The following is a 114540-nucleotide window of genomic DNA, read 5'->3' as shown; positions in this document are numbered from 1 at the left end:
GCTGGTGTGGGACCGCAACGCCAATGGGGTGATCGACTCGGGCCGCGAACTCTTTGGTTCCGAAACCCTGTTGCCCAACGGCCTCAAGGCCGTCCACGGCTTCGAGGCCCTGAGGGCACTGGACGCCAACGGCGACGGCGTCATCGACGCCAGCGATCCGGTGTTTGCCCAGTTGCGCGTGTGGGTCGATGCCAGCCTGGACGCGCGCACCGGCCAAGGCGAGCTGCTCACTCTCGATGAAGCCGGGGTGCGCAGCATCAACGTGGCGTACACGAACAGCACCCACGTGGACACGCACGGCAACCAGCACCGCCAGGTGGGCCGCTACACCACGACCAATGGTCAGACCCGCGCTGCCACCGACGTGTGGTTTACCGCGAACATGACCAGCAGCCTGCCGACCGAATGGGTGGAAGTGCCCGCCGACATCGCCCTGCTGCCCGATGCCCAGGGATACGGCAAGGTGCGCGACTTGCACCAGGCCATGGCCTTGGACACAACGGGCCAACTCAAGGCGCTGGTCAGCGCCTTCACCCAAGCCACAACCCCCGAAGACCGGGATGCCCTGGTCACACAGATCATCTACCGCTGGAGCGGCGTTCAGGATGTGGACCCGGCCAGCCGCGCTTCGCGCATGATCTACGGCAATGCCATCGGCGATGCGCGCAAGCTCGAAGCCCTGGAAGAGTTCATGGGCGAGGAATGGGCAGGCATCTGGTGCTGGCAGACACGCGACCCCAACCCGCATGGTCGCGCTGCACCGGTGCTGCTTGCGGCCTGGGACGAACTCAAGGCGCTGGTCTATGGCCAGCTCATGGCACAGAGCCATCTGCAGGGCCTGTTCCGCAACATCGCCTACCAGTGGGACATGGAAGCCGAAACCGTGGTGGGCGACCTTTCCGCCGTTGCACAGACATTGGCGGCCCAAATCGGGGCGGATCGCGAGGCGGGTTTGGAGGCCTTGGGCGATTTTCTGCACTCGCTCAAAGGCATGGGGCTGCTCGGCCGGATGGATGTGGCGGGCTTCAAGGCCATGCTTGCACCCATGGGGGCGGACGTGGCGCAGACCATGGACACTGCGCTCAGCGGCTGGGTAGCGGCCAGAGGTTCCACGGAAGGCAATGACGTGCTGCGCGGCACCGAATTCAACGACATCCTCGACGGGCGGGGCGGCAATGACCGTCTGTTTGGACGTGGAGGCAACGACATACTCAACGGTGGCTTTGGCAATGACACCCTCGACGGCGGCGCGGGCAATGATGTCTTGCGCGGGGGTGCCGGGGCGGACACCTACGTCTACGGGCGCGGCTACGGCCACGACACCATCAATGACTTTTCCGAGGGCGGCGCTCAGAGCGATACCGTGCGCTTCACGGGGCTTGCGCCTGCGGATGTCAGTGTGACGTTGGATGGACATCGGAGTTTGATTTTCAGGATTTCCGATACCGGCGAAACACTCACGATCCTGACCGACGGCAGTGAGGCGGCAAGAAATGGCGTCGGCCAATATGTGTTCGACGACGGCACGGTGTGGAGCCACGACGATGCGCTGCGCGCCACCGTGGTCGCGAGCACCGAGAACGACGACACCATTCACGGCTCGGTTGCCGGCGACAGAATCATCGGCCAGGCCGGCGACGACACGCTGATCGGCCACGGCGGCGACGACGTGATCGACGGCGGCGCGGGCAACGATCTGTTGATCGGCGGCACGGGCTGGAACTGGGTCAGGGACAACGGTCAGTGGCGGCAAGAGCGCAACACCACGCCGAGCGACTCTGCCAACGGCAACGACACCTACCTCTTCGGCCGCGGCGACGGGCAGGATACGGTGATCGACGGCGACTGGACGCCGGGCAACACCGACACCCTGCGCATCAAGGAAGGGGTGGCACGGGAGGACGTGCGCTTCATCCGCGAGGGCGAAGACCTGGTGCTGGCCATACGCGGCACGGACGACAAGGTCACCCTCAAGCACTACTTCCAGGAGGGCTGGAATGGCGCCAACGGGCCGTGGCTGATCGAGCGGATTGCCTTTCATGATGGCACGGTGCTGTCCTTTGCCAACGTGCGGGCCATACTCTTTGCCGGCAGCGATGAGGCGGAGACCACCATGGGCTCGCGGGGCGACGATGTGCTGACCGGCCGGGGCGGCAACGACACGCTTATTGGCAACGGTGGCGATGACGTGCTCGATGGCGGTGACGGGGATGACGTTCTGCTCGGGGGCGCCGGCCGCGACATCCTCGACGGCGGCGCGGGTAACGACGTGCTGCGCGGCGGCGGCGTCATGGGCTGGAACAACCCGATCTTCGACGGCGAAAGCGCGGGCGATACCTACCGCTTCGGCCGCGGCGACGGGCACGACACCATCATCGAGGATTCGTGGCAGCAGAACGAAACCGACCGCATCGAGCTGAAGGCGGGCGTTCTGCCTTCCGACTTACGCCTGGAGCGCGTGCGCACGGTCAACGGCTGGCAGCTCAGCGACGACCTGAGAATCACGATCCGCGACACTGGCGAGACGCTCACCGTCAGGAACCACTTCAACGAGCGCAACCGGTTCGCGGTGGAAGAGATCGTCTTTGCCGACGGCACGGTTTGGGGCCTGGAGGACATTCGCTCCCGCGCGCTGCTGGGCGAAGCCGGCAACGACGAGCTGCGCGGCTTCAATGACCGTGATGACCTCATTCAGGGCGGTGCCGGCAACGACAATCTGCACGGCGGCACCGGCTCCGACACCTACCGCTACGCCCTGGGCGACGGGCAGGACGTGATCCATGAGAGCTACACACCCGGTGAAGACGTGCTGGAGCTCGCCGCCGGCATTGCGCCCGGGGATGTGACCGTGCGCTGGACCTTGCAAGGCGACCTGGCCATGGCATTCCCAGACGGTGGGCGCGTTACCGTGCGCGGCCAGGCCAACACTTGGTCGGATCAGGTTGGTATCGAACAGTTGCGCTTTACCGACGGCACGGTCTGGGGCCGCGCCGATCTGGCCGCGCAGGCGCTGGCAGCCACCCACGGGGACGATGCCATCGTTGGCGGTTACCAAGACGACACGCTGGACGGCGGCGCTGGCAACGACCATTTCAAGAACCTGGGCGGCCATGACACCTACCGCTTTGGCATTGGCGATGGCCAGGACGTGATCGAGGCAACCAGGGGCCGCATCCAGTTCAGGCCTGGCATCGATCAGAACGGCATTATTTTCAGCCGCGACGGCAACGACCTGATTGTGACAGTCGCCGCTTCCGGCGACGCGGTACGCCTCAAGGACTGGCTCAACAACTGGCAGCGCATCGATACCTTCGACTTCGCCAACGGCGCTCGCCTGAACGCGAACGACGTTCTGGCTTTGCTCAATGTGAGCGAAGGCGCGGAAATCCTCTACGGCTCGCCCGGTGGGGACACGCTTAGTGGCACCGAAAAGGACAGCCAAATCTACGGCCGCGTGGGCGATGACGTGCTGATCGGCGGGGCGGGCCGCGACTGGCTCTACGGCGAAGCCGGCGACGACGTGCTCGATGGCGGCGCCGACCGCGACTGGCTCTACGGCGGCAAAGGCATCAATACCTACATCGTGGCCCCGGGTATGGACCTGGACAACGCGGTGGGCGCCAGCCTGGCGGTGGCCAACGACACCGTGGTATTTGCGCCGGGCATCCGGCCGGAAGACGTGTCGGTGCAGCTGGGGGATCCGAGCTGGAGCAGCCAGGCTGGCGATCTGGGCCATGTCAACCTCGTCATCGGCATCGGCGGCAACGACGCGCTGGTCGTGAGCAGCGAAAACGGGGACGACCTCGGGCGCGGCGCGATCCAGCGCCTGCGCTTCGACGACGGCACCGAATGGACGCTGGCTGATGTGATCGCCCACGCCGACGGCGGCAAGATGGGCTGGCAGCAGCGCTATTGGGGGGATACGACCACCATCGTTGGCAGCCAGGCCGACGATTTCATCTACGACTCCACCAGCCAGTCCGTCACCGTGCACGCGCGCGGCAACGACGACACCATCCAGCTCGCTGCCGGCAACGACGTCGTCTCGGCGGGCACCGGCAATGATACGGTCTATACCGGCCAAGGCGACGACCTGATCGCAGGCGAGGCAGGAGACGATTTCATCGACGCGGGCGACGGCGAGGACGTGATCGCATTCAACCACGGCGACGGCCACGACACCCTGCGGGCGGGGGATGGCGCGGACACCCTGTCCTTCGGCGCCACGGTCACGCCCGCCATGCTGTCGGCGGCGCTCGACCGCGAGGGCCGCGTGGTGCTGCTGATCGACGGTGGCGCGGGTGGCTCGATCACGCTCGAGGGCACGCGCTTGGACCGGCTGCCGGGCGATCTGGAGCGGCTCCAGTTCATCGACGGCGATGGCAAGGCGCGAATTTTCAACCTGGACGGCTGGCTGCGCGCCAACGCGGTTGCGCTGGTGGGCGCAACGCGGGGGGTGCCTTTGGCTTTCGACGGCAGCGGGTTTGAACTGACCGGCAAAGTGGCGCCGGCAGGCGGCCTGGAAGCCGTGGCCTATGCCCAGACTGGCGACCTGTTCGCTGCTGCCCGGCTAGGCAGCAATACCCCGACCGATGGCCATGACGTGCTTTATGGCACGCCCAATGGCGACACGCTGGATGCCGGCGACGGCAACGACATCGTGCTCGGCCTGGCCGGTAACGACATGATCTTTGGCGGCAATGGCAACGACCTGATCGTGGGCGGCGACGGGGATGATGTGCTCGACGGCGGTGCCGGCGATGACGTGATTTACGGCGGCTGGGGCGCGGACACGCTCTCCGGCGGTACGGGGCGTGACGAGCTTTATGGCGGCTGGGGTGGCGACACCTATCTCTACGCTGCCGGCGATGGCGTGGTGATCATCGACGACGATCACCGTGTGCTTGACTGGGGCTATGGTGGAGGCGATGGTGGGTACGGCGGTGAATGGGGCTATGGCGGTGGCTACGGTGGTGAGTGGAGCGGCGGTGCCATTGTCGATGACGCGCCCAACATCCTCAGCTTCGGCCCCGGCATCCGCCCGGAGGACTTGCGCTACTCGCAAGAGAACGGCGATCTGGTGATCGAGTTCGCGGGGCACCCGGGCGACAAGATCATCCTGCGTGGTTTCGAGCCGAACCGGGCGACGCAGACCCGCTCGGTGGACGTCATCCGCTTTGCCGACGGCACCGAGATCGTGGCCGAGTCCATCGAACCGACGGGCAGGACGGCGATGAATGCAGACGAAGGCGGCTGGCTTTATGGAACGCAATTTGCCGACACTCTGATCGGCGGTGATGGCGATGATGGATTGGACGGGCGTGGTGGCGCCGACCGGCTGGTGGGCGGAGTCGGATCGGACACCTATATCATCCACAAGGCATGGGGCAGCCGGCCCGCCGAGACGCTGATTGCCGAGACTTGGCGCGCACAGGACACGAACCGCATCCAACTTACTGGCGCAATCAACGCCGAAGCGCTGCGCCTGGAGTTTGATGGGCGCGACCTGCTGTTGCGGCTGATTGAAGAGGGCGACGCGATCCGCTTTGCCGGGTTCGATCCGCGCGCAGAAGGCATGCAGGCGCCAGTTTCGGAAATCAGCCTGCCATGGCCGGGTGGCAGTCTGTCGTTCGATGACTTGCTCTCGCGCGGCGTGCGCATCATCGGCACGCCGGCCAATGACGTGCTGACCGGCACGGCGCTTGCCGACTGGATCGAGGGCCGCGAGGCGGACGACACCATGAGTGGCGGCGCGGGTGGCGATCTGTACGTCATCGACGCCGATGGCGGCACGGACACCATCGTCGATATCGAAGAAGGTGATGCGCCCAACACCCTGGTGCTGCCCGAGGGTACAACGCTGGCCGATGTGCGCTTGTCTTTCGATCAGGAGGGCTTCCTGATTCTCGATCTGGAAAACACCGGTAACCGCGTGCGGCTGTCGGGCTTCGATCCGGGGAACCCGCTGGGCACGCGCGCCGTGGAGCGCTTCCGCTTCGGTATGGCGGGCGATGAGATCGGCTACGCCGAATTGCTCGCACGCGGCTTCGACATCGTCGGCACCGAGCAAAGCGACGCCCTCGAGGGCACCACGCTCACGGATCGCATCCGGGGCGGTCACGGCAACGACCTGATCGAAGCCACTCCCGGCGGCGACTGGCTCATGGGCGAAGGTGGCAACGACGTCTATGTCGTCAAGCTGGGCGACGGCATCGTCACCATCCACGACGTGGCCGAGGAAGATGCGGGCAATGTGCTGCGCTTCGGGCCCGGAATCGATCCGCAGGGCTTGCGCAACAACCTGCGCTTCGAGCCGGACGGCAACGGCGGCCATGTGCTGCTCATCCCTTACGGCAACGAAGGCGATGTGGTGCGGCTGACCGGGTTCAACCCGGCGGATGTGCTGGGCGGTGGCCACGCGGTTGAACGCTTCGAGTTTGCCGACGGCACGGCAGTGGATTACGCCACCTTCGTATCCTTGGGATTCGTGGTTGAGGGCGATGGCTCGGCCAACGTGCTGGTCGGCACCGATCAGGTCGAGCGTTTGCATGGCCACGGGGATGACGACGTCCTCCATGGAGGGGCAGGGAGCGACGAGCTTCATGGCGGAAAAGGCAGCGACGTGCTCTACGGCGGCGCGGGCGACGACGCCTATGTCTTTAACCGGGGCGATGGCATCGACACCATCATCGACAGCGGGCGGGAGGACTTCAACTTTATCCGCTTCGGTGCAGGTGTCCGACCCGAGGACATCCTTCACGAATGGGACGGCACCACCCTTGTCTTGCATTACGGCGATGAAGATGCTGTGCGGATCGAAAACTACCGTGCCTCGGAAGGCAATCCAGTCATTGTGACGCTGGTGTTCGAAAACGGTACCGTGGTGTCGTTGACGGAACAAATGAACCGTTCTCCTGTGGCGACCAAGCAGCTGGAAGACGCTGTGGGGGCAGAGGACCAGGATTTCCGTCTGACTCTCCCAGTCGACTTGTTCAGCGATCCGGATGCATCCGATGAAATCCAGGTGGCTGTCCGGCTGGCCAGCGGGGAGCCTCTACCGGCATGGCTGAGGTTCGATCCGGAGTCCAGAACATTGAGCGGGCGACCTACGAACGACGACGTGGGTGGTCTCGATCTTGTGGTGGAGGGCCGGGATCATTTCGGAGCGATCGCCAGCACGGCCTTTCACCTCACCGTGCAGAACACCAACGACGCCCCGGAAATCGGCACGGTCCTGCCCGACCAGCGCGCCGTACAGAATACGCCCTTCAGCTTCACGCTGCCCACCGACAGCTTCCGCGACGTGGACGTGGGCGATGTATTGCGCTACTCTGCCACGCTGGAACATGGCGATCCGCTGCCAGCCTGGCTCAGCTTCGATGCCGCCACCGGCACCTTCAGCGGCACACCCTCCGCCGCCGGCAGCTTCTCGCTGCGGGTCACCGCCACCGACCTGGCCGGCGCATCGGTCAGCCAGCTATTCACCTTCGAGGCCGAGGCGGGCGTCGGCAACCTGCCGCCCGTGACCACGCCCGATACAGCCTCCGTCAGCGAGGACTGCAAGCTCATCGCCTTGGGCAACGTGCTGGCCAACGACCGCGATCCGCAAGGCGGCTCGCTCCGAGTGACGGATGCTGGCATCCGCCGTGGCGAGTTCGGCTGGTTGAAGCTCTTGCCCGATGGACGATATGCCTATCTGCTGAACAATCTTGCACCCAAGGTGCAGGGGCTGGCCGAAGGGCAAAAGGTCTTTGACCGCTTCGCTTACACCGCCAGCGACGGCAGCGCCGCGACCACGAGCGAACTCGTCGTGACGGTAACAGGCAATAACGATAGGCCGGTGCTGGCGAGGGCGCTGGCTGATGTTCGACTGGCCAGGGGCAACTCATTTGCATGGCAAATACCCTCTGGTAGCTTCAGCGATGTGGACGAAACCAACACGCTGGCGTACGTGGCTACGCTCTCCAACGGCCAGGCACTGCCCAGCTGGCTCGAGTTCGATGCCGCGACGCAGACCTTCAGCGGCACGGCACCCGCCCACGCCAGGGGCAGCCTTGACGTGCGTGTGACCGCCAGCGACGGCCAGGGGTCAGGCTCGACAGCGGCGGACGTCTTTCGCATCAGCTTCGGCAACCGCACCGTCGTACCCTCTGCTGTCCTTGGCAACGCTCGCATTGGCAACGAACAGCAAGCGCCGTCGCCCGGGCCTATCGTCCACCGCAGTGACCGACCAGGCGCTGCCGATGCCCAACCCAGAAGCGGTCAGCAGGCCAGCGACGACAGTCTGGCACGCTTCTTGGATGGCTTTGGGTTCGAAGCTCCCCGTCTTGGCCTCGCGGGCGATGCGGCCTTCGGTGCCAACTGGTTTGACCGCTGGCACGAGCAAGTTGCCGGGTCGCCAGAGCCATCCGCGTCATCTGCAGGGGCGCAAGCCATTGAACAGCACTGGCGTCATTTGCAGCGGGCAATCGACCGCCTGGATGCCCAGCGGCAAGGCAGCGGACAGTGGCTGGGCAAGGGCCAGGGGGCGGATCTTGTCGGGCTGGCGGGGCTGCTCCAGGGCAATTTGGGTCTTCCGCGAGGCCACGCCGATTCGGTAGGCCTAGCTGTCGGAGGTGTGCAACTCAGGGCTTTCGCTGGGCTGCGCGAGGGCCTGAACGTGTTGCGCCAGTGAGGCTGCCATGGCGCGTGTGCTGATCGCGTGGGAACTGGGCGAGGCCTACGGGCACCTGGCCACCTGCCTGCGGCTTGCCGAGGGTCTGCGCCGACGCGGGCACACGGTGGTGCTGGTGCTCAAGGATGTGCGCCTGCCGTGCGGGCCGGATGCTGCTTCTGGCCTTACCGTGCTGGCCGCGCCCCTGACGCCGCAAGCCGGCGTGGGACGCCATGCCCCAGTCAATTATGCCGATATGCTATGCGCCAGCGGCTTTGCCGAGCCACAGGACGTGGCCGCCCGGCTCAGCGCCTGGCAGAGCCTTCTCGGGCTGGTGCGCCCAGACGCTCTGGTGGCCGATCACGCGCCCACCGCACTGCTGGCCGCCTATGGAGCCGGGGTGCCTCGTTTGACGATCGGCAATGGCTTTACCATCCCGCCTGCTGTGTCACCCTGGCCGTCGATCCGGCCTTGGGAACCGGTGTCGGAAGAAGCGCTGCTGGCCGCCGAGGCACGGCTCGACCGAGTGGTGGCAGCGGCTCAGCGCTTGTTGGGACAGCGAAAACCCCTGCGCATCCGCGCATGTTTTGCGACGCAGGGCGTGCTCAACACTTTTGCTGAGTTGGATCACTACGGCACAAGGCCCGGTGGCCGCTATGTCGGCCCCATCGTCACGGTGCCCCGGAGCTTGCGCGCAGCATGGAAGAGCGAGGAAGGCCCACGCGTTCTGGCCTACCTGCGGCCTGCTGTGCCGGGTTTCGAATCGATCATGCAAGCGCTCGCCCGGATGGATGCTGAAGTGCTGTGTGTGGCACCGGGTATGACGCCCGAGGCGGCGAAGCGTTGTGCTACGCGGCGCTTTCGCATTGCGCTCGGGCCGGTTGATCTGCCGCCTTTGCTCGAACAGGCCGATCTGGCGGTGGGTTACGGCAACAGCGGCTTCTCGACCCAAGCCTTGTTGGCGGGTGTGCCCTTGGCGATGCGCCCCCGGCATGTTGAACAGGCGCTCTTTGCTCATCGGGTGGAGGCACTGGGCGCGGGCAAGTTGCTCGGCGGCCGAATTGATGTAGACAGCGTCACCAAAACAATTTGTAGCTTGCTCGATAACCAAGCCTATCGTCAATCTGCGCTCGCATTTAAGCGTGGTTACTCCGATTTCTCATCAGACCAGGCGATTGAAAGAAGCGTGTTATTCATTGAGCAAGCTTGTTTGGCTGGTCACAACCGGATGCATGAGTTGCACCAAGAAAGTCCTACAGCATGACCGAATTGAAATACATAATGCAGCATGGTCAAAAAGATCAGCATGATTTTCACCCGCCACTGATTCGTTTGCAGCACAGACCGCCGCATCCACAAGGGCGTCGCGTACTCTGGGTGATTCTCTCGTTGATCATCTTCCTGATAGGTTGGTCGTTGCTTGGTAGATTGGACATCGTGGCGGTTGCCGAGGGCAGACTTGTGCCTGCCAATTACCTCAAGATTGTGCAACCTGCAGAGGCAGGGATCGTCCGCGAAATCCTGATTCGCAAGGGTGATGAGGTGCGTGCCGGTCAGGTGCTTCTGCGCATGGACGCGCTCGTCACCGAGGCCGAGCTGGAAATAATATCGATTGAGCACGCGCGTCGGCGCGTGCAACTTGCGCGCATTGATGCCGAACTAACCGGGCGTCCATTTGATGCTCCTGCGAATGCACCCGTAACACTGGTTCGCGAGGCAATCGAGCAACACCGTGCAAACCGAGAGGCGCTGACAGCTGCCCTTTCCGAGGAGCAGACCAGGCTTGTGCAGGCGCAACTGGAGCTGTCCGCAGCGCGCCAGCAAAAGAGTCGACTGGAGGCTGTGCTACCGCACTATCTTGCCCAAGAGCAGGCATTTGAACAGCTTGTCAAAACTGGCTTTGCCGGCGTGCTGATGGGTTCGGAAAAACGTCGACAGCGAATCGAGCGGGAGCAGGAGCTCGAGACCCAAGTGTTTCTGGTCGCTGCCGCTTCGATGGCCATTGAACAGTCACAGAGGAAGCTGCATCGAATAAAGGCCGACTACCAGCGTGCGCTACATGCTGAACGCAACGAGGCCCAGGCACATTGGGGCCGACTGACACAGGAACTGGAGAAGCAAGAACACCGGCGATTGTTGCTGGAGTTGCGGGCACCACAGGACGGCGTGATCAAGGACCTCGCAACCCACACTGCGGGCACAGTAGTTTCAGCTGGCACCGTGCTCGCGAGCCTCGTGCCGCAAGACGCCAGACTAAAAGCCGAGGTCTGGGTTTCGAACCGCGACATTGGTTTTGTCCGACCTGGTCAAAAGGTTCAACTCAAATTCGCAACTTTTCCATTTCAGCGTTTTGGTATGGGCAATGGCACCGTCGAGTTTGTCAGCGCAGATGCACAAAGTCTTGAAGAGGCACGTCAGCAGGGTCACGCAGGCGTTGGTGAAAATGCATTGCGTTACCGGGCCCATGTGGCACTGGCTGCGAGCGAATTGGAAATGAACGGCGAGCAATTTCCCTTGGCTGCAGGCATGCATACCACGGCAGAAATTAAACTGGGCAATCGCACAGTCATGGAGTTTCTGCTTTCGCCGGTAAAAAGAGCCTGGCATGAGGCAGGCAGGGAACGTTGAATTGTGGGTTGGCGCTGAATGTAGACTGGGGGGATGAAGACCGCCTAGCCAAAACCAGCCTCAGAGCGAATCCATGAAACTGCGCAGCTTGTCGGAGCGGCTCGGGTGCTTGAGCTTGCGCACCGCCTTGTTCTCGATCTGGCGGATGCGCTCGCGCGTGACGTCGAACTGCTTGCCCACTTCTTCGAGCGTGTGGTCGGTGGACATCTCGATGCCGTAGCGCATGCGCAGCACCTTGGCCTCGCGCGGGGTCAGGGAGTCGAGGATTTCTTTCACCACTTCGCGCAAGCCGGCCTGCATGGCGGCGTCGATGGGCGCGGTGTTGGCGCTGTCTTCGATGAAGTCGCCCAGGTGCGAATCGTCGTCGTCGCCGATCGGGGTTTCCATGCTGATCGGCTCTTTGGCGATCTTCATGATCTTGCGGATTTTTTCCTCGGGGATTTCCATCTTCTCGGCCAGCATCGAGGCGTCGGGCTCGAAGCCGTGCTCTTGCAGGTGCTGGCGGCTGAGACGGTTCATCTTGTTGATGGTCTCGATCATGTGCACCGGGATGCGGATGGTGCGCGCCTGGTCGGCGATCGAGCGCGTGATCGCTTGCCGGATCCACCAGGTGGCGTAGGTGGAAAACTTGTAGCCGCGCCGGTATTCGAACTTGTCCACCGCCTTCATCAGGCCAATGTTGCCCTCCTGGATCAGGTCGAGGAACTGCAGGCCGCGGTTGGTGTATTTCTTGGCGATGCTGATGACCAGGCGCAGGTTGGCCTCGATCATCTCTTTTTTGGCGTTGCGCGACATGCGCTCGCCGTCGTTCATGCGCTTGTGGATGGCCTTGAGCTGCTCCAGCGGCACCACCACGCTGGTCTGCAGGTCGATGAGCTGCTGCTGCAGTTCCTGGATCGGTGGAATGTGGCGCCCCATGCTGGCGCTCCACGGCTTGCCGGCTGCGGCCTGCTTTTCGACCCACTGGCGGTTGAGCAGGTTGGGCGGGAAGTCGGCCACAAACTTGTCCTGTGGCATGCGGCACTTGTCCACGATGATGCGGCGCAGTTCGCGCTCTTTCTTGCGCACCGACTCGACTTGCTGGCGCACCGTGTCGCAGAGCTTTTCGATCGCCTTGGCGGTGAAGCGGATGGTCATCAGCTTGTCGGTCAGCTGCGCTTGCGCCTGCTGATAAGCCGGGCTGGCGTAGCCGTGCTGGTCGTAGCTGGAGTGCAACTGCTCAAACAGCTCGCGCAAGGCATCGAAGCGCGCCAGGGCCTCGCGCTTGAGCTCTTCCATTTTGCGCGACACCGCTTTCGAGCCGCCCTTGCCGTCGTCGTCGCTGGCTTCGTCGTAGTCGTCGAAGTCTTCTTCGGCCACGTAGTCGTCGGCCTCGTCGGCGTCGGAAAAGCCATCGACAAAGGTCGAGATCACCACCGCACCGGCGCGAACTTCCTCGGCCATGCTCAGGATTTCGTTGATGGTGGCGGGCGACTGCGAGATCGCGGCCATCATCTCGTTGAGGCCGCCTTCGATGCGCTTGGCGATCTCGATCTCGCCCTCGCGCGTGAGCAGTTCGACCGTGCCCATTTCGCGCATGTACATGCGCACCGGGTCGGTGGTGCGGCCAAACTCGCTGTCCACGGTCGAGAGCGCGGCCTCGGCTTCTTCTTCGGCTTCTTCTTCGGTGGCCGAGGTCGGGCCGGCGTTGGACAGCAGCAGCGTTTCGGCGTCTGGCGTTTGCTCATACACCGCCACGCCCATGTCGTTGAGCAGCGAGACCACGACTTCGAGCGTTTCGGCCTCGGCCAGTTTGTCGGGCAGGTGGTCGTTGATTTCGCCGTGGGTCAGGTAGCCGCGTGTCTTGCCGAGCTTGATCAGGGCCTTGAGGTGGTCGCGCCGGGCCTTGGCTTCTTCTTCGGTCAGGATGGTGTCGTCGAGCCCGAACTCTTTCATCAGGGCGCGCTCTTTGGCCTTGCTGATTTTCATGCGCAAGGGCTTGGCCTTTTCGGCCGCCTCGGGGGCTTCGCTCACCTCCGGGGTGCCGTCGGTGGCGAGCGCTTCGGGTTCGACGCTGAACTCTTCTTCGAGGTCGATCAGATCGACTTCGTCGCGGATCGGCGGCGCGGCCGGAATGGCCTCGGGCAGCGCCGCGGCCTTGGGCTTGCGGCTGCGTTTGCTCGCTGGTGCCGCCGCTGCGCTGGCGGGCAGGGCGGGGGCTGCGGTGGTCGCGGCAGCAGTGACCGGGGCCGGGGCGGCTGACACAGCAGCGGCGGCCTTGGGGATGCGCGCCGGTTTTTTGCTTGCTGCAGGCAGGGCCGCAGTGGCAATGGGCTCGAGGCTGGCGGCCACCTCGTCAACGGGAGTGGGCGCTGTGACGGGCACCGGAGCGCGGGCTTCGGTTGGGGCTTTGGCGGTCGGTTTCTTGGAGCTCACAAACGGCGCTTTCTGCACGGGCTGCAACCCGGGCGTTGATTGGGAAGTCGGCGGTTCGAGGCCGGCCGATAAGCGTGGGGCAAACAGGGGCGAAAGTTTGGGGGCAAACAGGGTCAAGGAGCATGCGCACCCGCCCACGGAGCAGGGTGTGCGGCACAAGTTGTGGGGGCGAACATTTGGAGTGCAGTCCTTGCGAGGGCTGGTGTGTGCCAGTGGCCGGGAGCGTTGAGCCCTTGTTGCCCGTGCATGGGCGTTGGCCGGTTCGGAGGTGCTGCTGTCGCACTTGTGCAATCTTCTTAGTGTATCAGATCCAGGCGGATGAGTGCGTGCTGTGTCAAGCAAAAGCTGCAAAGCCCTTTTGAAAGGAGTGGCCTTGGTGGGGGGCTGGCGGAAGAATGATTCGCATTGAGATTGCATGCGGTCCGCAGCTTGATATGCGTTATGATGGGCGCGTGATCGCCTCATCCATCCCCGGCCGCATTCGCTTGCGCCACGCCGCCTTGCGCCGCCCCGAGCGGCTCGAGCGCTTGGCGCGCAGCCTCTCGGACTGGCCCGAGGCGCTCACGCTCGAACCCAATGCGCGCACCGGCAGCCTGCTGCTGCACTACGATCCCAGCCGTTTGACGCGCGCCGAATCCGAGCGCCGTTGCGTTGCGGCGCTGCAGGCGCTGTTGCCGCAGCCGCCCAGCCCTGAGTCCAGCCCTGAGCCGGCCCTGCAGCCAGCCCTGCAGCCGGCAGCGCGAGGGTCGGCAGCGGCTGCAGCCTCGGGCGCGGCCACTGCCCGCCCCAGCCAGCGCGTGCGGGCCAACCGGCTGGCCAAGCGCCTGATGCTGGCCAGCTTGCTGGCCACCCTGGTGCTGGCGGCCGCAGGGGCCAAGCGCTGGCACACCGGTGCGGGCTTGTTGTTCGTGCATGCCCTCGGGGTGCACCTGTGGGTGCATCGGCGCCATTTGCTGCGTTGATGTGGAAGTTAGGCGCCGAGCAGCACGGCCGCTGATCAGCGCCCGCCGCGCAGCGCGTTGAGCAAAATCGCGATGGTGCTGCCGTTGTGCAACACCGAGGCCAGCACGGGCGAGAGCAAACCCAGTGCCGCCGCACCCAAAATGGCGCTGTTGGCGCCCAAGGTAAAGCGGTAGTTGCTGCCGATGCGCCCCAGCGTGGCCTGGGCCAAGGCGCGCGCGTCGGCCACGCGGCTCAAGTCGTCTTCGAGCAGGGCGATGTCGGCCGTCAGGCGCGCCAGATCGGCGCCGCGCGCCATCGCAATCCCGACCTCGGCCCCGGCCAGCGCCGGCGCGTCGTTGATGCCGTCGCCAACAAAGGCGATGCGTGCCCCTTCGGCCTTGATGCGCGCCACCCACTGGGCCTTTTCGTGCGGCAGCAGCTCGGCGTAGCAGGCGTCGAGCCCGAGCTGCTGCGCCAGCTCCTGCGCCCGCTGGCGGTGGTCGCCGCTGAGCATGATCAGGCGCTTGATGCCCAGTGTGCGCAGACGCGCCAGCGTGGCGGCGGCGTTGGGGCGCAGCGTGTCGCGCAGCGCCAGCACGCCGATCAGCCGGCCACCGTAGCCGATGTAGAGCAGGGTTTTGCCTTGCGCGAACAGGGCCGAGATGCGCCGGCGTTGGCTCGCAGTGATCGGCACGCCCTCGTCGTCTTCGACGAAGTGGCGCGAGCCGACCACGATGCGCTGGCCGTCCATGTCGCTGGCCACACCGTGGGCGGCGATGAACTGCACCTCCTGGTGCTCGAAATGGCGCCCGTGGTGCTGGCGCGCGGCCTCGACCACGGCCATGGCCAACGGGTGGAAGTAATGCTCTTCGATCGAGGCCGCCAGATCGATGATGTCGCTCGGGCTGTAGTGGCGGTCAAAGGCGATCGAGTCGCTGACTTCGAGCCGGCCGGTGGTCAGGGTGCCGGTCTTGTCGAAGATCACGGTATCGACTTCGGCCAGGCGCTCGAGCACGTCGGCGCCCTTGATCAGGATGCCGCGCTTGCCGGCTTGGTACATGGCCGACTTGAAAGCCACCGGGGTCGCGAGCTTGAGGGCGCAGGCGTAATCGGCCTGCAGCACCGCGGCGGCGCGGCGCCAGTCGCCCGAGAGCAGCCACGAGGCCGCCGCCAGCCCGAGCACCGTCGGCACCAGCCGGTCGGCCAGCCGGGCCGCCTGCAACTGGGTCTGGCTCTTGGCGTGGAGCGACTGCTCGACGTAGTCGGCGATGCGGGCCGCTGCGGTGCCGCGCCCGACGTGCTCGGCGTAGATGCGCAGCCGCCCCTCTTCGATCACCGTGCCCGAGAGCACCCGGTCGCCGCGCTGGCGCTGCACCGGCACGCTCTCGCCGGTCATGGCGGCTTCGTTGACCAGGGCCTCGCCAGAGAGCACGGTGCCATCGACGGCGATCACCGCACCCGCGCCCGCGATCACGGTCTGGCCGATCTGCAGCAGTTCAGAGGCCAGCTGGCGCTCGATGCCGCCTTCTTCGACCCAGACCAGGCCGGTGTCGGGGCGCAGCAGCTCCTTGAGCAAATCGTCGGAGCGGCGCGCGATCGAGTGCTCGAGGTACTCGCCCAGGGCGAGCATGAACACCGTGGTGTTGGCCGCCAGATGGTCGGCGCTGGCGGTGGAGATGCCGACGGCCAAGGCTTCGAGCACGTGCGAATTGATGCCCTCGGCCTGCAGGTCGGCCCAAGCCTCGCGGTACAAGGGCAAGGACACGGCCAAGGTGGCCGGGGTGCGCAGCCCCTCGGGCAACAGGCTCGAACCCAGCAGCAGCGCCGCGCTGGCCAGCACCACATTGGCGTCGGAGGCCGGGGCCGTCTGGGCGCCCGCCGCCAGCGCAGGCCGGGCGGGGGCGGCACCGGGGCCAGCCGCTTCGGGCTGCAGCGCCAGCAGGCCGGCGCGCAGGCGCTCGGGATCGGTCTGCTGGGGGTCGAAGTGCAGCAGCAAGGAGCGCGTGCGCGCATTGAACTGCACCTGGCGCACGCCGGGCAGGCCGCGCGCGCAGCGGCTTATGAACGGCGCATCGAGCGCGGGGCCGTGCCAGCGCACGCGCCAGCGCACCCGGCCGGGGAGCTGGTGCAACAGGTCCAGCCCCGCGATCAGGGGCGGCTGGGGCGGCAAAGCGGTCGTGTGCACGGTCGGCGCGTCAAGGACACAGGGTGGCCCAGGTCGTGCTCAGAGGCTCGGTGCCTCGCAGCCTTCAGGCCGCGTGGGCGCGTTGGGCTTCAAGCTCGGCCTGGATGTCGGCCATTTGCTCCTTCACTTCCTCCAGGCCCCCAGCCACGCTGCCGTAGAGCTGCATGCCGGCGCGCAGCAGCTTGGCGCGCAGCGCCTCGTCGCCCAGCACCCAGGCCAAGGCGGCACCGACCAGCACCCCGGCCAGCAGCTGCTGGCCGGGCGTGAGCGCCGCAAGGCCCGTCGGCTGGGCCGTCTGCGCCTGCAGCCAGGCTTGCATGGCGGCCAGATCGGGGGTGGCGGCGTTGGCTTTGTTCTTGCCGCCCTTTTTTTTCTTTTTGCCCATTTTTGGCTCCTGGTTGAAGATCAGTTGCTCGATCGCCACGGCGGCCGACAAGGCCGCGCCACCCAGCGCCGCCGACTTGAGCAGTTGCTCGCCCTGGCGTTGCTCTTGCAGCGCCGCGACGATGGCGGTGGCAATCGAGCCGCGCACAAAGCTGGCGGCCAGGGTTTGGGTCCAATCGGCAGGGGTGGCCATGTTCAGTCCTCGGTGGGGGTGGCGACAGCAGCGGCGGCCCGGCGGCGGCGGCGAGCCGGCGCGGCGGGCTCGGGTGCTGCAGCGGCTGGGGTGCGCCGGCGCCGGGGTTTGGCCGGGGGGCTGGATGCCGCGGGCCCAGGCGTGGCTGCTTGCGCTTCGGGCAGGGGTGCAGCGGGGGCTGCGTCTGGGCTGGGCGCTGCCTGCGCAGCCGCATCGGTGCACGGTGCTGGGCGCAGCCGCTCCCAGCTGCTGCTGGCCGCCGCGCGCACCGCCGCATCGGCCTGCTCCAGGCCCTGGCGCAACCGGGTGCCGGAATCGTTGAACACGGCCCGAGCGCGCTCGCTGCGCGCTGCGCTCACGGCAGCGGCACCGGCGAACAGGCCGACGACAAAGGGCAGGAACGGGGTCATGAGGACTCCTTGGGGCGGGTGGATGAGGTGGGGGGCAACAAACGGGTGGCCAGCGCGAGCAGCAGGTCGTGCAAACGCTGCGCGTCTGGGGTCGAGCGCCCGGCCAACCAGTCGGGCCAAGCGGGGTCGGGGATGAGCCGCGGGTCGTACTCGATCACGCACGAGCGCGCCAAGGGGTTGAGGGCGACCGAGCGCACTCCGGGCATGGTGCGCAGGTGCTGGGTCCAAGCCGCGCTGGCGCTGGCTGCAGCCCAGGCACCGTCGAGCGCGGGCGCAGGCACGAGCTTGAGGCGCACGCGGCCGCTGATCTGATGCGCCAGCAGCAGTTGCGCGCGCAAGCGATCGAGCCACAGCAGGGCTTCGGGTGCAGGGGCGGCAGCGCAAACAGGGGCCGCGTCAAAAGGAGCGGTTGTGGCCATGACAGAGGAACAAACCTCCCTGGCTTGCCGGCCGCAATGGCGGGCGCGGATGGCTAACGGAGTGCGGATTTCGCTGCGAACCAGTGTAGCACAGCAGCACCAACCGCCGATCCAACCGCCGCTCCGCTGTGCGCACAGGCGCTGCGGCGGCTTCAGTGCTTGGCATTTTGCAGGGCCATGCGCTGCGCCGTGACCTCGCGGTAGCGCTGCATCTGTACGGCGTCGGTTGCGGCGTGGGCGATGAGCTCGGTTTCGAGCTGTTTGAGCCGCTCGATGTGCAACAGGCGCAGGAGTTCACGCAGCTCGCTGCGCAGGTCGCCGGATTCGGCAGTGTCGGGGGGGGCGGGACGTTCAAGCGCCACGTCGGTGCGGGCAGCAGGCGGCTCGAGCGCCATGCCGCCGGTGTGCAAATCCAGCGCCAGCGCCTCGAAAGCCTGGCCGCGCAGCCCTTCGCGCAGCGCCGCCCAGGGCTGCGGACCGTGCTCGAGCCACTGGGCTTCGAGCCAGGCAAACAGCGCGCCGTGTGGCGCCGGCTGCTGGGCCAGCAACTGGTGGTCGTCGGCGCTGAGCCAGTCCCAAGCCTGCGGACTGGCTAGCACGATGCGCGCCACCCGGTCGGCACGCCCGAGCAGACCGCGCGGCGTGCGCCGCAGCGCGCCCAGGGTGCGCCCGCCCAGTCCGGGCCAGCGCACTGCGGCGCGCGCGCCCGCCGCGGGTGGGGGGGACGGCGCGGTGCTGGAATACACGGCTTGGTGCGGCGGGCTTTCTGTGAAGCCTAAAGCGTGTGGGGCGGCTGCTGCCTCGCTGGCCGCGCCCGACGCTTGGCGGTGCGGCTGGCCTGGGTGGGTCGCCGTGCCCGCACTGGCGCGGCGCGCACGGGGTGTCTGAGCGGTTTTGGATGGCCGGGTCTGGGGCTGCCCGGTCTTGGGCTGCCCGGTCTTGGGCTTCCATAGCGCGAGCAGGTCGCGCCCGTCCAGGGCCACCAGGTCGGCCAGTTCGAGCAGCATCTGGTGCTTGAAGGCGCCTTCTGGCAGCGCCAGCCACAGTGGCGCGGCCTGGCTGGCCAGGCGCGCCCGGCCTTCGGGGGTATCGAGCGTGCAGCCCTCGGCCGCGGCGTCGAGCATGAAGCGGCTCAGCGGTGTGGCCTGCGCCAGCGCCTGCCCAAAGGCGGGGGCGCCGTGGGCGCGGACGTAGCTGTCGGGGTCGTGCTCGGGCGGCAGGAACAGGAATTTGACGCTGCGCGTGTCGCTGGCCCAGGGCAGGGTGGCCTGCAGGGCCTTGCGCGCGGCACGGCGGCCGGCGCTGTCGCCGTCGAAAGCAAACACCACCGTGTCGCTGAAGCGAAACAACAGCCGCACCTGCTCGGGCGTGCAGGCGGTGCCCAGCGTGGCCACGGCGTAGCCCAAGCCGTGCTGGGCCAGCGCCACCACGTCCATGTAGCCTTCGGTGACCAGCACGCAGCCGGCCTGGCGGATGGCGCTGCGCGCCTCGAACAGGCCATAGAGCTCGCGGCCCTTGGAAAACAGCGGCGTTTCGGGCGAATTGAGGTATTTGGGCTCGCCCGCTCCCAGCACACGGCCGCCAAAACCGATGCACTGGCCCTTGACGTTGCGGATCGGGAACATGATGCGATCGCGGAAGCGGTCGTAGCGCTTGCCGCCGTGCGCCGCGCCTGCTTCGGTTTCTGCTGCGGCCTGGGGATCGGGCTCTGTGCCAGCAGCGGCATCGGTGGCGATCACCAGCCCGGCTTCGAGCAGCAGCGGGTTTTGGTAGTCGGGCAGCACGGTGGACAAAAAACGCCACTGCGCCGGGGCGTAGCCGATGCCGTAGGTTTTGGCAATCTGCCCGCTCAGGCCGCGGCGCTTGAGGTAGTCGATGGCGGCGGGCGCCAGCCGCAGCTGCTGCTGGTAGCTGTGCGCGGCTTTTTCCAGCAGCTCCGACAAGCTGCTGCGCTGTTGGCGCTGCGCCGCTGCCTGGGCCCGCTGTTGGGGCGTTTCGTCGTCCAGGGGCACGCTCAGCCCGGCTTGCTGCGCCAGGTCTTGCACCGCCTCGATGAAGCCGGCGCCGGTGTGCGCCATCAGAAAGCCGAGCGCGCTGCCGCTCTTGCCGCAGCCAAAGCAGTGGAAAAACTGCTTGCTCGGGCTGACCGTGAAGGAGGGCGATTTTTCGTCGTGAAAAGGGCACAGGCCCAGATAATTGGCCCCGCCTTTTTTGAGCGCCACGTGGCGGCCCACGACTTCGACGATGTCGACGCGGGCCAGCAGCTCTTGCAAAAAGGCTTGCGGGATGCTCACGGGGATGCGGCCTCAGGCCCGCAGGACGCGGTTTTTGCCGGCCCGTTTGGCGGCGTACATGGCTTGGTCGGCGCGCTCGAGCGCCTGCGCCAGCGTTTCGTGCGCGAGCAGTTGCGTCACCCCCGCGCTGAAGGTGATGAGCACGCGCTCGCTGCCGCTCAGAAACAGCTGGGTGGTGAGTTCGCGCTGCACCCGCCGCACCACTTCGACGGCGTCGTCGGGTTCGATGTCGGGCAGGATCACGACGAACTCCTCGCCACCGTAGCGCGCCAGCGAATCGTGCGGGCGCAGCGCGGCCTTGGCCACGGTGGCCAGATGCTGCAGGGCAGCGTCGCCGCTGAGGTGACCCAGGCGGTCGTTGAGGCGCTTGAAGTCGTCGAGGTCGAGCAGGGCCAGGCACAGGCTGCTGCCCAGGCGCTGTGCGCGCGAGGTCTCGCGCTCGAGCACTTCGGTCATGCCTTTGCGGTTCAGGGCGCCGGTGAGCAGGTCGTGGCTGGCCTGCTCGCTCATGCGCTGCAGCTCGAGGCGCAGCTGCTCGATCTGGGCTTCGGCCTGGCTGGCGCGCTCGCGCAGCGCCCCCAGATCGACGCCGGTGCGCTGGCTGTCGAGCGCCAGGCTGCGCGCCGACTGGATCGCTTGCTGCAGCACGGGCGTGATTTCGGCCAGGCTGGTGGAGTGCTCGAGCTGGTGCGCAAAATACTCAAAGCGCCGCTGGTATTGCTCGCTGCTGGCGGCGGTCTGGGACAGGCGCTGCATGAACACGGCCAAGGTCTCTTTCATGGCTTTTTGCGCCGCCAGCATCTGCTCCTTGGTGTCGAGCTGTAAGCGTGTGAGGTCTTTGAGGCGCGACTGCGCTTCCTGCAACCGGCGGATCGACAGCGGCGGCTGGGCCGTCTCGATCAGCAAGCCGAGCTGTTTTTGCAGCCACGGCTGCTCGAGGTTGACGACGCGCACGTTGTCGAGCACGGCGTGCAGCAGCTTGAGCAGGGTTTCGCGGATGGCGGCCTGTTCTTCGGCCACGAACGAGAGCCGGAAAGCAAAGTCGGCCATGAGCTTGCGCAGCGAGGGTGGGTGTTGCTCGGGCAAGCGCAGATAGTGCATCAATTCATCGGCCAATTCGACCACTTTGCGGTCGTCGTTGCCCACGGCGGGCAGGGCGTTGCCGACGATGCGCGCCATCTGCTCGAGCAGCTCGGGCGGGAAGCGTTCCTGCTCCTGCACCACGGGTGCGAGCGCCACCGGGGTGGGCACCGGCGCTTCGGCGCTGGCGCTTTGGTTGCGCAGGTGCTGCGCGAGCACCCGCTCCAGGTCGTCCCAGCTGTGCATCGACACCGCCTTGCCAAACTGCGACTTGAAGCGCTGCTGGGCCGGAGTGCCATCGGGCAGGGCCTGCGCGATCTGGCGCAGGTTTTCGAGCGGAAACGGTTTGAGCGGCCGCGTGCCCGCCACCTCGTGGTAGAAGGTCTGGAAATTCTCGGGCGTGGGCGGCAGTTTGCGCACCGTCAGGCGCTTGACCGCCTCGCGCGCGATTTCTTGGGGGGTGGATGCCGTCATGGCTGGCGTGCAAAGGGCTGGGGTTGGCCGAGCTTATTGATCCGGCCCAAAAAAGTGGGGGGCTTTTGCTGGGTTTGATGCTCCTATTGTGCATGGAAAGCGCGCGAAGCCAGACCCTGGAGCAGTTGCATGAGCGGCGCCGGAATACATCTTTTGAACGATGGCGCTACTCCCCCTGGAAGTGCCTCTTTTTCCGACAATATCACTCGGCTATTCAACGGAAAACGAGGAACCCCATGCACACCGTAACGCATCCGCTGCTGCAGCAGACCCTGGCGCAGATCGCCATCGACATTCCTGGCGCCACCGCGCTGCTGCGTCAGCACAAGCTGGATTTTTGCTGCAACGGCCAGCGCAGCCTGGCGCAGGCCTGCGCCGAACGCAGCCCCGAGCGGGCGCTGGACCTGGCAGCGCTGCTGGCCGGGCTGGAGGCGCTGCAGCAGGCCAGCGCGCCCGCCGTCCCGAGCGCCGATCCGGCGCAGTTGATCGAGTTGATTCTGCAGCGCTACCACGACACGCACCGCCAGCAGTTGCCGGAGCTGGTGCGCATGGCGCGCCGGGTCGAGGCGGTACACGGCCAGCACCCGGCTGCGCCCGTCGGTCTGGCCGATTTTTTGGAGTTCCTGCAAGCCGAGCTGGAGCAGCACATGGCCAAGGAGGAGCAGATTCTGTTCCCCGTGCTGCGCAGCGGCGGGCACCCGATGATCTGCGGCCCGATCGGCGTGATGCGGCACGAGCACACCGAGCACGGCGCGAACCTGGAGCGGCTGGCCGCGCTGACGCAGCAGCACACTCCGCCCGCAGGCGCCTGCACCACCTGGCGCGCGCTGTACGCCGGCACCGAACGGCTGGTGGAGGATTTGATGCAGCACATCCACCTGGAAAACAACCTGCTGTTTCCGCAGTTCGAGCGCTGAAAGGTGCTGACAGGCGCTGGCGCGGCCTTGCAGGCCCGGCGCGGCAGCGCCCTTCAGCGCCGCGTCGGCAAGCGCCAGACCACCACGCAGCCCAGCAGCGCCGCCAGCGCCACCAGCGCCGCCAGCCAGGGCCAGTGCTGCAACTGCCACAGCGACAGCGCCACCATGAGCAGCATGAGCGTACACGCCCACCACTTGACGCGCAGCGACAGGCTGCGCTGCGCCTCCCAGTCGCGCACCAGCGCGCCCAGGTAGCGCTGCTGGCGCAGCCAGGCGTGCAGGTGCGGCGAGGCCTGGGCAAAACACCAGGCCGCCAGCAGCACCAGCGGCGTCGTCGGCAAGCCCGGCAGCACGACCCCGAGCAGACCGAGCGCCAGCGACAGCAGGCCCGCCAGCGTCAGCGCCGCGCGCCGCCAGCGCGCCCACCTACCCGGCGGCACCGCCTCAGGTTGCATGGTCGAGCAGCGCGTAGCCCCAACCGAGCGGGTGCAGCCACAGCGCCACGCCCACCATCTGCGCCGCCACGGCCAGCGCCGCCAGCCCGCACAACAGGCGTGCACGGCGCGTGCGCGCGCGCTTGAGCGCAAACGAGCCGAGCACGATGTAGAGCAGCAGCAACAGCAGCTTCGCCTGCAGCCAGGGTGCCTGCAGCAACTGCCAGCCGCCCGCCCACCACAGCGCCAGGCCGGTTGCCAGCAGCAACGTGTCCAGTCCGACGCTGGCGTGCCGCGCCTGCGGCTGCAGCGGCCAGGCGGCGCGCCGCAGCACCCCCGCCCAGCGCAGCGCAAACAGCAGCAGACTGCAGGCCACGCAGGCCTGATGCAGATGCTTGAGCACGCCGTAGTGCGGGCCGAGCGCGAGCAACCAGGCGGCTGAATGGGCGGCAGCGGGTTCGGGCATGGTGGTGCAAGCAGGCGGATGGGGTTGGCCGATCTTAGTGCCCCGACTCCACGACGGCGGTAGGGGTCTGACCCAATGCCCAAACCCGGCGGCCGCAGGCGCGCAGCCACCTTTTCAGCGCGGCGGCAGCCGGATCGCGCCGTCGAGGCGGATCACTTCGCCGTTGAGCATCTCGTTTTCGATGATGTGCTGCACCAGCCGCGCGTAATCCAGTGGCCGCCCCAGGCGCGAGGGGAAGGGCACGCTGGCGGCGAGCGCGTCTTGCACCTCTGGGGGCATGCCAAAGAGCATCGGGGTGCCAAAGATGCCGGGGGCGATCGTCATGTTGCGGATGCCGTTGCGCGCCAGGTCGCGCGCGATCGGCAGCGTCATGCCGACGATGCCGCCCTTGGAGGCGGCGTAGGCGGCTTGGCCGATCTGGCCGTCGTAGGCGGCCACCGAGGCGGTGGAGATCAGCACGCCGCGCTCGCCGCTGGGCTCGGGCGCGTTGCGGCTCATGGCGGCGGCGGTCAGGCGGATCATGTTGAAGCTGCCCAGCAGATTGACTTGCAGGGTCTGGGCGAACAGCGCCAGATCGTGCGCGCCGTCTTTGCCCACGGTCTTGGCTGCCGGCGCAATGCCGGCGCAGTTGACCAAACCCGCCAAGGTGCCCAGCTCGCAGGCGCGCTGCACCACCGCCTGCCCGTCGGCCTCGCTGGAGACGTCGCAGCGCACGAATACGCCGCCGATGTCGTGCGCCAGCGCCTGCCCGACCTCGAGCTTGAGGTCGGCCAACAGCACCCGGCCGCCCAGGCTGCTCAGGTGGCGCGCCGTGCCCTCACCCAGCCCCGAGGCCGCCCCGGTGACGATGAAAACCTTGCCTGCGATCTGCATGGGTTGTGCTCCTGGTTGACGTGTACGTCAATTATGGGATAAAAACGCAGCGAAAATCCGGGCTCCTGAACCCTTGCAACCCATGACCTCCCGCTTCACCGATACGCAGCCGCAGCCCCCGATGGCACATCCGCCGCACCTTGCGCTCCAGCCTGCCTGCAACGGCCTGACGCGACGCGCGGCTGCGGCCGGGCTGTTGCTCGCGCTCACCGGCTGCGGTACGCTGAGCATGGAACAGCCCCCCACACCGGCCGCTATGCCACCTGCTCCGGCCCCGCTGCGCCCGCCGCGCCTGGGGTTGGCGCTGGGGGGTGGGGCGGCGCGCGGGTTTGCGCACATCGGCGTGATCCAGGTGCTGGAGCGCGAGGGCATCCGTCCGGCGCTGGTGGCGGGCACTTCGGCCGGCAGCCTGGTGGCGGTGCTCTACGCCAGCGGCATGAACGGGCAACAGCTCGAGCAGGCCGCGCTCGAGATGGAAGAGGTGGTGTTTACCGACTGGACGCTGCCGATCTTCAACCGCGGTCTGCTGCGCGGCGACGCGCTGGCGCGCTGGGTCAACCGCATGTTGAACAACCGGCAGTTGCAGGAACTGGCGCTGCCGGTGGGCGTGCTGGCCACCGATCTGGGCAACGGCGCAGGGGTGTTGTTCAGGCGTGGCGACAGCGGGCAGGCGGTGCGCGCCTCCAGCGCCGTGCCTGGGGTGTTCTCGCCCGTGCCCATAGCCGGGCACAATTACGTCGATGGCGGGCTGGTGGCCCCGGTGCCGGTGCAGCAGGCGCGCGCCATGGGGGCCGAGCGGGTGCTGGCGGTCGATATTTCGAGCGGTCTGAGCGATGACTACGCCACCGACGCCGTGCGCGTGCTGCTGCGCACCTTCACCATCATGGGCCAGAGCATCAACCGGCTGGCCTTGGCCGGCGCCGATGTGGCGTTGCGGCCCGACCTGGACGGCATCGGCAGCGCCGATTTTGGCGCCCGCCAGCGCGCCATCGCCGCCGGGCGCGCCGCCATGCAAGCCATGCTGCCGACTCTGCAGGCGCAACTGCGACCGATCGCCGATGCCGCTGCGGTGTGAGGGCACTTGAGCCTGCGACAAACTTTCGAGGCGCGCAGACGGTCGGGAAAAAATTTGCGCGACAGCTATCGTGTCGCTATACTGATTGCGCGACAATTTCATCCTTTTTTGTGTCGCGATTCATGTTTTGCGCGACAGGAAGCAGCGTGCTCAGACCCATCACGACCCAAGCCCTCGAGGCGGTGCTTGCCGCTTTGGCCCACTATCCAGAGGGTGCTCGCATCGAGCAGATCGAGCAGCGCTTGGCGGCTGCCTCCAGCCGTCGCAGCTTGCAGCGCTGGCTCAAGGCGCTGATCGCTCAGGGGCAGGTGCGGCGCGCGGGGCAAGGGCGCGCGGTCGTCTATCTGCGTCGCGTGGTGGTGGAAGCGCAGTTCCATGCCGCTGGCACGTCCAGTGCAGTTGCATACGGCGAAGCCACGATTCCCCTCTCCCCAGAAGCCCGAGCCATCGAGCAACAGGTGCGCCAGCCCCTCGCGCTGCGCCAACCCGTGGGGTACAGGCGCGCTTTTCTGGACGCCTACCGCCCCAACGAAACCTATTACCTCAGCCAGACGCTGCGAGACGAACTGCTGTCGCAGGGGCAAGCCAGCAGCGGCCATGCGCCGGCCGGAACCTACGCGCGCCAGCTCGCCCAGCGGCTCCTGATCGACCTGTCCTGGAACTCCAGCCGACTGGAGGGCAACACCTATACGCTGCTGGAAACCGAGCGTCTGCTTTCAGCGGGCCAGGCTGCAGCAGGCAAGGATGCCTTTGAAGCGCAGATGATCTTGAATCACAAGGAAGCGCTTGAGTTCTTGATCGAATCGGCCGCAGAGATTGGATTCAACCGCTACACCCTGCTCAATTTGCACGCCTTGTTGTCTGACAACCTGCTGGGCGACCCAAGCGCCAGCGGTCGTTTGCGCACGATCGCGGTGGGCATAGGCCAGACCACCTTCCTGCCGCTGCAGGGGCCCCAGCGCATCGAGGAATGTTTCAACCAGGTGCTCGAGACGGCCAGCGCCATTGCAGACCCGTTCGAACAGGCGTTTTTTGTCATGGTGCACCTGCCGTATGTGCAGCCGTTCGAGGACGTGAACAAGCGGGTGTCGCGCCTGGCCGCCAACATCCCCTTGATTCAGCGCAATTTGTGCCCATTGTCCTTTGTCGATGTGCCGCAGCAGGTGTACCACAGCGCCATGCTGGGCGTTTATGAAAGCAACCGTGTGGAGCTGCTGCGCGATGTCTTTGCCTGGGCCTATCGGCGTTCCTGCGCGCGCTATTCTGCAGTGCGTCAGTCACTGGGTGAACCCGATCCGTTTCGCCTTCGCTATCGGCAAGCCATCACGCAGGCGGTCGCGTCCGTGGTGTGCGAAAAAATGGACAAGTCAGCCGCGATTGTTCATATCCAGCGCTTTGCGCACACGCTGATCGAGGGCGTAGACCGTAACCGGTTCATTGAAGCGGTTGAAACCCAACTGCTGAGTCTGCACGAGGGCAACATCGCTCGCTACCGCATCCGACCGAGCGCTTACCATGCCTGGCGCGCCATCTGGAATTGAGCTCGGATTGGGTTCGGAGCAGCGCAACTAATCCCGCACCAGCAGCCGCACCAGCAGCACCACCGGCAGCAGCCCAGCGAGCACGATGCCCAGCGCGGGCACGGCGGCACCGCTCCAGATCGATTCGGCCGCCATTTGCCAGACCCAGGTCGCCAGCGTTTCGTAGCCAAAGGGGCGCAGCATGAGCGTGATCGGCAGCTCTTTCATCACGTCCACGAACACCAGCGCGGCGGCGACGATGATGCCCGGTGCGGCCAGCGGCAGGTGGATGCGCGTCAGGATGCGCCACGGCCCCGCGCCCAGCGTGCGCGCGGCCAGGGTCAGGTTGGGGCGCACCTTTTCCAGCGCGGCGTCGGTGCTTTGGTAGGCCACGGCCAGAAAACGCGCCACGTAGCCGTACACCAGCCCGACCATCGAGCCGGTCAGCAGCAGCCCCACCGTCACGCCGGCCCAATACTCGGTGAAGTAGTTGAGCGCGTGGTCCAGCGGCGTGAGCGTGAGCAGGATGCCGACCGCCAACACCGGGCCCGGAATCGCATAGCCGACCGTGGCCAGCGTGGCCATGCCGCGCATGGCCGGCTTGCCGGATGAGCGCACCGCGCTCGAGAGCACGATTGCGCACAACACCGCCACCGCTGCCGCGATGCTCGCCAGCAGCAGGCTGTTGGCCGCAAGCTCCAGATAGACCCGTGCCGTGCCCGGTGTCATTTGCGCGAACTCGACCGAAGCCCAGGACATGAGCTGACTCACGGGCAGCACAAAGGCCATCCCCAGCACGGCAGCGCAGGCCAGGGTGGCGAGCCATTTTTTTTGCCCCGCCAAATGCAGGCGTGGCATCCCCGGTGTCTTGCCGCCGGTTTCGTGGTAGCGCGTGCGCCCGCGTTGCGAGCGCTCCAGCAGCAGCGCGCACAGCGCCACCAGCGCCAGCAGGCCGGCCAGTTCGCTCGCCGCCTGCAAGTCCATCATGCCGTGCCAGATGCGCACCACGCCGTCGGCCAGGGTGGGAAAATTGAAGTAGCGCACGGTGGCAAAGTCGGCCAGCGCTTCCATCAGCGCCAGCGCCACGCCAGCGGCGATGGCCGGGCGCGAAATCGGCAGCACCACCTTCCAGAAAAAGCGCGATGGGCCGTAGCCATGCACGCGCGCGGTGTCGAAAGCCGAGCCCGACACGCCGCGGTAGCCCACCAGCGCCAGCATGTAGACGTAGGGGTAGAGCACCAGCGTCATGACCGTGATCGCGCCCAGCGGCGAGCGCACCTCGGGGAACCAGGCCGACGTTCCGGTCCAGTCGCGCAGCGCGCTTTGCACCGGCCCGGCCAGGTCGAAGGTGGCCATGAACACAAAGCCCATGATGTAGGCCGGCACCGCCATGGGCAGCATCAGCAACCACTGAAACAGGCTGCGCCCCGGAAACTCGTAAGCCGTGACCAACCAGGCCAAGCCTGCGCCTAAAAACAGCGTACCGAGCCCGACGCCCAGCAGCAGCAGCAGCGTGTTGGCCAGCAGCAGCGGCAGCAGCGTCTCCCACAAATGCTGCCAGATGGCCGGTGTCGGCGTGAGCAGCGTGATGGCGACGATGAATACGGGAAAGATCGCCAGCGTGGCGATGAAAACCGAACTGAGCGTGGCACCCAGGTGCCCAGAGCGGCCGGTGTGGCCCGCCGGAGCCGCTCCCGGTTGAATGGCGACTTCAGACATCGATGGCGTTCAACCTGGAGCGGGGGCGGGTCTGGGGAAGCAAAGGCTAGCGTTTGTGGGCCACAGCAAGCCCGGTCAACGGTAGCCGGCGCGGTCCAGCAGGCGGATGGCGTCGGCCTGCAGGCGGCCCAGCTCGGTCAGGGGCAGGCGGTCGCCACGGAAGGGGCCAAAGCCGGCGATGATCGGGTGCACCGGAGCCGCCGGGCTGGCCGGGTACTCGTGGTTCGAGCCCGCGAACAGCTCCTGGCCGCGCGGCGTGCTGAGCCACTCGAGCAGGCGCAGCGCGTTGTCGCGGTTTTGCGCGTGCGTGGTGATGCCGGCGCCGCTGACGTTGACGTGTACGCCACGCTCCCCCGCAGCCTGGTTGGCCCAGAACACGCGCACCGGGAAGGCCGAATTGGCCTGCAGCAAGCGTCCGAGGTAGTAGTGGTTGGTCAGCGCCACGTCGCCGCCGCCGGCGGCCAGCGTTTCCAGGATGCGCGTGTCGCTGTCGATCAGGGTCGGGTTGTTGGCCACCCAGCCGCGCACAACCTGTTCGGCGCGGGCTTCGCCGTGGGCGGCGATCATGCTCGCCACCAGCGACTGGGTGTAGGAGTGCGTGGCCGGGCGCATGACCAGGCGGCCGCGCCAACGCGGGTCGGCCAGCGCTTCGTAGGTGGACAGCTCGGCCGGCTGCACACGCGCCGGGTGGAACAGGATGGTGCGCACGCGCTGCGTCAGGCCAAACCACAGGTTGCCGGGGCAACGCAGGTTGGCCGGAATGTTGCTGCTCAGCGCGGCGCTGGTGGTCGCTTGCAGCAGGCCCTGGGTACCGGCCAGCGCCAGGTTGCCGGCATCGACCGCGATGTACATGTCGGCCGGGGTGTGGCGGCCTTCGGCGCGGATGCGCTCGCGCAAGGCGGCGTCGCCACCGCTGGTGAAGCGCACGCGGATGCCGGTTTCGCGCGTGAAAGTCTCGAACACACCCTCGACGCCGTAGTGGCGCGAGCTGTAGATGTTGACCACGCCCGCGCCCGCAGCGCCTTGGGCAAAGGCCTGGGGCGCGACCGCCAGAGCAGCCCCCGCCACCGACGCCGCACCTGCGTGCACGAACAGATTCCTTCTGCTGACTTTCATGATGTCCTCGATTATGCAATTGAACAAGACAGGACACGGAGCCGACGCTGGGACAGCCCCGAACCGGGATGCGCTAACAACGCCTGGCTATGTTAGCACAAATAAAAACCATTCTTGTTTGCAAAGCTGAACATTTTTAAAGCCAGACGCACTGTCTGGCTTGTAGGACCGGCGGGCAAGCAGGCAGCGGGCTCGCGACGACCAGAACCGGTCAGCGCTTGCGCGCGGCAGTGGTGGCCTTGCTGGCGCCCACGGCGTTGTCGGCCATGGCTTGGAAGTTGGTCTGTGCCACTTCGGTGGCTTGCTTGACGGCGCGCTGCACGGTTTCCATGGCGTTGTTGGCGGTGCTGACGGCGTTTTTCATCACCGCCACGGCGGTTTCGGAGCCGGCCGGGGCGTTGCGGGCCACGTTGTCGACCACGGCCATGAATTTTTGCTGCGCCTCGGCCCCTTGGTGCTCGGCGAACCTGGCGAACTCGCCGCCGGTGCCGGCAGCGATCTCGTACAGCTGACGGCTGTAGGCGGCGGTTTTTTCCGCCAGCGGCTGCATCAGGGAGGCCTGCAGGGCCAGCAGCTCCTGCGCGTCTTTGACGCTCATCAGCGCCTGGGTGTTGTTCGAGGTGTCGGCCAGCGCCGCACGGGCGGCTTGCATGTTGAGCTCCAACATGCGCTCGACGCCTTCAAAGGCCTTTTGCGTCAGGCCAAAAAGGGTTTCGATGTTGGCTTTTTGGGCGGCAATCATCTGTTCCGTGGTCAACATGGTGAGGCTCCTGAAAAGGGTGGGCAAGTCAGAGGGTGAGGGCAGCTGCAACTCGGTTCTGGACCCTGCACCCCGCCCTGCAGCGGTTCGTGTAAACGACCCGCACATGTGGGCGCTGCTTTTGCTGCACCGCAACATGAGGTTTGATTATAGATTCGATTTGTGACAGCCGCAAGCCCCCTTGAGCCTCCTGCCTTGCGCCGCACGGGCTGCGTCGCAGGTTTATTGCGCCAGATCAAAGCGGCGGCCTGACGCGCTGCAGGATGCCGCGCCGCTCACTGCTGCGCCCCCATGGCCAGTGCACGGGCGCGACTGGCTGGACCCACGCTCGGGTCGAGGGGCACGCGGGTGGGCCACCCAGCCAGGTGCTGTTCACACAAGGCGGTGAGGGCGCGCATGCCCTCGGCGCTGTCGTTGAGGCAGGGGATGTAGTGGAACTCGCGCCCGCCGGCCTGCATGAAGGCGGCTTTGGCTTCGAGCGCGATTTCTTCCAGCGTTTCGATGCAGTCGCAGGCAAAGCCGGGGCAGAGGGCATCGACCCGCGCCACACCGCTGCGCGCCAGATCGACCAGCGTCGGTTCGGTGTAGGGTTGCAGCCACTGGGCACGGCCAAAGCGCGACTGGAAGGTGACGCGGTACTGGGTGCTGTTCAAGCCCAGCGCCGCGGCCAGCAGGCGTGCGGTTTTGTGGCATTCGCAGTGGTAGGGGTCGCCCTTGTCCAGCGTGCGCGCCGGCATGCCGTGAAAGCTCAACAGCAACACATCGGGGCGGCCATGCGCCTGCCAGTGGCGCTGCACCGAGGCCGCCAGCGCGGCGATGTGCTCGGGTTGGTCGTGGTAGTTGCGCACCAGCCGCAGTTCGGGCAGGTTGCGCACCTTGCGGCCCCAGGCAAACACGGCGTCGGCCACGCTGGCTGTGGTGGCGGCGCTGTATTGGGGGTAGGCCGGCAGCACCAGGATGCGCGTGCAGCCGGCGGCCTTGAGTGCGTCAAGCCCGCTGGCCACCGAGGGCTGGCCGTAGCGCATGGCCCAACGCACCTGCACCTGGTGGCCACGTTCGCCCAGATAGCCCTGCAACAGCGCCGCTTGGCGCTCGGTCCAGACCTTGAGCGGCGAGCCCTCGGGCAGCCAGATGCTGGCGTATTTGGCGGCCGATTTGCGCGGCCGCAACCGCAGCACCACGCCGTGCAAGATCGGCCACCAGAGCAGACGCGGCAGCTCGACCACCCGTGGGTCGCTCAAGAACTGCGCCAGATATGGACGCAGCGCCGCCGCCGTGGGGGCGGTGGGGGTGCCGAGGTTGCAGAGCAAAACCCCGATATGCGGGGTTTGTCCGTGTTGATATGGGGGTTCGGGGCGCATGGGCATGTGCTATTCTCGCTCAGACCGTGCGCCTGAGCACGTGTACGCAAGGTTTGAGGGGCAAAGCTGCAACGGGCAGATATGCACGGCTCGGCGGATGCTGGGGCCGAACGGGTGCGATTCAATCTATAAACAGCCTAGCCATGACTGCCACGACACTTCAGCCCAAGGTGCATTGGGTTGTCGATACCCATTGGCGGGTGCGTGCGCTGTCCTACCCGTTGGCTTTTCTGATCCTGACCCTGCACCTGTGGGGTCAGGGTCAGCCGGCGCTGGTCTGGGGGCTGCTTGGCTTGCAATTGCTCGCCTACCCGCACCTGGTCTACTGGCGCGCACGGCGCGCGCCCGACCCCAAGCAAGCCGAGCTGCAAAACCTCCTGTTCGACAGTTTTTTGTTCGGCGCCTGGGTCGCCTGGCTGGGTTTTCCGGCGTTCATCGGCTTCATGTTCTTCATCTCCACCACCATCAACAGCGCGATTTTGCGCGGATTCAACGGCATCGTCTGGTCGCTGGCCCTGTTTGCTGCAGGTGCCTTGCTGGGTGCCGCGCTGGGTGGCTGGCATGTTTACACCGACGAAAGCGGGTGGGTCAAGCTGCTGAGCATGGTCGGGATTTCGGGCTATCTGCTGGGCATCGGGGTGTTGGCGCACCAGCGCACCCAGGTGCTGCGCCACACCCGTGCCACGCTGCGCGCGCGCGAGGTTGAATTGCAGGCGCTCAACGCCGCGCTGTCCGATCGCTTGCACGAGATCGAGCGGCTGCAGGTGGAGCTGCGCGAACAGGCCGTTCGCGACCCGCTTACCGGCTTGTTCAATCGGCGCTACCTGCAATCGACGCTGGAACGCGAGTGGGCGCGCTGCCAGCGCGAGCAGGTGCCCCTGTGCGTGATGCTGCTCGACATCGATCATTTCAAGCAAGTCAACGACCGCCACGGGCACGGCGTGGGCGATCAGGTGCTGGTGCGCCTGGGGCAACTGCTGCTCGAGTTGAGCCGCCGCGAAGACCTGGCCTGTCGCTACGGTGGCGAGGAGTTTTTGCTGCTGCTGCCCGGCATGGGGGCGGATGAAGCCTATGAACGCGCGCAAATCTGGCGGCAGGCTTTTGCAGCCTTGGACATTTTGGTCAATGGGGTGCGCCTGAGCCTGAGCCTGTCGATCGGGGTGGCGGTGGCGCCGGATCACGCCAGCGAGCCCGATTTGCTCATCCACCAAGCCGACATGGCGCTCTACGCCGCCAAGGCGCAGGGCCGCAACCGGGTGGTGCTGGCCGAGGCCGGCCGCATGCACCCATGAAGCATGCGCCGCCGCACGCAGTGGCTGCGCCGCCCCACAGCGTTTTCGAAGACGTGCAGGGCCTGCTGGTGGGCAGCCTGTTCGTGGCCTTGGCCGTGCTCATGTTTCAGCAGGCCTTGCTGCTCACCGGCGGCACCACCGGGCTGGCCTTCTTGCTGCACTACGCCTTGGAGTGGCCCTTGGGCTGGCTGATGTTTGCCGTCAATCTGCCGTTTTACGTCTTTGCCTGGCTGGCGCTGGGGCCGCTGTTCACCCTCAAGACCTTTGCCGCCGTGGCCTTGCTGGCGCTGTGGGTGCAATGGCTGCCGCTGTGGCTGGCGTTCGAGCGGCTGCACCCGGTGCTGGCGGCGGTGCTGGCTGGCTTGCTGGCTGGCACCGGCATTTTGATCATCTTGCGCCACCACGCCAGCTTGGGGGGCCTGGGGATCATGGCGGTGTACCTGCAAAAGCGCCTTGGGTGGCGCGCAGGGGTGGTGCAAATGGCCTGTGATGCGCTGATCTTGCTGGGCGCGTTGTGGTTGTTGCCGCCGCTGCAGGTGCTGCTGTCGCTGCTCGGGGCCTTGGCGCTGAACATGGTGATCGCCGTCAACCACCGCAGCGGGCGCTATATGGGGGTTTGACAATGTGGGGGTTCGAGGGCGTCGAGCGGGTTTCGGAGGGCGATCGGAGCCGCAGAATCGATGCCCGATAATGACCGCTCTGTGCGCATCTGAAAGCTTTGCAATTCGTGCTTGAGGAAATTCGATTTGGCTCTCAATCCCGACACCGGGCACCCGATGAACGCCCTGTTCATGCTGGCCACGCACACCGACACGGCGGTGGTGGTCACCGACGCGCGCGGCCGCATCGATTGGGTGAACCAAGGCTTCGAGTGCATTTCGGGCTACACCCTGCCCGAGATCCGGGGCCAGAGCCCGGGCCGCCTGTTGCAGTCTGCACAAACCGACCCGCAGGTGCTGGCGCAACTCAGGCAGGCGTTGCGCGACGAGGCGCCGTTCAAGGGCGAACTGCTGAATCGCCGCAAAGACGGTGGCCACTACTGGGTGGCGCTGGAAATCCAGCCCGTGCGCGACGACTCGGGCCGCCTCGAGGGCTTCATTTCGCTGCAGCAAGACATCACCGAGCGCAAACATGCGGCTGCGCGCCTGCGCGAACAAAGCGAGCGGCTGCACCTGATTTTGAGCGGCACCGGGGCCGGTACCTGGACCTATCAAGTCGATGAAGCGCTGTTCACGGTCGATGAGCAGTTTGCGGCCATGCTGGGCGATGCCCCCAGCAGCCTGCAGGGCGCGTCCGAGTTGCTGTACGCGCGCATGCACCCCGACGACCGCCCGCGCGTGCGCCAAGCGCATCAGCTGCAACTGACGGGCTCGCAGCCACTGAGCGAGGTCGAGTTTCGCTTGCGCCACACCCAGGGGCATTGGGTCTGGGTGCTGAGCCGCAGCAGCGTGCAGCGCCGCCACCCGGACGGCCGCGCGGCGCTGATTGCCGGCATCTTGCTCGACATCAGCCGGCGCAAGGGCGTCGAACAGCAACTGATGCTCGAGCGCGAAGAGTTGGTCGGGGTGATCGAGGGCACCCAGGTCGGCACCTGGCGCTGGAACGTGGAGACCGGCCAATTGCAGATCAACCGCAACTGGGCGGCGATGATCGGCCATGAGGGGCAGGAGCTGGAACCCCTGACGGTGGCCTGGTGGAGCGAGCGCGTCGAAGCCAGCGATCTGACGCGCACCATGCAGCAGATCGAGGCCCACCTGAACGGGGAAATTCCTTTTTTCGAGTCCGAATTCCGGCTGCGCCACCGCCTCGGGCATTGGGTTTGGGTGCACTCGCGCGGCAAGGTCATCAGCAGCAGCCCGGACGGACGCCCGATCTGGATGGCCGGCACCCACACCGACGTGACGACGGCCAAGCTGGTCGAGACCGAGTTGCAGCACGCCAACGAGCGCTTCCGCCTGGCGGCACGCAGCGCCCACATCGGGGTGTGGGAGATCGACATCGCGACCGGGGCGGTGGTCTGGAACCGGCAGATGCGCGAGCATTTCGCCATCGAGCAAGACTTGCCTTCGGATGAGTTGCGCCGCCTGTGGCGCGCGCGCGTGCATCCAGCCGATCTGCTGCACACCCACGCCCTGCTGCTCGACGTGCTGCACTGGGGCAAGCATTACGAGGCCGAATTCCGCGTCTGCTGGCCTGGCGGTGAAATCCGCCACCTCAAATCCGCCGGGCTGGTGATCGAAACCGAAGGCCACGAGCGCAGCCGCATGGTGGGCATCATGCAAGACGTCACCGACTTGCGGCGCAAGGAGGCGCAGTTGCTGGCCAGCCGCGCCTTCCTCGACAACGCCGGGCGCATCGGCGGCGTGGGCGGCTGGATGGTGCACCGCGAGCGCATGCGGCTGGAATGGACGGCGCACACCTTTCACATCCACGGCCTGCCCTATGGCCAGCAGACCACGCTCGAGCAGGCGCTAGCGTACTACCCGCAGCCGGGGCGGGGGCAATTTGAGGCCGCCTTGCAGCAGGCCTTCGAAGAAGCGCGGCCGATCGACTTGGAGCTCGATCTGTACACCGCCAGCGGCCAGCCGCGCCGGGTGCACCTGGTGGGGGAGCCGCAGCTACAGGCCAAACAGGTGCTGCAAGTGATCGGGGCCATCCAAGACATCACCGAGCGCGAGGCCCAGCGCCAGGCGCAGCGCGCGGCCCTGACCCAAGCCAAGGAAATGGCCGAGGCCAACAGCGCTGCCAAGAGCCAGTTTCTGGCCAACATGAGCCACGAGATTCGCACCCCCATGAACGCCGTCTTGGGCATGCTGGCGCTGCTCAAGAAAACCGGCCTCAACCCGCGTCAGGCCGACTACGCCCTCAAGGCCGAAGGGGCCAGCCGCGCCTTGCTCGGGCTGATCAACGACATTCTGGATTTTTCCAAAATCGAAGCCGGGCGCATGGTGCTCGATCCGCGACCGTTCTCCCTGGACGAGCTGCTGCAAAACCTCTCGACCCTGCTGTCCGTCAACCTGGGGAGCAAGCCGCTGGAGCTGTTGTTCGACGTCGATGCGCGGGTGCCCGATCGACTGGTGGGCGACGACCTGCGCCTGCACCAGGTGCTGCTGAATCTGATTTCCAACGCCATCAAGTTCACGGCCCAGGGCGAGGTGTTGCTCAAGATCGAGCTGCTGCGCCAAACGGCGCAGCAAGTGGAGCTCGAGCTCACGGTGCGCGACACCGGCATCGGCATCGCCACCGAGCACCAGGAAAAAATCTTCAGCGGCTTCACCCAGGCCGAAGGTTCCACCACGCGCCGCTTCGGTGGCACCGGGTTGGGGCTGCCGATCAGCCGCCATTTGCTGCGCCTGATGGGCAGCGACATCCAGCTGCTGAGCGTGCCCGGCCGCGGCAGCGTGTTCAGTTTCACGCTGCAATTCGACCTGCCCGACGAGCCCGCTGGCTTGGCCCAGGCACTTGCACCGCTGCCGCGTGCGCACGTGCTGCTGCTGCACGGCCACGAGTCCGCGCGCGCCTTGCTGCAGCGCCTGCTCAGCGCCTTGGGTTGCGACTGCGTGGCCTTGGGTTCCGATGCGGAATCGCTGCAAGCCTTGCATGAACTGCTCCAGCCGGCCGAGTCGCGCCGCCCAGACCAGCCTGCGGGCTTTGATGTGGCGCTGGTGGACGGGCGGTTTTTTGAGCCCTCCGATCTGGCGCCGCTCGAGCGCCTGCGCCAGTGCGTGCCAGCGGCTCTGTGCCCGAATCTGATCTGGCTCACGGCACACGGCCGCGACCTGTTGGGTGCCGGGGCCGGGGCAAACGGAGCAGGCACCGCAGCCGATGCGGGTCGTGCCGTGCAGTTGGTCAAGCCCGTCACGGCTCCGATGCTGCGCCGGGCGCTCGAGCAGGTGCTGCTGCAGCCCGAGCACGCCCCCCAGCCTGCCACCGCCCCAGCCAGCCAGGCACCTGCGCTGCGCCTGCCTGGTCTGCGCCTGCTGGTGGTCGATGACAACCGCATCAACCAACAGATTGCGCTCGAACTGTTGCAAGGCGAGGGCGCCACGGTGGCCTTGGCCGACCACGGCCGCGCTGCCTTGCAGCTGCTGGGTTTTGATGCCCACGACCAGGCACCAGTGCCTCCCAGACCAGCCGATTTTGATGTCGTGCTGATGGACCTGCAGATGCCCGAAATGGACGGCCTCACGGCCAGCCGCCGGTTGCGCGAGGGCTTGGGCTCATTCTGCCCACCGATCATCGCCATGACCGCCAACGCCATGGAGAGCGACCGCCAAGCGTGCCTGCAGGCCGGCATGGTGGACCACATCGGCAAACCCTTCGAGCTCGACCGGTTGGTGGCCAAGCTGCGCCGCTGGGCCGGTCTCGAGGCCTTGGCCGCGGTTCAGGCCAGCGAGGCGGCGCCAGTGCCGCCACGCGACGCCAGCGCCCCGGTGCTGGACTTTGAAGCGGCGCTGGCGCGCATGGGTCGCCAGCCCCATTTGTATCGGCAAGTGGCGCAGGAAGTGGCGTCTGCGCTGCCTGGCTACGCCGACCGCGTGCGCGCCTGGCTCGGGCCAGAGCGTCCACCGGCGCAGGAGGCGGTGGCGCGTGAACTGCACACGCTCAAGGGCTTGGCGGCCACGGTGGGGGCGCAAGCCTTGGCGCAAGCGGCGGCACGCGCCGAGGCGGATTTTGCTGGCTGTGGCCGCTTGGGCGGCGCATCGACCGACGATGACCTGCTGCGCCAACAGGGTGCGCCCAGCCTGCTGGCCATGCTGGATGCGCTGCAGGCCGCCGCGGCCGCATTGCAGGATTTTTTGGCGCTGCTGCCGCCGCCGTCCCCCAGCGAGCCCAAGCCCGAGGAACCGCACGCCGAGGGAGTGCCGAGTGGCCAGACGCTGCATGCAACCTTGCAGAGCTTGCGCAGCTGTTTGCTGGCCTTCGACATGCAGGCGCTGGATTGGGCGCAGCAGCTGGCCACGCAGCACGCCAGCGACCTGGGCGAGCGCTTGCCAGCGCTGCTGCAGGCTGTGCAGGGCCTGGATTTTTCTGCTGCCCTGCGGTTGTGCGACGCCTGCCTGAATGAGAATCCCCCCTGATGGAAACTGCTCAAACCTCTCCAGCCGAAACCCCGTTTGGGGGCGCACTCGAGCGCCGGCCGCGCCTGCTGGTGGTCGATGATCAGCCCGTCAACGTGCAGTTGCTCTACCGCGTCTTTGCCGCCGACCACCAGGTGTTTGCGGCCACCGATGGCAACAAGGCGCTCGAGATCGCACGCCAGCAGCAGCCCGACCTGATATTGCTCGACGTCGTCATGCCAGAGCTTGACGGCTTCGAGGTCTGCCAGCGCCTCAAGGCCGACGAGCTCACGCGCGACATCCCGGTGATCTTTCTCACCGCCAACGCCGACCCCGACACCGAGGCGCATGGGCTCGACGTGGGAGCGATCGATTTCATCGCCAAGCCCTTCAATACCAAGGTGGTGCGTGCGCGTGTCAAAACCCACGTCACGCTCAAGCGCCAAGGCGATTTGCTGCGTCGTTGGGTGTTTCTCGACGGCCTGACCGGCATCGCCAACCGGCGCCACTTCGACGAACGGTTGGCCATCGAGTGGGCGCGCATCCAGCGCAGCGGCGCACCACTGAGCACGCTGCTGATCGACGTCGACCACTTCAAGCGCTTCAACGACAGCCACGGCCACCAAAGCGGCGACGATTGCCTGCGCCGCGTGGCGACGGCGCTGGCCAGCGGCTTGCAGCGCCCGACCGACCTCGTGGCGCGTTACGGGGGCGAGGAATTTGTCTGCCTGCTGCCCGATACCGACGAATACGGGGCCCAGCACATGGCCGAACAATTGCGCCAGCGCGTGCACCAGGAAACCCAACCCAGTGCCAGCGGCGCACCTTGGCCAGCGGTGACGGTGAGCATCGGCGTGGGCACTGCGCGCCTGGACCTGATGCACAGCGCCGACGATTTGCTGCGCGAGGCCGACCTCAACCTATACCGCGCCAAAAAAGCCGGCCGCAACGCCGTTCGGGCGGGGGCCGCTTCGTTGTCGGCCTAGTGCCAGCGCTCAGTCGGCGTATTCCATGTCCTCGATGGCGTCGCGCAAGGCCAGCAGCGGATCGGGCTGGGTGGGGTCTGGGTTCACGAACTGCGGGTCGCCGGCCTGAGCCAGGGCCTCCATCCAGGCGGCGGGGGGCTTGAGGCGGTGGCGACGCACCAGTTCGAACAAAAACCGCGCTTGGGTGGCGCGATCGCCGCTGGCGGGCCACTGCGCCAGATCGGCGCGCAAGCGGCGCCGGCGCACGCGGCGCCAAACCATGCCCCACATGCCAGCCGCAAACGCCACCACACCGAGGGCAAAAAAGGCCCACCAGAAAATGATGCTCCCCGGCACGTGGGCCAGTGGCGCTTCGGTGGGGACGATGGGGCTGGCGAGTGGCAGGCGAGGGTCGAGCATGGTGCAGTAGGGCGGTGGTTGCTGGGCTGTGACAAGGCTGCGCAGGCGGGCGCGGATTCATTCGAACACGGCGCACCAGTCTATGCTCGAGCGCAGCCCGACCAGCGCGGCGCTGTCGCGCAACCAAGCTTGGGCGTGCGCGCGGCCCTGTAGGTGCAGGTGCTGCAAAAACGGCGTGTGCGGGATCAGTTTGCTCTCGCTGTGCGCCAGGCTGTCGAGTTCTTCACCGCCGATGAGGTGAAAGCGCTGCTGCAGCAGCCGCTGTTGCCCCGGCGTGGCGCCATGCAGCGTGCGCGCGTGGCGCACGGCTTGGGCGAAATGGCGCATCTCGTTCATGAAGTGGGTGCCAAAGCCCAGTTCGACCAGGCGCGTTTCGATTTCGGCCAGGCTGCGCGGGGTCTGGCTGCGGCGCAAGGGGGCGAGCAGCACCAGCAGCGCGTCGGGCGTGGCGCAGTCGTAAACCAGGGGCGCGATGGCGGGATTGGCGCTGTAGCCGCCATCCCAGTAGGGTTCGCCGTCGATGCGGACAGTGTGGTGGATTTTGGGCAGACAGGCTGAGGCCAGCAGCACCTCGGCGCTGATCTCGTGCTCCCTGAACAGGCGCAAGCGCCCGGTGTTGACCTGGGTCGCGCCAATGAAGAGCTTGAACGGGCAGTCGCGGCGCAAGCGCTCAAAATCGATCTGGCGCTCGAGCAAATCGCGCAGCGGGTTGAGGTCGAAGGGATTGAGCTGCGCCGGCGTGAACTGTGCCGCCCAATGCGCCAGCAAACGCCCAGCGGGCGCCAGGCGCACCGTCTCGCCCTTGCTGCGCACCAGGCTGGCAGGCAGGTGCTGGCCGAGTTCGCCCCAGAACTGAGTCAGGGCAGCGCGCGCACCGGCACGGCCAGCGCGCACCCAGCCGTCGGCCAGCAGCACGGCGTTGACCGCTCCAGCGCTGCTGCCGCTGAGGCCCTCGAACTCCAGCGCCTCGTGTTCGAGCAAGGCGTCGAGCACACCCCAAGTGTAGGCGCCGTGGGCACCACCGCCTTGCAGCGCCAGGTTCAGGCGCCGCTTTTGCGGGCCGGTGCTGGAGTGGCTGGGATGCAGCCAATGCTGCCAGCGCGCCAGCGCCCGGCGCCACGCAGGCTCGGGTGCAAGGGGAGGGGAGGGGTTGGGATCGGCCATGTGCGGTGCGCACCGCGCGCGCTCGGTGGCGCGGCTGCAGTGGCAGCGAGTGTAGCGCCACCCACAGGGGCTCGGGCCGACATGGGCTCCCCGCTTCCCCAAGCCCTTGGAAGCGCAGCCGTTTTCAATTCGACGGCTCGTCCTCGAGCGCCAGCAGGTCGCTGGCTTCCAGGCCGGTGGGCGCGTTGGCGGGCAATGCCTCTACGGCGCGCAACTTGCGTTCGATGGCGCGGGTGCGGGTGCCGATTTCACTGAATTTCTTGGCCGCGTTGTCGATCGACTTGTGGGTGGCGTCGACGATCTCGCCGAACTTCTTGAACTCGGTCTTGACGCCGGACAGGATGTGCCAGACCTCGGACGAACGCTGCTCGATTGCCAGCGTACGAAAACCCAGGCGCAGGCTGTTGAGCATGGCCGCCAGGGTGGTCGGGCCGGCAACGACGATGCGGCACTGGTTCTGCAGCGCCTCGACCATGCCCGGGATGCGGCAGACCTCGGCGAACAACCCCTCGGTGGGCAAGAAAAGGATGGCGAAGTCGGTGGTGTGCGGCGGGTTCAGGTATTTGTCCTGGATTTTTTTGGCTTCGAGGCGCAGCGAGGATTCAAACGCGGTGGACGCCTTGAGGATGGCGTCTTTGTCGGCCAGCTCGTGGGCGTCCATCAGGCGCTGGTAATGCTCCACAGGGTATTTGGAGTCGATCGGCAGCCAGACCGTGTCGTCGGCGCCCTTGCCGGGCATCTTGATGGCGAACTCGACCAGCTCGTTGCTGCCGGGCACCGTCTTGACGTTTTGGGCGTACTGTTCGGCCGTGAGCAAGCTCTCGATGATGGCGCCGAGCTGCACTTCGCCCCAGGTGCCGCGGGTGCGCACGTTGGTCATGACGCGCTTGAGGTCGCCCACGCTGCCGGCGAGGGTCTTCATTTCACCCAGGCCGGTGTGCACCTGCTCGAGGCGCTCGCTGACCAGCTTGAAGGAGTCGCCCAGCCGTTGCTCGAGCGTGGCGTGGAGCTTTTCATCCACGGTGCGGCGCATTTCCTCGAGCTTGTGGGTGTTGTCGGCCTGGATCGCCGCCAGGCGTTCGTTGAGCGCCGTGCGCAACTGCTCCGAGTTTTGCTGGCTGCCCTGCACCAGGCCCTGCAGCTGCTGCGCCACGGCGTCCTGCAAGGTGGAGAACTGGTTGCGAATCTGATTGCCGTTGCCGTCGAGCTGGTCTTTGAGCGCGCCCGACATCACGCCCAGCTGGCCCACCACGTCTTTTTTCAGGGCCTCCAGGGTGCTGCTGGTGGCCAAGGCCAGGGCATCGACGCGGCTCGACATCGCGGCCTCGAAGCCCCCGAGGCGCTGCTCCAGCTTGGCCTCGAGGGTGCCAAAGGCCGTGGTGAGCTCGGCGCGGCCCTTGCGCGACTCCTCCACCGTTTTTTCGAGTTTGTCATCGAGGAGGTGGCGCAGCGCCTCGTGCGACTGCATGGCCTGGGCCGTGAACTCGCGCAACTGGGCTTGGGTGCGCTCGTTGCCGGCTTCGTTGCGTGCACCCGACAGAGACAGCGCTTGCAGCGACTGCTCCATCAAACCCAGCCGAACCGTCAGGTCGGCGGGCCATTCGACCCGATTTTTGCGCAGCAGCAAAATGAGCAACAGCAGGACGCTGACGACCCCCAGGCCGAGGGCGGCCAACGCGATGGCTTCAAACATGGTTGGGTGTCCCCCCTGTAAACGGAAAAATTGTAACGGCTTGAGCGCGGCGGCTCAAGCGTGCGGCGGCTGCGCGGGCGCGGCTTCAGGAGCCAGGCGCTGGCGCAGGCAGCGCACGGCACATGCGGGCGCAGTCAGGACCGGGAGCGTCAACCGCTGCCGCAGCAAAGGTGCCGCGCGCGCCATGCTGAACTGCGCCAGCGCGATCAGCGTGCAGCCCTGCGACTGCAGTTGCAGCGCGGCTTCGAGCACGCTGGCGTCGTGGGCGGCCGCGTCTTGGCGCTGCAGCGCCTGCAGGGCGTGCGGCACGCAGGCCGTCCACACGTCGGCGTTGGGCCCAAACTCGGCCGGCATCGCCTCGAGGGTGGGCGCAAACGAAGCGATCAAACCGATTCGCCCCCCCAGGCCCAGAGCCTGCGCGACCATGGCTTGATAGGGCTTGAGCACGGGCAGGTGGGGCCGGCGCGTCGCCACGCCCTCGATGCACGGGCCAAAGGCCGAACAGGTGTACAAGATCGCTTGCGCGCCACTGAACTCGGCGTAGGCAGCCAGGCGCTCGAAGCGCGTGTGCATCGCGGTGTCGAGTCCAGTGCGCGCCACATCGCTGGCCAGGCTGTCGTCGAGCAGATTCATGCGTTGCGCCGCGGGCCAGTGGCGCTCGAAAGCCTGCGCTATCGGCGCCACCGACTGCTCCAGCGCGTGGATCAGGGCGATGCGCGGCCCGGGCGCAGGCGCGGCGAGCACAGTGGGCGCTGGGTTCAAGCCGCTGTCACCGTCGCCGGTGCCGATTTGAGGCGGCCATTGCGCCGCCACTGCAAGCCAATGATCAGCCCCAACAGGGCCACAGCAGGGATGAAAAACCACTCGGGTTCAGGCCGTTCGTTGGGCACGTCGAGCCCGGTGATGCGAAAGCCCGACTCGATGCCCTGGCGCTCGGCCACGCTGCGGAACTGCACCGCCATGACCATGTACCCTTGGCCGTCGAACATGGCCGTGATGCCGGCGTGGCGCAGGCGCTGGGCGGCGTCGCCGGCAGGGCCGAGCGGCAGCAAAACCCCCTTGCTGATTTCATCGCCTTCAAGGTTCATGCCTTCGACCGAGAGTCGCTTGTTGGCATTCGCCGGAGCCGTTTCCAGCGCTTGCACCATTTCTTGGCCGCTCAAGGAGGTAAAGGGCGGTGCCACCATGTCCATCCAAAAATTGGGGCGAAACAGGGTAAAGCAGATCAGCAACAAGGCCACGGCCTCGTACCAGCGGTTGCGGGCAAAAAAGTGCCCCTGCGTGGCGGCGGCAAAAATCAGCATCGCCACCGTGGCCGACACCACGGTCAGCACCAGATCCAAAGGCCCGGTCAATCCGATCAACAGCAATTGGGTGTTGAAGATGAACAGGAACGGCAAAATCGCGGTGCGCATGCTGTAGGCAAATGCGGTCACGCCGGTTTGGATCGGGTCGCTGCGTGCAATCGCCGAAGCGGCTATCGAGGCCAATCCCACGGGTGGCGTCACGTCGGCCATCAGGCCAAAATAGAACACGAACATGTGCACCGCAATCAGCGGCACGATCAAGCCCTGCTGCGCCCCGAGTTCAACGATCACCGGTGCCATCAAGGTGGCGACCACGATGTAATTGGCGGTGGTCGGCAAACCCATGCCCAGCACCAGGCAAATCAGGGCCACCAGCACCAGCATCAGCGTCAAATTGCCGCCTGACAGGATTTCCACCAGTTCGGTCATGACCTGCCCGACGCCGGTGAGCGAGACCGTTCCGACCACGATCCCGGCCGCCGCCGTCGCCAGACCGATGCCGACCATGCTCTGCGCCCCCAGGGCCAGTCCGTCGACGAGGTCTTGCACCGCAAAGCGAAAATTGGCCCAGACGCGCCGGTCGCCGCGCATCAGGCCGAGCAGGGGTTTTTGCGTCAGGATCAGAAAGATCAGGAATGCCGTGGCCCAAAAGGCCGACAGCGCAGGCGAGAGTTGCTCGACCATCAGGCACCAGATCAGCACCACCACCGCCAGCAGATAATGCAGCCCGGACTTGACGGTCGGACCGGTTTCGGGCAGCTCGAACAAGGGGGAATTGGGATCGTCCAGTTCCAGTTCGGGCAACCTGGAGCTCAGCCACAGCAGGCCCACATAGGCGGCCAGCAACCCCAGCAGGATCACCGGCAGCGCCGCTGCACCCATTGTGCTGCGTATGAAGCCGATGCCGTAGTAGGTGAGGCCGGCGAGCACGATGAAGCCCGTGACCGTCGTCAACACCGACAACATGCGCTGGGCAAAAGTGGAGGCGTGGCGGCGCGGCAAGCCCTGCATATGGGCTTTGACGGCCTCCAGGTGCACGATGTAGAACAGCGCGATGTACGAGATGAGGGCCGGCAGCAGGGCGTGCTTGATCACCTCGATGTAGGGAATGCCCACGTATTCGACCATCAGGAAGGCTGCTGCGCCCATCACCGGCGGCATGATCTGGCCGTTGACCGAGGCCGACACCTCGACCGCACCGGCCTTGTCGGGGCGGTAACCCACGCGTTTCATCAGCGGGATGGTGAAGGTGCCGGTGGTGACCACATTGGCAATCGATGAGCCGGAAATCACCCCGGTGGCGGCCGATGAAACCACGGCCGCTTTGGCTGGGCCGCCGCGCATGTGGCCCAGCAGGGCAAAAGCGCTTTTGATGAAGTAATTGCCGGCGCCGGCTTTGGCCAGGAGCGAGCCAAACAGCACGAACAGGAAAATAAAGCCACTCGACACCCCCAAGGCAATGCCGTACACGCCTTCGGTAGTGAGCCAGAAATGCGACACGGCACGGTTGATCGAAGCCCCCTGGTGCGCCATCAGGTCGGGCATGATGGGGCCGGCAAAGGTGTAGAACAAAAACACCAGCGCGACGATCACCATCGGCAAACCCAGCACGCGCCGGGTGGCCTCCAGCAGCAGTGTGCAACCAATCACCGCAACATACACATCGAAGGTCGTGGGCAGCCCGGGGCGCGCCGACAGTTCACGATAAAACAGATACAGATAGCCGGCACAGAACGCCCCCACCAAGGCGAACACCCAGTCGAGCAAGGGCACGCGGTCGCGGGGCGAGCGTTTGCGCGCTGGAAACAGCATGAAGGCCAGAAACACCGCAAAAGCCAGGTGGATGGAACGGCTTTCGGTGTGATCGAAAATGAAAATGCCCAAGGCAAAGGGCAGGGGCGAAGCGATCCAGAGCTGAAACAATGACCAGCTCACGGCCACGATCAGCAACAACTTGGCGATCGCTGGGCCGGGTTTGCGCCCCCCGGTGTCGGTCTCTTCGACCAGTTTGTGGACATCGACCGGGGGCTGGTCGGATAGGTGGGTTGCGCTCATCTAAAGGCACCTGATGCAAAAAACGGCCAGGACGGCAAGGCAACAAGAAACGCCCAATGCCAGCCTAGCCGACATTGGGCGCAAGGACGAGTATGCCCTGGGGGGTGCTGAAGCTGCAGATCAGCGGATCCAGCCGCGCTCACGGAAATAGCGCGCGGCACCGGGGTGCAGCGGTGCGGCCAGGCCGTCGCGGATCATGGTTTCGTGGCTCAGGTTGGCCAGCGCCGGGTGCAGGCGGCGGAAGGCGTCGAAGTTCTCAAACACCGAGCGCACCAGCAGATACACCGATTCTTCCGACGCACTGGCCGAAGTCACCAGGGTGGCGACCACGCCGTAGGTCTGGGTGGGTTGGTCGTTGCCGCGGTACATGCCAGCGGGGATGGTGGCGCGGGCATAGAATGGGTTTTCAGCGATCAGACGATCGACCGCCGGGCCGGTGATGTTGACCAGCCGTGCGCCGCAGGTGGTCACCGGGTCGAGGATGTTGGCACTCGGGTGGCCAACCCCGAAGAAGAAGGCGTCGATGCGGTTGTCGCACAGGGCCGCGCCGTGCTCGTCGGGGCGCAGCTCGGAAGCGAGGCGGAAGTCGGCCGTGGTCCAGCCCATGGCGGCGAGCAGCTTGTCCATGGAAGCGCGGTGCCCGGAACCCGGGTTGCCGACGTTGACGCGGCGGCCACGCAGATCGCTGAAATTGCGCACGTTGGCGTCGGCGCGCGCCAGCACGGTAAAGGGCTCGGGATGGATCGAAAACACCGAGCGCAGCTCACGGAAGGGGCCTGCTTGCTGGAAGGTGCTGGTGCCGTGGAAGGCGTGGTGGTTCCAGTCGGACTGGGCGATGCCGAAATCGAGGTCGCCGGCGCGAATGGTGTTGATGTTGGCCACCGAACCGCCGGTCGATTCCACCGTGCAGCGGATGCCGTGGCGCGCGCGGTCCTGGTTGATCAGGCGGCAAATCGCCCCACCCACCGGGTAGTAAACGCCGGTGAGGCCGCCGGTGCCGATGGTCATGAAACGCTGCGGCGTTTGCGCGCTGGCTATCGGGGCGGACGCCAAGGCCACGGCGGTGAGCGCGGCGACGGATAGGCCGAACAAGATTTGCTTCAGGGTGGTTCTCATGGGTGGAGCTTCCAGTGTCGTTGAAAATGTGCCGCCTGCGATGGGCGGCGCAAGATGCCGGTTTGTGACCAGCGGGTTGCAGTTTGTAACACGGTTCGGCCACATGGAGTACCATGGTTTTCCTGGGGCAGAAGGAAAAAATTGCAAGACCGGGCTACAAAATTTCAAGCAGGGCCGCATCGAGCGCCGCACGCAGCCGCTCCACGATCAGCGCGGTTTCGTCTTCGCTGACGATGAACGGTGGCGCCAACAGAATGTGATCACCGGTGCGGCCATCGACCGTGCCGCCCATCGGATAGACCATCAAGCCCTGTGCCATGGCCGCCCGTTTGAGGCGCGCATGCAGGCGCAGTGCCGGGCCAAAGCATCGTTTGCTGGCGCGCTCGCGCACCAGCTCCAAGCCCCAGAACAGACCGCGGCCGCGGATGTCGCCGACGTGGGGGTGGTCGGCAAATGCCTCGTGCAGCCGCTGCTGCAACTGCAGGCCGCGCTGACGCACGACAGGCAGCAGCTGGTCGCGCTCGATCACCCGCTGCACCGCCAGCGCCGCTGCGCACGCCACCGCGTGCCCCAGATAGGTGTGGCCGTGCTGGAACAGCCCGCTGCCTTCGGCCAGGGCGGACACGAGGTGCCCCTGGGCCAGCACGGCCCCGATGGGCTGGTAGCCACCGCCCAGCCCCTTGGCTAGGGTGAGCAGATCGGGTGCCACGCCTTCTTGCTCGCAGGCGTGCAGGGTGCCGGTGCGGCCCATGCCGCACATCACCTCGTCGAGGATGAGCAAAATGCCATGCTGGTCACACAGTTGGCGCACCCCCTTGAAGTAACCCGGCACCGGGGTGAGCACGCCCGCCGTGGCGCCGCCCACGGTCTCGGCCACGAAAGCGATCACATTTGCGCCGCCCAAGCGCTCGATCGCGGCCTCCAGTTCGCGCAGCAGGCGCTGGCCGTACTGCTCGGGCGACTCATCGGGCGCGCAGTCGCGGTAGGGGTAACAGGGCGAGACGTGCTCGACCTGGATCAGCAGCGGCTCGAATTGGGCCCGGCGCCAGGCATTGCCACCCACCGCCAAGGCGCCCAGGGTGTTGCCGTGGTAGCTCTGGCGCCGGGCAATGAAGTGGCGCCGCTGCGGTTGCCCGATCTCGACGAAATACTGCCGCGCCAGCTTGAGCGCGGCCTCCACCGCTTCCGAGCCGCCGCTGACGAAGTAGGCGTGGCTCATGCCGGCAGGGGCGTTGGCAACCAAGTGGTCGGCCAACTGCTCGGCCACTTCGGTGGTGAAAAAACTGGTGTGGGCGTAGGCAAGGCAGTCGATCTGCCGATGCATCGCGCGCAGCACCTCGGGGTGCCCATGCCCCAGGCAGGAAACGGCCGCGCCACCACAGGCGTCAAGGTAGCGCCGACCGTGCTCGTCGGTGAGCCACGCCCCCGAACCACTCACCGCGCGCGGCGGCAAGTGCTGCAATTGGCGGTGCAAGACGCGGGTGGTTTGCATGGTTGGTGGCGGAGAGAGCGGGATTTGCCCGGAAAATTGAAAGGTCTTTTTAAATCAATGGGTTGGGTTGAGGATTGACCAAAAACCCGTGGCCTCGGATTATACCTCGGAACAAAGGGGCAGTTTTCTGTGATTCATTCATTGATTGTCAGCGATTTCGATAGTATTGCCACTTCGGGCAACGTGCGGATATTTGATGCGGCATGTATCAGGGTGTTGCGCTCGCTTTGGGATAGTGTGCTCAAATTGCCATCGTCAAAATACGTCATGGCGCGCAAACTGGTTCCGGGTTGGAAGTTTGGGCCGTACATTTTGCTTGCGGATGAAAGTCCGCGCTCAAGGCTTACACCCGCAGCGAGCATTGCGGCAATATCACGATAGTCCTTCGCCTCGGCGCGCTGCAATATCACTTTCAGCTTGGTTGCCATGAGATCATCAAGGGACGCCACCAGCAGCACATTGTCTGCTGTGCGCTCAGGTATGCCCACGCGGCCCAATCCTATCGTGCCGAAAAACGATATCTTTACCCCTTTGGAGTCCCTGGCTTGGGGTTGGGTTACAAAAACCCAAGTGTTTCCCTCATCCTGCAAAGAGGTGGATTCTGATGCAAAGGGGAATGCCGCCCTGATGACATCACGATCAATCGGTTTATTGGTGAAGAAATCGAAGTCTATCGACTCACGATGCCCAAGACGCAGGGCTATTGCAGTTCCACCGTACAGCGTGAACCCGAGCTTGGGAGCGTTCGAGAGTTGCGGCCAGATGCGTTGCTGCTCTGGCGGCAGCACATCCAGTTTTGGAATGAATGTGCGCCCCATCACTCAAACCTTCGCTGCGGCAGCGGCGGCACCTCGCTCGGCTCGCACAAGCCCAGCCGGTAGTGCCAATAGTGCCAGGATCGGGTATTGAACCAGCCAGCTTGCGCCTTCAGCAGCACTTCGCGCAAGGCATCCTCACCAACCAGATCGACAAGAATCAGCGAATCCTCGTGCGTGCCCAAGTCCATTACTTGGGCAATGACGCGCATCGGAAAACGCAGCGCATCCTCTGGCGATTCCCACCAGATGTATTTATGCGCAAGCGATGCAAGCGCGTTTTGCGTAGTTGCTTCAGCCGGCTTGGTCATGAGGCCTAATTATGCCCCAAGGCGCGGTCATTGTCAATAGCCCTCTGGAGCGCAATGGAGGGGCGTGGCTTTTCCTGGTCGGCAGGGCTTGACATTTCGGATGCAGCATGGTATGATTCGGCGTCAATTGCATTTGAACCGGAGCCGCCTCAAATGAACAATCAGCCCCAATGGACACAGGAAGAGGCGATAGACTACGAGTGCGCGCGCGAAGCGATCACGCACGCGAGGTCGATCTATTACAGCCAGATTTACCAGGAAGAAGCCAAGCCACAGCCCGACGTGGCGCGTCTGGCTGAGCTTCGAGCTGAGGCGGGGCGACTCTTTGAAGAGCGCCGCAACTTGGATCCTGCCGATCACGCCGAGGTTGCCCGCGTCCGGGCCAAGTGCGGCGCGTTTGTGCGCGCCTGGAACGCCAAACGAGAAGCGGTTGCCGCGTAGTGCATGGCAGCGAACCCAGACCAACACCGGCTTAGCGAAGCGGAGAATCAGGCAGTCTTCGAGCAAGAAATCAAGCCTTGGATTTTTGCGCACGCAGAACCTGCCCTGCAACCTGTAGCCGTCATTTTTGGCGGCCAGCCGGGCGCAGGCAAAAGCCGATCAGTCAAAGCGGCGATGAGCGAGCTGGAGCCACGCGGCGGGGCGGTCGAGATCGTTGGCGACGACTTGCGCGAATTTCATCCTCTGAACGAATGGTTGATGCAGCGCGACGACAAGACCGCTGCTTTCTACACCCAGCGCGACATCAGCAGTTGGATCGAAAAGGCCATTGCCGAGGCCAAGGCACAACGGCTCCACATCGTCATCGAGGGCACCATGCGCGACAGCAACGGGGTTGCCTCCACGATGGAGGGCTTGCGCAGCGCAGGCTACTTCATCGATGCCCGTGCGCTGGCTGTCACTTGGCGCTTGAGCGAGTTGGGCATTTTGCTGCGCTACGAGGGGCAGAAGGCAGACCGAGGGATCGGGCGCATGACCTCGCCAGAGGCGCACCGGGCGGGCTACGACGGGATGCTCGTCACGCTGGAGCGCATCGAGAACAACAAGCTGGCCGACCGCGTGACCGTGTACCGGCGCGGCAATGTTGCGATCTACTCCAACGAACTGCACGGCGGACAGTGGGCGCACGAACCGCAGGCCCGCGCCGTGGTTGAAGCCGAGCGTGCCCGCCCCATGACGGCGCAAGAATGCCGCGACTACACGCAGAGTCTGGACAGGCTCGCCGCTATGCTGGCCCTGCCCGAGCGCCAGGCCAGCGCCGATGAGGTGCGGCAGGTGGATGAACTGCGGCGGCAGGCAAGGGCCGAGGTTAAACGCGGGCGCGGCTTGGAGCGGTAGGTGTCAAGTCCCGGACGATCAATCGGATCATTGGTAAAGAAATCGAAGTCCATTGACTCACGATGCCCAAGGCGCAAGGCAATTGCGGTTCCGCCGTACAACGTGAGCCCGAGCCTGGGAGCATTTGACAGTTGCGGCCAGATGCGTTTTTGCTCTGGCGGCAGCACATCCAGTTTTGGAATGAAAGTGCGCATCATCAGTCGAACCTTCGCTGCGGCAGCGGCGGCACCTCGCCCGGCTCGCACAAGCCCAGCCGGTAGTGCCAATAGTGCCACGACCTCGCGTTGAACCAACCTGCCTGCGCGCACCCAAGCACCTCACGCAAGGCGTCCTCACCCACCAAATCGGTGAGAACAAGCGAATCCTCGTGCGTGCCAAGGTCCATCACTTGCGCAATCACGCGCTGCGGAAAACGCAGCGCTTCCGAAGGCGGCTCCCACCAGATGTATTTGAGTGCGAGCGGCTCAAGCAGGTGTTGCGCAGTCGTTTCGGCCAGCATGATGCTCGGATCATAGCACTGGCCTTGCGCGCTGACAATCACGCCAAGGGGCCGGTTTGGTAACAGTAAGCGCTTGATTTATATCGATATTCTGGCGGAGAGAGCGGGATTCGAACCCGCGGTGGGGGTTAGCCCACACACGCTTTCCAGGCGTGCGACTTAAACCGCTCATCCATCTCTCCGGGTAGCCCGGCATTCTACACTGGCAGCGGCGCTGACCGAGCGCTGACCGAGCAGCGGCACTTGCGCCCGAGGGAGCAGGGCCGCGGCTGGGGGGCTCAGGCGCTGGGCTTGAGCGTGCGCACCATCTGCATGGCCGAGCCGATCAGGTGGCTCACTTCGGTCATGTTGGATGGAACGATCAGGGTGGTGTGGGCATCGGCCGCCACTTTGGCGTAGGCTTCGACGGCTTTTTCGGCCACCTTGAGCTGCACCGCCGCCTCGCCGCCGTCGGTGCGGATGGCGTGGGCGATGCGCTCGATGGCCTGCGCCGAGGCTTCGGCCACCGCCAAGATGGCCGAGGCTTGGCCTTGGGCCAGGTTGATGGCGGCTTGGCGCTCGCCCTCGGAGCGGGCAATGGAGGCTTCGCGCTCGCCGTTGGCGATGTTGATCTGCTCTTGCTTGCGCCCCTCCGAGGCGGCGATCAGGGCGCGCTTCTCGCGCTCGGCGGTGATCTGGGCCTGCATCGAGCGCAGAATCTCGACCGGGGGTGTCAGGTCCTTGATCTCGTAGCGCAGCACCTTCACGCCCCAGTTGAGCGCGGCCTCGTCGATCGCGCTCACCACCTGCGAGTTGATCAGGTCGCGCTCCTCGAAGGTTTTGTCCAGCTCCATGCGGCCAATGATGCTGCGCAGCGTGGTCTGCGCCAGTTGCGTGATGGCCAGCATGTAGTTGGACGAACCGTAGCTGGCGCGCATGGGGTCGGTGACCTGAAAGTACAAAATCCCATCGACCTTGAGCTGGGTGTTGTCGCGCGTGATGCAGATCTGTTCGGGCACATCGAGCGGGATTTCCTTCAGGCTGTGCTTGTAGGCCACGCGCTCGATGAAGGGCACCAGAAAATTGAGCCCGGGCCCGAGCGTGCCGGCGTATTTGCCCAAACGCTCCTTGACCCAGGCGTTTTGCTGCGGCACCACTTGGATCGAACGCACCACGAACACGATGGCGACGATGACGACGGCGAGGGCGATGAACTCCATGGCAGGATTCCTTTGGTTCAGTGAGAGGGCGCGCCGGGGTCTGGTGCGGCGCTGGGGGGCTCGGGGTCCAGGGCTTGCACGATCAGGGTGTTGCCGTGTACCTGCACGATGCGGTAGCGCGTGTGCACACCGGGGCTGGTGCCGGGCTGCAACTGCACGCTCCAGTGGGCGCCGCGGTAGCGCACCTGGGCCCAGCCGTCGGCTTGCCAGCGCTCCACCACCAGCGTCTGCCCGATGTCGAGGTTAATGTCGGGGTTGCGTCCGGCTGCGGCCTGGATGGGATGCCGGGCGCGCCAGCGCTGCCACAGGGCGACCGCGCCGCCGCCCACGATCGCCGCCGTGAGCAGCTGCCCCGTGAGCTCCAACCCGGCGTGTGCCGCCAGCGCACCGGCCACCAAGCCGACCGCGAGCATGAGCAGAAAAAAAGTGCCGGTGAGCAATTCGAGCACGATCGCCAAGCCGGCCAGCAGCCACCACACCATCCAATCCGTCATACGCGCGCCCCGCAGTCCAAACCAATGCGGCCAGCATAGCGCATTCAGCGCACGCGTGGTGCACAATCGCTGCGCCGTCCCCAGACCCAGAGGCCACGGGGGGCTTGCGTCATATTGAGTCTCTACACTGGTGCACCATGAAATTTCGTTTCCCCATCGTCATCATCGATGAAGACTTCCGCTCCGAAAACACCTCGGGCTTGGGCATACGTGCGCTGGCGCAAGCCATCGAGAGCGAGGGTTTCGAGGTCGTGGGCGTGACCAGCTACGGCGACCTGAGCCAGTTTGCGCAACAGCAAAGCCGCGCCAGCGCCTTCATCCTGTCGATCGACGACGAGGAGTTCACCCCCGGCCCCGACCTGGACCCGGCGGTGCTGAACCTGCGCCACTTCATAGAAGAAGTGCGGCGCAAGAACGCCGACGTGCCGATCTACATCTACGGCGAAACCAAGACCAGCCGCCACCTGCCCAACGCCATCTTGCGCGAGCTGCACGGCTTCATCCACATGTTCGAGGACACGCCCGAGTTCGTGGCGCGCCACCTCATCCGCGAAGCCAAGAGCTACCTCGAGGGCATCCAGCCGCCGTTCTTCAAGGCCTTGCTCGACTACGCCGAAGACGGCTCCTACTCCTGGCACTGCCCCGGCCACTCCGGCGGTGTGGCTTTCCTCAAGACCCCGGTGGGGCAGATGTTTCACCAGTTCTTTGGCGAGAACATGCTGCGCGCCGACGTCTGCAATTCGGTCGAGGAGCTGGGCCAGTTGCTCGACCACAACGGCGCCATCGGCGAGAGCGAGCGCAACGCCGCGCGCATCTTCAACGCCGACCACTGCTTCTTCGTCACCAACGGCACCAGCACCAGCAACAAGATGGTCTGGCACCACACCGTGGCCCCAGGCGATGTGGTGCTGGTGGACCGCAACTGCCACAAGTCGGTGCTGCACAGCATCATCATGACCGGCGCGGTGCCGGTGTTCCTCAAGCCCACGCGCAACCACTGGGGCATCATCGGCCCGATTCCGCAGAGCGAGTTCGAGCCCGACGCGATCCGCGCCAAGATCGAGGCGCACCCGCTGCTGGCCGGCGTCGATGCGCAAACGGTCAAGCCGCGCATCCTGACGCTGACGCAGTCCACCTACGACGGCGTGCTCTACAACACCGAAGCCATCAAGCAGATGCTCGACGGCTACGTGGACAACCTGCACTTTGACGAAGCCTGGCTGCCGCACGCCGCCTTTCACCCCTTTTACGGCACCTTCCACGCCATGGGGCGCAAGCGCGCCCGGCCCAAGCATTCGGTGGTCTATTCCACCCAGAGCATCCACAAGCTGCTGGCCGGCATCAGCCAGGCCAGCCACGTGCTGGTGCAAGACTCGCTGAGCACGCCGCTGGACCGGCATCTGTTCAACGAAGCCTACCTGATGCACACCAGCACCAGCCCGCAGTACAGCATCATCGCCAGTTGCGACGTCGCCGCCGCCATGATGGAGCCGCCCGGCGGCACCGCGCTGGTCGAAGAAAGCATCGCCGAGGCGCTGGACTTCAGGCGCGCCATGCGCAAGGTCGAGGCCGAGTTTGGCGACGACGACTGGTGGTTCCAGGTCTGGGGCCCCGAAGCGCTGGCCGAAGAGGGCGTGGGCCGGGCCCACGACTGGATCCTGCAGCGCACCAACGCCGACGGCCGGCCGCTGCTGCGCGGTGGCGACGCCTGGCATGGCTTTGGCGACATGGCGCCGGGCTTCAACATGCTGGACCCGATCAAAGCCACCTTGCTCACGCCGGGGTTGAACATGAAGGGCGACTTTGCCGCCAGCGGCATCCCGGCCAGCATCGTCACCAAATACCTGAGCGAGCACGGCGTGGTGGTGGAAAAAACCGGCCTCTACAGTTTTTTCATCATGTTCACCATCGGCATCACCAAGGGCCGCTGGAATACCCTGCTCACCGCCTTGCAGCAGTTCAAGGACGACTACGACCGCAACCAGCCGCTGTGGCGCATCATGCCCGAGTTCTGTGCCAAGCAGCGGCGCTACGAAAAAATGGGGCTGCGCGACCTGTGCCAACGGGTGCACGAGCTCTACGCCAAATCGGACATCGCGCGCCTGACCACCGAGATGTACCTGAGCGACCTGACCCCAGCCATGAAGCCCAGCGATGCCTTTGCACACATCGCCCGCCGCCGCACCGAGCGCGTGCCGATCGACGCGCTCGAGGGCCGCATCACCACCGCGCTCATCACGCCGTACCCGCCCGGCATCCCGCTCCTGATCCCGGGCGAGGTGTTCAACCGGCGCATCGTCGATTATCTGAAGTTCGCGCGCGATTTTGCCCTGCAGTGCCCGGGCTTCGAGACCGACATCCACGGCTTGGTGGTCGAGCAAGACGCCGACGGACGCAACGCCTACTTTGCCGACTGCATCAAGGCGACCTGAGTGGCTGCATCAACCTCTGACTCGGTTACAGTAGCCACTGAAGCTGCGGCCGCGTGGGCTGTGCAGGCGTTTTTTTAGTGAACAGGAGTGAACATGTTTCCAGAGTACCGCGATCTGATTTCTGAACTCAAGGTGAGCGACCACCACTTTGGCCGCCTGTTCGCGAAGCACAACGAGCTCGACCACACCATCAAGAACATGGAAGCCGGAGCCGTGGGTGGCAGCCAGGAGCAGATCGAGACCCTGAAGAAGGAAAAGCTGCGCCTCAAAGACGAGCTGTACGTGGTGCTGAAGAAAGCCGAAGCGGCGCGGACGGCTTGATTCGGATCGGCCCGGGCTAGCGTTGTGCCAGCAGCGCGGCCGGCATCGGTGCGGGCTCGGGTGCGGCAGGCAAGTGGGCTGACACCCGGCGCGCGCCGTTGAAGCGCGTGGCCCAGTAGCGCACGTCCATGCGTTCGATGCGCACACTCGCCCCGCTGCGCGGCGAGTGCACGAAGCGGCGTTCACCGATGTAGATGCCTACATGGCTGTAACGCCGCCCCAGGGTGTTGAAAAAGACCAGGTCGCCCGGCGCCAGTTCGCTGCGTTCGATGGCGTCGGTGGCGCGGGCTTGGTCGCGCGCGATGCGCGGCAGCTGCAACCCCATCACGTGGCGAAACGCCGCCTGCACGAAGCCGCTGCAATCGAAACCCTCTTCGGCGCTCTCGCCCCCGAGTTGGTAGGGCACCCCCAGAAAACCCAGCGCATGCACCACCAAACTGGAGTGCAGGGGCCGCCCGGTGTCGGTGGCGGAGGCCGCAGTGTCAGAGGGGGGCGCTACAGGCTCCAAGGGTGCTTTGGCTGGGGCAACCAAACCCTGCTGCTGCAAAAAATCCGCCAGCGCGTCGGTGGCGTGGGCGGGTGCAGGCACAATCAAGACCGCTGTCAGGGCTGCGGTGGCCAGCAATGCCGGCACGCCGGACCAGCCCCAGGCTGCCCTGGTGCCGCGCGTGGTGGTTGCAATGGCTGGTCCCATGGCCGCAGAGTATAAGCAAAACCCCGTGTTGTCAATGGCTTGAAATTCGCATTTGAAGTAAACCCCACCCACTGGACCCCTTGCCATGCTGCTCGAACTCGACGATTGCCAACTGGTGCTGGTGGACTACCAGACCAAACTGATGCCCGTGATCGCTCACGCTGACGAGGTGCTCGCGCGCGCCCTGCTGCTGGCGCGTGCGGCTCGAGCCCTGGGGGCCCCGGTCTGGGGCACCGAGCAAAATCCGCAGCGGCTGGGCCCCAATGCGCCCGAGCTGCGCGCCCTGTGCCAGCAGACCTTCAGCAAGATGCATTTCAGCGCCTGCGAGTCGGGCCTGCTCGATGCCCTGCGCCCACCCGAGCGGCCCGCACCCAAGCCCGCCGGCAACGCCCGCAGCCTGCCCAGGCATCTGCAAAAACCAGCCGCCGCGCCTGCGCTCGAGCGCCAGACGGTGCTGATCGCGGGCTGCGAAGCGCACGTGTGCCTGCTGCAGACTGCGCTCGGGTTGCTGGAGCGCGAGTTCGATGTCTGGGTGGTCACCGACGCCTGCGGCTCGCGCCGCGAGCGCGACCGCGACGCCGCCTTCGACCGCCTGGCCCACAACGGCGTCGAGTTGGTGACCAGCGAAATGGTGCTGTTCGAGTGGCTGCAGCACTGCGAGCACCCGCGTTTCCGTGAGCTGCTGGCATTGCTCAAGTAAAGCCGGCTGGGATGCGGGTATCGACGACCCGGACTCTGCCCTGATACGGATCCGGGTATTTTGTCTTGGCAGACAAGAATCTGCAGCATCCTAATATGCGCATTCAGTGTTTGTACCAATGTGCGGCAGCTTGACAGCTGCTAGCATGGGATGCGTTCGTTCAAGAGCGTGATCAAGACACGAATAAGGAGACAGACATGAAGAATCCGCGTTCAAGGCCCGTGGTGACAGCGACCGTGCTCGGGCTTGCGGCTGTGACGGCGTTGGGTTGGGCTGGGCTTTCCTACAGCCAGGATCAGGATCGCACGACCCTCCAGGCCATCGAAGCGCACCGGGCAATGTTGCAAGACGGCAACCCGGCCGATCTGTACGCGATGCGGGGCGAGCAGTTGTGGCGCGAGCGGCGAGGCCCGAAAAACGCCTCGCTGGAGCAATGCGATCTCGGCCTGGGCCCGGGCGTGGTCAAGGGTGCGTTTGTGCAGCTGCCGCGTTTCTTCCCCGACACCAACCGGGTTCAGGACCTCGAGAGCCGTCTGCTCACTTGCATGCAGACCCTGCAGGGTCTCGACACCAGTCAGGTGTCAACGCGCAATTTCATCCGGCCGGGCGAAACCGCCAACGTGGTGGCAATCGCAACCTGGGTCGCTGATCAGTCCAAGGGCATGCGTTTCAATGTGCCCAACAGCCATCCGGCCGAGCAGACCATGTATCACCTCGGGGAGCGCATGTTCTTCACCCGCGCAGGCACGCATGATTTTTCATGTGCCACCTGCCATTCGATCAAGGGCGGACGCATCCGTCTGCAGGAATTGCCCTTGCTCAATGACAACCCGCCCGACAAAGTGGGTTTTGCCGCCTGGCCCGCGTACCGGCTTTCGTCGGGGCAAATGTGGAGCATGCAGCATCGCATCAACGACTGCTTTCGCCAGATGCGTTTTCCTGAACCCAAGTTTGCCAGTGATGCCACCATTGCACTGAGCGTCTATATGGGCGTGCATGCCCGGGGAACGGTTTCCGACGTTCCTGCCATTCGCCGCTAACCTCGCACCGGAGTTGTCGCCATGAAAATCAAATTAATTGCCAGTGCACTGGTCGCGGCCGCTGCGTTGATGCTGTTGCAGTCGGTTGCGCACTCGAGCGGACCGACAGCCGCCGATCTGGATCGCAAAGCCGAAGAAATGATGCGCTCATCCTTTACCGCAAGAGGCATTGCGACCATGGATCGGCTGTTTCCGCTCGACCCGATCAACCAGCGCTGCGCTGAAGCCGAGCGCACCGGCAAACCCTTGGACGATGCAACCCTGCGCCAAATTCAAGAATCCCAGATGCGGACCATTCGCCTACCGGCTGATGGTCGTTTCCTGGGCGAATGGCGGGAAGGGGAACTGATCGCCCAAAGCGGCCGCGGCCTGACGTGGACCGATGTCGCAGCGACGGCGGCGGGGGGCAATTGCTTCAACTGTCACAAGATGACGCGAGAAGAAATCTCGTTTGGCAACCTCGGCCCCAGCCTGCTCAACTATGGGCGCCTGCGTGGCGTCACCGACCCCAATAGCCCGGATGCGCGTGCGATCGTTGAGTACACCTGGGGCGTGATCTGGAATCCGCGGGCGTTTTTCCCCTGTTCCAAAATGCCACGCGCGGGTCACAAAGGCATCTTGACCGAAGACCAAGTCCGGCATGTGATGGCCTTTTTGCTCGATCCAAATTCGCCCGTCAACCGCCCAGCCGCACCGTAGCGGGGGGTGTGCGCGGGTGCCGACGGCGGCGGGCCAGGCTCGGGGCCGTCGGATGTCGGGCTGGTGTGTGGTCTTGGCCTCGGGCCCAGGTGCAGTGCCCGGGTGTCCAAGCCATGGGGGGCCAGCCGGTAAAATCGGCGGCTTCCTTGCCCACCTAGGCCGACCGTGACCCTGCACCTGACCCTGATCGAAGGCGGCGCCGCCCTCGACGACTTTCGCGCCCAGCAATTGCTGCCCCGGCTGCAAGCCATCCACCCATCCATCGTCGGCCTGCGGGCGCGCTTCCTGCACTGGGTGGCGACAGCTGCCGCGCCCACGGCGCCCGAGTGGCAGCGCTTGCAGGCCCTGCTGAGCTACGGCCCACCCTGGAGCGCCCCCGAGGCCAGCGCTGCCAACTCCGTGCCGGTGCTGGTCACGCCGCGCATCGGCACCGTGTCGCCATGGGCCTCCAAGGCCACCGACATTGCGCGCAACTGCGGTCTGGCGGTGCGCCGCATCGAACGCGGCACCGAATACCAGTTGGAACTGCGCGGCGGCCTGTTTGGCCGTGCGCCCGCCAGCCTGAGCCCAACCCAGTGGCAGCAAGCGGCGGCGCTGCTGCACGACCGCATGACCGAAAGCGCCTTGGGCGAGCGCGCCGACGCCCAGCGTCTGTTTGCCGAACTGCCGGCGGCGCCGCTGGAGCACGTCGATGTGCTCGGCGCCGGCCGGGTGGCGCTGGAGCAGGCCAATCGCGCTTGGGGCCTGGCGCTGGCCGAGGACGAGATCGACTACCTGCTGGCGGCCTTTGTGGGGCTGGGGCGCAACCCCAGTGACGTCGAGCTGATGATGTTTGCGCAGGCCAACAGCGAGCACTGCCGGCACAAGATCTTCAACGCCGAGTTTGTCATCGACGGTGTGGCGCAGCCGCACAGCCTGTTTGGCATGATCCGCCACACGCACCAGCGCCACCCGCAGCACACCGTGGTGGCCTACTCCGACAACGCCGCCGTGATGCAGGGGCACCGCTCGCAGCGCTTCGTGGCGCGCATGGCGCAGCCCGATGCGGTGCCGGTCTATGCCGCTGAGGACGCCGAGCAGCACATCCTGATGAAGGTCGAGACGCACAACCACCCCACCGCCATTTCGCCTTTTGCCGGGGCCGCCACGGGGGCCGGCGGCGAAATCCGCGACGAAGGGGCCACCGGGCGCGGCGCCAAACCGAAGGCCGGACTGACGGGTTTCAGCGTCTCCAAACTCTGGGGTGGCTGGTCCGACCTGCCCGAGGGCAAGCCCGAACACATCGCCAGCCCGCTGCAGATCATGCTTGACGGGCCGCTGGGCGGGGCCGCTTTCAACAACGAGTTTGGCCGCCCCAATCTGCTGGGTTATTTCCGCGAATACGAGCAGGTGGTGGGTGGGCTGCGGCGCGGCTACCACAAGCCGATCATGATCGCGGGCGGCATCGGCCAGATCGACGCCGCGCTCACGCACAAGGTGCAGTTTCCGCCCGGCTCGCTGCTGATCCAGCTCGGCGGGCCAGGGATGCGCATCGGCATGGGCGGCGGCGCCGCCAGTTCCGTGGCCAGCGGCACCAATGCGGCCGAGCTCGACTTTGACTCGGTGCAGCGCGGCAACCCGGAGCTCGAGCGCCGTGCCCAGGAAGTGATCAACCACTGCACCGCGCTGGGGGTGGACAACCCGATCCTGTTCATCCACGACGTGGGCGCGGGCGGCTTGTCCAACGCCTTCCCGGAGCTGGTCAACGACGCCGGCCGCGGCGCGCGTTTCGATCTGCGCGCCGTGCCGCTGGAAGAATCGGGCCTGTCGCCCAAGGAAATCTGGTGCAACGAAAGCCAGGAGCGCTACGTGCTGGCGATCGCGCCCGACGCCCTGGCGCAGTTCCAGGCTTTTTGCGAACGCGAGCGCTGCCCCTTCGCCGTGGTGGGCGTGGCGACCGAGGAGCGCGAGTTGGTGCTGACGGACGGGGAGGGGCGCCCCAAGCTGGCGAGCGCCCCCTCGGGGGGCAGCGCGGCTGCGCAGCAGCCAAGCGTGGGGGTAGGGCATCCCACACCAATCCAGATGCCATTGAACGTGCTGCTGGGCAAACCGCCCAAAATGCGGCGCGAGGTGCACAGCGTGCCGCGCCCCCAGGCTGCGCTCGACCTGCACGAGGTGGAGCTGCAAGCCAGCGTGATCGCCGTGCTCAGCCACCCCACGGTGGCCAGCAAGCGCTTTCTCATCACCATCGGCGACCGCAGCGTGGGCGGCCTGACGCACCGTGATCAGATGGTGGGGCCGTGGCAGGTGCCGGTGGCCGACTGCGCCGTCACCCTGGCCGACTACACCGGCGTGGCCGGCGAAGCCATGAGCATGGGCGAGCGCAGCCCGCTGGCCGCACTCAACGCCCCAGCCGCCGCGCGCATGGCGGTGGCCGAGGCCATCACCAACTTGCTGGCGGCGCCGATCGAGCTCGGGCGCGTCAAACTCTCGGCCAACTGGATGGCCGCTTGCGGCGAAGCGGGCGAGGACGCCGACCTCTACGCCAGCGTGCGCGCCGTCGGGCTCGAGCTGTGCCCGGCGCTGGGCGTGAGCATCCCCGTGGGCAAAGACAGCCTGTCGATGCGCACCCAGTGGCGCGCCGACGGCCAGACGCTCAAGGTCACCTCGCCCGTGAGCCTGATCGTGAGCGCCTTTGCCACCCTGGCCGACGTGCGCGGCACCCTGACGCCGCAACTGCAGCGCGGGATCGATTCGGAGCTGCTCCTGATCGACCTGGGCCGGGGTCAGATGCGCCTGGGCGGCTCGATGCTGGCGCAACACCTCGAGCAAAGCGGCGACGCCGTGCCCGACCTCGACCAGCCACACGATCTGGTGCAACTGGTGCACGCCATCAACGCCCTGCGCGCCCAAGGCCTGCTACTGGCCTACCACGACCGCAGCGATGGCGGCTTGCTGGCGGCGGTGGCCGAAATGGCTTTTGCTGGCCAAGTGGGCGTGGCGCTCAACCTCGACGCGCTGCTGCTCGAGGGCGACGGCATTGCCGACAGCCGCATGGACACCGGCGACAGCAAAAACTGGGCGGCGCAAGTGGCGGCGCGGCGCCAAGAGCGCACCCTGCGCGCGCTGTTCAACGAAGAGCTGGGCGTGCTGCTGCAGGTGCGCCACGCCGAGCGCACTCCCGTGATGCAGGTGCTGCGCGCACACGGGTTGGGCGCGCACAGCCACTTCGTCGGCAAGGTGCAAAGCCCATCCTGGCCCAGCGCCGGGGCCGCCAGCCCAGAGGCCGCAGCCCCCGAGCAGCGGCTGCAAATCTGGCGCGACGCGCGCAAGATTTTTGACTCCAGCCTGCAAGACCTGCAGCAGGTCTGGGACAGCGTGAGCTGGAAAATCTGCCGCCTGCGCGACCACCCCGATTGCGCCGACGCCGAACACGCCGCCCAGGGCCAGCCGGGCGACCCCGGCCTGCACCTGGCGCTCACATTTGACCCCGCCGAAGACGTGGCGGCGCCGTACCTGAATCTGGCGCGCCCCAAAGTGGCGATTCTGCGCGAGCAGGGCGTGAACTCGCAGCTCGAAATGGCCTACGCCTTCCATCTGGCGGGCTTCGAGGCGCACGACGTGCACATGAGCGATCTGCACAGCGGCCGCGCGCACCTGCGCGACTTCAAAGGCTTGGTGGCTTGCGGCGGCTTCAGTTATGGCGACACGCTGGGCGCCGGCATCGGCTGGGCGCGCTCGATCACGTTCAATGCGGCATTGGCCGAGCAGTTTGCGGCCTTCTTTGCGTGCCCAGACACCTTTGGCCTGGGCGTGTGCAACGGCTGTCAGATGTTCGCCGAACTGGCCGACCTCATCCCCGGCGCGCAAGCCTGGCCGCGTTTCACACGCAACCAGTCGCAGCGCTTCGAGGCGCGCCTGAGCCTGGTCGAGGTGCAGCGCAGCCCCAGCCTGTTCTTCGAGGGCATGGCCGGCAGCCGCCTGCCGATCGCGGTCGCGCACGGCGAGGGCTGCGCCAACTTTGGCCAACGCGGCCACGCCGAGCAGGCCATCGCCGCGCTGCGCTTCGTCGATCACCACGGCGCTGCCACCCAAGCCTACCCCTACAACCCCAACGGCAGCCCGGGGGGGCTCACCGGCGTCACCACCGCGTGCGGGCGCTTCACCGCCCTGATGCCGCACCCCGAGCGCGTGTTTCGCAACCTGCAGTTCAGCTGGACCGACCCGCGCCACCGCGGCGCGCTCGAAGGCCCCAGCCCGTGGCTGCGCATGTGGCGCAACGCCCGGCGCTGGGTGGGCTAGCAACGCTGGCCCAGCTTGCAGCCACCGCGCCGCAGCACCCAAGCCCATGATTGGTCGAAAATGATCCCCGCAAACTTTCGTTTTTCGCACCGGTTGCGGGTGCGCTGGTCCGAAGTCGATATGCAAAAGATCGTCTTCAACGCGCACTATCTGGCGTATTTCGACCTCGGCCTCTCGGAGTACTGGCGCGCCCTTGCGCTGCCCTACGAAGACGCGATGGCGCAGCTCGGCGGTGAGCTGTATCTGAAGAAAAGCACGCTCGAATTCAGTGCCTCGGCGCGCATGGACGACCTGCTCGACGTGGCGCTGGCCTGCCAGCGGCTGGGCAACACCTCGATGACGCTGCGCGGCGCCGTGTTGCGCGCCGGCCAGCCGCTGGCGCTGGGCGAACTGGTGTATGTGTTTGCCGACCCCAGCTCACAGCGCCCGCGCCCCGTGCCTGCGGCCTTGCGTGCGCTCATCGAAGCTTTTGAGGCGGGCCAGTCGGTGCTGGATCTGCGCCGGGGCAGCTGGGACACGCTCGGCCCCGACGCGCAGCGCGTGCGCACGGCGGTATTTGTGCAAGAGCAGGGCATTGCACCCGAGGACGAATGGGACGCCGCCGACGCCGATTGCCTGCACGCGGTGGCCTACAACCGGCTCGGGCAGCCGGTGGCCACGGCGCGCCTGCTGCCCGCCCAAGCCGGGGTGGCCAAGCTCGGGCGCATGGCGGTGCATCGGGTGCTGCGCGGCACCGGCGTCGGCCGCCAGCTGCTGAGCGAGCTCGCGCAGGCGGCGCGCGCGCGCGGCGACCGTTGCTTGCGCCTGAGCGCGCAGCGCAGCGCCGAAGGCTTTTACCAGCGCCTGGGCTTCGAGGCCCTGGGCCAACCCTACGACGAAGTGGGCATTCCCCACATCGAGATGCAAAGGCTGCTGTAGCCGCTCTGGGTCAGCAGCGAAGGATGGGGCGCGCGAGGGTTTGCGTGCGGCTGGGGCGCTGGGTTCTGCAGGGTGGGTGCGGCCGTCAGGCTGGTGGTTTGTATGGCCGGCACTGGCGCTGGCGGCCGGTGTGTCCACTCCTGCACTTCGAGCCGGCTGCTGGCTGCCGATGGGCGCAGCCAGCGCGCGATCAGGCTGCTGCGGGTGCCGTAGCCGTGCTGCGGCATGCACACAAAGGGGCTCGAGAGCAGCCGCTCCAGCTCCAGCGGCACCCCGGTGGCAGGCAGCTGATCATCCGGGGCTGGGCAGCGGTCCAGCAGCGCCTCGAGCAGCAGGGTCTGCCAACACGCTTGGGCCAAGGTTGCAGGGGTGGAAGCCAACGCTGCACTGTGCAAGGCCAAAGTTGGCTCTTGCAAGACGGAAGCGACCGCCGATTTGAGTCGCAGCAGCTTGGGCCATGGGCTGTCGAGGGCGGCGTTGGACAGTCCGTACACGCCGGGAGGGAGCGCCGCGCCGCACCAGCCGGGGGGCAAAAAGTCGCGGGGCAAGTTCAGGGGCAGTGGGGATGCGCTGGCTTTTTCAGCGGCGTGGCTGGCGTGGTTGGGAATCTGCATCGGCGCCGGAGTCGGCGTCGCTGCTGCTGAACCTTCGCGCTCCATGCGGCGCGGGCGGTTCGAGAGCCAAAACCAGTGGCCGCTGACGCAGTCGCCCAGCACGAGGTTAAAGCCGCCGTAAGCGCTGGGGTCGGTCTGCTGCAGCAGGGTCTGCAAATCGTGCCAGGCCTGCGGGCCAAAGGGCAAGGTCTGCGCGGCACCCACAGGCAGGCCAAGCGCTTCTGGGCTAGGCGGTTCAGTGTGAGGTGGCGGCCCAGCCAGCCAGCGCGTCACCAGTTCGCCGCGGCTGCGCGCCGCTTTCTCGGGCTGGCCGTCGCGCACGTTGGTGAGCAGGGCCACCCGGCCGGCCGCCGAAAAGCCCAGCCAGGTGCCACCGGCGAGCAGATCGCGGCCGCCATACACCGTCTGGCCGTTATCGAGCTGCCACGCCGCCAGCGGCAGGGTAGGGCGCTGCCAGTATTCGTCGCGGTTGGCTGCCAGCAGCAGCGGGCAGTCGGGGCGCTGGCCGATGGCCAAGGCGATCAGGCACATTCACACATCGGCCAACAGTTCGTAGGGCAGGGGCAGCACATGCAGGGCCGCGCCATCGGGTGTGCCTAGGCGCAGCGTCTGGCCGTCGGCAGCGCTGGTCTGCAAGCTGAGCAAGGCGTCGAAACCGCCCGCCGGGTGCGCGGCGGCCTGCACCACCACGCCACAAGGTTGCTCGGCGTCGCTGGGGTGGAATACCGCTTGCCCAGCAATGGGGGCGCTGCCGGTGCCGGTGCCGGTGTTGGGGCAGTGCGAAAGATAGGCGCGGCGCTTCAAGGTGCCGCGAAACTGGCTGCGCGCCACCACTTCTTGGCCAGGGTAGCAGCCTTTTTTGAAGTTCACGCCCCCGACCGATTCGTAGTTCAGCATCTGCGGCACCAGCAGTTCGACCAGTGGCCGGCTGAGCAACACCACCGCGCTGCGCACCTGCAGCCAGTCCCAGTGGGCTAGGGGCAGGGGGGTGGCTTGGGATTGAGCTTGAGCTTGGGCTTGTACTGCTGGCTCATGGGCACCCGCATCGCTTTCCACGCACAGCAAAGCCCGGCCCAAGCCCGCCACCGCCGGCAGCCGCACCCAAGTCTGCGCCCCAGCGTCGAGCTTACTCCAGGTGGGCGCGGGCAAGTCGGCCGCCACCGCCGCCCCCACCGCGCCCCACAGGCCGCAGCGCTCCGAGGCATTGCTCAGGCGCACCTTGGCGCGCAACACGAAGCGCTGCAGGTGTTGCAGGGTTTGCGGCAGCAGGTCGCGCGCGCACAACAGCAGCACGCGCTCGGGGCCGCGCTTGAAACCGATGAACGAGGCCAGCATCCGCCCCTTGGCGTTGCACAGCGCCGCCAGCCGCGCCTCGGCTTGGCCGAGCAGGGCAAAGTCGTTGCTCAACTGGTTGTGCAAAAAGCTCGCCGCATCCGGCCCCTCAGCGGCGATCACGCCCCAAGCGGGCAGGGGCGCGAGGCCGCTCCAGCCGTCGGGGGCGAAATCGGGGCTGCTGGCAGGGCTGGTAGCGGATGGCTGGTGTGCTGACGCGGGGTCTTGCAGGGGCGGGTGATCGGGGTTCATCGAGGGCAGTGGTATCGCGGGGGATTATCGGGAGGCGAACAAGGTTTGTGCGGGTTGGAACGTGCGCGGTGCGCCATCTGGGCGCAGCGACCCGGCGGCACAACAAGCGGGCGTCACTTATGATCGCAAGCAATCCAGATTGTCCACTAGGGCGCGCAATGGCGCGCGTCGCTGCATCTGGCACCGATTTTCTCAGAGGTGTTAATCCGTGTTCCGAACCTTGAAATGGCTGCTGCTGGCCGCAATCGCCGGCGCCGTGTTGCTGGCCGCGCTGGCCGCTTGGTGGTTGCAGCGGCCGCTGCCCTTGGCACCACAGGCGCAGGGCGTGGTCGATGTGGTGATCGAGCCCGGCACCTCGGCGCGTGGGGTGGCGCGGGTGCTGGTGCAAAGCGGGCTGCAAACCTCGCCCGATCTGCTGTTTTTGTGGTTTCGTGCCTCTGGGCAGGCGCACCGCCTGCAGGCCGGCACCTACGAATTTGGCCCCGACACCAGCCCACGCGAGCTGTTGCGCAAACTGGTGGCTGGCGAGCAGGCGCTGCGCCGCATCACCTTGCTCGAAGGCTGGACTTACTATCAGGTGCTGCAAGCGCTGCGGCAAGCCGACGCGCTGGTGTACGACCTGCCCGCGCAAGCCAGCTCGGCTGAGCTCATGCGCTTCTTGGGCCTGCCGCACAAGCACCCCGAGGGGCGGTTTTTCCCCGACACCTACGTCTATCCCAAAAACTCCAAGGCCTCGGCCCTGCTGCGCCAAGCCGCTCAGGCCATGGACAGACAACTGGCCCAAGCCTGGGAGCAGCGCCACCCCAATCTGCCGCTGCGCAACCCCGACGAGGCGCTGATTCTGGCCAGCATCATCGAGCGCGAAACCGGGCTGCCTAGCGACCGCCCGATGGTCTCGGGGGTGTTCAACAACCGGCTGCGCATCGGCATGCGGCTGCAGGCCGACCCCACCGTGGTCTATGGCTTGGGGCCTGGGTTCGATGAGCGCTTGCGCCGCATCCACCTGCAAACCGACACGCCTTGGAACACCTACACCCGCGCCGGCCTGCCCCCGACCCCGATCGCCATGCCCGGCATGGCCTCGCTCTTGGCCGCCGTGCAACCGGCCGATACCCAAGCCATGTACTTCGTGGCCCGGGGCGACGGCTCGAGCGCCTTCAGCCGCACCTACGCCGAGCACAATGTGGCGATTCGGCGCTACATCCTCAACCAATGACGACGCCTCCCGCACCTCACCAGCCACCTGCCAGCGCTACAGGCTGTTTCATCACCTTCGAGGGCATCGACGGCGCCGGCAAGTCCTCGCACATCGAGCCCTTGGCCCAAGCCTTGCGCGCTCAAGGCTGGGCGGTGCGGCTCACCCGCGAGCCCGGCGGCACACCGCTGGCCGAGCAGCTGCGCACCCTGCTGCTGCAGCAACCCATGGACGCCCTGACCGAGGCGTTGCTGATGTTTGCCGCCCGGCGCGACCACCTGCAAATGGTGATCGAACCGGCCTTGGCACAAGGCCAAGTGGTGCTGTGCGACCGCTACACCGACGCCACCTTTGCCTACCAAGGCCACGGCCGCGGCTTCGATTTGCAAGTGCTGCAGACGCTGGAGCAGTGGGTGCAGGCCAGCCCTCCATCCAGCCTCGACACCCCCGCCAACCTCGCAAGCCCTGCCAGCACGGTGCGCCAACCCGACCTCACGCTCTGGTTCGACCTGCCCGCCGCCACCGCTGCCGCACGCTTGGCCGGGGTGCGCGCACCCGACAAATTTGAGGCCGAACCGCAGGCCTTTTTCGAGCGCGTGGCGGCCGGCTACGCAGCGCGCTGCGCCCAGTGGCCGCAGCGTTTCGAGCGCATCGACGCCAGCCTGCCCCTAGAGCAGGTCTGGCAGCAGGTGTGCACCGTGGTGCAGCGGCGCGGTCTGCTGAGCCCCACATGAGGCAAGCCCTGCCGCCGTGGCTGCAGCGCCAGCTGGCCAGCCTGCGCCAGCAGCGCAGCCACGCCCTGCTGCTCAGCGGCCCGCCCGGCCTCGGGCAGTACGAGCTGGCTCTCGAGCTGGCACGGGTCTGGTTATGCGAGCGCCCCAGCGACCAAGGCGCCTGCGGCGCTTGCAGCGGCTGCCACGCCATCGAGGTGCGCACCCACCCCGACCTGTTCGTGCTGCTGCCCGAGGTGCTGGCGATCGAACTCGGCTGGCCGCTGGACCCCAAAACCCAAGACAAGATCGACAAAAAAGAACTCAAACCGAGCCAGTTCATCCGCGTCGATCCGGTGCGCGCCGCGCTGGCCTTTAGCCAAGTCACAGCCTCGCGCGCCGCCGCCAAGGTGGTGCTGATCCACCCGGCCAACCGGCTCAATGTCGAATCGGCCAACGCGCTGCTCAAAACGCTGGAAGAGCCACCTGCGGGGCTGCGCTTCATCCTCAGCACCGAAGCCGCGCACGCCCTGCCGCCCACCATCCGCAGCCGCTGCCTGACGCAACAAATGGCTTGGCCGACCGAGCCCGAGGCGCTCGCCTGGCTGGCGCAGGTCGCCGCGCCCGGCACCCCGGAGCCACAGTTGCAGGCGGCTTGGCGCGCCAGCGGTGGCCGCCCCGAAGCCGCGCGCCAGTGGCTGGCCAGCGGCCTCGACGCCGCGCTGTGGGCCAGCCTGCCCAAACGCGTGGCTGCAGGCGATTTGGGCCCCGTGCGCGAGTGGCCGCTGGCGCAGCAGATGGGCTTGCTGCAGCAGATCTGCCACGACCTGATGAGCACCGCCGTAGGCGCCGAACCCCGCTTCTTTGCCGCTGCCGATCTGCCCCCCGCACCACCCTTGGCAGCACTCAGCGCCTGGCAGCGCGACCTGGTGCAGGCTGCGCGCACGCTCGAGCACCCCTTTCAAGCCGCCTTGTTGCACGAGGCCTGGGCGCTGCGCGCACGCCAAGCGCTACACTCGCGCCCATGAGCACTGCCGAAGCCCCGGCGGCCACCCGCCCCACCGTCATCCAGTTGTCGATCAAGGAAAAAGCCGCCCTCTATGCGGCCTACATCCCCCTGTTCACCGAAGGCGGCATCTTCGTGCCCTCGGTGCGCGAATACCAGCTCGGGCAAGACGTGTACGTGCTGCTCACCCTGCCCGACGAAGCCCAGCGCTACCCGGTGGCGGGCAAAGTGGCGTGGATCACCCCCGCGGGCGCAGCCCATGCGCGCACCCAAGGCATCGGCGTGCGCTTTCCGGCCGACGAAAAATCCAAGCAGCTCAAAGCCCGCATCGAAGAAATCTTGGGCGCCCATCTGGCCTCCGATCGCTCCACCCAAACCATTTGAAAGCATCGCGCCGAGGATGTACATCGACTCCCATTGCCACCTCGATTTTGCCGAGCTGCGCACGCTGCTGCCCGACGTGCTGGCCGCCATGCAACAAGCCCAAGTGGGCGGCGCCCTGTGCATCAGCACCACCATGGAAACCTTCCCCGCTGTGCTCGAACTCGCGCAGCAGCACCCACAACTCTGGGCCACCGTGGGCGTGCACCCCGACAACGAAGGCGTGCACGAACCCACTGTGGCCGAGCTGCTGGCCGGCGCGCAGCAGCCGCGCGTGGTGGGCATCGGGGAAACTGGGCTCGACTACTACCGCTTAGGCGAGCGCAGCGTGGCCGACATGGCGTGGCAACGCGAGCGCTTCAGGGTGCACATCCGCGCCGCACGGCGCTGCGGCTTGCCGCTGGTGATCCACACCCGCGCTGCAGCGGACGATACGCTGGCCATCCTCAAAGAAGAGGGCGGTTTTGTGCCCGGCGCCGACCCCACGCCCGAACTGCCCCCGGCGCGCGGCGTGCTCCACTGCTTCACCGAAAGCGCCGAGCTGGCGCAGGCTGTGCTCGAACTGGGGTTCTACATTTCCTTTTCGGGAATCATCACCTTTCGCAACGCCGTCGAACTGCGCCAAGTGGTGAGCCTGGTGCCGCTGGAGCGCTGCCTGATCGAGACCGACAGCCCCTATCTGGCGCCAACCCCCCACCGCGGCAAGCTCAACACCCCCGCCTATGTGCCCCACGTGGCGCAGCAGCTGGCTGCCACCAAGGGCCTGAGCTTGCCGCAGGTGGCGCAGGCCACCACGGCCAATTTTTTGCGCCTGTTCAGCGCCGTCAGCCTGCCGGCCGAGATCACATGAAAAAGCTTTTACAACTAATTGTTTTAGCTATTTTTTATGCTTCTTTGTCGGGCCCGGCCATGGCCCAAACCGGCTCCTTCGAGCGCTTCTTCATGGCCATCAGCCGCGACGACGTCGGCCCGATTATCGAGCTGCAACTGCGCGGCTTCGATATCAACGCACCCAATCCCGATCTGGTGCCGCCGCTGGTGCTGGCCATTCAGACCGATTCGCTGCGCGTGGCGCGCCACCTGAGCGAGCAGCCCGGGCTCAATCTCGAAGCGCGCAACCCGGCGGGCGAAACCGCGCTCATGCTCGCCGCCATCCGCGGCCACCTCGATCTGGTGCAGCGCCTGCTCGAGCGCCGCGCCCAAGTCAACCACCCCGGCTGGACGCCGCTGCACTACGCCGCCAGCCACGACGGCGAGCGGGCGCTGCCCATCGCGCAGCTGCTGCTGGAGCACCACGCCTTCATCAACGCGCGCTCGCCCAACGGCAGCACGCCGCTGATGCTGGCAGCGCACTACGGCCGGCGCGAGGTCGTCGAGCTGCTGCTGCGCGAGGGCGCCGAACCGCTGGCGCGCAACCAGCAAGGCCTCAACGCCATCGACTTTGCCATGCTGGCGCGCCGCGCCGACGTGGCCGAAGCGATTGCCGCCAGCGTGCGGGCGCAGCAGGGCCGCGGCACCTGGTAACGCAGCCCAATGTGAACGGGGGCGTCACCCAGAGCCGCCAGTTTGGACTTTGCGCGCATTGGTTCCTTGCGTAGCCATTGGCAAGCAGGACGGTCAGTGACTCCAGGTAAGCATCTGAGGCGATTTCATTCGATGACTTGCGTGTCGTAATCAGCGGTCTTCTCGGGTATGCCACAACCGCAGCACGTAGATGATCGAATCCTGAATCTCGTAACGAACCTCGTACTCCCCGACCAGAATTCGCCGTACCTCGTGCGGCTCGAACTGGAAAAGTTGCTTGCCGATGCGTGGGTTGGTCAGCAGAATGGTCGGGGCCTTGGTCAGTGCCTGCACCGCCCGCGCAGCGGCGGGCTTGTTCACCGGAGCCAGGAAATCATACAAGCGCGCCAAATCGGAAAGCGCCTTGCTGGTCCACTTCAGCTCCATCAATGCGGCACCGGCAGCGGCTGGTCAGTGTCAAGGCTCTCCGCCCACGCCTGCACGGCCTGGTGATCGATGACGCGGCCGGCGTCTATGTCAGCCAGCGCTTCCTGGGTCAGTCTGTCGCGCTCCTCTTCCTGGGCGATCCAGGCGGAAAGCGCCTGCTTCATGATCCAGCCGCGCGAGCACTCAAGTCGTGAAGCCATCTGATCCACCTTGTCGGCCAACGGAAGCGGCACGTGCGCGGTCAGTACCTTGGTTGCTGCGGTCATGTTGCACCTCCTATCGGAACTTGATCTTGCCGGAGCCGGCAACGCTGTGGTTACGGTGCGGCGGCTTGCCCCCATAGGCGGTGATATTATCGCCTGAGCCTTCGATTTCGAGGTCCAGGCCCGCTCGCCGCAGATCGAACAGGGTCACGTCGCCGCTGCCTTTGATCTCGACCGCCGGTGCCTCGGGCAGTGCAGCGCCCACGACCCCCTTGCCTTGTGGATGGTCATGCCCTTGCGCTCGATACCCACTTCCCGCCGTTGAAGCAGGTCTTGACCGACGCCACCGCTTCAACCGTCTCGCCGACGGTGCAGCGGTACGTGCAAGTACTTAAACCAAGGCGGCCCGTTTGCGGTTCCAATCTGGGCAGCATCCGATACCTTCAGACCCTATCAAGGCTCACCCCATGCGCAACAAAGACCTACACGACCTTTTAGGCGGCTTGATCATGCTGGCCATCGGCGCCTTTGCCGCCATCTACGCCTGGCTCAACCTCGACCTCGGCACCCTGCGCAGCATGGGGCCGGGGTTGTTCCCGATCGTGCTCGGCTCCGGGCTGGCCGTGATGGGTCTGCTGATCGCGCTGCCTGCCCTGTTGCGCCCGAGCGGCGGGCCGCTGGGGCTCGATTTCAAGGCCCTGTTTTTCGTCACCCTGTCGCTGCTGGTGTTTGCCTTCTTGCTGCGCCCCCTGGGGCTGATTTTTACCAGCATGGTGATGGTGATGGTGGCCACCCTGCCGCTGTCGCTGGCCACTGCGGGCATCAGAACCCGCATCCTCACGGCCTTGGGTGTGGCCGCAGTCACTTGGCTGGTGTTCATACTGGGCTTGGGCATGAACCTGCCCATCTGGCCCTGGAGCCACTGAAATCCCCCACAAACACCATAAAAAACCAAAGGCTCGACCATGGATATCGCCAACGGACTGTTGCTGGGCTTGCAGACAGCGATGCAACCCGAGATCCTGTTGTACTGCTTCATCGGCGTTTTTCTTGGCACGCTCATCGGCGTGCTGCCCGGGATCGGTGCCCTGGCCGCGATTTCGCTGCTGCTGCCCATCACCTTCCACCTCGAGCCCACGGCCGCGATCGTGATGCTGGCTGGCGTCTATTACGGCGCCCAGTACGGCGGCTCGACCGCCTCCATCTTGCTCAACCTGCCCGGCACCCCGTCGTCTGCCGTGGCCTGCCTCGACGGCTACCCCATGGCCAAGCAGGGCAGGGCCGGCGTGGCGCTGTTCATGACCACGATCGCCTCGTTCATCGGCTCCATGCTGGGCATCATCGCGCTGGTGGCGTTTGCACCCGGTATCGCCGAGATCGGGCTGCTGTTTGGCGCCGCCGAATACTTCTCGATCATGCTGCTGGGGCTGATCGCCGCCGCCACGCTGGCCGCCGGTTCGCCCCTCAAAGGGCTGGCCATGGTGCTGTTTGGCCTGCTGCTGGGCACCGTGGGCACCGACGTCAATTCGGGTGTGCCGCGCTTCGATTTCGACATTCCCGAACTGATGGACGCCATCAGCCTGGTGGCGCTGGCGATGGCGCTGTTTGGCATTGCCGAACTGATCTCATCGGTCAACCTCAAGCGCGACGGTGAGGTCAAGGAGAAGATCACCCTGCGCTCCATGCTCCCCAGCCGGGCAGATGTGCGGCAATCGGTGCGCCCGATGTTGCGTGGTTCGGGCATCGGTGGCTTCATGGGTGCCTTGCCCGGCACTGGGCCCAGCATCGCCGCCTTCATGTCGTATGCGGTGGAAAAGAAAGTCGCCAAAGACCCGAGCCGCTTTGGCAAAGGCGCCATCGAAGGCGTGACCGCGCCCGAATCGGCCAACAACGCCGCTGCCCAGACCGCCTTTGTGCCCACGCTGTCGCTGGGCATACCGGGCGACGCCGTGATGGCCCTGATGCTGGGTGCGCTCATCATCCACGGCATCCAGCCCGGCCCGATGCTCATGACCGCCCAGCCCGAGCTGTTCTGGGGCCTGATCGTGAGCTTTGCCATTGGCAACGTCATGCTCGTGATCCTGAACCTGCCGCTGGTGGGCATCTGGGTCTCGATCCTGCGCATTCCGTACCACGTGCTGTACCCGGCCATTCTGGTGTTCATCTGCCTGGGCGTGTACAGCGTCAACAACAACACCTTCGACGTCTACATGACCGCCGTGCTGGGCGTGCTGGGCTATGTCCTGCTCAAGCTGCGCTTTGAGCCCGCGCCCTTGTTGCTCGGCTTTGTGCTGGGCCCGATGATGGAAGAGAACCTGCGCCGCGCCATGCTGCTGTCGCGCGGCGACCCGAGCACCTTCATCGAGCGCCCGATCAGCGCCGTCGTGCTGGGCCTGTGTGCGCTCTTGCTGCTGTGGACGGCCTATGCCGCCTTCAAACGCGGCCTCAAGCGCCAAGAGCTGGAGCAAGACCGGATTCCGGAATAAAAGTTCCACAATGTGTATTATGTTAAATGGCCAACCAACGCCTGCCCGCCGCTGCTGATGCCGATGCGCTCGATGCGCACGACACCTTGGCCGAGCACATCGAGCGCGTGCTCACTGCGCTGCCCGAACGCGACCTGACCCTGCACGACATCGTCGAAGCCGTGGGCCCCGACAGCCTGATGCTGCTGACGATCTTTTTGTCGCTGATCTTTCTGGTGCCGGTCTCGATCCCGGGCGTGAGCACCGCCTTTGGGCTGGCGATCGTGCTCATCGGCCTGACACGCACCTTCCAGCGCAAGCCGTGGCTGCCGCAGCGCATCGCCAGGCGCCAGCTGGCGGCGGCGCCGCTGCGCGCTGGCTTGCAGCGCGCCACGGTCTGGTTGCACCGCATCGACCGCCTCAGCCGCCCGCACCGTTGGCCGTGGCTGAGCAGCCATGGCCCGGCCACGCTGTGCAACAACCTGGCGCTGGTGTTCGCCGGCCTGCTGCTGATGATGCCTTTCGGGTTGATCCCCTTCAGCAACACCTTGCCGGCGCTGGCGGTGATCTTCCTGTCGGCCGGCATGATGCAGCGCGACGGGCTGGCGCTGCTGCTGGGCTATGCCGCCGTGTGCGGCACGCTGCTCTATTTCGCGCTGCTGATCACCGCCGGCGGGGCCACGTTGCTCGAAGTGTGGCGGTGGATGGGTTGAAAAACCTGCGGGCGATGCCATGCCGGCCAAGTCCGGTCGCTCCCGGCGGCATAATACGGATTCTTACAATTTTTTGACAGCTCTTACTCATGAAGCTCAAATTCTTTGCGCTCTTGCTGGCGCTCGTGTCCACTTTTGCCGTGGCCCAAACCCCGGCAGCGCCCGCATCGCCCCCACCCCCAGCCCCGCAGCCCGCGCAGGCCCAGAACTGGCCGGTGCTGCGGGTGGCGGTGGACGCCACCTACAAACCGTTCACCTACAAAACCCCAGCGGGCCAGCTCACCGGCTTTGACGTGCACATTGCGCAAGCGCTGTGCAACGAGCTGCGCCGGCGCTGCGTGTTCGTGGAACAGGTGTGGGACGGCATGATCCCGGGCCTGCTGGCGCGCAAGTACGACGTCATCATCAGCTCGATGTCGATCACCGACGAGCGCCGTCGCGTGGTCGATTTCACCGACAAATACTACAGCACCCCCAGCGGCATCGTGGTGCGCGCCGGCACCCCGTACACCGGGCCGGCTTCGCTGCGCGGCATGCGCATCGGTGTGCTCAAGGGCAGCACCCAAGAGCGCTTCGCGCTCGGCGAGCTGCGCCCGGCTGGCGCCATCATCGTGCCCTACGACGCGCAGAACCAAGTCTATCTCGACATTCAGGCCGGGCGCCTGGATGGCACGGTGGCCGATCGGGTCGAGGTCACGGCCGGCTTTCTGAGCAAACCCGAGGGCCGCGGCTTTGGCTTCGTCGGCCCCGAACTGCGCGACCGGCGCTACTTTGGCGACGGCATGGGCATTGCCCTGCGCAAGGGCCAAGACGAACTGCGCACGCAGCTGAACAACGCCATCCGGGCCCTCCGCGCCAACGGCACCTACGACCGGATTGCGCGCCTGTACTTCGACTTCGACATCTACGGCGACTGAGAGCCCGAGCGGCTGCTTTGGGGTGGACGGCTACGTCATTTCGGTCCTGTGGGGGGCGCAACTGACGCTCACGGTCTCGTTGGCCGCGCTGGGGGTGGCGATTGCGCTGGGCTTGCTCGGGGCCGCGGCCAAACTCTCGCAGCGCCGGCCACTGGTGGCCTTGGCTGGGGCCTACACCACGCTGGTGCGCGGTGTGCCGGAGCTGATCTTGCTGCTGCTGGTCTATTACGGCGGCACCATCGGGCTCATCGCCCTGCTGGAGCGCCTGGGGCTGGAGGCCGAGGTCAATATCGACCCCTTCATGGCTGGCGTGCTGACCCTCGGCTTCATTTACGGCGCCTTCATGACCGAGACCTTTCGCGGCGCCATGCTGGCGATCCCCAAGGGCCAAGCCGAGGCCGCTTGGGCTTTTGGCATGAGCCCGGCGCGCACCTTTTTTCGCATCACGCTGCCGCAGATGGTGCGCTACGCCCTGCCCGGCTTCACCAACAACTGGCTGGTGCTGATCAAGGCCACGGCGCTGGTGAGCCTGATCGGGCTGCATGACGTGACTTTCCACGCCATGCAAGCCGGCGCCGCCACGCGCGAACCGTTCTACTTTTTGCTGCTGGCGGCGGCGGTGTTTCTGGCCTACACCACCGTTTCGCTGTGGGCGCTGCGCGCCCTAAACCGGCGTTACGCGCTGGGCAGCACCCAGGTCAGCCTGTGAACTGGGACGTGCTGCTGCTGCCCGAGACCTTGGCGCTGTACGCCGAGGGTCTGGTCACCACGCTCTGGCTGCTGGCCGGCTCCTTGTTTTTTGGCGGTGCGTTGTCGCTGCTGCTGGCGCTGGCGCTCACCAGCCGGGTGGCGGCGCTGCGCTGGCTGGCCGGCGCCTACACCTACTGCATCCGCGGCACGCCGCTGCTGATCCAGATTTTTTTGATCTACTACGGCATCGCGCAGCTCGAATGGATACAGGCGCGCTGGGATGCCGTCTGGCCTTGGACGATGTTCAAGGACGCGTTTTTTTGTGCCCTGCTGGCGCTGGCCCTGAACAACGCCGCCTACACCGCCGAAATGCTGGCCGGCGCCATGCGCGAAACCGCCCCCGGCGAGCTCGAGGCCGCGCAAGCCATGGGCATGAGCCGCTGGCAGATCCAGCGCCGCATCGTGCTGCCCAGCGCCTTGCGCCGCACCCTGCCCGCCTACGGCAACGAGGTGGTGATGATGCTGCACAGCACCAGTCTGGCCAGCACGGTGCCGGCTTTGATCGACCTCACGGCCGCGGCCAGCCGCATCTACGCCGATTTTTTTCTGCCCTTCGAAGCCTTCCTGTTCGCCGCTGCGATTTACCTGTGCATCACCTTTATGCTGGTGGGGGTGTTCAAGGCGCTGGAATGGCGCTTTCTGGGCCACTTGCGGCCCCGCAGCCACTAACCCCCCTCCTTTGCATCCATGTCGCTCGCCACCCCATCCAAGCTCGAAGTCATCGACTTGCACAAGCGCTACGGCAGCCACGAGGTGCTCAAGGGCGTCTCGCTCAAGGCGCACGCCGGCGACGTGATCAGCATCATCGGCAGCTCGGGTTCGGGCAAGAGCACGCTGCTGCGCTGCATCAACCTGCTGGAAAAACCGCACCAAGGGCGCATCATTGTGGCCGGTGAGGAACTGCACCTGCGGCCCACGCGCACCGGCGAGCTCGAGGCCGCCAGCGCGCAGCAGTTGCAGCGCTTGCGCACCCGGCTGGCGATGGTGTTCCAGAGCTTCAACCTCTGGGCGCACATGACGGTGCTGCAAAACATCATCGAGGCGCCGGTGCACCTGCTCAAGCTGCCGCGCGAGCAGGCCGTGCAGACGGCGCGCCTGTACCTAGAGCGCGTGGGGCTGAGCGGGGTGGAAGACCGTTACCCGGCGCACCTGAGCGGCGGCCAGCAGCAGCGGGTGGCGATTGCGCGCGCGCTGGCGGTCGAGCCCGAAGTGATGCTGTTCGACGAGCCCACCAGCGCGCTGGACCCGGAACTGGTGAGCGAGGTGCTGCGCGTGATGCAGCAACTGGCCGTGGAGCACCGCACCATGGTGGTGGTGACGCACGAGATGGGCTTTGCACGCGAAGTGTCTAACCACCTGATTTTTCTGCACCAAGGGCGCATCGAGGAACAAGGCGACCCGCGCGAGGTGCTGGCCCGACCCCAAAGCGAACGCCTGGCGCAGTTTTTGGCCGGCAACCTGAAGTAGGCATGCTGCATGCAGAACAGATAATGGGCGCATGACCGTTGCACCCTCCTCACCCTTTTCGCCCTCTCCCGCCCTGCCCGCCGCCGCTTTGGCAAGCGCACTCAACCGCCCTTTGATTTTGGGTTCGAGCTCGCCCTACCGGCGCGAGTTGCTCCAGCGCTTGCAACTGCCCTTCGCCGTGGTGGTGCCCGATGTCGATGAAAGCCCGCTCCCCGGCGAAGCCCCGGCCGCGCTGGCCCAGCGGCTGGCCCTGGCCAAGGCGCAGGCGGTGGCCGAGCGGCACCCGCAGGCGCTGGTGCTGGGCTCGGACCAAGTCGCCGAGTTGCACGCACAAGCCCTCGGCAAACCCGGCAACCACGAACGCGCACGCGACCAGTTGCGCCGCATGAGCGGCCAAAGCGTGTGCTTTCATACTGCGGTGGCGCTGGTGTGCCTCGAAAGCGGCTATAGCGGCAGCGCCATGGCGCCGGTGCGGGTGCAATTTCGCCCGTTGCTGGACGAGGAAATCGAGCGCTATCTGCAGGCCGAACAACCCTACGACTGCGCCGGCAGCGCCAAAAGCGAGGGGCTGGGCATCGCCTTGCTCGAGCGCATCGAAAGCGACGACCCCACCGCCCTGATCGGCCTGCCCCTGATCCGCACCGCCCAGCTGCTGCGCCAGGCTGGGGTGGCGTTGCCATGAACCGCAGCGCGCCGCTGGGCACCCTGTATCTGGTGCCGACCCCGCTCGACTTTGGCTGCCTCGACCCGGCGGCCGCGGCCCCGCCGCTGGAGCACAGCCTGCCCCTGCTGACCATCCAGACCGCTGCGCGGCTGGAGCACTGGGTGTGCGAAAACGCCAAAAGCACGCGCGCCTTCCTCAAGCGCGTCGGGCAGGTGGTGCCGCTGTCGCAGCCTCTGCAAGCGCAGCAGATCGTCGAGCTGCCGCGCGAGGTGCACAAAAAAGGCGACCACAACCCCCAACAAGGCCACAACGCCACCGCCCTGCTGGCCCCAGCCTTGCAGGGCCACGACGTGGGGCTGGTGAGCGAAGCCGGCATGCCCGGCATCGCCGACCCCGGCGCCTCGGTGCTGCGCGCCGCGCACCAGCTGGGCCTGCCCGTGGCACCCCTGGTGGGGCCGGTTTCGCTGATGCTGGCGCTGGCGGCCGGCGGGCTCAATGGGCAGCGGTTTGCCTTTGTGGGCTACCTGCCGCAAGAAAGCAAGGCCCGGGTGCAGCGCATCCGCGAGCTCGAGGCACTGGCCCTGCGCAGCGGCCAGACGCAAATCTGCATCGAAACCCCGTACCGCAACCCAGCGCTGCTCGACAGCCTGCTGACCACCCTGCAAGCCCAGACGCGGCTGGCGCTGTGCGCGGGCTTGGGCTTGCCGCAGCAAGCCATCCACAGCGCCAGTGTCGGCGCTTGGAAGCAACACCGCCCGCGCCTGCCGCTGGAGCTGCCCACGGTTTTTTTGTTCGGTCGGTAGATGGCTGGGGGCCGCCGCGCCGCCTCAAGGTCGGGCCAAAGCCCCATCATCACTCCATGGCGGCGCGCAGCTCTTGTGAGATTCCCCCCAGGCGCCGGATGCCCATGCGCGCCAGGGCTGTGATGAAAAGCAATGCGCCTTCGGGGTCGTCGCGGCTCCATTGCTGAAAGCGCTCCCACGACAAGCTGCTGAGCACGGCACCGTGGGCACCGGCGTGGGCGTAGGCGGTGCGGGCGATCCCGTTCAGGAGAGCCATTTCGCCAAACACCGCCCCGGCCCCGATCACCGACAAACGCAGCCCCTGTTCTGGTACTTCAGCGGTCGAGAGTGTCACCGTACCCGCTGCGACCCACAGCAGCGTGCGCTCGCGCTCACCTTGGCGGATGATGACCGCGCCCGGCGCATAGCGCTGGCTGTTCATCAGGGCACGCAACGCCGCTTGTTGCGCGGGATCGAGCCCGTCGCTCAACTCCCCCAGCGCCGCCGCCTGCACCGAATCCGCCTGAGCTGCCGCTGCAGGGCGGCTGGCCAGAATCTGGTCTTCGGCCCATTCGAGGGCGTGGTCGAGGTCGGTGTAGATGTGCAACCGGGCCATGCGTTGCGCCGCCAAACCGCGCACGCCGCACAGCAGCAGCGCCACGTTTTGCGTCTGCAGCTCGTGCGCCAAGGCGATCAGGTGCAGGCAGCCGGTTTCGTCCCAAGAGGGCGCGCGCGAGGCATCCAGTATCACGCAGCGGTGGCCATTCAGATGGGAGCGCACCTGCTCCACCACTTGGGCTGCAACCCCAAAGGAGACGATGCCTTGCAGTTCAAACACCGCCACCGTGGCCATGCGTGGCGCCAGCCAGCCTTCATCCTGCGGCCCACGCACGTGGCGCGAACGCAGTTTGCCTTGCAAGTGAATGCGCCGGATAGCGTGCTCCCCCGAGGCGCGCAGCAGATCCAAAGTGGCCACCAGCAGACCCGCCAGCAACGCCAAGGCACCGCTGGAGCCCACGAACACCAAGGCCACCACCCAAGCCTGCAGGCGCGCCCCACGGCCCTCGCGGGTCTGGAGCAGCCCCCACAGAGGAGGCGGAATCATGCGCACACCGGTGATCAGCAGCGCCCCCATCAAAACCGCCATCGGCACCCAAGGCAGCCACAAGTAGCCGCTGACACCCACGGCGATCATGGCCAGCGCGTGCCACTGCCCAGCCCGCAGGCTCGGTTTGCCCGTGTAAAAGAGCGCGGTGAGCGAGCGCGACAAGCTGGTCGAGGCTGGAATCATGCCCAGCAGCGCACAGCCCACCCCCACCCACCCCTCGCGCCCCAACACCGGCCCATGCGCAGTGCGTTGTCCGTGCTCAACCTCCAGATGCTGGTGATAGACCAACACCTCGAGCGAGTTCACCACCGCCATCAACAAAGCCAGCGATGCAAGTTGAAAACCCACCCGGTCGATCACCAACCACCACGGCGCAGCCCACCAGTCGGGCACCACGGGCAGCATAAAAACCGCTTGCTCGGCCGCCATGCGCAGCTCGACTCCGGGGGCCCAGAACAGCCACGGCAAGGCGACTAGGGTGACGGCGATCAGCAGCGTGGGAAAACGCGGCCACAGACGCTGCAACACATGGCTGAGGGCCACCACAGCCATTGCGATCCCTACGTGCCAGCCCAGCAACGCGCCCCAGTGCGCGCCGCTGATGAAGTACAACCCCTTGACCTGCGCCAAAATGAGCGACAAGCCCACCCCGGCCGCGAAACCTTGCGTCACCGCAACCGGAATGAAGCGCGCCATGCGGGCCAAGCCACTCCAAGCAATCAGGCTTTGCAACAAAAAACCCAACGCTGCGAAAACGCCGGTGATCGCCAGCGCCTGTGCGGCAGTTATGGACGCCGCTGCGCCGGCATCGATCACCAAGGCCAACATGCCGCCAAAGAGCAGCGCCACGGCCGTCGAGGGCCCATAGACCACCCCCTTGCTGCGCGCCAGCAGCGTGAGCAAGGCCCCAGGCACAGCTGCCGACCACAGAGCGAGAAAACTAAACGAGCCCAGGGTGGCCAACGGCGCAAAAGCCAGCAGCCCGACGCCTATGGCATGGGGAATCGAGATCGACAGCGCCGCCGCCGCGCCGACAATGGGTCGGCTGGCCCGTTGGGTGCTGATTTTTTTGGCTGGAAGCTCGAACGATATCGGTTCTGGTGCGTGGTTCACGCAGCCATTATCGCTTGAGAAAATGACACAATTGGGGCAATTTCAGGCGGGGCGTTGTGTTGCTCAAGGCCGCCATTGGATTTTTTTCGGAGGCAACACGGGCGTTTCGTGCCTAGGGTGGCACCCATGGGGGGATTGCCGCCGACCGATGAACGCGGCTTGGGTAGACAGTGATTCGGCACCAATCAGTTATGCTGCGAAAATCGCTAGTGCACTGCCGCGCACATGGGCATACTCCGTCACTGGCCGCCTTGGTCGGCAAAGGCAAGACAGCCCGGCCTTGACGGCGCAGGCAACAGCTAGGGAGAGCGATGAACCAAGACCTGAAAAAGACCCTCTGGGCCGCCGCAGACAAGCTGCGTTCGTCAATGGACGCCGCCGAGTACAAGCACATTGTCTTGGGCCTGATTTTTTTGAAGTACATCAGCGACGCCTTCGACGAGCGCCGCGCCGAGCTTAAAGCCGCGTTCACCGACGACTCGCACGACCTCTACCTGCCCGACGACGACGACCGTGCCCTAGCCACCGAGGAGCGCGACTACTACACCATGGTCAACTGCTTCTGGGTGCCGGGGCCTGCACGCTGGGAGACCATCCGCGCCAAAGCCAAGCAGGCCGATATCGGCACGCGCATCGACGGAGCGCTGGATGCCATCGAGGCCGACAACCCGCGCCTAAAGGGCATTCTGGATAAGCGCTTCGGCCGCGCGCAGCTGGAGCCGGGCAAGCTGGGCGAGCTCATCGACCTCATCTCCACCATCGGCTTCACGTCCAGCGAGGGGCATCAGGCCAAGGATCTGCTGGGCGAGGTGTACGAATACTTCCTGGGCCAGTTCGCCAACGCCGAAGGCAAAAAGGGCGGCCAGTTCTACACGCCGGCCAGCGTGGTGAAGGTGCTGGTGGAGGTGTTGGCGCCGCACAAGGGCAAGGTGTACGACCCCTGCTGCGGCAGCGGCGGCATGTTCGTGCAGAGCGAGAAGTTCATCGAGAGCCACGGCGGCAAGTTCGGCGACATCTCGATCTATGGGCAGGAAGCCAACCCCACCACCTGGCGCCTGGTGGCCATGAACCTGGCCATCCGGGGCATGGACTTCAACCTCGGCAAAGAGCCGGCCGACACCTTCCACCGCGACCAGCACCCCGACTTGAAAGCCGACTACGTGCTGGCCAATCCGCCATTCAATATCAGCGACTGGGGCGGCGGCCGGCTGCTGGACGACAAACGCTGGGTGCATGGCACCCCGCCCGCGGGCAATGCCAACTACGCCTGGCTGCAGCACATCCTGCACCACCTAGGCCCGCGCGGGCAGGCCGGCGTGGTGCTGGCCAACGGCAGCATGTCGTCCAACCAGAACAACGAAGGCGAGATTCGCCGCGCGATGGTCTTGGCCGATGTGGTCGAGGTGATGGTGGCGCTGCCGCCGCAGCTTTTCTTCAACACGCAGATTCCAGCCTGCCTGTGGTTCTTGGCCAAGGACAAAACCAAGGGCGGCCGCGACCGGCGCGGCGAAGTGCTGTTCATCGACGCCCGCAAGCTCGGGCGCATGGACACCCGCGTGACCCGGGTGTTCGACGACGAAGACGTACAGCGCATTGCCACCACCGCGCACCGCTGGCGCCAGAGTGGCGAGGCGGGCTCGGACGAACCGTATGCCGACGTGCCCGGCTTTTGCCGCGCCGTGAAGCTGGCCGAAGTTGCCGAGCATGGGCATGTGCTGACCCCGGGCCGCTATGTGGGCGCCGAGGCCACGGACGACGACGACGAGGCCTTCAACGACAAGATGGAGCGGCTGACGGCGCAGCTGGCCGAGCAGATGGCCAAGGGGGCCGAACTGGATGCGGTGATTCGGGAGAAGCTTGGAGCGCTGGGCTATGCAGTCTGACTGGCCGCTAGTCCGACTTGGTGACCACGTTGACGCCTGTCTCGGGAAGATGCTTGACGCCAAAAAGAACAAGGGCGACATGCAGCCATATCTGGGAAACGTCAACGTTCGTTGGGGCGCTTTTGAGCTTGGCGACTTGTCCGAGATGCGCTTTGAGTCTCACGAAGAGGAGCGCTACGGCCTCCTTCCTGGCGACTTGGTCGTCTGTGAGGGTGGCGAGCCCGGAAGGTGCGCCGTCTGGACCGGGCCGGTCCAGCGGATGAAGATTCAAAAGGCGCTGCACCGGATACGTCCCAAGCCGAGCTTGGACAACTACTACCTTTACTACTGGTTCAGGCATGCGGCCAACGTAGGGCTACTCGATGCGCACTTCACTGGTACGACCATCAAGCACCTCACCGGAAAGGCGATTGCTGCAATGCAGGTTCCGCTGCCACCGGTCAAGACACAGCGCGCCTCGGTCGAATTGTTAAGGCGGCTAGACAACCGCATCGACCTCCTGCGCCAAACCAACGCCACCCTCGAATCCATCGCCCAAGCCCTGTTCAAGAGCTGGTTCATCGACTTCGACCCGGTGCGCGCCAAGGCCGATGGCCGCGAGCCCGAAGGCATGGATGCGGCCACGGCGGCGCTGTTTCCTGCGGAGCTGGAGGAGTCGGAACTGAGATTGATACCGAATGGGTGGGAGGCGAGCACGTTGGGCACGTTGTGCGAACTCACCAAGGGATGTTCGTACAAGGGCGACGGGTTGTCTGAGGGGGAAGGGGCCTTCATGTTCAACCTGGGCTGCTTCAATGCGCAGCGAGTCTTCGCTAGTGAGAAGGTAAAGCGCTACACCGGTGAGTACCGGCCTCGGCATTCCGTATCGCCCGGTGACCTCATCATCGCGAACACCGACATGACCCAGGCAAGAGACATACTGGGCCGACCTGTCCTCATTCCCTGTGGCTTCGAGCCGGGATTCGTGTCCCACCACGTTTTTAAGGTCACTGTCCGGAGGACAGGGTCGCACGACCCAGAAGCGCTGCGCAACTTCCTGTTTTTCACGTTTCGGGAACCCACGTTCCGAGAGCGCGCAGTTGGGTATGCGACGGGCACAACCGTTCTTGCCCTCCCTGCTGCGGCTGTCACGGATTGCCCCGTTTGCATTCCGGAAGCAGGACCCCTAGTCGCTTGGAACAATGTCGTGCGACCACTCTTCGAGACCATCCGCTCAAACGAAGAGCGGGCGGAGCAACTCGCCAGCCTGCGGAACATCCTGCTTCCTCGCCTCATCTCCGGCAAGCTACAGATACCGGAGTTGCAAGCTCAAGTCGAAGAGGCACTGGCGTGACACCGGAACTCTCGTTGGCGTTCGCCATCCAGTCGAGCCCGGGCGTCTACGCACTGTTGCTCGGCTCCGGCGTCTCTAGAGCAGCCCGCATTCCGACTGGCTGGGAGGTTGTGCTCGACCTCGTAAGGAAGTTGGCTGCTGCGCAAGAAGCTGACGGCGAGCCAGACCCAGCCGCCTGGTTCCGCAACCAGTATGGCGAGGAGCCGGGCTACTCGCGCCTACTGGATGCGCTAGCGAAAACGCCCGCCGAGCGCGCGCAGATTCTCAGGGCCTACTTTGAGCCCTCCGAGGAAGAACGCCGGGATGGGGCGAAGTCCCCCACCAAGGCGCATCGAGCGATTGCACGGCTGGCTTCGAGCGGCCATATCCGAGTAATCCTCACCACGAACTTTGACCGCCTGATGGAGCGGGCGCTCGAAGAAGTTGGAGTCGCGCCTACCGTCATCAGCACACCGGACCAAGTCGAAGGCGCTGTACCGCTGGCTCACATGAAGTGTTGCGTTATCAAGCTTCATGGCGACTACCTCGACACACGCATCCTCAATACGCCAGAAGAGTTGGCCAGCTACGCCTCTCAGGTCGACAAGCTACTCGACCAAGTCTTTGATGAGTACGGGCTGGTCGCCTGCGGCTGGTCCGCAGAATGGGATGAAGCACTACGGCGCGCGATTGAACGTGCACCCAGCAGGCGGTTCTCGACCTTTTTCGCTGCGCGAGGGCAGCTTGGAGAGCGGGTTGCAGCACTGCTCGCCCTACGAGGCGGTCAGCACGTTGCAATCTCAGATGCTGATTCGTTCTTCGAGAACGTTGAACAACGCGTCAGGGCAATCGAACAGTTCTCCCAACCCCACCCACTGTCGGTCAAGGCTGCAGTTGCTGCCTGCAAGCGATACCTTGCCAGTCCCGACACCTCACGGATTCAGCTAGCGGACCTAATTGGCGACGAAAGCCGCAGAGTCTGCAAAGAGCTTCAGCAAGAGCGGCTCTTCAACACGTCGGAAGCCGTGAACACCGAAACAGTGACCGCGCGTGTTCGGCTGTACGAGGGCATTTGTCGAACGCTTTGCGCCATAGCCTTTCAGGTCGGCCGTTGGGGTGACCGTGGGGCAGTCCAGCAGCTGGCTTCGGCACAGCGCCGTCTGTACGGCACTCGGAACAACCAAGGCGTGACGCTGTGGCTCGCATACCAAGGCTACCCCGTCACGCTCTTGACATACGCCGCGCTTCTGGGCGCATCAGTCCGAGGTCGTTGCAATGTGGTTGCACCGCTATTAAAGAACGAGCTTGAGTTTGCCAATCGACAGCCAGTCATCGCGGTCGACGTCGTTCCTCCATTTTGCCTTTTGCGCGACAACCCGCAGCCTTGGGGACAACTCTTGGAAGGCCAGGACCGTCGCCATGCTCCCTTGAGTGACTGGCTCGCCGAGCACTTCTGGAGTGGATTCGGAGACGAGTTCGACTCGCGGCATGACTACGACCTCCGGTTCGACTGGGTAGAAATTGTTCTCGCGATTGCGCATCACAGGCTGTGCCCACTCAACACCGAGTACCATCCACCAGGACGTTACGGGTACCGAAGTCAGGGCCGCGAACGCGTCTTGCAAGGATGGAGGTCAAGTCTTGCGGCCGAGCATGAGCGGTCTCCCTATGTGAGCTCTGGACTTTTCGGGAACAGTGCGACAGAAGTGGAACAGGCTATCGCTGCGTTCGAGGCATGGGCCGCTCAGTTGAGTAACCGTTGGTGGTAGGTTGCAGCGCATGGGAAGCATCACCGAAGACCACCTCGAACAAGCCACGCTCGAATGGCTGGCGGCGCTGGGCTGGAAGATCGGCCATGGGCCGGACGTGTCGCCACCCGACGCCAAGACGCCGGGCACCGAGCGCGACAGCTACCGCGAGGTGGCGCTCAAGCACCGCCTGCGCGATGCCATCCGGCGCCTGAACCCGCACCTTCCGGCCGGCGCGCAGGACGAAGCCTGCCGCATGGTGCTAAACCCCAACATCCCAGGCCAAGTGCAGGCCAACCGGCAGATGCACCGCTGGCTGGTGGAGGGCGTGCCCGTCCAGTACCAGAAGGACGGCGAGACCCGCGGCGACCGGGTGCAGTTGGTGGACTGGGCCGACACCGCGCGCAACCACTGGCTCGCGCTCAATCAGTTCAGTATCCAAGGGCCGAAGCTCACCCGGCGCCCCGACCTTGTGCTGTTTCTCAACGGCCTGCCCGTGGTGGTGGTCGAGCTCAAAAACCCCGGCGACGAGAACGCCGACCTGTGGGCCGCCTTCAACCAGCTGCAAACCTACAAGCAAGACATTCCCGACCTGTTCCAGAGCAACGCGCTGCTGGTCATCAGCGATGGCATCGAGGCCCGCGTGGGCTCGCTCACGGCAGACCAAGAGCGCTTCATGGCCTGGCGAACCATCGACGGCGTGACCGTGGACCCGCTGGGGGCCATGAAGGAGCTGGAAACGCTGGTGCACGGCCTGTTCCAGCGCGACCTGCTGCTGGACTACCTGCGCCACTTCATCCTGTTCGAGGACGAAGGCAAGCTGGTCAAGAAGGTGGCGGGCTACCACCAGTTCCATGCCGTGCGGGCGGTGGTCGAGAGCGTGCTCGAGGCGTCGAATCCGAAGGCCAATGCTTCACGGCGCGGCAAGGGCGGCGTGGTGTGGCACACCCAAGGTGCGGGCAAGAGCATCGAGATGACTTGCCTAGGAGGCAAGCTGATGCAACACCCCCAGATGGGCAACCCGACCCTAGTGGTGGTGACCGACCGCAACGACCTAGACAACCAGCTGTTTGGCGTGTTCGCCGGCGCGGCCGCGCTGCTGCGCGAGACCCCAGTGCAGGCCGACACCCGGCCCAAGCTGCGTGATCTGCTGGCCAATCGGCCCTCGGGCGGTATTGTTTTTACGACCATCCAAAAGTTCACGCCGGGAGAGGACGAGGACAGCTTCCCCGTCCTCTCCGACCGGCACAACATCGTCGTCATCTGCGACGAGGCCCACCGCAGCCAGTACGGCTTCCAGGCCAGCATGCCCAAGCTGCAAAAGCAGATCAAGGACGCCCGCAAGACCCTAACGACCAACGACGCGGCCAACGAGCCTATGGCGCTACAGGTAGCCGAACCCACCGCCAAATACGGCGTGCTGCGCAACGTGCGTTACGGCTACGCCCAGCATTTGCGCGACGGCCTGCCTAATGCCACGTTCGTGGCCTTCACCGGCACGCCCGTATCGCTGGAGGACCGGGACACCCGCGCGGTCTTTGGCGATTACGTTCACATCTACGACGTTCGAGCAGGCGGTCAAGGATGGCGCCACGGTGCCCATCTATTACGAGAGCCGCCTCGCCCGACTGGAGCTGCAGGAAGCCGATGCGCCGTATCTCGACGACGAAGTGGAGGAGCTGACCGAGGACGAAGAGGACGACACCGTCAAGGCGGCGCAGCTGCGCCGCTGGGCCGCTCTGGAAAAGTTGGTGGGCGCGCCACCGCGCATCCAGAAGGTAGCGGCCGACCTGATCGAGCACTTCGAGAACCGCTTGGCCAGCCTAGACGGCAAGGCCATGGTGGTGGCCATGAGCCGCGAAATCTGCGTGCACCTGTACGACGCCATCGTGGTTCTGCGCCCGAGTTGGCACGACCCCGACCCCGAGAAGGGTGCCATCAAGGTGATCATGACCGGCTCGGCCTCGGATAAGAATCTGCTCAAACCGCACATCTACAGCAGGGACGTCAAGAAGCGCCTAGAGCGCCGGTACAAGGACCCGGCCGACCCCTTCAAGCTGGTCATCGTCCGCGACATGTGGCTCACGGGCTTCGACGCGCCGTGCATGCACACGATGTACGTGGACAAGCCGATGAAGGGCCACAACTTGATGCAGGCGATTGCGCGTGTGAATCGCGTGTTCAAGGACAAGCCCGGCGGCCTGGTGGTGGACTACATCGGCATCGCCAACGAGCTGAAGGCGGCGCTCAAGGACTACACGCAGGCCAAGGGCAACGGCAAGCCGACCATCGCCGCCGAGGACGCGCTAGCCGTGCTGCTGGAAAAGATGGACGTGCTGCACGGCATGCTACACGGCTTTGACTACACCGACTTTCGCACGAAGGCCTGGCAGCTGCTGCCCGGCGTGGCGAACCACGTGCTGGGCTCGGAAGATGGCAAGAAGCGCTTTGCCGACACTGTGCTGGCCGCCAGCAAGGCGTTCGCCCTCTGCTGCAGCTTGGACGGGGCGCTGGCACACCGGGACGAGCTCGCCTTTCTGCAGGCCGTAAAGGCCGCGCTGACCAAGTTCGGCACCTCGGGCAAGAAGCTTAGCGATGAGCAGAAGGATCACGCGCTGCGGCAAATCATCAGCAAAGCCGTGGTCAGTGCCGAAGTCGTGGATATCTTCAAAGCCGCCGGCTTGAATCGACCCGACATTGGCATTCTGTCCGAGGAGTTCCTAGAGGACGTGCGCCACATGAAAGAGCGCAACCTCGCGGTGGAACTGCTGCAGCGGCTGCTGAAAGACGACATACGCTCGCGCTTCAAGACCAACGTCGTGCAGCAGGCCAAGTTCTCCGAGCTGCTGCAGCAGAGCCTGCAGCGCTACCGCAACCGGGCCATCGAGACCGCGCAGGTCATCGAAGAACTGATCGAGATGGCTAGGAAGTTCCACACCGCTGCGCAGCGCGGAGAGCAGTTGGGGCTCAACGGCGACGAGATGGCGTTCTACGATGCGCTGGCAACCAACGAGGCCGCTGTCCGCGACCTAGGCGACGAGACACTGAAGGCGATTGCGGTCGAACTGACGCAGAAGCTGCGGGCATCAGTGACCGTGGACTGGTCGGTGCGCGAGACCGTGCGAGCGCGCCTGCGGGTGATGGTGAAGACGTTGCTCAAACGCTACAAGTACCCGCCGGATAGGCAGGAGGAAGCGACGGAGACCGTGCTGAAACAGGCCGAGGCATTATCAGCCGGGTGGGCGAATCCTTGAGTGGGGCTCGGCGCTTTGAAAGCGCTAGCGCAAGGCGCTAGGCATTAAATGGATGAGCACAACATCGAGCACCGCACCCGCAAGGGCTGCGCATCCACCATGAGCGCATCGAGGCATGGATGCTCGAGCAAGCCGGAGTGCGCTTTGCGCCAGCGCAGCCGCTCAAGCTGAGCGTGGTGGCTTAATCATTGCAAAAAGGCTATACTGTGACTCATTGGACTGTGACACTGCACCCGCAAGCCGAGCCCGAGCTGCTGGCGCTGCCGCCCGATATGCAAGCCCGCTTCCTGCGCACTGCCGAGCTGCTGGAGGGCTTGGGGCCGCAGCGTGTAGGGCTGCCCCACATACGCCCCCTGCAAGGCAAGCTGTGGGAGATGCGCCTACAAGGCCGGGATGGCATAGCCCGCGCCGTGTACGCTGCCGTGCACCAGCGCCGCCTGCTGGTGCTGCACGTGTTCATCAAGAAAACCCAAGCCACACCGCGCCGCGCCATTGAAACCGCCCTGAACCGATTGGAGACCCTGCCATGATCACCCTCGAGCAAATCAAGGCCAAGCTGCTGGAGCAGCCCGCCGTGCAAGCCGAATACGACGCCCTAGCCGCCGAGTTCGATATGGCCCGCGAGCTGCTGCACGCCCGCGCCCGCGCCGGCCTGACGCAAGCCCAGGTGGCCGAGCGCATGGGCACCACACAAAGCGCAGTTGCAAGGCTCGAGGCAGGCAAACGCCAGCCTTCCATGCGCACCGTGCAGCGGTATGCCAAAGCCCTAGGCTGCCGCGCCGTGGTGCGGCTGGAGCAAGCCAGCGCCTGAGCCGCCAGCGCTTGCACCACCGCCAGAGCCCGGCCCTTGATCCGGGTTTTGTGTGCTCGAGCAGCCGCACCGCTGACGTGCAAAACGCGCTTACATCCGCCGTTACATCGAGCGCAGCCCAGAAAGCACAAAGCCCGGGAAACCGGGCTAACTGCTTGATATTATTTGGAAATACGTGGGGTGGCTGATGGGACTCGAACCCACGACGACAGGAATCACAATCCTGGACTCTACCAACTGAGCTACAGCCACCGCAAGCCTTAGATTATACCCCTGATTCAGGACGCGGCGGCGGTTTCGGCGGTGGGGCGTGGCTGCAAAATTTCAACTTCGAAGCGCGTGCGCAAATGCCGCAGGTAGGCTTGGGTTTCGGCTTGTGCCCACAGATCGGCGAGCTGGTTGCGCTCCAGCCCGGCGCGCACCGCGTCGGGTGCCTCGCGCTCGAGCACGCGGTTGATGCGGATCACGGCGTAGCCGTCGGGGCCCATATCGACGCCTACCCAAGTCGGGGCATCGGCGGATGCTGGGGCGGCGGCACTCAGCACGGCGCGCAGCACCTCGGCGGGCGCGCCTTGCGGTTCGGTGCGCGACAGGGCCACGGCGGGTGACAGCCGGCCTTGGGCCGCTTCCGGGGCTTGGCGCCAGGCCGCCAAGCGGGCTTGCCCTTCGGTGCGCGCGGCATCCAGCGCGCGGCGCTGCAGCAGCAGTTCGCGGACTTGTGGGCGCACGGCGTCTAGGGGCTGCAGCTGCGCGGGCCGGTGCGCGAGCACCCTTGCTGACACCAGCTGTTGCCCGGCCTGAACCTCGATCGCTTCGGTGTTGCGCCTGAGCGTGAGCGCGTCGCTGGCAAACAGGGCCTGCAGCAGCTCGGGATGGGTCAAGGCGGGAGCAAGCCCGGCGGGCTGGGGGCCGCGGCGCACCACCGCTTGGGCGCGGTTGACGGTCAGGCCCAGCGCCTGCGCGGCGGGCGCTAGAGAGTCGGCCTGCTCATAGACCAAGTTGGAAAAGGTTTCGGCGGCTTGGGCAAAGCGCAGCTGCGCCTGTTGCTGGCGCAGCTCGGCCGTCAGGCGCTCGCGCACGGCCTCGAAGGGCTCGGCGGCCGGCTGGCGCACCTCGAGCAACTGGATGATGTGAAAGCCGAAATCGGTCTGCACCAAGTCCGAAATGGCGCCGCGCTGCAGCGCAAACACCGCCTGCTCAAACGGCGGCACCATGGCGCCACGGGCAAAAAAGCCCAAATCGCCCCCCCTGGCGGCAGAGCCGGGGTCTTGCGAGTGCGCGCGCGCGAGTTCGGCAAAACGGGCCGGGTTGAGGCGCACCTGGGCCAGCAGCTCTTCGGCGCGGGCGCGCACCTGGGCTTGTTGTTCGGGGCTGGCGCCCGGCTCGAGCGTGAGCAGGATGTGGCTGGCGCGGCGCTCTTCTTTGGCGGCGAGCTGGGCGCGGGTTTGCTCGTAATGCGCGCGCAAATCGGCTTCGCTGATGGCGATGCCCCGCGCCACCGCGGCCAGGTCGAGCACCAGGTATTCGACATCGACTTGTTCGGCCGACTGAAACAGGTTCGGATTCTGGGTGTGGAAGGCCTGCAGGTCGGCCTCGGTGAGGGCGACGCCGGCGCGGAAGTCATCAGGCCGGAACACCGTGAACTGGATTTCGCGGCGCTGGAAAAATGGCTGCAAGGCCTGTTCGGCCAGCTTCGGGGGGGCGAAAGCGGTCACGGCCAAGCCCTCGAGCAACTGGCGGCGGATCAGGTCGGCGCGCACCGATTGCTCGAATTGCTCGGGTGTCAGGCCCTGCATGGCCAAGATTTGGCGGTAGCGCTCCAGATCGAGCGTGCCGTCGGGGCGGCGCAGCTGGGCGATGGTGGGGTCTTGCGCCAGTGTGGCAGCGAGCTGCTGGTCGGTGACCAGAAAACGGGCATCTTGGGCCGCCAGGGCCACCAGTTGCTCGTCGATCATGCGCTCGAGCGTGGCAAAGCGGCTGGCCTCGGTGTCGAGCTGGGCGCGCTGCAGGCCCGGCGTTTGCTCCAGCAGTCGATCGATCTGGTTGCGGTGCCGCTCTTCCCACTGCTCGCGCGTGATGTCGGTGCCGCCGACGCGCGCCACGGCGTTGGGGTCAGCGCCCAGTTGCCCATAACCCTCGACCCCGACGAGCACGAAGGCCGGGATGATCAGCAACATCAGAACCGCCATCAGGAACTTGATGTTGTTGCGAAAAAAATCAAACATGTGGGCGCTGCCTGCAACGTGGGAATGAATGCCGGGCTCATCGGCATGGGGCTGGTGGGTGGTGGGTGCTGACGGGTTCGAACCGCCGACCTACGCCTTGTAAGGGCGCCGCTCTACCAACTGAGCTAAGCACCCCACCGGGAAACCCCTGATGTTAGCCGAACGCACCGGGGAAGGCGCGCTGGGCTGAAATGGCTGGCGCATTGTAACCGGGGCTCAGGGCGTGCTGGCTTGCCCCAGCAAACGCGCCGGCAGCGCGCCGCGCAGCGCATTGCACACCACGATGGCCTCGGCGCGTTGCAGATCTGCCCGCGTCAGGCGCGCCTCGCTGGCGGCCCAGGCGGGGTCGGCGAGCAGCAAACTGCGCTGAATGCCGGGCAAGGCTCCGCCAGATACGGGCGGGGTGAACCAGCGGCCGCCCAGGCGCAAGAAGACGTTGCTGCGCCCACCCTCGATCAGCTCGCCGGCGGTGTTGAAAAACAGGCTGTCGAAGGCGCCCTCGCGCTCGGCGGCACGGATGCCGGCGTCGTAGTGGCTGCGGCGCGTGGTCTTGTGCGCGGCCAGTGGATTGTGCAGCGGCAGCGGCTCGGGGTGCAGCCGCAGCGTCACGACACCGGGCGCCAGCGCCGCCAGGGGGGCGTGCGCAAGGCTGAGCCGGCCGTTGTGCGACAGCGCCAGCCGCACCCGCGCCGGGACATCGGGGGGCAGCTCGGCCGCGCGCTGGCGCAACAGCGCCTGGGCTGCTTCGGGGTCGAAGGCAAAACCCAGCGCCCGCGCGCTGGCCGCCAAGCGCGCCAGATGCAGCGTCAGATGCTGCAAGCCGCAACCGGGAAGGTGCAGCAGAGTCTCGAACAAGTCAAAGCCAGGGTCCAGGCCGGTGAGGAAGCGGGCTTTGAGGCGGCATTCGGCCAGCTCGTCGGCGGCCACGCTGTCGTGCACGATGCCCGCCCCCACCCCCAGGCTGAGCGGCCGCAGGCCCTGGTGCGGCGCCCCGAGCGTGAGCGTGCGGATGGCCACCGAGAGGCAGAAGTCGCCCACGCGCTGGCCTGCTGGTGCGGCGTCGAGCCAGCCGATGGCGCCGCAGTAGGGGCCGCGCGGCGTGCTTTCGAGGGCGCGGATGAGCTGCAGGGTGCGGTGCTTGGGTGCGCCGGTCACCGATCCGCAGGGGAAGGTGGCGCGCAGCAGCTCGGGCCAACCAACCTCGGGCCGCAGCCGGGCCTGCACGGTGGAGGTCATCTGGTGCACGGTGGCGTAGGATTCGATCTCGAACAGCGCCGGCACCTGCACGCTGCCGGTGAGTGCGACGCGCCCGATGTCGTTGCGCAGCAAGTCGACGATCATCACGTTTTCGGCTTGGGTCTTGCGGTCGGCTTGGAGCTGGCGGGCGCTGGCCAGATCGGCTTCGCAGTCGCCGACGCCATCGCTGTCTGGCGCAAGGCCGCGCGCGGCCGTGCCTTTCATGGGCCGGGCGCTCAAGACTCCGTGCCGCTGGCGCAAAAACAGCTCGGGCGAGCAAGACAGCAGCCAGCGTTCGTCGGGCAGGCGCAGCAGCGCACCAAAGGGCACCGGTTGGCGCGCGCGCAAGGCCGCGTACAGCGCCACCGGTTCGCCCCAGGCCTGGCCCTGCAGGCGGTAGGTGTAGTTCACCTGGTAGGTCTCGCCGGCACGGATGGCGGCGTGGATGCGCTCGATGGCGGCCGCAAAGCCCGCTTCATCGACGCTCTCCTGCAGCGCCAGCGTGCCGCCACCGGCGCCAAAGCCGGGCCAGCCCTGCAGCCAGGCATCGACTTGCTCGCGCGCGAGCCGCTGCAGGTGGCTGAACATGAGCAAGCGCAGCGCCGCGCCCGGATAGGCCGTCGCCGGCTGGCCGAGCACCAAGGCCTCGCCCCATTCGTAGTCGGCCAGCAGCAGCGCGTACAAACCGGCGCGCTGGTCTTGCGCCACCGCAGCCCACAGCGCCTCCAGCGCGGCGCGGTCGGTCGCGTCGGTGCAGACGTGCTCGCGCACGAAGCCGGTGTAGAGTCGGCTGCTGGGCTGCGCGGCGCTGGCTGTGCAGTCGTCGAGCAAGGCAAAGACCGACTGCGGATCGGCGCCGGGGGCTGGAACGGCGGCCGGGGCTGCGCTCATGCGCCGACCACCTCGGCGATCGCCCGCCCTAGGTCGGCGGTGCGGGCGCGGCCGCCGAGGTCGGGGGTGCGTGGGGCGCTGCTGCCGGCGGCCAGCACGGTTTCGATGGCTTGCAGCAGCGCGTCGTGCGCCGGGCGGTGGCCCAGAAAATCGAGCATCATGGCCCCGCACCAGATCTGGCCGATCGGGTTGGCGATGCCGCGCCCGGCGATGTCGGGGGCCGAGCCATGCACGGGCTCGAACAGCGAGGGTTGGCGGCGCTCGGGATTCAGGTTGGCACTGGGCGCCACGCCAATGGTGCCGGTGCAGGCCGGCCCGAGGTCGCTCAGGATGTCGCCAAACAGGTTGCTCGCCACCACCACGTCGAAGCAGTCGGGGCGCTGCACGAAGTGGGCGCACAGGATGTCGATGTGGAACTGGTCCACGCGCACGCCGGGGTACTGACGCGCCATGGCGGCCACGCGCTCGTCCCAATAGGGCATGGTGATGGCGATGCCGTTGCTCTTGGTGGCGCTGGTGAGATGCGGCCTGGGGCGGCTCTGCGCCAGCTCGAAGGCAAAGCGCAGCACCCGATCGACGCCGTGGCGGCTCATCACCGTTTCCTGCAGCACAATTTCGCGCTCGCTGCCCTCGTACATGCGCCCGCCCACGCTCGAGTATTCGCCCTCGGTGTTTTCGCGCACGATCCACATGTCGATCGCACCCGGGGCGTAGGGCGTGCCGTCGCGGCGGCGCAGGGGCGAGCTGATGCCGGGCAGCAGGCGCGCCGGGCGCAGGTTCACGTACTGGTCGAACTCGCGCCGAAAACGCAACAGCGAACCCCAGAGTGAAATGTGGTCGGGGATTTTCTCGGGCCAGCCGACGGCGCCGAAATAGATCGCGTCGTGGCCGCCGATCTGCTCTTTCCAGTCGTCGGGCAGCATCTGGCCGTGGCGCTCGTACCAGGGCCAGCAGGCAAATTCGAAATGATCGAAATGCAAGCCGATGCCGAAGCGGCTGGCGGCCGCCTCGAGCGCGCGCAGCCCTTCGGGCATGACTTCCTGGCCGATGCCGTCGCCAGCGATGACGGCGATGCGGTGCGTTTTCATGGGGGCGGCTCCTGGGGTGGGTGGGGCAAGTATCAGGCTTTGGCGGTTGGGGGGCTGCGCACCACCAGGCCGACGCCGAGCGCGGTCAGCGCCACACCGGTCACGGTCAGGGCGGTGATGGGCTCGTCGAACAGCAGCCAGGCGAGCACGACGGTGCACGGCGGCACCAGGTACATCAGGCTGGCCACCGAGGCCGCTGCGCCGCGCTGGATCAGCAGATAGAGCAGCGAGCTGGCCCCGAGCGTGAGCGCCAGCACCGACCACGCCAGCGCACCGGCCAGCTCGGCGTTCCAGTTCATGCCGCCGGGCTCGAGCAGCGCCAGCGGCAGCGTGACGGCAAACGCCGCCAGCAGCTGCACCGTGTTGGCGCTGCGCACGTCGCAGGGCTGCACGTGGCGCTTCTGGTACAGGGTGCCGGCGGTGATGCTCAGCAGCGCGAAGACGGCCAGGCCGACGTTGAACCAGGTGGCGCCGATCTGGCCCGTGGTTGCGCCCACGGCCGCCCCCGCATCTGAGGGCACGAACTGATGCCACAACACCAGCACCAACCCAGCCAGGCCCAGCAGCAACCCGAGCCACTGGCGCCGCGTCACGGCCAGGCCGGCCGAGGCGGCAAAGGCCGACAACCAGATGGCGGTGAGCACCGGCTGCAGCCCCACCAGCAGCGCCACCAGGCCCGCGCCCATGCCGGCCTTGACAGCCGCCCACACGCCGCCAAGGTAGCCGGCGTGCATCAGCAGCCCCAGCACCGCCAGGTGCCCCCACTGCGAGCGGCTGCGCGGCCACGCCACCCGCGCCCACCAGACCCAGAGCAGAAACAGGGCGATCGACAAGGCATAGCGCCAGGCCAGAAAGGTCATGGGCGGGGCGTGTGGCATGCCATAGCGCGCCACGATGAAGCCGGTGCTCCAGATCAGCACGAACACCCACGGCATGGCGCGCAACCAAGCGTCGTGGGGCGTCTGGGGCGAGCGGCCGAGCATGGGTGAGCGCTGCTGCGCGATATGGGCGCTGTGTCAGCGCGACTTGGCGCGGATTTCGGGCAGCGCTTTGATCAGGTAGTAAACCATCGACCAGACCGTGAGAATGGCCGAAATCCACAGCAACACCGCGCCCCAGACCCGGGTGTCGATCAGACCAAAGAGCGTGGCGTCGTAGAGCAGGAACGGGATCGCCACCATCTGCACCGCGGTTTTGAGCTTGCCCAGGGCGTGCACCGCCACGCTGCGGGTGGCGCCGATGAGCGCCATCCACTCGCGCAGCGCCGAAATGGCGATCTCGCGGCCGATGATGATCAGCGCCACGAACACGTCGGCGCGGTCGAGGTGTACCAGCACCAGCAGGCAGGCGCAGACCAGGATCTTGTCGGCCACCGGGTCCAGAAAGGCGCCGAAGGCCGAGGTCTGATTCAGCTTGCGCGCCAGGTAGCCGTCGGCCCAGTCGGTGAGCGCAAACAGCACAAACAGCACCGTGCCAACCAGATTTTGCGTGCTCTGCTCCAGCCCGGGCCAGTAGAACACGGCCACGATCAGGGGAATGGAGACGATGCGCGCCCAAGTGAGCGATGTCGGCAGGTTGAAAAACATGGGCCCGATTATGCGAGGGTTTGCCCGGATTCGGGCGCGTCGCTCAGCGCAAAGCCTTGTAGATTTGCTGCGCCAGCTCGGTCGAAATGCCCTCGACGCCAGCCAGATCGGCCACGCTCGCCGCCGCCACCCCACGCAAACCGCCAAAACGCTGCAGCAGCCGCGCGCGCCGCTTGGGGCCGACGCCGGGGATGTCTTCGAGCTGGCTGCTGCCGGTGCGGGTGCGCGTGCGCTGGGCGCGCATGCCGGTGAGGGCAAAGCGGTGCGCCTCGTCGCGGATTTGCGCCACCAGCATCAGCGCGGCCGAATCGGCCCCGAGGGCGATTGGGTCGCGGCCATCGGCAAACACCAGTTCCTCGAGCCCGACCTTGCGCCCGGCGCCCTTTGCCACACCGACGATGCGGCCCACATCGGCCCCGAGCTGCTCGAACACCTGGCGCGCCACGGCCACCTGCCCGGCACCGCCGTCGATCAGCACCACATCGGGCCAGCGTGGGCCAGCGGCGGCCTCGGGCGCCTGCGCTGCGGCCAGCTTGCCGTAGCGGCGCAGCAGCACCTGGCGCATGGCGGCGTAATCGTCACCGGGCGCAATGCCCTCGATCGCGTAGCGCCGGTGCTCGGCGCTCTGCATCCTGTGGCCCTCGAACACCACGCACGCGGCCATGGTGGCCTCGCCCGCGCTGTGCGAGACGTCGAAGCACTCGATGCGCAAGCGCTCCAGCGCCTCGTCGGGCAGATCGAGCACCTGCGCCAGCGCGCGCGTGCGCGCCTGCTGCGAGCCCTCCTCGGACAACAAGCGCGCCAGCTGCAACGCCGCGTTTTGCTGCGCCATCTCGAGCCAGGCGCGCCGCTGCTCGCGCGGCTGCCACACCGCATGCACCTTGTGTGCGCTGGCCTGGCCGAGCAAATCGAGCAGGTGCGTGCTCACGGGCGCCCCCAGCACCAGCAGCGGCGGCGGCGGGTAGGCGCTGTAATGCTGGGCGATGAAGGCCTCCAGCACCCGGGTCTCCAGGCTGGGCGGCGGGGTGGCGGCGGCATCCGGTGCCGGCGCATCGGTCATCGTCTCTAGGGCGGGGTCTGCTGCCGACTCTGCATCTGCGCCCTCCTCGACGCTGGCCAGCAGCGCCCCGTCGGCCACCTGCGACGGAAAAAAAGGCCGGTCGCCCAGATGGCGGCCGCCGCGCACCATCGCCAGGTTGACGCAAGCGCGCCCGCCCTGCACTTTCACGGCCAGAATATCGGCTTCCTGGTCGCGCACGTTCTCCATCGCCTGCTGCTGCAGCAGGTGCGCCAGGCTGCCGATCTGGTCGCGCACCTGGGCCGCCTGCTCAAACGCCAGTTGTTCGGCATGCGCTTGCATGCGTTGCTCCAGCGCGGTCAGCAGGGTGTCGGTTTGGCCGCGCAGAAAGGCGGCGGCGTCGTGCGCGTCGCGCGCGTAGTCGGCCGCGCTCACCAGCCCCACGCACGGGCCGCTGCAGCGCCGGATCTGGTACAGCAGACAGGGGCGGCTGCGGTGCAGGAACACCGTGTCTTCGCAGGTGCGCAGCCTGAACACCTTTTGCAGCAACTCGATGGTCTGCTTCACCGCCCAGCCGTTTGGGTAGGGGCCAAAGTACTGGCCGCGCCCGTCCACGGCGCCGCGGTAGTACGACAGGCGCGGGAAGGCCTGCGGCTGCGCCGCTGCGAGCGGTGGTGGCGCGGCTGCCGGTGCGGCTGCCGGTGCGGCTGGCGCCACCGTGCCCGCCTTGCGCCCCACGCCGCTGCCCAGGCGCAGGTAGGGGTAGCTCTTGTCGTCGCGGAACAAGATGTTGTAGCGCGGCTGGCTGGTCTTGATCAGGTTGTTCTCGAGCAGCAGCGCCTCGGCCTCGGAGCGCACCACGGTGCTCTCGAGGCGCGCGATCTGGCCCACCATGTGACCGATGCGTGTGCCATCGTGGCGGCGGCTGAAGTAGCTCGACACGCGCTTCTTCAGGTGCCGCGCCTTGCCCACGTAGAGCAGCGCATCGGCGGCGTCAAAAAAACGGTACACCCCCGGCAGGCCCGGCAGGGTGGCCACGGCGTGCAGCAGCGATTCGGGAAAGGGGGCGGGCGCGTCCTCGGTCATGGTTGCCGATTGTGGCACCTGGCCGCGCGCAGGGCCAGCGACAATCGCGTGCCATGAACCCCGCCGCCGCACCTGCACCTGCACCTGCACCTGCACCCGCTTCCCCCCGGCTCTGGGATATTTTTTGTCACGTGATCGACAACTGGGGCGACTTGGGCGTGTGCTGGCGCTTGGCGCGGCAACTGGTGGCGCACGGCCAGCGCGTGCGGCTGTGGGTGGACGACGCCTCGGCGCTGGCCTGGATGGCCCACCCTGGCGCGCTGCAAGGTCCCAGCCCTGGATCCGGCCCCAGCCAAGCCAGCCCCAGCGCCCCGCCCCTGCACCAAGGGCGGGGCGCATTGGCGCAGCTGAGCGTGCACCACTGGCCGCGCCTGCAGCCCGAGGCCGCGCCGCCCAGCATGGAACCCAGCGACGTGCTGATCGAAGCCTTCGGCTGCCACATCGCGCCGCACTGGGTGCAGGCGCTGCAACCCGAAGGCCGTGCCGGCCAGGTCTGGATCAACCTCGAGTACCTGAGCGCCGAACCCTGGGTCGAGCGCTGCCACGGCCTGCCCTCGCCGCTGCTCAGCGGGCCACTGGCCGGGCGCGTCAAGTGGTTTTATTACCCCGGCTTCACGCCCGGCAGCGGCGGGCTGCTGGGGCCAGATCAAACGCCTGACCCAGAGGCGCCAGCGACACCAGCCGCCGCAGCCACAGCCGCACCGGCACCCACACCGGCTTCAGGCGCCGCCCCCGTTTTGGAGGCCAGCCACACCCAGCCGCACACCCAGGCGCCCCCCACCCCCGGCCCCCCCCACATCACCCTGTTTTGCTACGAGCCTGCAGCCCTGAGCCCGTTGCTCGCCCAGCCGGCGCTGGCGCAAGCGCACTGGCGCGTCTGCGCCGGGCGCAGCCAAGCGGCGTGGCAGCGCGCGCAAGCGGCACTGCCCGCCAGCGCCACGGTGGAACGGCTGCCGCTGCTGGCGCAAACCGAGTTCGACGCCCTGCTGCGCAGCAGCAGCCTCAACCTCGTGCGCGGCGAAGACTCCTTGGTGAGCGCGCTCTGGGCCGGCCAGCCGCTGGTCTGGCAGCTCTACCCGCAAGACGACGGCGCGCACCACGCCAAGCTTGAAGCCTTTCTGGATTGGCTCGAGGCCCCGCCCTGCCTGCGCCAAATGCACCGGGCATGGAATGGGATAGAAGCGGCGACTTCTGAGCTTGCGCCCCTAACAGAACAACGCCTGCAACGTTGGCGCCACTGCACCCTGCAAGCGCGTCAGCGCCTGAGCCAGCAAGGCGACTTGTTGGGCCAGCTGCTGCGCTTTGCAAACGGGAAAAGGTAGAATGCGACGTTTTACTTTTGCACCCCTGCATTTGCGCACCCATCATGAAATTCGCCCAAGAAATCCGCGCCGGCAACGTCATCATGCACGGCAAAGACCCGATGATCGTCCTTAAAACCGAATACGCCCGCGGTGGCCGTGGCGCCGCCACGGTGCGCATGAAGCTCAAGGCGCTGCTCAACAACATGGGCACCGAAGTCGTGTTCAAGGCCGACGACAAGATCGACAACGTCATCCTCGACAAAAAAGAGTGCACCTACTCCTACTTTGCCGACCCGATGTACGTCTGCATGGACGCCGACTACAACCAGTACGAAGTCGAGGCCGCCAACATGGGCGACGCCCTCAACTACTTGGCCGACGGCATGACGGTCGAAGTGGTGTTCTACGACGGCAAAGCGATTTCGGTCGAACTGCCCACCAGCGTCGAGCGCGAGATCACTTGGACCGAGCCCGCCGTCAAGGGCGACACCTCGGGCAAGGTGCTCAAGCCGGCCAAGATCGCCACCGGTTTTGAGGTTTCGGTGCCGCTGTTCGTGGAACAAGGCGACCGCATCGAGATCGACACCCGCACCGGCGAATACCGCCGCCGCGTCTAAAAGGCGGATGGGCAACCCCCAAGACTTGCGCGTCAACCGGTTGGCGCACGCTTGGGCCGAACTGCAGGCCCAAGCCGCCGACGGCGTCGAGCTGCACCCCGACGCGCACCGGCTGGCTTTCGCCGACCCGGAGTTTCTGCTGCGCCGCGAGTCGCGCGGCATCCGCATGCAGCTCGAGCTGCTCAAGCCCGAGCTGGAAATGCAGGCGCTGGGCATCGAGCACACCGTGGTGGTGTTTGGCAGCGCGCGCTTTCGCTCCGCCGAAGCAGCGGCCGAGGCGCTTGAGCAGGCGCAGGCCAGCGGTGATGCCCAAGCCATTGCCGCCGCCCAAACCCTGCAGCGCAACGCCCGTTATTACGAGCAGGCGCGCCGCTTTGCCCGCTTGGTGGCCGAATACAGCCTGCACTGCCCAGCACAAGATCGGCTCTACATCGTCACCGGCGGCGGCCCCGGCATCATGGAGGCGGCCAACCGCGGCGCGCACGAGGCGGGGGCGCTGAATCTCGGGCTCAACATCACGCTGCCGCACGAGCAGCTGTCCAACCCCTACGTCAGCCCCGAGCTGAACTTCAAATTCCACTATTTTGCGCTGCGCAAAATGCATTTTTTGATGCGCGCCAAGGCACTGGTGGCGTTTCCGGGCGGGTTCGGCACCCTGGACGAGTTGTTTGAAGTGCTCACCTTGGTGCAGTGCCACAAGGCCAAACCGCTGCCGATCTTCCTCTTTGGCAGCGACTACTGGCAGCGCCTGCTGCGGCTCGAGGTGTTGGTCGAAGAAGGGGTGATCAGTCCCGCCGATCTGGAGCTGTTCCAAACCGTGGACACGCCCGAGGCCGCGTGGGAGGGCATCCGGCGCTTCTACAACCTGCCCGAGATCGGCTGCGCTGCGCCGGCCGGTTGAGCCCCCGGCGGCATCGAGCAAGGCAGCGGCCAGCTGGCACCGCCCCACGCTGCCACCGCCTCACGCTGCCCCGCCCCACTGAGCACAGCGCGCGTCACCTCAAGTGCCGGAGCCCGGCTTGTGGCCCGCCGCCGGGTCGTCGCCGATCAGCCGCACCTGCTCCACGTCGGCAATCAGGCGCGATTCGCGCACCGCCGCCCGCGCCAGCATGTGCGAGGCCACCGGCAGCGTGGCAAACAGAAAGCCCAATAGCAGCAGCGCACGCCAAGTCCAGTCCCAACTGGTGGCAAAAAGGATCGCGCCCACCAGCACCATGGACAAGGCAAAGGTGCCGGCCTTGGTGGCGGCGTGCTGGCGCGCCAGCGCGTCGGGCAGCGCCACCACGCCCCAGGCGGCGATGACCAGCAACACCCCGCCCGCAAGCAGAAAGAGCGCCGCCAGCAGATGCAAGACCGTTCCGGTGTCGATCATGGTTCGGCCCCCTTGTCGAGCAGCAAGGCCCAGCCGACCGTGGTCACGAAACCGGCCAGCGCCAGCCCTATGCCCACGTCCAGGTACACGGTGCGCTCGGTGTAGATGGAGGCCGCCACGCACAGCGCCACAGCCGCGGCCAGGAAAATATCGAGCGCCACGATGCGGTCGGCGTGCGTCGGCCCTTGCACGATGCGCCACGTCATCAGCGCCATGGCGATGAGTACGCACAGCACCAGCGCCGTGGTGGCCCAAACGATCATCATGCCCGCAGCTCCCCGAACAGCCGCACCAGGCTGGATTCGAAACGGTCCCGTATGCCCTGCACGATGGCATCGGTGTTGGAGGCATCGAGCACATGCATCAGGATAATGCGGTTTTCCATGTCGATGTCGATCGTGGTGGTGCCCGGTGTGAGCGTGATCATGCAGCCCAGCAGGGCGGCGCCCATCGGGCTCATGGGCGCGAAATGCACGCGCAGGTAAGCGGCAGGCGGCGGCCTGCGCGCGCCGGTGCTGGAGCGCACGATCACCTGCACGGTCTGGATGCCGGACAGAATCACGGCCTTGAGAAAGCGCAGCAACAGCACCAGCGCTACGACGGGTTTGGGCATGTCAGCGCGCTCCCATGCTCAGGGCCGCCGCCTGCACGTACTCGATCAGCGGCTGCGGGTTGAGGGAAATCGTCAGCGTCAGCGCCGCCAGGCCCAGCGTCGCGGCCCAGGCAGGCCAGAGCCGCGTCTGCGCGGGCGGCTGCCAGTGCTTGTCGGGGTGCGGCTTCCAGAACGCCTCCATCCAGATCTTGACCATCGAGTACAGCGTGAGCACGCTCACCAGCAGCGCAATGAAGGTCCAGAAATAGCGCCCTTGCGCCAGCGCTTCCTGCAGCACCAGCAGCTTGGCCCAGAAACCCGACAGCGGCGGTATGCCCACCAACGCCATGGCGATGAGCAGGAACAGAACGCCCAGCCAGGGGTGGGTCTTGTACAGGCCACCGATCTTGCGCAAGTCGTAGTTGCCGGTCAGGCGCCAGATCATGGCCGCGATCAGGAACAAGTTGGCCTTGACGATGAAATGGTGCACGGTGTAGAACAGCGCCGCCGCGTTGCCGGCCTGGCTGGCCAGCGCGATCGCGAGCAGTATGTAACCCACCTGGCTCACGGTGTGGAAGGCCAGGATGCGCCGCATGTCCCAGTGGTAGGCCGCGCCCAGCACGCCGATGAGCATACTGGCGGCGGCAATCCAGCCCAAGCCCTCGTACACCCAGCTAGGCGAGGTGGCAAAGATGTTGCCGCCCACGCGCAACACCGCGTACACCCCAAGCATGGTAAGGGTGCCGGCAAACAGCCCCAGCACCGGCGCGGGCAAGGTGTGGTAGGCCGCAGGCAGCCAGGCGTAGAGCGGAAAGGCCCCGGCCTTGATCAGCAGCGCCAGCAGCAACACACTCACCACCAGGCCCAGCATCCAGGGGTTGAGCTGGGTGGCGGCGTGCGCCAGCGCGTCGTAATTCAAATGCCCGGTCATGCCGTAGAGCAGCCCCACCGCCGCCAGCAAGAGCAGGGTGCCGATGATGTTGAGCACAAAGTACTTGAAAGCGCCGTCGAGCTGGTCCAGGCGCCCGCCTATGGCCAGCAGGCCGAGCGCGCACACCAGACCGACTTCGAGCCAAACATACAGGTTGAAAATGTCGGCAGTGGCAAACGAACCGGCCACCCCGAGCAGCAAGCCGTGCATGAGCGGCAGCAGCATCGGGTGGCGGGGCTGGGTGTCGGCGTCGCTGTTCAGGAACACCAGCGCCGCCAGGCCCATGACCGCCGTGATGAGCAGCATGGCGGCGCTGGTGCGGTCGATGTAAAACTCGATGCCATAGGGCGCACCCCAGTCGCCAAACACGGTGCGCAGGCCCGCGCCCTGGTGCGCCGCGCCCAGCAAGGCCAAGGCGCTGGCAAGCAAGAGCAAAATGCCCAGCAGGCTCAGCAGCGACTGCGCCCGTGGGTTTTTTTGCGCCAGTGCCGTCGCCACCACCGTGGCCATGGGGACGAGCACCGGGCTGGCAGCCAACCAGGCGCTCATCGGGCCGCCTCCGGCGCGCTCGCCTCAGGCAGGGCCGGCTCGTGCGCAGCGCCGTTGTAGGGCGGTTTGACAGGGTCGGTCGGGTGCGGTTCGGCCATGCGCAAGTCTTGGGTGTCGTCGGTTTCGGTGGCCTGGATCAAGCGCAGCATCAGGGTCAGGGAGTAGCAGATGAGGGCAAAGCCGATCACGATCGCGGTCAGCACCAGCGCCTGCGGCAAGGGGTTGGAGGCGTCGCGCAATACGGTCTCGCCCAGCGGAATCACCGCCGGCTCCATGGTGGTCAAGCGCCCGGCGGCCAGAAACAGCAGGTTGATGGCGCTGCCCAGCAGCCCCAGGCCAATGACGCAGCGAAACACGTCGCGCGAAAAAGCCAGATACACGCCAGCGCAAACCGTGATGCCCACCGTGATGGCAATCAGCCAGATCATGGCCTGCCCTTTCCGTCGTAGGCTGCGGCAGCCGAATCGGCGTCTGGCGCTTCGCCGGCACCCAGCAAAGCGACGGTGTAACCCGCCAAGGCACCCCACACGGTCAGGTAAACGCCCAGGTCGAAGATGATCACGGTCGAAACCTTGAGGTCGGTAAAACCCAGGGGGATGCTGCCCCAGATGTGGGTCAGGAACGGGTCGCCCACCAGCAAGGCCGGGATGCCAGACAAAATGCCTATGCCCAAGCCGATAGCAGTCAGGCGCAGGGGCGAGCCAAAAGGGAGCTTGCGCGCTGCGGCGTCGGAACCGTAGGCCACGGCCCACAAAATGGAGGCGGTGACCGCCAGCAGGCCGCCAATGAAGCCGCCGCCGGGTTCGTTGTGGCCGCGCAGCAGCACCCAGAGCGAAGCCAGCAAAATGGTGACGTAGAGCGGGCGCGCAATCGCCTCCAGAATGACGACGCGGCGGTTCATGCCTGACCCCCTGTTTGAGTTTGGGCGCGCTGGCGCGCGCCCTGGCTGCGCACCGCCTGCAGCAAGGATATGGCCGCCAGGAAGGACAACATCACCACCGCAATTTCACCCAGGGTGTCGATGGCGCGGAAATCCACCAGCACCACGTTGACGACGTTGCGCCCAAACGCTTCCGGCACGCTGGTGACGGCAAAGAAGTCGGTAAGCTGGCTGTTGAACACGCCGCTGAGCGACACCAGCATCAGCAGCGTGACCACCAGCCCGAAGAGCAAGGCCAAAGGCAAGGCCCAGCGGTTGCTGTGCGCGCGCTCCAAGCCTTGGCCACGGCCTTCGCGCTTGAGTTTGAGCAAGATGGAAGCCAGCACGATCACAAACACCGTCTCGACCACGAACTGGGTGTAGGCCACGTCGGGCGCGCCGGTGTAGAGGAAAAACAAGGCGCTGCCAAAGCCCACCAGGCCCGAGCACAGCAGCAACACCAGGCGGTCGCGCTGGAACAGGGCCAACACCGCACCAGCGCCTATGGTCAGGCAGGCGAGCACAAAACCAAGGCTGGGGTTGACCCAGGCCGGCCAGTCCCATTGGTTCCAGCCGGCCAGCAAAATGGCCGCCAGCACGGCACTCACAAAGCCCAGCAGCAGCAGGCTGTAACCACTCAGGTCGCCGTGTTGCAGCAGCCGCGTGGTGCGCGCCGACACTTTGGGGATGCCGTTGATGAAACGCTCGTACTGCGCCGGTGTGCTGACGCTGTCGAAGCACGCCAGCAGGCGGTCGAAGCGCCGGTGCAGCGGGTCCCAGTAGACGAACACTACCGTGCCTATGCCCAGGGTGAGCGCCAGCGACAGCAGGCTGCCGAGGCTGAAGTCGAGCGCAAAGTGCACCGCCACCGCTTCGGCGCGCGGCGTCATGGCTTCGGCGGCCAGGGCCATGAGGGTGTCGGCCATGAAGGGTGCCAAACCGAGCGCAATGCCTATGCTGGCCAGCACCAGCGGCGGGCCAACCAGCGCCAGGCCGCCTTCGTGCGCGTCAGGCGGCGTCAGGTTGTGGCCCGGATGGCGCCAGAACACGCGCACCGCCGCCACCGCCGCCACCGCCACCGCCACCGAGGCAAAAATGGTGTTGGCCACCTTGACGAACTCGCTCAGAGGCCCGAGCGCGTCGGCCGCGCCGACCACGTCCTTGACCACGTAACCAAACGACAGCGGAATGCCGGCCATGGACAAGCCCGCCAGCGCCGCGGCCAGGGCCGTCAGCGGCATGGCGTGGCGCAAGTTGCCCAGGCGGTCGATGATGCGCGTGCCGGTGCCGTGGTCGACGTTGCCGGCGACGAAGAACAGCGGCGCCTTGTACAGCGCGTGCCCGAGCAGCAAGGCGCTCACCGCGATCGTGGCACCGTAGCCGTCCATGCCCACCAGCATCACCAGCGTACCCAGCGTGGCCACAGTCGACCAGGCCAGGATGCGTTTCATGTCTCGCTCGCGCAGCGCCAGCAGCATGGCCCAGGCGGCGGTGACGGAGCCAAAAATCTGCAGCGTCCACTGCCACAGCTCCCAGCCGCCAAAGCCCGGGTCCAGCCGCGCCAGCAGATACACGCCGAGCTTGACCATGGTGGCCGAGTGCAGGTAGGCCGACACCGGTGTGGGTGCCGCCATGGCCCCTGGCAACCAGAAGTGAAACGGAAACTGCGCGCTCTTGGTGAAGGCGCCCAGGATGATGAGCAGCAGCGCGGCTGTGAGCAACGGCGTGTGCTCGGTGTAGGGCAGCTGGGCGATGATCTCCTGGATCGAGTAGGTGCCCATGATCTGCCCGAGCAGGATGGCACCGGCCAGCAGCGCCAGCCCACCGCTGCCCGTGACCACCAGTGCCTGCTGCGCCGACTTGCGGCTCTTTGGGTCTTCGTGGTTGAAGCCGACCAGCAGGAACGAGAGCAGACTGGTCGCCTCCCAGAACAGGAACAGCACGATCAGGTTGTCGGCCATCACGGTGCCGATCATGGCGACCATGAACAGCGTCAGCAAAATGTAGAGCCGGTTTTGCTGCGGGTGCCCGGCCAGATAGCCGCCGGCATAGACGAACACCGCCACCCCGATGCCGGTGATGAGCAGCAGCATCAGCAGCGTCAGGCCGTCGATGTGAAAGTCCAGGTGCACGCCCAGCGCCGGGATCCAGTCGATGTGAATGTCCAGCGGCAGCGGCTGCGTCGCCGCCGTCCAGAGCACAGCCAGGAACGCCAGCAGCGGCAGCAGCACAAAGGCGGCCCGCGCGCCCAGGCTCATGGCCGGGGCATGGGGGTCGAGTGGAGGGTGTTGCGCCATGGGGCTCGAGTGTAAGTATTTTTTGTCTGGAAAAACCTGAGTCAGGCGCTCGATACGCCGAAAGATGCTGCGGCCTCAGAGGCTGCGTCCCCGCTTCTCAGCCCCGAGCAAACTTCAGAACTCGCCCTGCTGCCACATCTCGGGGGCAAAGCGCAGCACGCGGTTGCGGCCTTGATCCTTGGCCTGGTACAAGGCCACGTCGGCGTACTTGATCGCCTGCCAGAAGCCGTCGGTGTCGCCGGGAAACTCGCTCACCCCGACCGAGATCGTCTTGCGCAGCGTTTCGCCGTTGACGTTGAGCTTCATTTGCTCCACCGACTGGCGGACTTTCTCGGCCACCCGCAGCGCTTCCCCGGCTTGCACGTCCAGCAGGAGGATCAGAAACTCCTCGCCGCCAAAGCGGATCACCACGTCGGCATCGCGTACAGCAGAACGCAAGACTTGCGCGGTCTGTTTGAGCAGCAAGTCGCCGACATCGTGCCCATAACCATCGTTGACCTGCTTGAAATAATCGAGATCGCACAACAGCAGGCCGATCTGGCTCTTGCGCCGCAGCACGCCGCTGATGAGTTGCTGGCTGTGATCCTGCAAAAAACGGCGGTTGTACAAACCGGTGAGCGGGTCCACCATGGCCGATTCGCGCAGGGTTTGCATCAGGCGCTTGGCCTCGATGACCGAGGTCGATTGCTCTAGGTAGGTGCCGGCGCTGAACACCTTTTGCGCCATGTGCGCGTCTTGGGCTGCGCCGTCGGCGGCAGCGGGAAAGAGCAGTTGCATCACACCTATGGTTTGCCCGCCGGCAAGCATGGGCAGGCAAATATGCCCCATTCCCGGCTCGCTTTCAAAACGCCGGCACACGCCCTGGAACTCGAACGACGACACCTTGTGCCCGGTCTTGACGGCGCGGCATTGGCTGCAATCGGACAGGATGGCTGCGTCGCAGTGCATGCGCGCGTCGCCCACCAGCGGCGGGTAAACGCGCGCCATTTCAGCGCGCGTGGCGTGGACTTCGTACAAGGTGTAGGCCTGAACGCCGACTTCACTCTCCAGCACCAGGCCCAGGCGCCGGTACACGTCTTCCAGCGTGGCGTCTTCTTCGATCACCCGTTTGTACACCGTCATGCCGTAAACGCGCTCGACCAGTCGGTTGAACTTGTCGGACAGCACGCCGATTTCGTCCCTCGACTGCACCTGCACCTTTTTCGCCAGCTCGATTTCGCCCGTGCTCAAGGAATCGATTTGCCGTATCACCGAAGTGATGGGGTGGTGAAAGGCGGCAATGATCCAATAGACGAAGGTCAGCAGCAGCACACAGGCCAACAACAGCGCCGCCAGCAGCGCGTGCACCGAATGGCGGATGACGGCGTCCATGCCAGCGCTGACGCGCTGCGCCTCCTGCTCGATCTGCGCCCGGCTTTCGTCCGTCAGCACCCAGGCGTTGTTCAGGCGCGTCTGCAAGTCCTGGCGCGCAGCCGCCAAGCTGCCGTCGGCCAAGGCGTTGGCACCGCCATGCAGCAGCAGCAACTGCGCCAAGGCCTGGTCGATGCGCTCGACTTCGGCCCCTGAGGCTTGTATGCCGCGCGCACCCAGCAATTGCTCGTCGGCCAAGGTGCGCAACAGGCTTTCGAATACCGTGCCTTCGCGCTGCGAAGCCACAAAGCGCCGGTTCAAATCGGCCTGCGCCTGGCGTATCGTCTGCACGCGCTGACGCATTTGTTGCACCGTGTCCAGGTTGAGGCTGCCGTCGGGATGTTGCACCTGAATCAGCTCGCGCTCCAATGCCGACAGCTCTTGCAGCACTTGCAAGTTCACCAACTGCAGCGGTTGCAGGCGTTGCGCTTGCTGGTGGTGCTGGTACTGCAAAGCAGACAGCGCCGCCACGCCGCCCAGCGCCAGCACGCAAAACCAGAACAGGGTGCCCACGCCAAGCAGCAAGAACTTGCGCCGGATCGGCAGGTCAACGAACATCAGCCGACGCAGCAGGCGCGCGGGCCAGCCGTAGCGGTGCCGCCCGCCCGCCCGCGCTTCGGATGCGTGAGAGGTTGGTTTCTGAGACATTCAACCTGCTCCTGTGTGCTTGTTGTCGATCTGAGGGCTGCGCAAGTCTAAGGATTGAGGTGATTTGTGCCTCACTCCCACTCGATCGTCGCCGGCGGTTTGCTGCTGATGTCGTAGGTGACGCGGTTGATGCCACGCACTTCGTTGATGATGCGCCCCGAGACGCGCTTGAGCAGGCTGTAGGGCAGCTCGGCCCAGTCGGCGGTCATGAAGTCGCTGGTCTGCACCGCGCGCAGCGCCACCACGTAATCGTAGGTGCGGCCGTCGCCCATCACGCCCACGCTCTTGACCGGCAAAAACACGGCAAAGGCCTGACTGGTGAGCTCGTACCAGCTTTTGCCGCTGTGCGGCTCAAGGGTGGAGCGCAGTTCCTCGATAAAAATCGCGTCGGCGCGGCGCAGCAAGTCGGCGTAGTCTTTTTTGACCTCGCCCAAGATGCGCACCCCCAGCCCAGGGCCGGGAAAGGGGTGGCGTTGCACCATCTCGGGCGGCAAGCCGAGCGCCACGCCGAGCTCGCGCACTTCGTCCTTGAACAGGTCGCGCAGCGGCTCGAGCAGCTTCAGACCCAGTTGCTCGGGCAGGCCACCGACGTTGTGGTGGCTCTTGATGGCCACGGCCTTCTTGCTCCTGGCGCCGCCGGATTCGATCACGTCTGGGTAAATAGTGCCTTGTGCCAACCACTTGGCGCCTTTGGTTGAAGCGCCACTTGAAATGATCTTGGCGGCTTCGGCCTTGAACACCTCGACAAACAGGCCGCCGATGATCTTGCGTTTTTGCTCGGGCTCGCTGACACCTGCGAGCCGCGCCAAAAACAGATCGGCGGCATCGACCCGGATCACCTTGGCGTGCAGCTGGCCGACGAACATCGCCATCACGGCGTCGCCCTCGTGCAGGCGCAGCAGGCCGTGGTCCACGAACACACAGGTGAGCTGCGCGCCGATGGCACGGTGGATGAGGGCGGCGGCCACCGACGAATCGACGCCGCCCGACAGGCCCAGTATCACCTCTTCGTCGCCCACCAGGGCGCGGATTTTTTGCACTGCTTCGTCGATGTGGTCGCGCATCACCCAGTCTGGCCGGGCGCCGCAGATGTCCAGAACGAAGCGCTCGAGCACGGCGCGGCCCTGCACCGTGTGCGTGACTTCGGGGTGAAACTGCAGGCCGTAGAGGCGCCGCGCCTCGTCGCACATGCCGGCAATCGGGCAGGCCTCGGTGCTGGCCATGAGCGCAAAGCCCGGCGGCAGCGCCGTGACCTTGTCGCCGTGGCTCATCCAGACCTTGAGCATGCCGTGGCCTTCGGGGGTGTGAAAGTCGGCCAGGTCGCGCAACAAGGCGCTGTGGCCGCGCGCGCGCACCTCGGCGTAGCCGAACTCGCGCGTGCGGCCGGCTTCGACCTTGCCCCCGAGCTGCTGCGCCATGGTCTGCATGCCATAGCAGATGCCCAGCACCGGCAGCCCGAGCTCGAAGACCGCGTCGGGTGCCTTGTCGTCGACCTCATAGACGCTGGCGTGGCTGCCCGAGAGGATGATGCCCTTGAGGCTGCCGTCGGCGGCGTACTGGCGCAGCCACTCACTGCTCACGTCGCAGGGGTGCACTTCGCAGTACACGTGCGCTTCGCGCACCCGGCGCGCGATCAGTTGCGTGACTTGGGAGCCGAAATCGAGGATGAGGATTTTGTGGTGTGGCATAAACGGGGATTATCCCTGCCCCTGCAAGGGCGGCAGCTCGATGCCAGTCTTTGGCTTTGGCGCCGGCGCTGCAGCGCCATCAATCGGCGCGGTAATTGGGCGCTTCCTTGGTGATCTGCACGTCGTGGACGTGGCTTTCGCGCACGCCGGCGGTGGTGATCTCGACGAATTCGGCTTGGGCGTGCAAGTCGGCGATGCTGGCGCAGCCGCAGTAGCCCATGGCGGCGCGCAGACCGCCGGCCATTTGGAACAGGATCGCCACCACCGAGCCCTTGTAAGGCACGCGGCCTTCGATGCCTTCGGGCACGAGCTTGTCGGCGTTGGGGTTGCCGCTGCCCGATTCCTGGAAGTAGCGGTCGGCGCTGCCCTGCTGCATGGCCCCGATCGAGCCCATGCCGCGGTAGCTCTTGTAGCTGCGGCCCTGGAACAGGATCACTTCGCCCGGCGCTTCTTCGGTGCCGGCGAACATGCCGCCCATCATCACGCTGCTGGCGCCGGCGGCAATGGCTTTGGCGATGTCGCCGCTGTAGCGCACGCCACCGTCGGCGATCAGCGGCACGCCGGTGCCGGCCAGCGCCGTGGCCACGTTGTCGATGGCGGTGATCTGCGGCACCCCGACGCCGGCGACGATGCGCGTGGTGCAGATCGAGCCCGGCCCGATGCCGACCTTGACGCCGTCGGCCCCGGCCTCGACCAGCGCGCGCGCGGCCGCACCGGTGGCAATGTTGCCGCCGATGACTTGCACCTGCGGGTAGTTTTGCTTGACCCAGCGCACGCGCTCGAGCACGCCCCTGCTGTGGCCGTGCGCGGTATCGACCACGATGGCGTCGACCCCGGCGCGCACCAGCGCTTCGACCCGCTCCTCGGTGCCCGCGCCCACGCCCACCGCAGCGCCGACGCGCAAGTGCCCGGCGGCGTCGCGCGCGGCGTTGGGGAAGTTGAGCTGCTTGCGGATGTCCTTGACGGTGATCAGGCCCTTGAGCTCGAAGGCCTCGTTGACCACCAGCAGGCGCTCGAGCTTGTGTTTGTTGAGCAGCGCCTTGGCCTGCTCGGGCGTGGTGCCGTCGGGCACGGTGATGAGGCGCTCGCGCGGCGTCATGATCTCGCGCACCGGCAGTTCGGTGCGGGTCTCGAAGCGCAGGTCGCGCCCGGTGACGATGCCCACCACCTTGCCACCGTCGAGCACCGGAAAGCCGGAAATGCCCAGTTCTTCGGACAACTGCAGCACCTGATAGACCGTGGTCTCGGGGGTGATGACCACCGGGTCGCGCAGCACGCCCGACTCGTAGCGCTTGACCTTGGCCACGTGCGCGGCCTGCTCGGCCGGCGGCAGGTTCTTGTGCACGATGCCGATGCCGCCCTCTTGCGCCAGCGCGATCGCCAACCGGGCTTCGGTGACAGTGTCCATGGCGGCCGAGACCAGCGGCAGGTTGAGCGCGATGTCGCGTGTCAGGCGCGTGGCCAGCGAGGTGTCCTTGGGCAGGATTTGCGAGTATGCTGGCACCAGCAACACGTCGTCGAAGGTGAGCGCTTTTCCAAGCAGGCGCATAGAGTGAACTCCAAAAGCGCTATTGTAGGCGGGCCGACGTGCGGGTATATTGCGCTTTCGTCATGGGCTTTTGGTATGCACACCTCGATCCACACCCACATTGCAAAAATTTGCAGGCTGCTGCGGTTGCCGCGCCTGGGGCTGCTGGCCTGGGCCACCGGCCTGCTGCTGGCCAGCGCCGTGCAGGCCGCCGGCCCGACTTGGGTCTGGCTCGATGACAACGGCCGCCGCGTGGCCAGCGACACGCCGCCGCCGGCCACGGTGCCCGATCAGCGCATTCT

At 66.1% G+C, this 114540-nt stretch carries 93 protein-coding genes, 3 tRNA genes and 2 pseudogenes (2 of these 98 cut by a window edge); 45 read left to right on the top strand and 53 right to left on the bottom strand.

What is annotated here, in order from left to right; all coding sequences use genetic code 11:
- The 3 genes in view from AAAZ40_RS08095 to AAAZ40_RS08085 are tightly spaced (at most 7 nt apart) and all read left to right on the top strand, a layout consistent with a single transcriptional unit that may run on beyond the window.
- Positions 1 to 8674, top strand: the 3' portion of a protein-coding gene (locus tag AAAZ40_RS08095; protein ID WP_476659886.1) for a calcium-binding protein. The gene continues 797 nt to the left of window position 1, outside the view; only the last 8674 of its 9471 coding nucleotides appear in the window; its start codon lies beyond the left edge, outside the window; the stop codon is at positions 8672 to 8674.
- A gap of 7 nt (positions 8675 to 8681) precedes the next feature.
- A complete protein-coding gene (locus AAAZ40_RS08090) occupies positions 8682 to 9917 on the top strand; it encodes a glycosyltransferase (RefSeq protein ID WP_476659885.1) in 1236 nt (411 codons plus the stop codon).
- On the top strand, positions 9914 to 11281 hold the full coding sequence (locus AAAZ40_RS08085) for an HlyD family type I secretion periplasmic adaptor subunit (RefSeq protein WP_476659884.1): 1368 nt from the start codon (positions 9914 to 9916) through the stop codon (positions 11279 to 11281). The genes AAAZ40_RS08090 and AAAZ40_RS08085 overlap by 4 nt, the downstream gene beginning before the upstream one ends.
- A gap of 60 nt (positions 11282 to 11341) precedes the next feature.
- On the opposite strand, the gene rpoD is transcribed toward AAAZ40_RS08085, so the two are convergent.
- A complete protein-coding gene (gene rpoD, locus AAAZ40_RS08080) occupies positions 11342 to 13696 on the bottom strand; it encodes an RNA polymerase sigma factor RpoD (protein WP_476659883.1) in 2355 nt (784 codons plus the stop codon).
- A gap of 452 nt (positions 13697 to 14148) precedes the next feature.
- Here rpoD and AAAZ40_RS08075 point away from each other — a divergent pair, with 452 nt between their 5' ends.
- Positions 14149 to 14658 carry a hypothetical protein gene (locus AAAZ40_RS08075; protein ID WP_476659882.1) on the top strand — a complete coding sequence of 170 codons (510 nt, stop codon included), beginning with the start codon at positions 14149 to 14151 and terminating at the stop codon, positions 14656 to 14658.
- Between the two features lie 35 nt (positions 14659 to 14693).
- Here the strand turns inward: AAAZ40_RS08075 and AAAZ40_RS08070 are convergent, their stop codons facing one another.
- The 6 genes from AAAZ40_RS08070 to AAAZ40_RS08045 all read right to left on the bottom strand — a co-directional run bounded on the left by AAAZ40_RS08070 (position 14694) and on the right by AAAZ40_RS08045 (position 22077).
- Entirely contained in the window at positions 14694 to 16823 is a 2130-nt protein-coding gene (locus tag AAAZ40_RS08070; protein WP_476659881.1) for a heavy metal translocating P-type ATPase, read from the bottom strand.
- 64 nt (positions 16824 to 16887) lie between these two features.
- Positions 16888 to 17400 carry a hypothetical protein gene (locus tag AAAZ40_RS08065; protein ID WP_476659880.1) on the bottom strand — a complete coding sequence of 171 codons (513 nt, stop codon included), beginning with the start codon at positions 17398 to 17400 and terminating at the stop codon, positions 16888 to 16890.
- 2 nt (positions 17401 to 17402) lie between these two features.
- Positions 17403 to 17810 carry a hypothetical protein gene (locus AAAZ40_RS08060; RefSeq protein WP_476659879.1) on the bottom strand — a complete coding sequence of 136 codons (408 nt, stop codon included), beginning with the start codon at positions 17808 to 17810 and terminating at the stop codon, positions 17403 to 17405.
- A complete protein-coding gene (locus AAAZ40_RS08055) occupies positions 17807 to 18229 on the bottom strand; it encodes a hypothetical protein (protein ID WP_476659878.1) in 423 nt (140 codons plus the stop codon). The genes AAAZ40_RS08060 and AAAZ40_RS08055 overlap by 4 nt, the downstream gene beginning before the upstream one ends.
- A gap of 152 nt (positions 18230 to 18381) precedes the next feature.
- A complete protein-coding gene (gene dnaG, locus AAAZ40_RS08050; RefSeq protein WP_476659877.1) occupies positions 18382 to 20523 on the bottom strand; it encodes a DNA primase in 2142 nt (713 codons plus the stop codon).
- Between the two features lie 12 nt (positions 20524 to 20535).
- Positions 20536 to 22077 (bottom strand): GGDEF domain-containing protein, encoded by a 1542-nt coding sequence (locus tag AAAZ40_RS08045; RefSeq protein ID WP_476659876.1) that lies wholly within the window; start codon positions 22075 to 22077, stop codon positions 20536 to 20538.
- Between the two features lie 236 nt (positions 22078 to 22313).
- On the opposite strand from AAAZ40_RS08045, the gene ytfE reads away from it, so the two are divergent.
- Positions 22314 to 22994 carry an iron-sulfur cluster repair protein YtfE gene (gene ytfE / locus AAAZ40_RS08040; protein ID WP_476659875.1) on the top strand — a complete coding sequence of 227 codons (681 nt, stop codon included), beginning with the start codon at positions 22314 to 22316 and terminating at the stop codon, positions 22992 to 22994.
- 53 nt (positions 22995 to 23047) lie between these two features.
- Here ytfE and AAAZ40_RS08035 read toward each other — a convergent pair whose 3' ends face one another.
- The 3 genes from AAAZ40_RS08035 to AAAZ40_RS08025 form a co-directional block, all read right to left on the bottom strand.
- Positions 23048 to 23449, bottom strand: coding sequence for a YbaN family protein (locus tag AAAZ40_RS08035; RefSeq protein WP_476659874.1), 402 nt, complete (start codon positions 23447 to 23449; stop codon positions 23048 to 23050).
- Positions 23439 to 23894 carry a SirB2 family protein gene (locus tag AAAZ40_RS08030; RefSeq protein ID WP_476659873.1) on the bottom strand — a complete coding sequence of 152 codons (456 nt, stop codon included), beginning with the start codon at positions 23892 to 23894 and terminating at the stop codon, positions 23439 to 23441. Before AAAZ40_RS08030 ends, AAAZ40_RS08035 begins: the two co-directional genes overlap by 11 nt.
- Before the next feature lie 114 nt (positions 23895 to 24008).
- Positions 24009 to 24767, bottom strand: a complete 759-nt coding sequence (locus AAAZ40_RS08025) for a 3-hydroxyacyl-CoA dehydrogenase (protein ID WP_476659872.1) — start codon at positions 24765 to 24767, stop codon at positions 24009 to 24011.
- An 82-nt stretch (positions 24768 to 24849) separates the two neighbouring features.
- Between AAAZ40_RS08025 and AAAZ40_RS08020 the strand changes: the two genes are divergently transcribed.
- Both AAAZ40_RS08020 and AAAZ40_RS08015 read left to right on the top strand, forming a co-directional pair.
- The gene (locus tag AAAZ40_RS08020) at positions 24850 to 25842 is read left to right on the top strand and encodes a patatin-like phospholipase family protein (RefSeq protein WP_476659871.1); all 993 of its coding nucleotides are present in this window, start codon (positions 24850 to 24852) and stop codon (positions 25840 to 25842) included.
- A gap of 182 nt (positions 25843 to 26024) precedes the next feature.
- Positions 26025 to 27383, top strand: coding sequence for a Fic family protein (locus AAAZ40_RS08015; protein WP_476659870.1), 1359 nt, complete (start codon positions 26025 to 26027; stop codon positions 27381 to 27383).
- 27 nt (positions 27384 to 27410) lie between these two features.
- Here the strand turns inward: AAAZ40_RS08015 and AAAZ40_RS08010 are convergent, their stop codons facing one another.
- The 4 genes from AAAZ40_RS08010 to hemH form a co-directional block, all read right to left on the bottom strand.
- Positions 27411 to 29081, bottom strand: coding sequence for an ABC transporter permease (locus AAAZ40_RS08010; protein ID WP_476659869.1), 1671 nt, complete (start codon positions 29079 to 29081; stop codon positions 27411 to 27413).
- Positions 29082 to 29156: 75 nt separating this feature from the next.
- Positions 29157 to 30197, bottom strand: coding sequence for an extracellular solute-binding protein (locus AAAZ40_RS08005; protein WP_476659868.1), 1041 nt, complete (start codon positions 30195 to 30197; stop codon positions 29157 to 29159).
- A 211-nt stretch (positions 30198 to 30408) separates the two neighbouring features.
- Positions 30409 to 30957 (bottom strand): phasin family protein, encoded by a 549-nt coding sequence (locus AAAZ40_RS08000; protein ID WP_476659867.1) that lies wholly within the window; start codon positions 30955 to 30957, stop codon positions 30409 to 30411.
- 275 nt (positions 30958 to 31232) lie between these two features.
- Complete coding sequence (hemH, locus tag AAAZ40_RS07995) at positions 31233 to 32324, bottom strand: ferrochelatase (RefSeq protein ID WP_476659866.1); 1092 nt, start codon at positions 32322 to 32324, stop codon at positions 31233 to 31235.
- Positions 32325 to 32461: 137 nt separating this feature from the next.
- Between hemH and AAAZ40_RS07990 the strand changes: the two genes are divergently transcribed.
- The 4 genes from AAAZ40_RS07990 to AAAZ40_RS07975 all read left to right on the top strand — a co-directional run bounded on the left by AAAZ40_RS07990 (position 32462) and on the right by AAAZ40_RS07975 (position 39656).
- The gene (locus AAAZ40_RS07990) at positions 32462 to 33610 is read left to right on the top strand and encodes a sensor domain-containing diguanylate cyclase (protein WP_476659865.1); all 1149 of its coding nucleotides are present in this window, start codon (positions 32462 to 32464) and stop codon (positions 33608 to 33610) included.
- Positions 33607 to 34230, top strand: coding sequence for a YitT family protein (locus AAAZ40_RS07985; RefSeq protein WP_476659864.1), 624 nt, complete (start codon positions 33607 to 33609; stop codon positions 34228 to 34230). Before AAAZ40_RS07990 ends, AAAZ40_RS07985 begins: the two co-directional genes overlap by 4 nt.
- 156 nt (positions 34231 to 34386) lie before the next feature.
- Positions 34387 to 38691 carry a PAS domain-containing protein gene (locus AAAZ40_RS07980; RefSeq protein WP_476659863.1) on the top strand — a complete coding sequence of 1435 codons (4305 nt, stop codon included), beginning with the start codon at positions 34387 to 34389 and terminating at the stop codon, positions 38689 to 38691.
- Positions 38691 to 39656 (top strand): diguanylate cyclase domain-containing protein, encoded by a 966-nt coding sequence (locus AAAZ40_RS07975; RefSeq protein WP_476659862.1) that lies wholly within the window; start codon positions 38691 to 38693, stop codon positions 39654 to 39656. Before AAAZ40_RS07980 ends, AAAZ40_RS07975 begins: the two co-directional genes overlap by 1 nt.
- 9 nt (positions 39657 to 39665) lie before the next feature.
- Here the strand turns inward: AAAZ40_RS07975 and AAAZ40_RS07970 are convergent, their stop codons facing one another.
- From AAAZ40_RS07970 to AAAZ40_RS07930, 9 genes are all read right to left on the bottom strand, one after another.
- Positions 39666 to 40055, bottom strand: coding sequence for a hypothetical protein (locus tag AAAZ40_RS07970; protein WP_476659861.1), 390 nt, complete (start codon positions 40053 to 40055; stop codon positions 39666 to 39668).
- Positions 40056 to 40112: 57 nt separating this feature from the next.
- Positions 40113 to 41219 carry a patatin-like phospholipase family protein gene (locus AAAZ40_RS07965; protein WP_476659860.1) on the bottom strand — a complete coding sequence of 369 codons (1107 nt, stop codon included), beginning with the start codon at positions 41217 to 41219 and terminating at the stop codon, positions 40113 to 40115.
- Between the two features lie 124 nt (positions 41220 to 41343).
- Positions 41344 to 42912, bottom strand: a complete 1569-nt coding sequence (locus AAAZ40_RS07960) for a DNA recombination protein RmuC (RefSeq protein ID WP_476659859.1) — start codon at positions 42910 to 42912, stop codon at positions 41344 to 41346.
- 54 nt (positions 42913 to 42966) lie between these two features.
- The gene (locus AAAZ40_RS07955; protein ID WP_476659858.1) at positions 42967 to 43674 is read right to left on the bottom strand and encodes an arylsulfatase; all 708 of its coding nucleotides are present in this window, start codon (positions 43672 to 43674) and stop codon (positions 42967 to 42969) included.
- Positions 43671 to 46274: a TRAP transporter permease gene (locus AAAZ40_RS07950; RefSeq protein ID WP_476659857.1), complete on the bottom strand. Its 2604-nt coding sequence runs from the start codon at positions 46272 to 46274 to the stop codon at positions 43671 to 43673. The genes AAAZ40_RS07955 and AAAZ40_RS07950 overlap by 4 nt, the downstream gene beginning before the upstream one ends.
- Before the next feature lie 120 nt (positions 46275 to 46394).
- Positions 46395 to 47390, bottom strand: a complete 996-nt coding sequence (locus AAAZ40_RS07945) for a TAXI family TRAP transporter solute-binding subunit (protein ID WP_476659856.1) — start codon at positions 47388 to 47390, stop codon at positions 46395 to 46397.
- Positions 47391 to 47544: 154 nt separating this feature from the next.
- Positions 47545 to 48882 (bottom strand): aspartate aminotransferase family protein, encoded by a 1338-nt coding sequence (locus AAAZ40_RS07940; protein WP_476659855.1) that lies wholly within the window; start codon positions 48880 to 48882, stop codon positions 47545 to 47547.
- 134 nt (positions 48883 to 49016) lie between these two features.
- Positions 49017 to 49700 (bottom strand): nucleotidyl transferase AbiEii/AbiGii toxin family protein, encoded by a 684-nt coding sequence (locus AAAZ40_RS07935; protein WP_476659854.1) that lies wholly within the window; start codon positions 49698 to 49700, stop codon positions 49017 to 49019.
- The gene (locus AAAZ40_RS07930) at positions 49700 to 50008 is read right to left on the bottom strand and encodes a hypothetical protein (protein WP_476659853.1); all 309 of its coding nucleotides are present in this window, start codon (positions 50006 to 50008) and stop codon (positions 49700 to 49702) included. The genes AAAZ40_RS07935 and AAAZ40_RS07930 overlap by 1 nt, the downstream gene beginning before the upstream one ends.
- A 153-nt stretch (positions 50009 to 50161) precedes the next feature.
- Here AAAZ40_RS07930 and AAAZ40_RS07925 point away from each other — a divergent pair, with 153 nt between their 5' ends.
- On the top strand, positions 50162 to 50449 hold the full coding sequence (locus AAAZ40_RS07925; RefSeq protein WP_476659852.1) for a hypothetical protein: 288 nt from the start codon (positions 50162 to 50164) through the stop codon (positions 50447 to 50449).
- A 3-nt stretch (positions 50450 to 50452) separates the two neighbouring features.
- A pseudogene (locus tag AAAZ40_RS07920) lies at positions 50453 to 51103 on the top strand (zeta toxin family protein); the annotation flags it as partial.
- Between the two features lie 101 nt (positions 51104 to 51204).
- On the opposite strand, the gene AAAZ40_RS07915 reads toward AAAZ40_RS07920, so the two are convergent.
- The 5 genes from AAAZ40_RS07915 to AAAZ40_RS07895 all read right to left on the bottom strand — a co-directional run bounded on the left by AAAZ40_RS07915 (position 51205) and on the right by AAAZ40_RS07895 (position 53538).
- Positions 51205 to 51540: a nucleotidyl transferase AbiEii/AbiGii toxin family protein gene (locus AAAZ40_RS07915; protein WP_476661713.1), complete on the bottom strand. Its 336-nt coding sequence runs from the start codon at positions 51538 to 51540 to the stop codon at positions 51205 to 51207.
- 2 nt (positions 51541 to 51542) lie between these two features.
- A complete protein-coding gene (locus AAAZ40_RS07910; RefSeq protein WP_476659851.1) occupies positions 51543 to 51845 on the bottom strand; it encodes a hypothetical protein in 303 nt (100 codons plus the stop codon).
- A 92-nt stretch (positions 51846 to 51937) separates the two neighbouring features.
- Positions 51938 to 52027: transfer RNA gene (locus tag AAAZ40_RS07905), tRNA-Ser, on the bottom strand.
- Positions 52028 to 52123: 96 nt separating this feature from the next.
- Positions 52124 to 53044, bottom strand: coding sequence for an SPFH domain-containing protein (locus tag AAAZ40_RS07900; RefSeq protein WP_476659850.1), 921 nt, complete (start codon positions 53042 to 53044; stop codon positions 52124 to 52126).
- A gap of 17 nt (positions 53045 to 53061) precedes the next feature.
- Positions 53062 to 53538, bottom strand: a complete 477-nt coding sequence (locus AAAZ40_RS07895) for an NfeD family protein (protein ID WP_476659849.1) — start codon at positions 53536 to 53538, stop codon at positions 53062 to 53064.
- A gap of 137 nt (positions 53539 to 53675) precedes the next feature.
- On the opposite strand from AAAZ40_RS07895, the gene AAAZ40_RS07890 reads away from it, so the two are divergent.
- Positions 53676 to 55970: an Orn/Lys/Arg family decarboxylase gene (locus AAAZ40_RS07890; protein WP_476659848.1), complete on the top strand. Its 2295-nt coding sequence runs from the start codon at positions 53676 to 53678 to the stop codon at positions 55968 to 55970.
- Between the two features lie 93 nt (positions 55971 to 56063).
- Entirely contained in the window at positions 56064 to 56291 is a 228-nt protein-coding gene (locus AAAZ40_RS07885; RefSeq protein ID WP_476659847.1) for an HP1242/YdcH family protein, read from the top strand.
- A gap of 16 nt (positions 56292 to 56307) precedes the next feature.
- Here AAAZ40_RS07885 and AAAZ40_RS07880 read toward each other — a convergent pair whose 3' ends face one another.
- On the bottom strand, positions 56308 to 56985 hold the full coding sequence (locus AAAZ40_RS07880; protein WP_476659846.1) for a C40 family peptidase: 678 nt from the start codon (positions 56983 to 56985) through the stop codon (positions 56308 to 56310).
- An 85-nt stretch (positions 56986 to 57070) separates the two neighbouring features.
- On the opposite strand from AAAZ40_RS07880, the gene AAAZ40_RS07875 reads away from it, so the two are divergent.
- From AAAZ40_RS07875 to AAAZ40_RS07855, 5 genes are all read left to right on the top strand, one after another.
- Positions 57071 to 57685 (top strand): isochorismatase family protein, encoded by a 615-nt coding sequence (locus AAAZ40_RS07875; protein ID WP_476659845.1) that lies wholly within the window; start codon positions 57071 to 57073, stop codon positions 57683 to 57685.
- Positions 57686 to 57882: 197 nt separating this feature from the next.
- Positions 57883 to 58725 carry a sulfur oxidation c-type cytochrome SoxA gene (gene soxA / locus AAAZ40_RS07870; RefSeq protein ID WP_476659844.1) on the top strand — a complete coding sequence of 281 codons (843 nt, stop codon included), beginning with the start codon at positions 57883 to 57885 and terminating at the stop codon, positions 58723 to 58725.
- 21 nt (positions 58726 to 58746) lie between these two features.
- Positions 58747 to 59424 carry a sulfur oxidation c-type cytochrome SoxX gene (gene soxX / locus AAAZ40_RS07865; protein ID WP_476659843.1) on the top strand — a complete coding sequence of 226 codons (678 nt, stop codon included), beginning with the start codon at positions 58747 to 58749 and terminating at the stop codon, positions 59422 to 59424.
- A 165-nt stretch (positions 59425 to 59589) separates the two neighbouring features.
- Positions 59590 to 63705, top strand: coding sequence for a phosphoribosylformylglycinamidine synthase (purL, locus tag AAAZ40_RS07860; RefSeq protein ID WP_476659842.1), 4116 nt, complete (start codon positions 59590 to 59592; stop codon positions 63703 to 63705).
- A gap of 60 nt (positions 63706 to 63765) precedes the next feature.
- Positions 63766 to 64623 (top strand): YbgC/FadM family acyl-CoA thioesterase, encoded by an 858-nt coding sequence (locus tag AAAZ40_RS07855; RefSeq protein ID WP_476659841.1) that lies wholly within the window; start codon positions 63766 to 63768, stop codon positions 64621 to 64623.
- Here AAAZ40_RS07855 and AAAZ40_RS07850 read toward each other — a convergent pair.
- Both AAAZ40_RS07850 and ygfZ read right to left on the bottom strand, forming a co-directional pair.
- Positions 64575 to 65768: an NRDE family protein gene (locus AAAZ40_RS07850; RefSeq protein ID WP_052468424.1), complete on the bottom strand. Its 1194-nt coding sequence runs from the start codon at positions 65766 to 65768 to the stop codon at positions 64575 to 64577. The two genes, AAAZ40_RS07855 and AAAZ40_RS07850, sit on opposite strands and share 49 nt — an antisense overlap.
- Complete coding sequence (gene ygfZ / locus AAAZ40_RS07845; RefSeq protein ID WP_476659840.1) at positions 65769 to 66821, bottom strand: CAF17-like 4Fe-4S cluster assembly/insertion protein YgfZ; 1053 nt, start codon at positions 66819 to 66821, stop codon at positions 65769 to 65771. It lies immediately after the preceding gene.
- Between the two features lie 208 nt (positions 66822 to 67029).
- Here ygfZ and mltG point away from each other — a divergent pair, with 208 nt between their 5' ends.
- From mltG to AAAZ40_RS07815, 6 genes are read left to right on the top strand one after another with little or no spacing between them, the layout of a single operon-like run.
- The gene (mltG, locus tag AAAZ40_RS07840; protein WP_144400274.1) at positions 67030 to 68037 is read left to right on the top strand and encodes an endolytic transglycosylase MltG; all 1008 of its coding nucleotides are present in this window, start codon (positions 67030 to 67032) and stop codon (positions 68035 to 68037) included.
- The gene (tmk, locus tag AAAZ40_RS07835; RefSeq protein WP_045535409.1) at positions 68034 to 68750 is read left to right on the top strand and encodes a dTMP kinase; all 717 of its coding nucleotides are present in this window, start codon (positions 68034 to 68036) and stop codon (positions 68748 to 68750) included. Before mltG ends, tmk begins: the two co-directional genes overlap by 4 nt.
- Complete coding sequence (locus AAAZ40_RS07830; RefSeq protein ID WP_476659839.1) at positions 68747 to 69754, top strand: DNA polymerase III subunit delta'; 1008 nt, start codon at positions 68747 to 68749, stop codon at positions 69752 to 69754. The genes tmk and AAAZ40_RS07830 overlap by 4 nt, the downstream gene beginning before the upstream one ends.
- Complete coding sequence (locus AAAZ40_RS07825) at positions 69751 to 70116, top strand: PilZ domain-containing protein (RefSeq protein ID WP_045535405.1); 366 nt, start codon at positions 69751 to 69753, stop codon at positions 70114 to 70116. Before AAAZ40_RS07830 ends, AAAZ40_RS07825 begins: the two co-directional genes overlap by 4 nt.
- A gap of 16 nt (positions 70117 to 70132) precedes the next feature.
- The gene (locus AAAZ40_RS07820; protein ID WP_476659838.1) at positions 70133 to 70963 is read left to right on the top strand and encodes a TatD family hydrolase; all 831 of its coding nucleotides are present in this window, start codon (positions 70133 to 70135) and stop codon (positions 70961 to 70963) included.
- Positions 70964 to 71022: 59 nt separating this feature from the next.
- Positions 71023 to 71637, top strand: a complete 615-nt coding sequence (locus AAAZ40_RS07815) for an ankyrin repeat domain-containing protein (protein WP_171820281.1) — start codon at positions 71023 to 71025, stop codon at positions 71635 to 71637.
- 150 nt (positions 71638 to 71787) lie between these two features.
- Here AAAZ40_RS07815 and AAAZ40_RS07810 read toward each other — a convergent pair whose 3' ends face one another.
- The 3 genes from AAAZ40_RS07810 to AAAZ40_RS07800 are packed head-to-tail and all read right to left on the bottom strand — an operon-like array spanning position 71788 to position 72531.
- On the bottom strand, positions 71788 to 72063 hold the full coding sequence (locus AAAZ40_RS07810; RefSeq protein WP_476659837.1) for a type II toxin-antitoxin system RelE/ParE family toxin: 276 nt from the start codon (positions 72061 to 72063) through the stop codon (positions 71788 to 71790).
- Complete coding sequence (locus AAAZ40_RS07805) at positions 72063 to 72329, bottom strand: CopG family ribbon-helix-helix protein (protein WP_476659836.1); 267 nt, start codon at positions 72327 to 72329, stop codon at positions 72063 to 72065. The genes AAAZ40_RS07810 and AAAZ40_RS07805 overlap by 1 nt, the downstream gene beginning before the upstream one ends.
- A 10-nt stretch (positions 72330 to 72339) precedes the next feature.
- Complete coding sequence (locus AAAZ40_RS07800) at positions 72340 to 72531, bottom strand: hypothetical protein (RefSeq protein ID WP_476659835.1); 192 nt, start codon at positions 72529 to 72531, stop codon at positions 72340 to 72342.
- Positions 72532 to 72733: 202 nt separating this feature from the next.
- Here AAAZ40_RS07800 and AAAZ40_RS07795 point away from each other — a divergent pair, with 202 nt between their 5' ends.
- The 9 genes from AAAZ40_RS07795 (at position 72734) to AAAZ40_RS07755 (ending at position 80045) form a co-directional block, all read left to right on the top strand.
- On the top strand, positions 72734 to 73192 hold the full coding sequence (locus AAAZ40_RS07795; protein WP_476659834.1) for a tripartite tricarboxylate transporter TctB family protein: 459 nt from the start codon (positions 72734 to 72736) through the stop codon (positions 73190 to 73192).
- 39 nt (positions 73193 to 73231) lie between these two features.
- Positions 73232 to 74752 (top strand): tripartite tricarboxylate transporter permease, encoded by a 1521-nt coding sequence (locus tag AAAZ40_RS07790; protein ID WP_476659833.1) that lies wholly within the window; start codon positions 73232 to 73234, stop codon positions 74750 to 74752.
- A 26-nt stretch (positions 74753 to 74778) separates the two neighbouring features.
- Positions 74779 to 75444, top strand: a complete 666-nt coding sequence (locus AAAZ40_RS07785) for an exopolysaccharide biosynthesis protein (RefSeq protein WP_476659832.1) — start codon at positions 74779 to 74781, stop codon at positions 75442 to 75444.
- A gap of 89 nt (positions 75445 to 75533) precedes the next feature.
- Positions 75534 to 76361, top strand: a complete 828-nt coding sequence (locus AAAZ40_RS07780; RefSeq protein ID WP_476659831.1) for a transporter substrate-binding domain-containing protein — start codon at positions 75534 to 75536, stop codon at positions 76359 to 76361.
- 22 nt (positions 76362 to 76383) lie between these two features.
- A complete protein-coding gene (locus tag AAAZ40_RS07775; RefSeq protein WP_476659830.1) occupies positions 76384 to 77070 on the top strand; it encodes an ABC transporter permease in 687 nt (228 codons plus the stop codon).
- On the top strand, positions 77067 to 77780 hold the full coding sequence (locus tag AAAZ40_RS07770; protein ID WP_045535392.1) for an ABC transporter permease: 714 nt from the start codon (positions 77067 to 77069) through the stop codon (positions 77778 to 77780). Before AAAZ40_RS07775 ends, AAAZ40_RS07770 begins: the two co-directional genes overlap by 4 nt.
- A gap of 18 nt (positions 77781 to 77798) precedes the next feature.
- Positions 77799 to 78578 carry an ABC transporter ATP-binding protein gene (locus tag AAAZ40_RS07765; RefSeq protein WP_476659829.1) on the top strand — a complete coding sequence of 260 codons (780 nt, stop codon included), beginning with the start codon at positions 77799 to 77801 and terminating at the stop codon, positions 78576 to 78578.
- A 31-nt stretch (positions 78579 to 78609) separates the two neighbouring features.
- Positions 78610 to 79260, top strand: a complete 651-nt coding sequence (locus tag AAAZ40_RS07760) for a Maf family protein (protein ID WP_476464467.1) — start codon at positions 78610 to 78612, stop codon at positions 79258 to 79260.
- Positions 79257 to 80045 carry an SAM-dependent methyltransferase gene (locus tag AAAZ40_RS07755; RefSeq protein WP_476659828.1) on the top strand — a complete coding sequence of 263 codons (789 nt, stop codon included), beginning with the start codon at positions 79257 to 79259 and terminating at the stop codon, positions 80043 to 80045. Before AAAZ40_RS07760 ends, AAAZ40_RS07755 begins: the two co-directional genes overlap by 4 nt.
- A gap of 49 nt (positions 80046 to 80094) precedes the next feature.
- On the opposite strand, the gene AAAZ40_RS07750 is transcribed toward AAAZ40_RS07755, so the two are convergent.
- On the bottom strand, positions 80095 to 82245 hold the full coding sequence (locus tag AAAZ40_RS07750; protein WP_476659827.1) for a cyclic nucleotide-binding domain-containing protein: 2151 nt from the start codon (positions 82243 to 82245) through the stop codon (positions 80095 to 80097).
- 311 nt (positions 82246 to 82556) lie between these two features.
- On the opposite strand from AAAZ40_RS07750, the gene AAAZ40_RS07745 reads away from it, so the two are divergent.
- From AAAZ40_RS07745 to AAAZ40_RS07720, 6 genes and pseudogenes are all read left to right on the top strand, one after another.
- Complete coding sequence (locus AAAZ40_RS07745; RefSeq protein WP_476659826.1) at positions 82557 to 84128, top strand: class I SAM-dependent DNA methyltransferase; 1572 nt, start codon at positions 82557 to 82559, stop codon at positions 84126 to 84128.
- Between the two features lie 49 nt (positions 84129 to 84177).
- Positions 84178 to 85461: a restriction endonuclease subunit S gene (locus AAAZ40_RS07740; RefSeq protein WP_476659825.1), complete on the top strand. Its 1284-nt coding sequence runs from the start codon at positions 84178 to 84180 to the stop codon at positions 85459 to 85461.
- Positions 85458 to 87209, top strand: a complete 1752-nt coding sequence (locus AAAZ40_RS07735) for an SIR2 family protein (RefSeq protein ID WP_476659824.1) — start codon at positions 85458 to 85460, stop codon at positions 87207 to 87209. Before AAAZ40_RS07740 ends, AAAZ40_RS07735 begins: the two co-directional genes overlap by 4 nt.
- Before the next feature lie 10 nt (positions 87210 to 87219).
- Positions 87220 to 90442 (top strand): annotated as a pseudogene (locus tag AAAZ40_RS07730) (type I restriction endonuclease subunit R).
- 206 nt (positions 90443 to 90648) lie between these two features.
- Positions 90649 to 90972, top strand: coding sequence for a type II toxin-antitoxin system RelE/ParE family toxin (locus AAAZ40_RS07725; protein ID WP_476659823.1), 324 nt, complete (start codon positions 90649 to 90651; stop codon positions 90970 to 90972).
- Entirely contained in the window at positions 90969 to 91253 is a 285-nt protein-coding gene (locus AAAZ40_RS07720) for a helix-turn-helix transcriptional regulator (protein WP_034111529.1), read from the top strand. The genes AAAZ40_RS07725 and AAAZ40_RS07720 overlap by 4 nt, the downstream gene beginning before the upstream one ends.
- Positions 91254 to 91429: 176 nt before the next feature.
- Here AAAZ40_RS07720 and AAAZ40_RS07715 read toward each other — a convergent pair.
- The 8 genes from AAAZ40_RS07715 to AAAZ40_RS07680 form a co-directional block, all read right to left on the bottom strand.
- Positions 91430 to 91505 (bottom strand) — tRNA-His (locus tag AAAZ40_RS07715).
- A 26-nt stretch (positions 91506 to 91531) separates the two neighbouring features.
- Positions 91532 to 93478, bottom strand: coding sequence for a SurA N-terminal domain-containing protein (locus AAAZ40_RS07710; protein ID WP_476659822.1), 1947 nt, complete (start codon positions 93476 to 93478; stop codon positions 91532 to 91534).
- A 59-nt stretch (positions 93479 to 93537) separates the two neighbouring features.
- A tRNA-Val gene (locus AAAZ40_RS07705) sits at positions 93538 to 93613 on the bottom strand.
- Between the two features lie 81 nt (positions 93614 to 93694).
- A complete protein-coding gene (locus AAAZ40_RS07700) occupies positions 93695 to 95605 on the bottom strand; it encodes a chorismate-binding protein (protein WP_476659821.1) in 1911 nt (636 codons plus the stop codon).
- A complete protein-coding gene (locus AAAZ40_RS07695) occupies positions 95602 to 96693 on the bottom strand; it encodes a tartrate dehydrogenase (RefSeq protein WP_476659820.1) in 1092 nt (363 codons plus the stop codon). Before AAAZ40_RS07695 ends, AAAZ40_RS07700 begins: the two co-directional genes overlap by 4 nt.
- Before the next feature lie 32 nt (positions 96694 to 96725).
- Positions 96726 to 97676, bottom strand: a complete 951-nt coding sequence (locus AAAZ40_RS07690; RefSeq protein ID WP_476659819.1) for a DMT family transporter — start codon at positions 97674 to 97676, stop codon at positions 96726 to 96728.
- A 33-nt stretch (positions 97677 to 97709) separates the two neighbouring features.
- Positions 97710 to 98279 (bottom strand): CDP-diacylglycerol--glycerol-3-phosphate 3-phosphatidyltransferase, encoded by a 570-nt coding sequence (gene pgsA, locus AAAZ40_RS07685; protein ID WP_476659818.1) that lies wholly within the window; start codon positions 98277 to 98279, stop codon positions 97710 to 97712.
- Positions 98280 to 98322: 43 nt separating this feature from the next.
- On the bottom strand, positions 98323 to 100383 hold the full coding sequence (locus AAAZ40_RS07680; protein ID WP_476659817.1) for an excinuclease ABC subunit UvrC: 2061 nt from the start codon (positions 100381 to 100383) through the stop codon (positions 98323 to 98325).
- Positions 100384 to 100436: 53 nt separating this feature from the next.
- Here AAAZ40_RS07680 and earP point away from each other — a divergent pair, with 53 nt between their 5' ends.
- From earP to AAAZ40_RS07665, 3 genes are read left to right on the top strand one after another with little or no spacing between them, the layout of a single operon-like run.
- Positions 100437 to 101705, top strand: a complete 1269-nt coding sequence (gene earP, locus AAAZ40_RS07675; protein ID WP_476659816.1) for an elongation factor P maturation arginine rhamnosyltransferase EarP — start codon at positions 100437 to 100439, stop codon at positions 101703 to 101705.
- Between the two features lie 44 nt (positions 101706 to 101749).
- Complete coding sequence (gene efp, locus AAAZ40_RS07670; protein ID WP_045535370.1) at positions 101750 to 102304, top strand: elongation factor P; 555 nt, start codon at positions 101750 to 101752, stop codon at positions 102302 to 102304.
- A gap of 7 nt (positions 102305 to 102311) precedes the next feature.
- A complete protein-coding gene (locus tag AAAZ40_RS07665) occupies positions 102312 to 103205 on the top strand; it encodes an LOG family protein (RefSeq protein ID WP_476659815.1) in 894 nt (297 codons plus the stop codon).
- Between the two features lie 99 nt (positions 103206 to 103304).
- On the opposite strand, the gene AAAZ40_RS07660 is transcribed toward AAAZ40_RS07665, so the two are convergent.
- The 10 genes from AAAZ40_RS07660 to guaB all read right to left on the bottom strand — a co-directional run bounded on the left by AAAZ40_RS07660 (position 103305) and on the right by guaB (position 114259).
- A complete protein-coding gene (locus AAAZ40_RS07660) occupies positions 103305 to 103676 on the bottom strand; it encodes a cation:proton antiporter (RefSeq protein WP_476659814.1) in 372 nt (123 codons plus the stop codon).
- Positions 103673 to 103942: an MrpF/PhaF family protein gene (locus AAAZ40_RS07655; protein WP_476659813.1), complete on the bottom strand. Its 270-nt coding sequence runs from the start codon at positions 103940 to 103942 to the stop codon at positions 103673 to 103675. The genes AAAZ40_RS07660 and AAAZ40_RS07655 overlap by 4 nt, the downstream gene beginning before the upstream one ends.
- Positions 103939 to 104289, bottom strand: a complete 351-nt coding sequence (locus AAAZ40_RS07650; protein ID WP_476659812.1) for a Na+/H+ antiporter subunit E — start codon at positions 104287 to 104289, stop codon at positions 103939 to 103941. The genes AAAZ40_RS07655 and AAAZ40_RS07650 overlap by 4 nt, the downstream gene beginning before the upstream one ends.
- Position 104290: 1 nt before the next feature.
- Entirely contained in the window at positions 104291 to 105748 is a 1458-nt protein-coding gene (locus tag AAAZ40_RS07645; RefSeq protein WP_476659811.1) for a complex I subunit 5 family protein, read from the bottom strand.
- Positions 105745 to 106176, bottom strand: a complete 432-nt coding sequence (locus AAAZ40_RS07640; RefSeq protein ID WP_476659810.1) for a sodium:proton antiporter — start codon at positions 106174 to 106176, stop codon at positions 105745 to 105747. The genes AAAZ40_RS07645 and AAAZ40_RS07640 overlap by 4 nt, the downstream gene beginning before the upstream one ends.
- A complete protein-coding gene (locus tag AAAZ40_RS07635; RefSeq protein WP_476659809.1) occupies positions 106173 to 106649 on the bottom strand; it encodes an MnhB domain-containing protein in 477 nt (158 codons plus the stop codon). Before AAAZ40_RS07635 ends, AAAZ40_RS07640 begins: the two co-directional genes overlap by 4 nt.
- Positions 106646 to 108964, bottom strand: coding sequence for a hydrogen gas-evolving membrane-bound hydrogenase subunit E (gene mbhE, locus AAAZ40_RS07630; RefSeq protein WP_476659808.1), 2319 nt, complete (start codon positions 108962 to 108964; stop codon positions 106646 to 106648). Before mbhE ends, AAAZ40_RS07635 begins: the two co-directional genes overlap by 4 nt.
- Before the next feature lie 114 nt (positions 108965 to 109078).
- The gene (locus tag AAAZ40_RS07625) at positions 109079 to 111022 is read right to left on the bottom strand and encodes a diguanylate cyclase (protein ID WP_476659807.1); all 1944 of its coding nucleotides are present in this window, start codon (positions 111020 to 111022) and stop codon (positions 109079 to 109081) included.
- A 71-nt stretch (positions 111023 to 111093) separates the two neighbouring features.
- Complete coding sequence (guaA, locus tag AAAZ40_RS07620; protein WP_476659806.1) at positions 111094 to 112710, bottom strand: glutamine-hydrolyzing GMP synthase; 1617 nt, start codon at positions 112708 to 112710, stop codon at positions 111094 to 111096.
- A gap of 79 nt (positions 112711 to 112789) precedes the next feature.
- Complete coding sequence (gene guaB / locus AAAZ40_RS07615; protein WP_476659805.1) at positions 112790 to 114259, bottom strand: IMP dehydrogenase; 1470 nt, start codon at positions 114257 to 114259, stop codon at positions 112790 to 112792.
- A gap of 75 nt (positions 114260 to 114334) precedes the next feature.
- Between guaB and AAAZ40_RS07610 the strand changes: the two genes are divergently transcribed.
- On the top strand, positions 114335 to 114540 hold the beginning of the coding sequence (locus AAAZ40_RS07610) for a DUF4124 domain-containing protein (RefSeq protein WP_476659804.1). Its footprint extends 409 nt past the window's final position; 206 of the gene's 615 nt are visible here — the first part of the coding sequence; its start codon is at positions 114335 to 114337; its stop codon lies off the right edge, out of view.

The sequence above is a fragment of the Serpentinimonas sp. SMBJO2 genome (genome assembly GCF_056341105.1).
This window is presented reverse-complemented; position numbering and strand designations above follow the sequence as displayed.

What these genes read in the sequence shown, in the direction of transcription:
- AAAZ40_RS08090 (WP_476659885.1), top strand. Translation starts at nt 8,682, where the DNA reads ATGGCGCGTGTGCTGATCGCGTGGGAACTGGGCGAGGCCTACGGGCAC.
- AAAZ40_RS08085 (WP_476659884.1), top strand. Translation starts at nt 9,914, where the DNA reads ATGACCGAATTGAAATACATAATGCAGCATGGTCAAAAAGATCAGCAT.
- AAAZ40_RS08065 (WP_476659880.1), bottom strand. Translation starts at nt 17,400, where the DNA reads ATGGCCACCCCTGCCGATTGGACCCAAACCCTGGCCGCCAGCTTTGTG.
- AAAZ40_RS08060 (WP_476659879.1), bottom strand. Translation starts at nt 17,810, where the DNA reads ATGACCCCGTTCCTGCCCTTTGTCGTCGGCCTGTTCGCCGGTGCCGCT.
- AAAZ40_RS08055 (WP_476659878.1), bottom strand. Translation starts at nt 18,229, where the DNA reads ATGGCCACAACCGCTCCTTTTGACGCGGCCCCTGTTTGCGCTGCCGCC.
- AAAZ40_RS08045 (WP_476659876.1), bottom strand. Translation starts at nt 22,077, where the DNA reads ATGACGGCATCCACCCCCCAAGAAATCGCGCGCGAGGCGGTCAAGCGC.
- ytfE (WP_476659875.1), top strand. Translation starts at nt 22,314, where the DNA reads ATGCACACCGTAACGCATCCGCTGCTGCAGCAGACCCTGGCGCAGATC.
- AAAZ40_RS08035 (WP_476659874.1), bottom strand. Translation starts at nt 23,449, where the DNA reads ATGCAACCTGAGGCGGTGCCGCCGGGTAGGTGGGCGCGCTGGCGGCGC.
- AAAZ40_RS08030 (WP_476659873.1), bottom strand. Translation starts at nt 23,894, where the DNA reads ATGCCCGAACCCGCTGCCGCCCATTCAGCCGCCTGGTTGCTCGCGCTC.
- AAAZ40_RS08025 (WP_476659872.1), bottom strand. Translation starts at nt 24,767, where the DNA reads ATGCAGATCGCAGGCAAGGTTTTCATCGTCACCGGGGCGGCCTCGGGG.
- AAAZ40_RS08020 (WP_476659871.1), top strand. Translation starts at nt 24,850, where the DNA reads ATGACCTCCCGCTTCACCGATACGCAGCCGCAGCCCCCGATGGCACAT.
- AAAZ40_RS08010 (WP_476659869.1), bottom strand. Translation starts at nt 29,081, where the DNA reads ATGTCTGAAGTCGCCATTCAACCGGGAGCGGCTCCGGCGGGCCACACC.
- AAAZ40_RS08005 (WP_476659868.1), bottom strand. Translation starts at nt 30,197, where the DNA reads ATGAAAGTCAGCAGAAGGAATCTGTTCGTGCACGCAGGTGCGGCGTCG.
- AAAZ40_RS08000 (WP_476659867.1), bottom strand. Translation starts at nt 30,957, where the DNA reads ATGTTGACCACGGAACAGATGATTGCCGCCCAAAAAGCCAACATCGAA.
- hemH (WP_476659866.1), bottom strand. Translation starts at nt 32,324, where the DNA reads ATGCCCATGCGCCCCGAACCCCCATATCAACACGGACAAACCCCGCAT.
- AAAZ40_RS07990 (WP_476659865.1), top strand. Translation starts at nt 32,462, where the DNA reads ATGACTGCCACGACACTTCAGCCCAAGGTGCATTGGGTTGTCGATACC.
- AAAZ40_RS07985 (WP_476659864.1), top strand. Translation starts at nt 33,607, where the DNA reads ATGAAGCATGCGCCGCCGCACGCAGTGGCTGCGCCGCCCCACAGCGTT.
- AAAZ40_RS07980 (WP_476659863.1), top strand. Translation starts at nt 34,387, where the DNA reads ATGAACGCCCTGTTCATGCTGGCCACGCACACCGACACGGCGGTGGTG.
- AAAZ40_RS07975 (WP_476659862.1), top strand. Translation starts at nt 38,691, where the DNA reads ATGGAAACTGCTCAAACCTCTCCAGCCGAAACCCCGTTTGGGGGCGCA.
- AAAZ40_RS07970 (WP_476659861.1), bottom strand. Translation starts at nt 40,055, where the DNA reads ATGCTCGACCCTCGCCTGCCACTCGCCAGCCCCATCGTCCCCACCGAA.
- AAAZ40_RS07965 (WP_476659860.1), bottom strand. Translation starts at nt 41,219, where the DNA reads ATGGCCGATCCCAACCCCTCCCCTCCCCTTGCACCCGAGCCTGCGTGG.
- AAAZ40_RS07960 (WP_476659859.1), bottom strand. Translation starts at nt 42,912, where the DNA reads ATGTTTGAAGCCATCGCGTTGGCCGCCCTCGGCCTGGGGGTCGTCAGC.
- AAAZ40_RS07950 (WP_476659857.1), bottom strand. Translation starts at nt 46,274, where the DNA reads ATGAGCGCAACCCACCTATCCGACCAGCCCCCGGTCGATGTCCACAAA.
- AAAZ40_RS07945 (WP_476659856.1), bottom strand. Translation starts at nt 47,390, where the DNA reads ATGAGAACCACCCTGAAGCAAATCTTGTTCGGCCTATCCGTCGCCGCG.
- AAAZ40_RS07940 (WP_476659855.1), bottom strand. Translation starts at nt 48,882, where the DNA reads ATGCAAACCACCCGCGTCTTGCACCGCCAATTGCAGCACTTGCCGCCG.
- AAAZ40_RS07935 (WP_476659854.1), bottom strand. Translation starts at nt 49,700, where the DNA reads ATGGGGCGCACATTCATTCCAAAACTGGATGTGCTGCCGCCAGAGCAG.
- AAAZ40_RS07930 (WP_476659853.1), bottom strand. Translation starts at nt 50,008, where the DNA reads ATGACCAAGCCGGCTGAAGCAACTACGCAAAACGCGCTTGCATCGCTT.
- AAAZ40_RS07925 (WP_476659852.1), top strand. Translation starts at nt 50,162, where the DNA reads ATGAACAATCAGCCCCAATGGACACAGGAAGAGGCGATAGACTACGAG.
- AAAZ40_RS07915 (WP_476661713.1), bottom strand. Translation starts at nt 51,540, where the DNA reads ATGCGCACTTTCATTCCAAAACTGGATGTGCTGCCGCCAGAGCAAAAA.
- AAAZ40_RS07910 (WP_476659851.1), bottom strand. Translation starts at nt 51,845, where the DNA reads ATGCTGGCCGAAACGACTGCGCAACACCTGCTTGAGCCGCTCGCACTC.
- AAAZ40_RS07900 (WP_476659850.1), bottom strand. Translation starts at nt 53,044, where the DNA reads ATGGAGTTCATCGCCCTCGCCGTCGTCATCGTCGCCATCGTGTTCGTG.
- AAAZ40_RS07895 (WP_476659849.1), bottom strand. Translation starts at nt 53,538, where the DNA reads ATGACGGATTGGATGGTGTGGTGGCTGCTGGCCGGCTTGGCGATCGTG.
- AAAZ40_RS07890 (WP_476659848.1), top strand. Translation starts at nt 53,676, where the DNA reads ATGAAATTTCGTTTCCCCATCGTCATCATCGATGAAGACTTCCGCTCC.
- AAAZ40_RS07885 (WP_476659847.1), top strand. Translation starts at nt 56,064, where the DNA reads ATGTTTCCAGAGTACCGCGATCTGATTTCTGAACTCAAGGTGAGCGAC.
- AAAZ40_RS07880 (WP_476659846.1), bottom strand. Translation starts at nt 56,985, where the DNA reads ATGGGACCAGCCATTGCAACCACCACGCGCGGCACCAGGGCAGCCTGG.
- AAAZ40_RS07875 (WP_476659845.1), top strand. Translation starts at nt 57,071, where the DNA reads ATGCTGCTCGAACTCGACGATTGCCAACTGGTGCTGGTGGACTACCAG.
- soxA (WP_476659844.1), top strand. Translation starts at nt 57,883, where the DNA reads ATGAAGAATCCGCGTTCAAGGCCCGTGGTGACAGCGACCGTGCTCGGG.
- soxX (WP_476659843.1), top strand. Translation starts at nt 58,747, where the DNA reads ATGAAAATCAAATTAATTGCCAGTGCACTGGTCGCGGCCGCTGCGTTG.
- AAAZ40_RS07855 (WP_476659841.1), top strand. Translation starts at nt 63,766, where the DNA reads ATGATCCCCGCAAACTTTCGTTTTTCGCACCGGTTGCGGGTGCGCTGG.
- AAAZ40_RS07850 (WP_052468424.1), bottom strand. Translation starts at nt 65,768, where the DNA reads ATGTGCCTGATCGCCTTGGCCATCGGCCAGCGCCCCGACTGCCCGCTG.
- ygfZ (WP_476659840.1), bottom strand. Translation starts at nt 66,821, where the DNA reads ATGAACCCCGATCACCCGCCCCTGCAAGACCCCGCGTCAGCACACCAG.
- tmk (WP_045535409.1), top strand. Translation starts at nt 68,034, where the DNA reads ATGACGACGCCTCCCGCACCTCACCAGCCACCTGCCAGCGCTACAGGC.
- AAAZ40_RS07830 (WP_476659839.1), top strand. Translation starts at nt 68,747, where the DNA reads ATGAGGCAAGCCCTGCCGCCGTGGCTGCAGCGCCAGCTGGCCAGCCTG.
- AAAZ40_RS07825 (WP_045535405.1), top strand. Translation starts at nt 69,751, where the DNA reads ATGAGCACTGCCGAAGCCCCGGCGGCCACCCGCCCCACCGTCATCCAG.
- AAAZ40_RS07820 (WP_476659838.1), top strand. Translation starts at nt 70,133, where the DNA reads ATGTACATCGACTCCCATTGCCACCTCGATTTTGCCGAGCTGCGCACG.
- AAAZ40_RS07815 (WP_171820281.1), top strand. Translation starts at nt 71,023, where the DNA reads ATGGCCCAAACCGGCTCCTTCGAGCGCTTCTTCATGGCCATCAGCCGC.
- AAAZ40_RS07810 (WP_476659837.1), bottom strand. Translation starts at nt 72,063, where the DNA reads ATGGAGCTGAAGTGGACCAGCAAGGCGCTTTCCGATTTGGCGCGCTTG.
- AAAZ40_RS07805 (WP_476659836.1), bottom strand. Translation starts at nt 72,329, where the DNA reads ATGACCGCAGCAACCAAGGTACTGACCGCGCACGTGCCGCTTCCGTTG.
- AAAZ40_RS07795 (WP_476659834.1), top strand. Translation starts at nt 72,734, where the DNA reads ATGCGCAACAAAGACCTACACGACCTTTTAGGCGGCTTGATCATGCTG.
- AAAZ40_RS07790 (WP_476659833.1), top strand. Translation starts at nt 73,232, where the DNA reads ATGGATATCGCCAACGGACTGTTGCTGGGCTTGCAGACAGCGATGCAA.
- AAAZ40_RS07785 (WP_476659832.1), top strand. Translation starts at nt 74,779, where the DNA reads ATGGCCAACCAACGCCTGCCCGCCGCTGCTGATGCCGATGCGCTCGAT.
- AAAZ40_RS07780 (WP_476659831.1), top strand. Translation starts at nt 75,534, where the DNA reads ATGAAGCTCAAATTCTTTGCGCTCTTGCTGGCGCTCGTGTCCACTTTT.
- AAAZ40_RS07765 (WP_476659829.1), top strand. Translation starts at nt 77,799, where the DNA reads ATGTCGCTCGCCACCCCATCCAAGCTCGAAGTCATCGACTTGCACAAG.
- AAAZ40_RS07760 (WP_476464467.1), top strand. Translation starts at nt 78,610, where the DNA reads ATGACCGTTGCACCCTCCTCACCCTTTTCGCCCTCTCCCGCCCTGCCC.
- AAAZ40_RS07755 (WP_476659828.1), top strand. Translation starts at nt 79,257, where the DNA reads ATGAACCGCAGCGCGCCGCTGGGCACCCTGTATCTGGTGCCGACCCCG.
- AAAZ40_RS07745 (WP_476659826.1), top strand. Translation starts at nt 82,557, where the DNA reads ATGAACCAAGACCTGAAAAAGACCCTCTGGGCCGCCGCAGACAAGCTG.
- AAAZ40_RS07740 (WP_476659825.1), top strand. Translation starts at nt 84,178, where the DNA reads ATGCTTGACGCCAAAAAGAACAAGGGCGACATGCAGCCATATCTGGGA.
- AAAZ40_RS07720 (WP_034111529.1), top strand. Translation starts at nt 90,969, where the DNA reads ATGATCACCCTCGAGCAAATCAAGGCCAAGCTGCTGGAGCAGCCCGCC.
- AAAZ40_RS07710 (WP_476659822.1), bottom strand. Translation starts at nt 93,478, where the DNA reads ATGTTTGATTTTTTTCGCAACAACATCAAGTTCCTGATGGCGGTTCTG.
- AAAZ40_RS07700 (WP_476659821.1), bottom strand. Translation starts at nt 95,605, where the DNA reads ATGAGCGCAGCCCCGGCCGCCGTTCCAGCCCCCGGCGCCGATCCGCAG.
- AAAZ40_RS07695 (WP_476659820.1), bottom strand. Translation starts at nt 96,693, where the DNA reads ATGAAAACGCACCGCATCGCCGTCATCGCTGGCGACGGCATCGGCCAG.
- AAAZ40_RS07690 (WP_476659819.1), bottom strand. Translation starts at nt 97,676, where the DNA reads ATGCTCGGCCGCTCGCCCCAGACGCCCCACGACGCTTGGTTGCGCGCC.
- pgsA (WP_476659818.1), bottom strand. Translation starts at nt 98,279, where the DNA reads ATGTTTTTCAACCTGCCGACATCGCTCACTTGGGCGCGCATCGTCTCC.
- AAAZ40_RS07680 (WP_476659817.1), bottom strand. Translation starts at nt 100,383, where the DNA reads ATGACCGAGGACGCGCCCGCCCCCTTTCCCGAATCGCTGCTGCACGCC.
- earP (WP_476659816.1), top strand. Translation starts at nt 100,437, where the DNA reads ATGAACCCCGCCGCCGCACCTGCACCTGCACCTGCACCTGCACCCGCT.
- efp (WP_045535370.1), top strand. Translation starts at nt 101,750, where the DNA reads ATGAAATTCGCCCAAGAAATCCGCGCCGGCAACGTCATCATGCACGGC.
- AAAZ40_RS07665 (WP_476659815.1), top strand. Translation starts at nt 102,312, where the DNA reads ATGGGCAACCCCCAAGACTTGCGCGTCAACCGGTTGGCGCACGCTTGG.
- AAAZ40_RS07660 (WP_476659814.1), bottom strand. Translation starts at nt 103,676, where the DNA reads ATGATCGACACCGGAACGGTCTTGCATCTGCTGGCGGCGCTCTTTCTG.
- AAAZ40_RS07655 (WP_476659813.1), bottom strand. Translation starts at nt 103,942, where the DNA reads ATGATGATCGTTTGGGCCACCACGGCGCTGGTGCTGTGCGTACTCATC.
- AAAZ40_RS07650 (WP_476659812.1), bottom strand. Translation starts at nt 104,289, where the DNA reads ATGCCCAAACCCGTCGTAGCGCTGGTGCTGTTGCTGCGCTTTCTCAAG.
- AAAZ40_RS07645 (WP_476659811.1), bottom strand. Translation starts at nt 105,748, where the DNA reads ATGAGCGCCTGGTTGGCTGCCAGCCCGGTGCTCGTCCCCATGGCCACG.
- AAAZ40_RS07640 (WP_476659810.1), bottom strand. Translation starts at nt 106,176, where the DNA reads ATGATCTGGCTGATTGCCATCACGGTGGGCATCACGGTTTGCGCTGGC.
- AAAZ40_RS07635 (WP_476659809.1), bottom strand. Translation starts at nt 106,649, where the DNA reads ATGAACCGCCGCGTCGTCATTCTGGAGGCGATTGCGCGCCCGCTCTAC.
- mbhE (WP_476659808.1), bottom strand. Translation starts at nt 108,964, where the DNA reads ATGGCGCAACACCCTCCACTCGACCCCCATGCCCCGGCCATGAGCCTG.
- AAAZ40_RS07625 (WP_476659807.1), bottom strand. Translation starts at nt 111,022, where the DNA reads ATGTCTCAGAAACCAACCTCTCACGCATCCGAAGCGCGGGCGGGCGGG.
- guaA (WP_476659806.1), bottom strand. Translation starts at nt 112,710, where the DNA reads ATGCCACACCACAAAATCCTCATCCTCGATTTCGGCTCCCAAGTCACG.
- guaB (WP_476659805.1), bottom strand. Translation starts at nt 114,259, where the DNA reads ATGCGCCTGCTTGGAAAAGCGCTCACCTTCGACGACGTGTTGCTGGTG.